Source organism: Xanthomonas sp. NCPPB 2922 (assembly GCF_041520885.1).
In the GTDB taxonomy this organism is placed as follows: Bacteria; Pseudomonadota; Gammaproteobacteria; order Xanthomonadales; family Xanthomonadaceae; genus Xanthomonas; species Xanthomonas campestris.
Genome location: NZ_JBGOFY010000005.1, coordinates 1 through 115,343, shown reverse-complemented (window position 1 = coordinate 115,343; position 115,343 = coordinate 1). Strand labels below are relative to the sequence as shown.

General features: G+C 66.2%; 89 protein-coding genes, 1 tRNA gene, 2 other RNA genes, 3 pseudogenes and 1 riboswitch (1 of these 96 running past the window's edge). Of the genes and pseudogenes, 36 read left to right on the top strand and 59 right to left on the bottom strand.

The genetic code is table 11. From position 1 onward, the window contains the following. The 3 genes from recQ to ACD584_RS08545 form a co-directional block, all read left to right on the top strand. Positions 1 to 1,398 carry the 3' portion of a DNA helicase RecQ gene (gene recQ / locus ACD584_RS08555; protein ID WP_011038070.1) on the top strand. Its footprint begins 405 nt before the window's first position, so 1,398 of the gene's 1,803 nt are visible here — the last part of the coding sequence; its start codon lies off the left edge, out of view; it ends in the stop codon at positions 1,396 to 1,398. Between the two features lie 139 nt (positions 1,399 to 1,537). Beyond that, complete coding sequence (locus ACD584_RS08550; RefSeq protein ID WP_070690128.1) at positions 1,538 to 2,020, top strand: hypothetical protein; 483 nt, start codon at positions 1,538 to 1,540, stop codon at positions 2,018 to 2,020. 78 nt (positions 2,021 to 2,098) lie between these two features. Next, positions 2,099 to 2,503: a response regulator gene (locus ACD584_RS08545; protein ID WP_011038072.1), complete on the top strand. Its 405-nt coding sequence runs from the start codon at positions 2,099 to 2,101 to the stop codon at positions 2,501 to 2,503. A 1,445-nt stretch (positions 2,504 to 3,948) separates the two neighbouring features. Here ACD584_RS08545 and ACD584_RS08540 read toward each other — a convergent pair. Next, entirely contained in the window at positions 3,949 to 4,659 is a 711-nt protein-coding gene (locus ACD584_RS08540) for an rRNA pseudouridine synthase (RefSeq protein WP_070690126.1), read from the bottom strand. A gap of 184 nt (positions 4,660 to 4,843) precedes the next feature. Here ACD584_RS08540 and ACD584_RS08535 point away from each other — a divergent pair, with 184 nt between their 5' ends. Next, positions 4,844 to 5,050, top strand: a complete 207-nt coding sequence (locus ACD584_RS08535) for a hypothetical protein (RefSeq protein ID WP_016945258.1) — start codon at positions 4,844 to 4,846, stop codon at positions 5,048 to 5,050. A 1,097-nt stretch (positions 5,051 to 6,147) separates the two neighbouring features. Here ACD584_RS08535 and ACD584_RS08530 read toward each other — a convergent pair. Both ACD584_RS08530 and ACD584_RS08525 read right to left on the bottom strand, forming a co-directional pair. Further along, positions 6,148 to 6,573: a GNAT family N-acetyltransferase gene (locus tag ACD584_RS08530; RefSeq protein ID WP_050911355.1), complete on the bottom strand. Its 426-nt coding sequence runs from the start codon at positions 6,571 to 6,573 to the stop codon at positions 6,148 to 6,150. 165 nt (positions 6,574 to 6,738) lie between these two features. Then, complete coding sequence (locus ACD584_RS08525; RefSeq protein WP_070690124.1) at positions 6,739 to 7,365, bottom strand: LysE/ArgO family amino acid transporter; 627 nt, start codon at positions 7,363 to 7,365, stop codon at positions 6,739 to 6,741. Between the two features lie 106 nt (positions 7,366 to 7,471). On the opposite strand from ACD584_RS08525, the gene ACD584_RS08520 reads away from it, so the two are divergent. After that, the gene (locus ACD584_RS08520; protein WP_070690122.1) at positions 7,472 to 8,389 is read left to right on the top strand and encodes a LysR family transcriptional regulator ArgP; all 918 of its coding nucleotides are present in this window, start codon (positions 7,472 to 7,474) and stop codon (positions 8,387 to 8,389) included. A 72-nt stretch (positions 8,390 to 8,461) separates the two neighbouring features. Here ACD584_RS08520 and ACD584_RS08515 read toward each other — a convergent pair whose 3' ends face one another. Beyond that, positions 8,462 to 10,261, bottom strand: coding sequence for a chloride channel protein (locus tag ACD584_RS08515; protein ID WP_070690120.1), 1,800 nt, complete (start codon positions 10,259 to 10,261; stop codon positions 8,462 to 8,464). Positions 10,262 to 10,830: 569 nt separating this feature from the next. Between ACD584_RS08515 and ACD584_RS08510 the strand changes: the two genes are divergently transcribed. After that, positions 10,831 to 12,084: a lipase family protein gene (locus tag ACD584_RS08510; RefSeq protein WP_175611663.1), complete on the top strand. Its 1,254-nt coding sequence runs from the start codon at positions 10,831 to 10,833 to the stop codon at positions 12,082 to 12,084. Positions 12,085 to 12,219: 135 nt separating this feature from the next. On the opposite strand, the gene ACD584_RS08505 is transcribed toward ACD584_RS08510, so the two are convergent. Both ACD584_RS08505 and ACD584_RS08500 read right to left on the bottom strand, forming a co-directional pair. Further along, positions 12,220 to 12,570, bottom strand: coding sequence for a response regulator (locus ACD584_RS08505; RefSeq protein WP_012437674.1), 351 nt, complete (start codon positions 12,568 to 12,570; stop codon positions 12,220 to 12,222). After that, positions 12,567 to 13,574: a sensor histidine kinase gene (locus tag ACD584_RS08500; RefSeq protein WP_029628883.1), complete on the bottom strand. Its 1,008-nt coding sequence runs from the start codon at positions 13,572 to 13,574 to the stop codon at positions 12,567 to 12,569. Before ACD584_RS08500 ends, ACD584_RS08505 begins: the two co-directional genes overlap by 4 nt. 340 nt (positions 13,575 to 13,914) lie before the next feature. On the opposite strand from ACD584_RS08500, the gene ACD584_RS08495 reads away from it, so the two are divergent. Together ACD584_RS08495 and ACD584_RS08490 are read left to right on the top strand one after the other, a co-directional pair. Continuing rightward, on the top strand, positions 13,915 to 14,220 hold the full coding sequence (locus ACD584_RS08495; protein WP_228423411.1) for a hypothetical protein: 306 nt from the start codon (positions 13,915 to 13,917) through the stop codon (positions 14,218 to 14,220). 195 nt (positions 14,221 to 14,415) lie between these two features. Next, a complete protein-coding gene (locus tag ACD584_RS08490; RefSeq protein ID WP_139328383.1) occupies positions 14,416 to 14,727 on the top strand; it encodes a hypothetical protein in 312 nt (103 codons plus the stop codon). Between the two features lie 320 nt (positions 14,728 to 15,047). Here ACD584_RS08490 and ACD584_RS08485 read toward each other — a convergent pair. The 19 genes from ACD584_RS08485 to aspS form a co-directional block, all read right to left on the bottom strand. Then, positions 15,048 to 15,123: transfer RNA gene (locus tag ACD584_RS08485), tRNA-Lys, on the bottom strand. Positions 15,124 to 15,169: 46 nt separating this feature from the next. Then, a complete protein-coding gene (gene queC, locus ACD584_RS08480) occupies positions 15,170 to 15,844 on the bottom strand; it encodes a 7-cyano-7-deazaguanine synthase QueC (protein WP_042594792.1) in 675 nt (224 codons plus the stop codon). 196 nt (positions 15,845 to 16,040) lie between these two features. Continuing rightward, on the bottom strand, positions 16,041 to 16,724 hold the full coding sequence (gene queE, locus ACD584_RS08475; protein ID WP_042594794.1) for a 7-carboxy-7-deazaguanine synthase QueE: 684 nt from the start codon (positions 16,722 to 16,724) through the stop codon (positions 16,041 to 16,043). A gap of 44 nt (positions 16,725 to 16,768) precedes the next feature. Beyond that, positions 16,769 to 17,587 (bottom strand): tol-pal system protein YbgF, encoded by an 819-nt coding sequence (gene ybgF / locus ACD584_RS08470; RefSeq protein WP_011038132.1) that lies wholly within the window; start codon positions 17,585 to 17,587, stop codon positions 16,769 to 16,771. Positions 17,588 to 17,593: 6 nt separating this feature from the next. Continuing rightward, complete coding sequence (gene pal, locus ACD584_RS08465; protein ID WP_011038133.1) at positions 17,594 to 18,112, bottom strand: peptidoglycan-associated lipoprotein Pal; 519 nt, start codon at positions 18,110 to 18,112, stop codon at positions 17,594 to 17,596. Positions 18,113 to 18,169: 57 nt separating this feature from the next. Continuing rightward, the gene (tolB, locus tag ACD584_RS08460) at positions 18,170 to 19,489 is read right to left on the bottom strand and encodes a Tol-Pal system beta propeller repeat protein TolB (protein ID WP_070690116.1); all 1,320 of its coding nucleotides are present in this window, start codon (positions 19,487 to 19,489) and stop codon (positions 18,170 to 18,172) included. A 264-nt stretch (positions 19,490 to 19,753) separates the two neighbouring features. After that, entirely contained in the window at positions 19,754 to 20,791 is a 1,038-nt protein-coding gene (gene tolA / locus ACD584_RS08455) for a cell envelope integrity protein TolA (RefSeq protein ID WP_076037006.1), read from the bottom strand. Next, positions 20,781 to 21,230: a protein TolR gene (gene tolR / locus ACD584_RS08450; protein ID WP_011038136.1), complete on the bottom strand. Its 450-nt coding sequence runs from the start codon at positions 21,228 to 21,230 to the stop codon at positions 20,781 to 20,783. The genes tolA and tolR overlap by 11 nt, the downstream gene beginning before the upstream one ends. Before the next feature lie 91 nt (positions 21,231 to 21,321). Further along, the gene (gene tolQ / locus ACD584_RS08445) at positions 21,322 to 22,101 is read right to left on the bottom strand and encodes a protein TolQ (RefSeq protein ID WP_011038137.1); all 780 of its coding nucleotides are present in this window, start codon (positions 22,099 to 22,101) and stop codon (positions 21,322 to 21,324) included. Positions 22,102 to 22,112: 11 nt separating this feature from the next. Further along, positions 22,113 to 22,571, bottom strand: a complete 459-nt coding sequence (gene ybgC / locus ACD584_RS08440; protein WP_011038138.1) for a tol-pal system-associated acyl-CoA thioesterase — start codon at positions 22,569 to 22,571, stop codon at positions 22,113 to 22,115. Positions 22,572 to 22,623: 52 nt separating this feature from the next. Then, positions 22,624 to 23,664 (bottom strand): Holliday junction branch migration DNA helicase RuvB, encoded by a 1,041-nt coding sequence (ruvB, locus tag ACD584_RS08435; RefSeq protein ID WP_012437668.1) that lies wholly within the window; start codon positions 23,662 to 23,664, stop codon positions 22,624 to 22,626. 39 nt (positions 23,665 to 23,703) lie between these two features. Then, positions 23,704 to 24,825 (bottom strand): SMI1/KNR4 family protein, encoded by a 1,122-nt coding sequence (locus ACD584_RS08430; protein WP_076037007.1) that lies wholly within the window; start codon positions 24,823 to 24,825, stop codon positions 23,704 to 23,706. Positions 24,826 to 24,827: 2 nt separating this feature from the next. Next, positions 24,828 to 26,735: a potassium transporter Kup gene (locus ACD584_RS08425; protein ID WP_011038140.1), complete on the bottom strand. Its 1,908-nt coding sequence runs from the start codon at positions 26,733 to 26,735 to the stop codon at positions 24,828 to 24,830. 198 nt (positions 26,736 to 26,933) lie between these two features. After that, the gene (gene ruvA, locus ACD584_RS08420; protein ID WP_006450983.1) at positions 26,934 to 27,518 is read right to left on the bottom strand and encodes a Holliday junction branch migration protein RuvA; all 585 of its coding nucleotides are present in this window, start codon (positions 27,516 to 27,518) and stop codon (positions 26,934 to 26,936) included. A 112-nt stretch (positions 27,519 to 27,630) separates the two neighbouring features. Continuing rightward, positions 27,631 to 28,155 (bottom strand): crossover junction endodeoxyribonuclease RuvC, encoded by a 525-nt coding sequence (gene ruvC / locus ACD584_RS08415; protein ID WP_011038141.1) that lies wholly within the window; start codon positions 28,153 to 28,155, stop codon positions 27,631 to 27,633. A gap of 136 nt (positions 28,156 to 28,291) precedes the next feature. Beyond that, on the bottom strand, positions 28,292 to 29,020 hold the full coding sequence (locus tag ACD584_RS08410) for a YebC/PmpR family DNA-binding transcriptional regulator (RefSeq protein WP_011038142.1): 729 nt from the start codon (positions 29,018 to 29,020) through the stop codon (positions 28,292 to 28,294). A gap of 75 nt (positions 29,021 to 29,095) precedes the next feature. Further along, a complete protein-coding gene (locus tag ACD584_RS08405) occupies positions 29,096 to 29,755 on the bottom strand; it encodes an alpha/beta fold hydrolase (RefSeq protein ID WP_175611664.1) in 660 nt (219 codons plus the stop codon). Positions 29,756 to 29,879: 124 nt separating this feature from the next. Beyond that, the gene (locus ACD584_RS08400) at positions 29,880 to 30,407 is read right to left on the bottom strand and encodes a GNAT family N-acetyltransferase (RefSeq protein ID WP_011038144.1); all 528 of its coding nucleotides are present in this window, start codon (positions 30,405 to 30,407) and stop codon (positions 29,880 to 29,882) included. A gap of 347 nt (positions 30,408 to 30,754) precedes the next feature. Beyond that, positions 30,755 to 32,521 carry an aspartate--tRNA ligase gene (gene aspS / locus ACD584_RS08395; protein WP_014508621.1) on the bottom strand — a complete coding sequence of 589 codons (1,767 nt, stop codon included), beginning with the start codon at positions 32,519 to 32,521 and terminating at the stop codon, positions 30,755 to 30,757. A gap of 160 nt (positions 32,522 to 32,681) precedes the next feature. Between aspS and ACD584_RS08390 the strand changes: the two genes are divergently transcribed. Then, positions 32,682 to 33,452: a DUF3011 domain-containing protein gene (locus ACD584_RS08390; RefSeq protein WP_070690102.1), complete on the top strand. Its 771-nt coding sequence runs from the start codon at positions 32,682 to 32,684 to the stop codon at positions 33,450 to 33,452. A 221-nt stretch (positions 33,453 to 33,673) separates the two neighbouring features. Continuing rightward, positions 33,674 to 33,748: non-coding RNA, sX9 sRNA (locus ACD584_RS08385), on the top strand. 4 nt (positions 33,749 to 33,752) lie between these two features. Here ACD584_RS08385 and ACD584_RS08380 read toward each other — a convergent pair. Next, positions 33,753 to 34,400, bottom strand: a complete 648-nt coding sequence (locus tag ACD584_RS08380) for a hypothetical protein (protein ID WP_076037008.1) — start codon at positions 34,398 to 34,400, stop codon at positions 33,753 to 33,755. Further along, positions 34,397 to 34,696 carry an FmdB family zinc ribbon protein gene (locus ACD584_RS08375; protein ID WP_011038148.1) on the bottom strand — a complete coding sequence of 100 codons (300 nt, stop codon included), beginning with the start codon at positions 34,694 to 34,696 and terminating at the stop codon, positions 34,397 to 34,399. The genes ACD584_RS08380 and ACD584_RS08375 overlap by 4 nt, the downstream gene beginning before the upstream one ends. An 894-nt stretch (positions 34,697 to 35,590) precedes the next feature. On the opposite strand from ACD584_RS08375, the gene ACD584_RS08370 reads away from it, so the two are divergent. The 4 genes from ACD584_RS08370 (at position 35,591) to ACD584_RS08355 (ending at position 44,324) form a co-directional block, all read left to right on the top strand. Continuing rightward, positions 35,591 to 36,832: an MFS transporter gene (locus ACD584_RS08370; protein WP_040940845.1), complete on the top strand. Its 1,242-nt coding sequence runs from the start codon at positions 35,591 to 35,593 to the stop codon at positions 36,830 to 36,832. Between the two features lie 59 nt (positions 36,833 to 36,891). Then, positions 36,892 to 39,186 carry a glucosylglycerol-phosphate synthase gene (ggpS, locus tag ACD584_RS08365; protein ID WP_076037009.1) on the top strand — a complete coding sequence of 765 codons (2,295 nt, stop codon included), beginning with the start codon at positions 36,892 to 36,894 and terminating at the stop codon, positions 39,184 to 39,186. Between the two features lie 169 nt (positions 39,187 to 39,355). After that, entirely contained in the window at positions 39,356 to 41,764 is a 2,409-nt protein-coding gene (locus ACD584_RS08360) for a TonB-dependent receptor (protein WP_076037010.1), read from the top strand. A 412-nt stretch (positions 41,765 to 42,176) separates the two neighbouring features. Continuing rightward, on the top strand, positions 42,177 to 44,324 hold the full coding sequence (locus ACD584_RS08355; RefSeq protein WP_076037011.1) for a phosphocholine-specific phospholipase C: 2,148 nt from the start codon (positions 42,177 to 42,179) through the stop codon (positions 44,322 to 44,324). A 100-nt stretch (positions 44,325 to 44,424) separates the two neighbouring features. Here ACD584_RS08355 and ACD584_RS08350 read toward each other — a convergent pair whose 3' ends face one another. From ACD584_RS08350 to bla, 3 genes and pseudogenes are all read right to left on the bottom strand, one after another. Beyond that, positions 44,425 to 45,399 carry an alpha/beta hydrolase gene (locus ACD584_RS08350; RefSeq protein WP_076037012.1) on the bottom strand — a complete coding sequence of 325 codons (975 nt, stop codon included), beginning with the start codon at positions 45,397 to 45,399 and terminating at the stop codon, positions 44,425 to 44,427. 42 nt (positions 45,400 to 45,441) lie between these two features. Then, a pseudogene (locus tag ACD584_RS08345) lies at positions 45,442 to 45,537 on the bottom strand (iron dependent repressor); the annotation flags it as partial. Positions 45,538 to 45,660: 123 nt separating this feature from the next. Next, entirely contained in the window at positions 45,661 to 46,551 is an 891-nt protein-coding gene (gene bla / locus ACD584_RS08340) for a class A beta-lactamase (protein WP_076037014.1), read from the bottom strand. A gap of 100 nt (positions 46,552 to 46,651) precedes the next feature. Between bla and ampR the strand changes: the two genes are divergently transcribed. Then, positions 46,652 to 47,527, top strand: coding sequence for a LysR family transcriptional regulator AmpR (gene ampR, locus ACD584_RS08335; protein WP_076037015.1), 876 nt, complete (start codon positions 46,652 to 46,654; stop codon positions 47,525 to 47,527). 22 nt (positions 47,528 to 47,549) lie between these two features. Here the strand turns inward: ampR and ACD584_RS08330 are convergent, their stop codons facing one another. Together ACD584_RS08330 and ACD584_RS08325 are read right to left on the bottom strand one after the other, a co-directional pair. Continuing rightward, positions 47,550 to 48,050: a YcxB family protein gene (locus ACD584_RS08330; RefSeq protein ID WP_076037878.1), complete on the bottom strand. Its 501-nt coding sequence runs from the start codon at positions 48,048 to 48,050 to the stop codon at positions 47,550 to 47,552. A 50-nt stretch (positions 48,051 to 48,100) separates the two neighbouring features. Beyond that, positions 48,101 to 50,017: an ABC-F family ATP-binding cassette domain-containing protein gene (locus tag ACD584_RS08325; RefSeq protein WP_076037016.1), complete on the bottom strand. Its 1,917-nt coding sequence runs from the start codon at positions 50,015 to 50,017 to the stop codon at positions 48,101 to 48,103. A gap of 178 nt (positions 50,018 to 50,195) precedes the next feature. On the opposite strand from ACD584_RS08325, the gene ACD584_RS08320 reads away from it, so the two are divergent. The 4 genes from ACD584_RS08320 to ACD584_RS08305 all read left to right on the top strand — a co-directional run bounded on the left by ACD584_RS08320 (position 50,196) and on the right by ACD584_RS08305 (position 58,582). Continuing rightward, positions 50,196 to 52,577: a TonB-dependent siderophore receptor gene (locus ACD584_RS08320; RefSeq protein ID WP_076037017.1), complete on the top strand. Its 2,382-nt coding sequence runs from the start codon at positions 50,196 to 50,198 to the stop codon at positions 52,575 to 52,577. Positions 52,578 to 52,763: 186 nt separating this feature from the next. Then, positions 52,764 to 53,189 carry a VOC family protein gene (locus ACD584_RS08315; protein WP_043877724.1) on the top strand — a complete coding sequence of 142 codons (426 nt, stop codon included), beginning with the start codon at positions 52,764 to 52,766 and terminating at the stop codon, positions 53,187 to 53,189. Positions 53,190 to 53,464: 275 nt separating this feature from the next. After that, positions 53,465 to 55,852, top strand: a complete 2,388-nt coding sequence (locus tag ACD584_RS08310; protein WP_076037018.1) for a TonB-dependent siderophore receptor — start codon at positions 53,465 to 53,467, stop codon at positions 55,850 to 55,852. A 330-nt stretch (positions 55,853 to 56,182) separates the two neighbouring features. Then, positions 56,183 to 58,582 carry a TonB-dependent siderophore receptor gene (locus ACD584_RS08305; protein WP_070690081.1) on the top strand — a complete coding sequence of 800 codons (2,400 nt, stop codon included), beginning with the start codon at positions 56,183 to 56,185 and terminating at the stop codon, positions 58,580 to 58,582. Positions 58,583 to 58,684: 102 nt separating this feature from the next. On the opposite strand, the gene ACD584_RS08300 is transcribed toward ACD584_RS08305, so the two are convergent. After that, entirely contained in the window at positions 58,685 to 59,878 is a 1,194-nt protein-coding gene (locus ACD584_RS08300; protein ID WP_070690078.1) for a cytochrome P450, read from the bottom strand. Between the two features lie 1,076 nt (positions 59,879 to 60,954). Here ACD584_RS08300 and ybaL point away from each other — a divergent pair. Then, positions 60,955 to 62,652 carry a YbaL family putative K(+) efflux transporter gene (gene ybaL, locus ACD584_RS08295; RefSeq protein WP_014508649.1) on the top strand — a complete coding sequence of 566 codons (1,698 nt, stop codon included), beginning with the start codon at positions 60,955 to 60,957 and terminating at the stop codon, positions 62,650 to 62,652. A 119-nt stretch (positions 62,653 to 62,771) separates the two neighbouring features. On the opposite strand, the gene ACD584_RS08290 is transcribed toward ybaL, so the two are convergent. From ACD584_RS08290 to ACD584_RS08275, 4 genes are all read right to left on the bottom strand, one after another. Then, a complete protein-coding gene (locus ACD584_RS08290) occupies positions 62,772 to 63,341 on the bottom strand; it encodes a relaxation protein (RefSeq protein WP_070690077.1) in 570 nt (189 codons plus the stop codon). A gap of 29 nt (positions 63,342 to 63,370) precedes the next feature. Next, complete coding sequence (locus ACD584_RS08285) at positions 63,371 to 64,684, bottom strand: DUF6792 domain-containing protein (protein WP_076037020.1); 1,314 nt, start codon at positions 64,682 to 64,684, stop codon at positions 63,371 to 63,373. Continuing rightward, the gene (locus tag ACD584_RS08280) at positions 64,681 to 65,259 is read right to left on the bottom strand and encodes a hypothetical protein (protein ID WP_076037021.1); all 579 of its coding nucleotides are present in this window, start codon (positions 65,257 to 65,259) and stop codon (positions 64,681 to 64,683) included. Before ACD584_RS08280 ends, ACD584_RS08285 begins: the two co-directional genes overlap by 4 nt. A gap of 251 nt (positions 65,260 to 65,510) precedes the next feature. Continuing rightward, positions 65,511 to 65,855: a hypothetical protein gene (locus ACD584_RS08275; protein ID WP_070690069.1), complete on the bottom strand. Its 345-nt coding sequence runs from the start codon at positions 65,853 to 65,855 to the stop codon at positions 65,511 to 65,513. A 201-nt stretch (positions 65,856 to 66,056) separates the two neighbouring features. On the opposite strand from ACD584_RS08275, the gene ACD584_RS08270 reads away from it, so the two are divergent. From ACD584_RS08270 to ACD584_RS08240, 7 genes are all read left to right on the top strand, one after another. Then, on the top strand, positions 66,057 to 66,818 hold the full coding sequence (locus tag ACD584_RS08270; RefSeq protein WP_070690067.1) for an HpcH/HpaI aldolase/citrate lyase family protein: 762 nt from the start codon (positions 66,057 to 66,059) through the stop codon (positions 66,816 to 66,818). Continuing rightward, the gene (locus ACD584_RS08265) at positions 66,819 to 68,948 is read left to right on the top strand and encodes a TonB-dependent siderophore receptor (RefSeq protein ID WP_076037022.1); all 2,130 of its coding nucleotides are present in this window, start codon (positions 66,819 to 66,821) and stop codon (positions 68,946 to 68,948) included. It abuts the gene before it with no gap. A 185-nt stretch (positions 68,949 to 69,133) separates the two neighbouring features. Beyond that, positions 69,134 to 70,360, top strand: coding sequence for a carboxylate--amine ligase (locus tag ACD584_RS08260; RefSeq protein ID WP_076037023.1), 1,227 nt, complete (start codon positions 69,134 to 69,136; stop codon positions 70,358 to 70,360). Further along, positions 70,357 to 72,159, top strand: coding sequence for an IucA/IucC family protein (locus ACD584_RS08255; protein ID WP_076037024.1), 1,803 nt, complete (start codon positions 70,357 to 70,359; stop codon positions 72,157 to 72,159). The genes ACD584_RS08260 and ACD584_RS08255 overlap by 4 nt, the downstream gene beginning before the upstream one ends. Then, positions 72,156 to 73,334: an MFS transporter gene (locus tag ACD584_RS08250; protein ID WP_070690059.1), complete on the top strand. Its 1,179-nt coding sequence runs from the start codon at positions 72,156 to 72,158 to the stop codon at positions 73,332 to 73,334. The genes ACD584_RS08255 and ACD584_RS08250 overlap by 4 nt, the downstream gene beginning before the upstream one ends. Beyond that, the gene (locus ACD584_RS08245) at positions 73,312 to 75,081 is read left to right on the top strand and encodes an IucA/IucC family siderophore biosynthesis protein (protein ID WP_076037025.1); all 1,770 of its coding nucleotides are present in this window, start codon (positions 73,312 to 73,314) and stop codon (positions 75,079 to 75,081) included. Before ACD584_RS08250 ends, ACD584_RS08245 begins: the two co-directional genes overlap by 23 nt. Next, a complete protein-coding gene (locus ACD584_RS08240) occupies positions 75,078 to 76,361 on the top strand; it encodes a type III PLP-dependent enzyme (RefSeq protein ID WP_076037026.1) in 1,284 nt (427 codons plus the stop codon). Before ACD584_RS08245 ends, ACD584_RS08240 begins: the two co-directional genes overlap by 4 nt. Here the strand turns inward: ACD584_RS08240 and ACD584_RS08235 are convergent. From ACD584_RS08235 to ACD584_RS08155, 17 genes and pseudogenes are all read right to left on the bottom strand, one after another. Beyond that, a complete protein-coding gene (locus tag ACD584_RS08235; protein WP_228438008.1) occupies positions 76,283 to 77,170 on the bottom strand; it encodes a GyrI-like domain-containing protein in 888 nt (295 codons plus the stop codon). The genes ACD584_RS08240 and ACD584_RS08235 overlap by 79 nt on opposite strands. A 110-nt stretch (positions 77,171 to 77,280) precedes the next feature. Next, positions 77,281 to 78,015, bottom strand: coding sequence for an adenosylcobinamide-GDP ribazoletransferase (locus ACD584_RS08230; RefSeq protein WP_076037028.1), 735 nt, complete (start codon positions 78,013 to 78,015; stop codon positions 77,281 to 77,283). After that, a complete protein-coding gene (locus tag ACD584_RS08225) occupies positions 78,012 to 78,581 on the bottom strand; it encodes a histidine phosphatase family protein (RefSeq protein ID WP_076037029.1) in 570 nt (189 codons plus the stop codon). Before ACD584_RS08225 ends, ACD584_RS08230 begins: the two co-directional genes overlap by 4 nt. Continuing rightward, positions 78,578 to 79,624 (bottom strand): nicotinate-nucleotide--dimethylbenzimidazole phosphoribosyltransferase, encoded by a 1,047-nt coding sequence (cobT, locus tag ACD584_RS08220; protein WP_014508664.1) that lies wholly within the window; start codon positions 79,622 to 79,624, stop codon positions 78,578 to 78,580. Before cobT ends, ACD584_RS08225 begins: the two co-directional genes overlap by 4 nt. Further along, positions 79,621 to 80,142 carry a bifunctional adenosylcobinamide kinase/adenosylcobinamide-phosphate guanylyltransferase gene (cobU, locus tag ACD584_RS08215; RefSeq protein ID WP_011038175.1) on the bottom strand — a complete coding sequence of 174 codons (522 nt, stop codon included), beginning with the start codon at positions 80,140 to 80,142 and terminating at the stop codon, positions 79,621 to 79,623. Before cobU ends, cobT begins: the two co-directional genes overlap by 4 nt. Beyond that, positions 80,130 to 81,605, bottom strand: coding sequence for a cobyric acid synthase (locus ACD584_RS08210; protein WP_076037030.1), 1,476 nt, complete (start codon positions 81,603 to 81,605; stop codon positions 80,130 to 80,132). Before ACD584_RS08210 ends, cobU begins: the two co-directional genes overlap by 13 nt. Next, positions 81,602 to 82,585 (bottom strand): threonine-phosphate decarboxylase CobD, encoded by a 984-nt coding sequence (cobD, locus tag ACD584_RS08205; protein WP_076037031.1) that lies wholly within the window; start codon positions 82,583 to 82,585, stop codon positions 81,602 to 81,604. The genes ACD584_RS08210 and cobD overlap by 4 nt, the downstream gene beginning before the upstream one ends. A 138-nt stretch (positions 82,586 to 82,723) precedes the next feature. Beyond that, positions 82,724 to 83,635, bottom strand: coding sequence for an adenosylcobinamide-phosphate synthase CbiB (cbiB, locus tag ACD584_RS08200; RefSeq protein WP_076037032.1), 912 nt, complete (start codon positions 83,633 to 83,635; stop codon positions 82,724 to 82,726). Positions 83,636 to 83,657: 22 nt separating this feature from the next. Further along, a complete protein-coding gene (locus ACD584_RS08195) occupies positions 83,658 to 84,956 on the bottom strand; it encodes a cobyrinate a,c-diamide synthase (RefSeq protein WP_076037033.1) in 1,299 nt (432 codons plus the stop codon). Positions 84,957 to 84,958: 2 nt separating this feature from the next. Next, positions 84,959 to 85,570: a cob(I)yrinic acid a,c-diamide adenosyltransferase gene (gene cobO, locus ACD584_RS08190; protein WP_012437634.1), complete on the bottom strand. Its 612-nt coding sequence runs from the start codon at positions 85,568 to 85,570 to the stop codon at positions 84,959 to 84,961. Then, positions 85,567 to 86,088, bottom strand: coding sequence for a hypothetical protein (locus tag ACD584_RS08185; RefSeq protein WP_076037879.1), 522 nt, complete (start codon positions 86,086 to 86,088; stop codon positions 85,567 to 85,569). Before ACD584_RS08185 ends, cobO begins: the two co-directional genes overlap by 4 nt. Positions 86,089 to 86,177: 89 nt before the next feature. Continuing rightward, on the bottom strand, positions 86,178 to 86,771 hold the full coding sequence (locus ACD584_RS08180; RefSeq protein ID WP_014508671.1) for a hypothetical protein: 594 nt from the start codon (positions 86,769 to 86,771) through the stop codon (positions 86,178 to 86,180). Positions 86,772 to 86,893: 122 nt separating this feature from the next. Next, positions 86,894 to 88,771, bottom strand: coding sequence for a TonB-dependent vitamin B12 receptor (btuB, locus tag ACD584_RS08175; RefSeq protein ID WP_175611666.1), 1,878 nt, complete (start codon positions 88,769 to 88,771; stop codon positions 86,894 to 86,896). A 115-nt stretch (positions 88,772 to 88,886) separates the two neighbouring features. Beyond that, a riboswitch (cobalamin riboswitch) is annotated at positions 88,887 to 89,110 on the bottom strand. A 556-nt stretch (positions 89,111 to 89,666) separates the two neighbouring features. After that, positions 89,667 to 90,953: pseudogene (locus ACD584_RS08170) on the bottom strand (O-acetylhomoserine aminocarboxypropyltransferase/cysteine synthase family protein). A gap of 157 nt (positions 90,954 to 91,110) precedes the next feature. Then, entirely contained in the window at positions 91,111 to 92,022 is a 912-nt protein-coding gene (locus ACD584_RS08165; protein ID WP_116923747.1) for a DUF6624 domain-containing protein, read from the bottom strand. A gap of 136 nt (positions 92,023 to 92,158) precedes the next feature. After that, positions 92,159 to 94,744 (bottom strand): ATP-dependent chaperone ClpB, encoded by a 2,586-nt coding sequence (gene clpB / locus ACD584_RS08160; protein ID WP_011038185.1) that lies wholly within the window; start codon positions 94,742 to 94,744, stop codon positions 92,159 to 92,161. Positions 94,745 to 94,898: 154 nt separating this feature from the next. Then, a pseudogene (locus ACD584_RS08155) lies at positions 94,899 to 95,201 on the bottom strand (ABC transporter ATP-binding protein); the annotation flags it as partial. Between the two features lie 282 nt (positions 95,202 to 95,483). On the opposite strand from ACD584_RS08155, the gene ACD584_RS08150 reads away from it, so the two are divergent. Both ACD584_RS08150 and ACD584_RS08145 read left to right on the top strand, forming a co-directional pair. Next, a complete protein-coding gene (locus ACD584_RS08150) occupies positions 95,484 to 95,792 on the top strand; it encodes a GIY-YIG nuclease family protein (protein WP_011038187.1) in 309 nt (102 codons plus the stop codon). Between the two features lie 43 nt (positions 95,793 to 95,835). Then, positions 95,836 to 96,543 (top strand): glutathione S-transferase, encoded by a 708-nt coding sequence (locus ACD584_RS08145; RefSeq protein ID WP_175611667.1) that lies wholly within the window; start codon positions 95,836 to 95,838, stop codon positions 96,541 to 96,543. Positions 96,544 to 96,736: 193 nt separating this feature from the next. Here ACD584_RS08145 and ACD584_RS08140 read toward each other — a convergent pair whose 3' ends face one another. Further along, positions 96,737 to 97,549, bottom strand: coding sequence for a DUF3014 domain-containing protein (locus ACD584_RS08140; RefSeq protein ID WP_076037036.1), 813 nt, complete (start codon positions 97,547 to 97,549; stop codon positions 96,737 to 96,739). A 220-nt stretch (positions 97,550 to 97,769) separates the two neighbouring features. On the opposite strand from ACD584_RS08140, the gene ACD584_RS08135 reads away from it, so the two are divergent. Beyond that, positions 97,770 to 97,844, top strand: a non-coding RNA gene (locus tag ACD584_RS08135) — sX9 sRNA. A gap of 241 nt (positions 97,845 to 98,085) precedes the next feature. On the opposite strand, the gene ACD584_RS08130 is transcribed toward ACD584_RS08135, so the two are convergent. The 4 genes from ACD584_RS08130 to ACD584_RS08115 form a co-directional block, all read right to left on the bottom strand. Beyond that, positions 98,086 to 99,252, bottom strand: coding sequence for a lysozyme inhibitor LprI family protein (locus ACD584_RS08130; RefSeq protein WP_076037037.1), 1,167 nt, complete (start codon positions 99,250 to 99,252; stop codon positions 98,086 to 98,088). Then, on the bottom strand, positions 99,249 to 100,850 hold the full coding sequence (locus ACD584_RS08125; protein ID WP_076037881.1) for a hypothetical protein: 1,602 nt from the start codon (positions 100,848 to 100,850) through the stop codon (positions 99,249 to 99,251). Before ACD584_RS08125 ends, ACD584_RS08130 begins: the two co-directional genes overlap by 4 nt. Before the next feature lie 137 nt (positions 100,851 to 100,987). Continuing rightward, on the bottom strand, positions 100,988 to 101,860 hold the full coding sequence (locus tag ACD584_RS08120; protein ID WP_076037038.1) for a hypothetical protein: 873 nt from the start codon (positions 101,858 to 101,860) through the stop codon (positions 100,988 to 100,990). 23 nt (positions 101,861 to 101,883) lie between these two features. Next, positions 101,884 to 102,357, bottom strand: a complete 474-nt coding sequence (locus tag ACD584_RS08115) for a DUF3574 domain-containing protein (protein ID WP_012437623.1) — start codon at positions 102,355 to 102,357, stop codon at positions 101,884 to 101,886. A gap of 204 nt (positions 102,358 to 102,561) precedes the next feature. Between ACD584_RS08115 and ACD584_RS08110 the strand changes: the two genes are divergently transcribed. From ACD584_RS08110 to ACD584_RS08085, 6 genes are all read left to right on the top strand, one after another. After that, a complete protein-coding gene (locus tag ACD584_RS08110) occupies positions 102,562 to 105,003 on the top strand; it encodes a TonB-dependent siderophore receptor (protein ID WP_076037039.1) in 2,442 nt (813 codons plus the stop codon). A gap of 386 nt (positions 105,004 to 105,389) precedes the next feature. Beyond that, positions 105,390 to 106,148 carry a trehalose-phosphatase gene (otsB, locus tag ACD584_RS08105; protein ID WP_076037040.1) on the top strand — a complete coding sequence of 253 codons (759 nt, stop codon included), beginning with the start codon at positions 105,390 to 105,392 and terminating at the stop codon, positions 106,146 to 106,148. A 49-nt stretch (positions 106,149 to 106,197) separates the two neighbouring features. Further along, on the top strand, positions 106,198 to 107,976 hold the full coding sequence (locus ACD584_RS08100) for a glycoside hydrolase family 15 protein (RefSeq protein ID WP_076037041.1): 1,779 nt from the start codon (positions 106,198 to 106,200) through the stop codon (positions 107,974 to 107,976). Then, positions 107,973 to 109,340, top strand: coding sequence for an alpha,alpha-trehalose-phosphate synthase (UDP-forming) (gene otsA / locus ACD584_RS08095; protein WP_014508687.1), 1,368 nt, complete (start codon positions 107,973 to 107,975; stop codon positions 109,338 to 109,340). Before ACD584_RS08100 ends, otsA begins: the two co-directional genes overlap by 4 nt. Positions 109,341 to 110,260: 920 nt before the next feature. After that, positions 110,261 to 112,696, top strand: a complete 2,436-nt coding sequence (locus ACD584_RS08090) for a glucose/quinate/shikimate family membrane-bound PQQ-dependent dehydrogenase (protein WP_175611859.1) — start codon at positions 110,261 to 110,263, stop codon at positions 112,694 to 112,696. 526 nt (positions 112,697 to 113,222) lie between these two features. Beyond that, positions 113,223 to 115,091 (top strand): methyl-accepting chemotaxis protein, encoded by a 1,869-nt coding sequence (locus ACD584_RS08085; RefSeq protein ID WP_076037043.1) that lies wholly within the window; start codon positions 113,223 to 113,225, stop codon positions 115,089 to 115,091. Positions 115,092 to 115,343 lie beyond the last annotated feature (252 nt).

The window sequence follows — 115,343 nt, the reverse complement described above, 5'->3', positions numbered from 1 at the left end:
GCCATCGACGAAGCGCACTGCGTGTCGCAATGGGGCCACGACTTCCGCCCGGAGTACCGCCAGCTCACCGTACTGCACGAGCGTTGGCCACACATTCCGCGGATGGCATTGACGGCCACCGCCGACCCGCCCACCCAACGCGAGATCGCCGAGCGCCTGGACCTGGTGGAGGCGCGCCACTTCGTCAGCTCGTTCGACCGCCCCAACATCCGCTACACCGTGGTGCAGAAGGACAACGCGCGCAAGCAGCTGCAGGAGTTCCTGGGCCGCCACCGCGGCTCGGCCGGCATCGTCTATGCGATGTCGCGGCGCAAGGTGGAAGAAACCGCGCAACAGCTGTGTGCGCAAGGCTTCAATGCCCTGCCCTACCACGCCGGCCTGCCGGCGGAAGTGCGCGCGGAGAACCAGCGCCGCTTCCTGCGCGAGGACGGCATCATCATGGCCGCCACGATCGCCTTCGGCATGGGCATCGACAAGCCAGACGTGCGGTTCGTAGCGCACGTGGACCTGCCCAAATCGATGGAAGGCTATTACCAGGAAACCGGGCGTGCGGGCCGCGATGGCGAGCCCGCCGAGGCATGGCTCTGCTATGGCCTGGGCGATGTGGTGCTGCTCAAACAGATGATCGAACAGGGCGAGGCTGCCGAAGAGCGCAAGCGCCTGGAACGCGCCAAGCTCGATCACCTGCTCGGCTACTGCGAGTCCATGCAGTGCCGCCGCCAGGTGCTGCTGGCCGGCTTCGGCGAAACCTATCCCAAGCCCTGCGGCAACTGCGACAACTGCCTGACCCCGGCCGCCGCCTGGGACGCCACCGTGGCCTCGCAGAAGGCGCTGAGCTGCGTGTATCGCAGCGGGCAGCGCTTCGGTGTGGGCCATCTGATCGACATCCTGCGCGGCAGCGAGAACGAGCGCATCAAGCAGCTCGGCCATGACCAGCTGAGCACCTACGGCATCGGCCGCGACATGGACGAGCGTACCTGGCGCGGAGTGTTCCGCCAGCTGGTGGCCGCCAGCCTGCTGGAAGTCGACAGCGAAGGCCATGGCGGCCTGCGCCTCACCGATGCCAGCCGCCAGGTGCTCAAAGGCGAGCGCCAGGTGATGATGCGGCGCGAAAACCCGGCTGCCGGGCGAGAGCGCGACCGCGGCGCGCAGCGCACCGGGCTGCCGGTGCAGCCGCAGGATCTGGGGCTGTTCAACGCCTTGCGCGGCCTGCGCGCGGAGCTGGCCAAGGAGCAGAACGTGCCGGCGTTCGTGATCTTCCACGACAGCACACTGCGCAATATCGCCGAACAACGGCCAACCAGCATCGACGCCCTCTCGCGTGTGGGCGGCATCGGCGGCGGCAAACTGGCCCGTTATGGAGCGCAACTGATCGAGATCGTGCGCGAACAGGGCTGATGCGCCAGGTCTGTGTCGGCCCGGTGCCGCGGCCGACACAACAATCCGCGAAAGCGACAGCGCGCATTCAATCTGCCGTTGCTAGTTTCAGCGGAGCGATCTGGCGAGCGCCGCCAGTCCCTCCTGTAGAGTCCAACCGATGAAACGCAGCCTGCTTCTTTTGGCCACCCTGCTCGCCACCGGCAGTGCGCTCGCCCAGACCGGCGACAGCGGCACCGACGCGGTGACGCCCCATTCGCTGGACTTGAGCATTCCCAAGGAGCCGGTGCAGTACCGCTCCGATCCGGAATACAGCACCGATCCGCCGGGCACCTTTTATGGCGACAAGACGGGCCCACAGCCGGCGTTGGCGCGTCCTTCCGTTGCCTCCATCGCCGCCGAGCGGGCCGAACAGTGTCAGGGCAAGTTGCACGGTGCGGTCGAGACCGGCATGGGCTATTCGAACCGTGGCGGCAACAGCAACTGGCAGGCCGTCAATCTGAATTCGTGCAAGACCTATTACGACGATGACGGCAAGGCGCATCAGATCGGCGTCAGCATCAGCGTTGGCCGCGGCGAAGGCCCCATTTTCGGCCCGCGCTACGCACCTGGCGGTTACGGCCCTGGCCCATTCGGTTGGTAACACTACAGCTCGGCCTGCATTGACAAGGGGTTCACCCCTGCTTTGCGGAAAATGTGGCTTGCCTCACGAGATGTGCTCATGTCACAGAACAAGGAACGACCGGTTGTCTTCGTCGTCGAAGATGGCGATGGAACACGTCAACTCAGTTGCCTTGTGCTGGAGAGCTATGGCTTCACCTGCCGCAGTGCCGGTTCGGTTGAAGAAGCATTGGCGTTGATCGAAAGCGACCCGCGCGTCGATGTGCTGTTTTCCGACATCCATTTCCCGGGCGGCCTCACAGGCGTGGACCTCGCGCTGAAAGCAGCGCATGCGCCGTACAACCTGCCGATCCTGCTGACCTCCGGCTTGGCCGTGGAATATGTGGAAGAGATCCTGCCCGACGGCGTGGCTTTCCTCGAAAAGCCGTACACGCCCGAGCAGTTGTTGAACGCGATCCGCAGCGTCATGGCCAAGCACCGCGTGCCGTCCACACCGATGGCGTAAGCCCGGCGCAGCAGGCGTTTTGCGGCCGAGACCGCTGTCAGGAACGCCCTGACAGCCCGTCAGTTCGCCCCTGATTTTCGTGACGCACATCTCACTTGATACTGCAGCTGCCGGACGCGAGGCCTGTTGGCCGCTCAACTCGCGGGGCGCGGAGCACGCCCTCGCCGGATCATGATGGTCACTGCCTTAGGCAGAATATGCCTATCCGCGTGACTTTTTGTCTGATGTTGCCCGGAAATGGTTGCGCTCGCTGCCAGACGGTAGTGAAAGATACCGAGTTGCACGACCTACGTCGCTAGCTGCATGGCGTCAGTAGTGAGCACGTCTGCGATCCCGCGCAAGATCGACCGAATGCGGTCCAGGTTTCATACCCTCACTGATCAGCACATCAGCAAATCCCCTGGCCTGTAGCCACACCAGACCAAGGCATGCGCATCGCGCTTGCTATTGATGCTTTCTCAAGTTCACTGATCAAACTCGCCGCAGCAGCTGATTCTGTAGCCGTGCTGTGCGCCTGACGCCGCGTTCAACATTCCAGTCCTCAGTGAACCACGGCTACGACCGGCGCATTTTGAATGCATTGCTGAGTACGCTTGCTGTATCCACCTTGGTGGCGTACATCGCGGCAGCGGCTTTCCCTGGTTGCACTGCATCCAAAGTCCTTGATCGTCCTTGCGCCGTTCTGTCCATCGGCGTCTATCCATGAGCGCCTGCCGACCGGTTGCACGCACCTGGTTCGAGCCTGCGACCAAGCCGGAGGAACGCTTGACACGCATGCGATGAGCTTTGCCATCAATCTTTCGATCAACGTCGCCTGACGTCGATGCGTGCGTCGTGGCAACGCCAAACGCGCAGTCGAACGCACTAGGAGAAAGGCCAGCAGCGCTGCGACCGCATGCATGCATCCGCGATTGCGTGTCCATTTCACGCTATCACCCAAGGCGCTCGCTAGGCTAAACCCAATGCAGCGCTTGGCTGTTGAATTTCAGGAGATCCACATGGGCGATAACTCATTTCTGTCACCGGCCTTCGTCATCCTGGTGGTTGGCATCATCGCCGTGGTCGTGTGGCTGGTGACCCGCGCCAAGAAGAAGCGCAACAAGAAGTGATTCACACGCGGCAACTGCGGCGGAGCACGTCGGCGCGCTGAAAGGCGCGTCTCTACTCTAGCTTTGGGGGAGTTCGAAGTACCTCGCGGATCGGCAGTCTGTTCGCGGCATGTGCAATGGCGGACATCGCCTAGCGCGACGAAAGCTTGCTTACTCTCGCGCCTCGATCAGCCTGCCGATTACTGCAGCGGCTCACATCACGATCAGCCCTCGCCCATCTGCAGAGGCAGAGGCAGGCGCATCGTGATGCCCTCAGCGCAGCACATCAGGCAACGCTCGGAATTCCAACCGCTTTTTTATCACCGCACGAGTTATCGGGCGACAGACGCCACAAGATCAGAAGCGCTCGCCGGTGGGCAGGTAACGCCATTCGCCTGGCGCGAGTTTGCCCAACGAAATCCGGCCAACACGCAGGCGACGGATGGTGACCACATCCAGCCCTACCTCGTTGCACATGTAGCGTAGTTGCCCCGGCTGTACGTGCTTGATGGCAAAGCGCAGACGCTCTTCGTTCTGCCAGCTCACCTTGCAGGCCGGCAGGCTCCGTTGCTGATACACCAGGCCGCTTGCCAGCCGCGCCATGCCGTACGGGCGCAGTTCGCCGCGCACTTCCACCAGATACTCCTGCTCGATCGTGGCCGCATCGGCAGTGAGCCTGCGCAAGATCCGGCCATCCTGGCTGAGCACAAGCAGCCCGCTGGCCTCGTCGTCCAGCGGCATCGGCGCGCTCAGGCGCAGGAAGTGGCGCTTCAGCACGCGGATCTCGGTCTGATCCAGGCTGCTGCGGCTTTGCGACGTGGCCAGCGCCACGGCGGCCTCGCAGCTCATGCCAGCCGGCTTGTTCAGCAGCAAGGTGGCGGGCTCGGCCTGCCCAAGCACCGCGTCGGCCGCCAGGCTCACCTGCTGGCCGGTGATTGGCGCCTGCGGCTCTTCCACCACCACGCCGTCCACACTGACCCATCCCCCTTCGATGTATTGCTGCGCCTCGCCGCGCGAACAGCCGAACACGGCAGCCACGTGCTTGTCGAGACGGATCGGATCGGACATCGGTCGTGCTCTACGTCAGGGCCGGGCAGTGTACGTGGTCGCTGCCGCGGGTACGACGCCTGAAGCCTGCGCCAAGGTGTGGCTCGCTCATCCGCATAGCGGCGCCAGCCAAGGTCTGGCAAGCGTCGTGCTTCTGCCATGCCGCACAAAGTGGGACACTTGCCACTCACACAGGAGACCACAGATGTTCATCACGTTCGGCACCACCCGGGTTCGCCTCAACCATATCTCCGTCATCAGCGATCCGTTCAATGCCGGGGAGAACTTTGGTTCGTATTGCCACACGGTCCGCATCGGCCTGATCTCTGGCGAAGATGTCGTGGCACGCTTCAACACCGAGGCAGGCGCCGAGCAGTTGCACGCAGACGTGCTCGCCGCACTGGAAGCCTGATCACGGCCAACGTGTGCGCCCTCGCCGGCTGCGCCTGCATGTGGCGCAGCGGTGATGGTCCGCAAATAGCTTAGCTCACCGCTGCGGCGTGGCGCTTTTCAAGCTCGATAGCGGCAGTTACGCGACACAAGCGCCCGCAACACCGGGCCGGTAGCGCGGTTGACAAAAGGCACGTAAGTCCAGAATCCCGCTATAGGGATCACATCGCCGGGGCGCGGCTGCGATGTCTGAAAACGCCAACAAGAAAGGGCGTACCAACAGGCGCTCTGTTCGTATGTGCCAGCCGCAGTGGAACGCGTTTTTTCGGTCACGCATACATCGCTGGCACACGCCTGTTTGCACACAGAAACCAGTTAAAAACAAGCACCGAACGAGGCGCGGGAGTGCTTGCGCAGATGGCGCCAGCTGGGTACGCTGCCGCGGTCGAAAGAGAGCAGGCCGGATGGTAGCCCGGCCGCCGCTAGACAGGCGGCATCTTAGCCATCAGGTACCCACGACATCCGCAGCCGGCGTTGCCGGTAACGCAGATGTGTGGGTGGGAGTGACACATCCCGCATGGCGCATCTGCTCGACCAAGGATCCCCGTGATGATCGTCACTGCTCCCGCTCACTCCTTCCGGATGCGCTCCGTGCGCGCTAGTGCCAACACCGGCCGTTCTGCGTCGTCCATGCGCGATCCAGGCGTGCATGCCGACGCCGACTGCACGCATCTGCATTGACACCGCGTGTGGGTGGACGCGCTGCAAATCTGGCAACGCGATGTCCGGCTGGCCGATGCGCGCATGTGCATGCTCGCGGTGTGGCGGTCTGCACCACATTGGGAATGGGAGGCGATCGACCCTGCGCACGATCGCCATCTGGCCGGTGGTTGTAGCGCAACCCAAGCCGACGCACTGGCATGTGCAGAAGACTGGATGCATGCCGCGCAGAGATGATGGCTGCGCGCGTTGCATGCTGTTTCCCATCGCGCCCGCCGCCTGCGACCGCTGCGTTGTATGCCACCACTGCACAACGAGAGTGGCGCGCACCTCACAGGATCACCTCGACGCAGTGCTGGCTAACTAGCCAGCAGCAGAGCTGCAGAGCGCGCCCGGAATCTAGGTCGAATACAACCCAGGAACATACCGCTCCATCAACGACTGCGGAAACAACGGCGGCGTAAACCCGTAGCGTGCGTACAGGCCATGCGCATCACTGGTGGCCAGGCTGAAGCGGCGTAGCCCCTGCAGATCGGGATGCGCCATGACCGCATCCATCAGCGCCTTGCTGTAGCCGCGGCCGCGGTGCTCCGGCAGCACGAACACATCGCCCAGGTACGCAAAGGTCGCATAGTCGGAAATCACCCTGGCGAACGCGACTTGCCGGCCACCGACAAACCCGCCGAAGCACAACGAATGATCGATCGCGCGCTGCACGAGGGCGATGGGGGTGTCCTTGGCCCAATCGGTGTCTTGTGACAGCGTGCGATGGATCAAGCCGATATCGAGCAGGGAGTTGTCGGTGCTGACGTGCAAGTGCGGCATGTGAAGTGTCCTGACAAAGGGCGTGGAGCGACGAACAAGCGACGTGCGCATCCGCAGTTGCGTGCGGCCGGTGAGCAGAATCCGGCACGGCCAGCTTGCCCACTCAGGCTGCTTCAAACCATCCGCACCAACCGACGACCGCGCACTTGCTTGCGTTCGCCGCGCTTAACCCGAGGTCGTATGCTGCGGCAGCAGAAGCGCTACGCACAACACCAGCATGAACACGGCGATGCAGCCATCCAGTACGCGCCAGGCGCGCGGGTTACGGAACACCGGTTGCAGCAGCCGCGCGCCATAGCCCAGCGCGCAGAACCAGGTGATGCTGGCAAGGCAGGCGCCGAGTGCAAATGCCCAGCGCAGGACGCCGGCATGGCGTGCGGAGAGGCTGCCCAGCAGCACCATGGTGTCCAGATACACGTGCGGGTTGAGGAAGGTGAAAGCCAGGCAGGTCAGCGCCGCCTGCTGCCAGCGCTGATCCTCGCGTTCGGCCGGTGCCAGTGCGCCCTGCCCGCGCCAGGCGCGCTGGGCGGCCATCGCCCCGTACGCCGCCAGGAACGCCGCACCCGCATAGCGGAACACCTGCAGGATCTGCGGACAGTGCTGCACCACCGCGCCAATGCCGGCGACGCCGGCCAGGATCAAGGTGATGTCACCGAAGGCGCAGATGGCCACGACCAGGCCGACATGCCGCCGCTGCAGCCCCTGGCGCAGGACGAAGGCGTTTTGCGCCCCGATGGCGATGATGAGCCCGGCGCTGGCAATGAAGCCGGAAAGTGCTGCGTTGAAGACCATGGCGCGGTGTCTGTTGGTTGCGTGCGGCAAGACTGCCGCCGCCCCTAGGATTAGGAAACCTAAATATTCTGTATTCTCCAAAGGAAATCTAATTCGGCGAACTCGCATGGAGTTGTTGCACCCACAACTGGCCGCGTTCGCTGCCGTGCTTGATGAAGGCAGCTTCGAGTCGGCTGCACGCAGGCTGTCGGTGACCTCGTCGGCGATTTCGCAGCGGATCAAGGCACTGGAAGACCGGCTCGGCCAGGTTCTGGTGTTGCGCACAACGCCCTGCCGCGCGACCCCGGCCGGCCAGCGTCTGCTCCGCAGGCTGCGGCCGATGCAGGTGCTGCAAGCCGAGGCCATGGCCGATTTCCTGCCTGACACAGGGGCTGGCGGCACGCCGCGCACGCTGTCCATCGCCGTCAACGACGATTCCTTGCAGACCTGGGTGCTGGCTGCATTGGCCGAGTTGCACCAGGCGCACGGCTTGTTGTTCGACGTGCATGTCGATGACCAGGACCACACCCTGGAGCTGCTGCGCGCCGGCACGGTATTGGGTGCGGTCACCGCCGAACGCCGGCCACTGCAAGGCTGCAATGTGCAGCCACTGGGCACCATGCGCTACCACGCCATCGCGTCGCCGGATGTGGTGGCCCGCTACTTCAGCAGCGGCCTGGACGCCGCCGGGTTGAGCCGCGCACCGATGATGGTGTTCAACCGCAAGGACACGCTGCAGGCACGCTTTGCGCGACGCATCACGCGCATGCAGTTGTCGCCGCCGATCCACTACCTGCCCACATCCACCGGCTTCGTGGATGCCGCCGCGCGTGGGCTGGGCTGGTGCCTGGCGCCGGAGGCGATGGTGTTGCCGGCAGTAGAGCGCAAGACGCTGCTCATCATCGACCCGACGCGCTGGCTGGATGTGCCACTGTACTGGCAGCATGCCGCGGTGCGCTCGACCACCTTGCAGCGCCTGGGCGATAGCTTGCGAACCGCAGCGGCGGCGAGCTTGCGCGTTGGCAAGCAGGGACCCGCTCACTGAGCGCTGCTCGAAGCGCTTCGCGTGTCGCGTTCCAGGCTCCGCGCGGCCCACGCCCGCGCGGCCAACGCACGCTCACTCCTCGCCAGTCCCCCGCTCGCCCATCAGCTCGCGCTCGCGTTTTTCCAGCTCTTCGGCATACCGCTTGCGCACGAAGCCCTCCGATAACACCCCCAGCACGGTGCGCTGCTGATCGATCACCGCCAGCTCATCGGCCTGGGTGGCATCGAAGACCTTCATCACCGCCACGATATCGGTGTCTGCCAGCAATGCGGCGTCGCGGTGCTGTGCGTAGTCGCTCACCGGCGCATCCTCGCGCACGCGATCGCCATACAGGATGGCCAATGGCACCACGCCGGCGTATCGCCCCAAGGCGTCTTCCAGCACCACCCGCTGCGTGGAGCCCAGTGGAAAGCGCCGACGGAATTCGCTGACGCTGGTGTCGTCGCGGGTGTGGTTGGCATCCTTGCGCATCATCTTGCCGGCCGACAGGTGGCGCACCCAACCCACATCGCGCGCGCTACGGATGTTCTCGCCACGCAGGTGCAGACGCCAGGTAGAGAACGAATAACCGAACACCTGACGCACCACCGTGTTGGCCACCAGCACCGCCGCCATCACGGCGCTGGCCAGCACGAAATCGTGTGTGCCCTCCAGGATCAGCATCGCCATGGTCATCGGCGCGCCCACAATCGCCGCCGCAAGCGCCGCCATGCCCACCAGCGAGGCACTCGTGGTATCCACCACTGCCGCACCCATCAGCAGATTGGTGCCCACCGCAAACAAGGCGCCCACCAACGAGCCCATGAACAGCGACGCAAAAAACAGGCCGCCGCGGAACCCGAATCCCAGCGAGATGCCCGAGGCCAGGCACTTCAATACCAGCAAGGTCAGCAGAAACTGCAGCGTGGTGGTGCTGGTCAGATCCAGATGCAAGGCGCCGTGGCCGGAGGACAGCACCTGCGGCGAATACGCGGCCAGGGGAATCAGCAACAGCCCACCGATCACCGGCCGGCCCCAGAGCGGCAGATTGATCCGCCCGACGCCGCGCTCGATGCCGGCAACCAGCCGCATCACCGCAATGCCGATCACCGCACAGGCCAGGCCCAAGGCGATATAGATCGCGTAGTCGCGCGGCTGCAATTGGTAGGCCACCGCCGCCGGCAGTGCGTATGGCGTGGCACCCAAGGCGTTGGCCATGAACGCGCCGGCCAGCGCGGCTGCCGCCACCGGCGCCAGCGCCGATGGCGTATAGGCACCGATCACGATCTCGAATGCGTAGAACGCGCCGGCCAGCGGAGCACCAAACGCGGCGGCGATCGCGCCCGCCGAGCCTGCGCCGACCAGCGTGCGCATGTCTGTACGACGCACGCGCAGGACCCGTCCCAGCTGCGAGCCCGCACCGGAGCCCATTTGCGTGTAGGTCGCCTCCAGGCCCACCGATGCACCGAACCCGTTCGAGAGCAAGGTCTGCACCGCGACGATCAGGTTGTCGCGCATCGACATGCGCCCGCCGTGCAGCGCATTGGCTTCCACCGCGTCCACCAATGGCCGTTGACGGCGGCGCGCCAGCAATGCGACCAGGCCCACCAGCAGGCCGCCCAGCGGCAACACCAACAATTGCTGCACGCCGATGCCGTCCGCCGTACTGAGCCGCTCGCCGGGCGCCAACCCGTACAGCCACGTTTGCAACGTGTGGGCCAGACCTGCCTGTAGCACGGTCAGCACTGCGGCGATCAAGCCCACCACGGCAGCCAGGCTGATGAACCACAGATCGTTGGCGCGAAACTGCCGGCGCAGCCAGCCCAGCAGCAGATCGAGCGGGACCCGTACACGCTGTAGGGACCGGGAAACGCGGAGGCGTAGCGATTGCATGAGGGCAGATGCACGTCCTGCCCGGCAGAGCAGGATCACGCGCGCAGTGAGGATGCGTCATTGTGCAACATCGCTGCGGACGCCAACGTTGAAGCCCTGGGTATTTCATCTCGCGGCGCCCACTTCACCGGCCGCCGCGGCGCGCTCCTGAGAACAACAGACGCTCCTGCTGGTCAGCGCCACAGACAGACAACGCGCAGCCAACGCATGAGTCCTCAGGCGCACGCACTGCGGCAAAACGATAGCGCCTGTCACATTGCAGCAGTCACCGGCCAGCGCTGAAACGCAGTGCGTGCGCCGGTACGTGCCTGCCGGCTAAACCAGTGTCAGCGCAGGCCATGCCGCTTCGTACGATGGCCATGTGCTTCGCCGTGCCGACTCTTCGCGGCGGTATGCAGGCACATAGTGCGCGCTCTCAACGCGCTGAGCGTTGATCGATGAACACCCCCTCCTGAGTCCGCTGCAGCCTGCTTGCACGCCGGACGCGCGCACCCGGCATCACCTTGATCAGCGCACTGACCAGCCCCTACTTCCGGCCCGCCCTGGGCCCTTGAAACAAGGTCACTCCCATGTTTCCACGCCAACACCGCACAGCGCTCCACATCCTTGCCATCGCCGTTGCCGGCGCCTTGTTGCCCGGCATGGCGTTCGCTGCGCCTGCACGCGGCACGCTATTGAACAGCAACTTCCTGAGCAGTTACCCACGCGATGTGATCGCCGTGCTGGTCAAAGACGACCAGCCGCTTGAACAGCCCAAATGCAATGTGCGGCTGGCCGAATTCACCTATGCCACCGTTGGTGTCAACGGCGAGCCGACCACGGCCTCCGCCGCGATGTTGGTACCGGGAGGCCCGCAATGTCAGGGGCCCTATCCCCTGCTCGGCTGGGGCGACGGCACGCAGACGCTGCGGCGCGATGAGATGGCCAAGGACATCCGCGATGCCAAGGGCAATGACCCGCTGGTCACGCACCTGGCCAGTCAGGGCTATGTGGTCGTCAGCACCGATTACCTCGGGCTCGGCAAGTCCAGCTATCCCTTCCATCCTTATTTGCAAAGCGCGACCGAAGCCAACGCGATGATCGATGCGCTGCGCGCGGCCCGCACCGTCCCGGACCGGTTGAACACGCCGTTGTCGGGCAAGGTGATGTTGTCGGGTTACTCGGTCGGCGGGCACGCGGCGATGGCCAGCCAACGCGAAATCGAAGCGCATCTGTCGAAGGAATTCAATCTGGTCGCCAGCGCACCGATTGCCGGCCCGTACGCGCTCGAACAGACCTTTGTCGATAGCTGGAGCGGGCGTAATGCGGTCGGCGAAAGCACCTTCGGCCTGGTGCTGGCGAGCTACGCCATCGTCGGCATGCAGCACGCGTATCAAAACATCTATACCGCGCCATCGCAGGTGTTCCGCGCGCCTTGGGCTGCCACCGTCGAATCCCAGTTCCCCGGCACCAAGAGCCTGCTGGACCTGTTTGTCGATTTGCCGGAGATCGGCAAGGTCAAACAGTACTTCCAGGCCGATTTCTACCGCGACTTTGCCAGCAACCCGAACAATCCCTTCCGCAAGGATTTGGCCCGCAACGACCTGCTGGACTGGCGCCCGCGGACCAAGACGCTGCTGTGCGGCTCGTCCAATGACGCCACCGTGCCGCTGAAGAATGCAACCACTGCCATCGCCGCCTTCAAGCAGCGCGGCAGCACCCAGGTGTCACTGGTGGACCTGGGCACCGGCAAGGCCAGCGACAATAGTGCCGGTGAGCATCTGGCCATCAAGGACAGCTGCATCGTGGCGGTGCGCCAGCAACTGTTGGACAAGCAGCGCTGATCAATCCTGCGCAAGGACCCCCCGGAACGCCGCGATCTTCGGGCGTTCCGGGGAGTTTTGCAGTGCAGGGTGATCGCATGGACGACATAGTCGCTTCAGCGATTCGGGCGCAGTGCGTGCCAACGCTAGGCGCGATCAGGCTTTCTGCAACAGCGCCAATGCGTCCTGCAGGTCGCGGAAACGAAAGGGCTTCTGCACCCCGTGCCGGTGACGGAACTTCTCCGGAATCCCGCTGGAGGCATAGCCGGTCACGAAGATATACGGCACGCCGCGCGCATCCAGTTCTTCGGCAATCGGGAAAGACATCGTGCCGCCCAGATTGACGTCCAGCACCGCCATATCCAGATTGCCCTGTTTCACCGCCTCAAGCGCGGTGCTGACATCGCCCACGGTCCCGGCCACTTCATAGCCCAGTTCGGCCAGGCAATCTTCGAGCAACATGGCCACCAGCGACTCGTCTTCTACCACCAGTACGCGCGCACTCATGCTGCCAGCTCCGCGGTCGCAGCCGGCAACGCCAACGACACGCGGTAGGACACACCCGCCGTATCGAAGACCCAGGACACATCACCATTGAGATCGTGCTTCAGGCCCCGCTCCAGCAATCGCGAGCCGAAGCCCTTGCGTTGCGGCGGCTGCACTTCCGGGCCACCGCTTTCCTGCCACAACAACTCCAGGCGATTCTCGCCCTCGCGCATGGTGCACTCCCAGGCAATCCGTACGCGCCCTTCCGCGGACGACAGCGCACCGTGCTTCACCGCATTGGTGCACAACTCATGCAAGGCCATCGCCAGCGCCAGTGCGCGGCGCGGGTCCAGCCGGCAGGAACTGCCATGCAGTTCGAACCGCTGCCCCTGGTGTGACTCGCACAGCTCCACCGCATCGCGTGTGAGTTCGGCGATATCGGCGCTCACCCAATTCTCGCGGGTCAAGGTGTTATGCGCACTGGAGAGCGCCATGAGGCGCGCGTCGATCTTTTCATTGGCATCGTCCAGGCTTTCGGCGTTCTTCAGCGACTGCCGCGCCAGGGACTGCACCATCACCAGGGAATTTTTCACCCGGTGATTGAGCTCATTGATCAGCAGCTGCAGATGCTGCTCATGCTGCTTGCGTTCGGTGACGTCACGAGTGGCACCGGCAATGGCCTCAACGCGGCCATCGGGCCCGAACACCGGCGTAAAAATGTAGTCATACACCCGCACGCCCTTGCTGATGTGCGGGAACGGCACTTCGCCACGCAATGGCTGGCCGGTGGCAATGACGCGCTCGATTTCCTCATCGTGCATCGCCGCGTGCCACGGCTCGTAGCCGATCTCCAGACAGGTCTTGCCGGACGCCTGCTCCCACTCCATGCCCCACATCGCCAACAGCGCCTCATTGGCATAGATGAAACGGTGCTGGGTATCGAACACGTAAAGGAGATCGGGAGTGGCCTGCAAAAGCGCTTTGTAGATGCGCGATTTCGCGGCGTCTTCTTGCTGCTCGGCTATCACGTCATCTGGCCCCGGAATTGGCGTGCACGATAGCAGGCTGATGTGAAAGCCTCATCATGAACCACGCCCGGCAGGCGGACTGATCCATTGCGCACGCCAGGCGCACCATTGGCATCGAATCGCGTGCCATGACCTCGACCTACTGGCGACGTGCGAGCAATCGCGCGTCACTTCGATAGGGATCTGACCGGCTTGCATCACTTCCCGCGATGCAGCGCTTTTTTTACTATTGGGAATCGATCGGAACAACCAACCGCCGGAGCGAATGCGATTTTCCAGACCAGTGACCAAATTGCGTAACGTCCGGCCAACGCGGTAATGGGCGAGGCCGATCGACATGACCCTCTCAAGAGAAATCCCCGAAAAACTCAATAAATTCCGACAGGGCGTCATTCCTTCAGTACTGGCTTTAACGGCTGCCTTCTTTCTCTATCAAAATGAAATACATTCGCCGCATCGATATTCAAGCGACACTGGAAATGCACCAATCGCTCCTGCGCATTCCTTCCTCACGCTACGCAGGAATTGGACCCAATGGCTGTGCCAGATCCAGGATCAGGAAAGTTTCTACAGGGTCAGCTTTGTGTCACCCGAGCAGTGCGCGCAGATTTATGGCGAGGCCGTCGACACGCCTGAAGAATGAATCGAACGCGTTCAATTCTCAGCATCCTGAGATAGGCAATCAACCATTCGCCGCAGCATGCTGAATAACGCACATCGGTAATACGCAAGACGCTGCAAGCGTCATGGGATCGTCTTATCCGCGCCGTAGCCTGCGCGACGACAACGCTCCACCAGCCGCATAACTCCATTTCCTATCAAAGCGACCCTTATGAACATGCACGAGCCCCTGCGTCGAAAATCGATTCAAAAGACCATTATTTCTTCCGCGATTTTTCTCTTATTTGCGGGAACCAATTTGGCCGTCGCAAAGCCTTTGAACTTCGTCTATCAAACGACCCAGATCACCTCCTTCACCGCTGGCGGGCCCGGCCGGACCGATATCTTTAATCAGCAATGGGCTGATGGCGCAGCGCAATGCCGCGATGCGTTTCCGCAAACCACCGCCGTGCGGCTGGGCCGGGTCAACGCACGTGCAATCAATGCCAGGACCTACGCCGTCACGGGCAAATGGATCTGCAAAGGCTGATCACATCGCCACCTGACACTGGCCCCGGGCAAGACCGGGGCAGCAGCTTTGGCCGGCGTCACCGACTGACGGCATCCAGCGCTCACCGCAGACCGCCGTGCTACGCGCGCGGCATCATGGCGGCAGCCGTGACAGCCGCGACGACTATTGCCCCAGGTGATGCATGTCGGACACGAGCTGCCATCTTGGCCACTCGTAGACGCCTCGAAACGCAGGCCCGCTCCCTGCAACGACCGACCGGGGCCGCGGAGTGCCAGCCAGAACGGCTCGTACAGACAAACAAAAGGCGCCAAAGGCGCCTTTTTGCTGACTGGATTGAATGGTGGGCCGTGATGGATTCGAACCATCGACCAAAAGATTAAAAGTCTTCTGCTCTACCGACTGAGCTAACGGCCCACTGCCCGACTGTGCGCCGGGGTGCGCATTCTACCCTACACCGGCGTCAAGACGAAATCGCGTAATGCGTCGGGTCCGGCACGCCGGCGTCGGCAAAGCCGGCTGCGCGCAGACGACAGGCATCGCAATGGCCGCAGGCACGTCCGTCGGCGTCGGCGCTGTAGCACGACACGGTGAGGCCGAAGTCCACGCCCAGGCGAACGCCCTCACGCACGATGTCGGCCTTGCTGAGGAACTGCAGCGGCGCATGCACGCGCAGGCCCGCGCCTTCCACGCCGGCCTTGGTGGCCAGATTCGCCAGCACCTCGAAGGCACGCACGAACTCTGGCCGGCAGTCCGGGTAGCCGGAATAGTCGACCGCATTGACGCCGCAGAACAGGTCGTTGGCGCCGACCACTTCGGCCCAACCCAGGGCAAGCGACAACATGATGGTGTTGCGCGCCGGCACGTAGGTGACCGGGATTCCCGCGCCTCCCGCCTCCGGCACGTCGATGTCAGCGGTCAGCGCCGAGCCGCCGATGCTGCGCAGGTCGACGTCCACCACCTTGTGCGCCACCACGCCCTGCGCGGCGGCGACGCGCGCCGCCGCGTCCAGCTCGGAGGTATGGCGCTGCCCATAGCGCACGCTCAACGCATGCACCGCGAAGCCCTGCTCTTGCGCAAGCGCGATGACGGCGGCGGAGTCCATGCCCCCGGACAATAGAACAACGGCTTTTTTCATAACGGATCAGACAGTGGACAACAGAAGCGGAAAGGCTAGCAGGGTCGGTCGGTGAGGCGGTAGCGCAGCGCATAAGGCAGAAGACTTTTCATCTTCTGCGCCTGACGCACCGGCGCAAGCAACACACCACACACCGCGGCGCTCACCTCAACTCAATCCGCGCCTCCACATGCACAGCAGCGGTACGGCCGGCGTTTCAGCGGCCCGGTTCGTCGTCCCAGAGGATCTTGTGCAGCTGCATCTGGAAACGCACCGGCAGCCGGTCGGCGACGATCCAGTCGGCCAACTCCCGCGCACTTACCTGCCCCTTGCTGGGCGAAAACCACACCGTGCACCGGCGATCCAGCGCCTGCGTGGCGACCACATCGCGCGACCATTCGTAGTCGGCGCGACTGCAGATGACGAACTTGATCTGGTCGCGCGCGGTCAGCAACGGCAGGTTGTCCCAGCGGTTGCGGTGCTCTTCGCCCGAGGCAGGGGTCTTGATGTCCACCACGCGCGAGACGCGCGCATCCACAGCGGACACATCCAGCGCACCGGAGGTTTCCAGCGAGACATCGAAGCCGGCGTCGCAGAGTTTGTGCAGCAGCGCCAGGCAGCGCTTCTGTGCCAGCGGTTCACCGCCGGTGACGCAGACGTGGCGCACGCCGTGGCTGGCGACTTCGGCCACGATCGCGTCGATGTCATGCCATTCGCCACCATGGAAGGCGTAGGCGGTATCGCAGTAGGTGCAGCGCAACGGGCAGCCGGTCAGGCGTACGAACACCGTCGGCCAGCCGGCCGCTTCGGCCTCGCCTTGCAAGGAAAGGAAAATCTCGGTGATCTTCAATCGCGGCAACGGCGACTGGACGATCTCGCTGGGGACGGCGGCGGCGTTCATGGGCAAAGTATGCGCCGCGCCCGAAGGCGGCAGCGCGAAACGGCTCAGCGCAGTTGCTGACCGAGGCGGATGGACTGCAGACGCTCCTGGGCAACGCGTGCCGCGTCGGAGCCTGGGTACTGCGTAGCGACCTGTTGCAGGGTCTGCTGCGCTTCGGTGTTCTTGCCTTCGCCATACTGCGACAGGCCGAGCTTCAGCAGGCCGCCAGCGGCCTTGTCATGCGTGGGGTAGCGGCTCACGAGATCGCGAAACTGCGCCTCGGCCAGCTGGAAATTTCGGGTGGCGTAATAACTCTCACCCAGCCAATACAGTGCATTGGGGGTGTAGACGCCATTGGGATATAGCTCGAGAAAGCTGAGGAACAGCTGCGACGCATCGTCGTACTTGCCGTTCTTCAATGCATCGAAGGCCACGTTGTAGGCAGTGCGCTCTTCGTTGCTGATGGCCAGCGTGCCAGGGTCGCCGTGGACAGTGGGCGGCTTCTCGGAAGTCGCCGCCGCTGCAGGCCGCGCGGCCGGTGCCGGGGCTGGGGTGACGCTGCCGGTGGCCGATGGCAGTGGCGGAACCGCACCACCCGCACCTTCCAGCCGATTCAGGCGCCCGTCCAGATCCAGATACTGGTCTTTGGACTGTTGCTTGAGTTGCTCGTTGTCATGCTGCAGCTGTTCCACCGTTGCCCGCAACGCCTGCAGGTCCGAACGCGCCTGCTGTAGCTGATTGAGGAGATCGTTGTTGGCCTGACTATTGGCCTGCTGCTGCTCGAGCACGGCGACACGGTCAGCGAGACTGGCCCGCTGCGCGTATGCCGGCGCGGCGACCACAAGGGCCGCCGCGACGAACAGGGATGTCACTCGAAAGCGCATCGCTTCTTACTGAGCCGTGTACACGATCTCGACGCGGCGGTTCTGCGACCAGCAGCTTTCGCTGGTTTCGGTGCAGACCGGACGCTCTTCGCCGTAGCTGACAACGGTCAGCTGGCTGGCCGAACCACCGGCAGCCTGCAGAGCCGACGACACGGCGTTGCCGCGACGCTCGCCCAGACCCATGTTGTATTCACGCGAACCGCGCTCGTCAGCATTGCCCTGCAGGGTGATGCGCGAGGACGGACGGTCACGCAGGTACTTGGCGTGGCACGCCATGATGGCCTGGAATTCCGGCTTCAGGGAGTCCTGATCCAGATCGAAGTAGACAACGCGCTGGCGCAGGCAAGCATCGGTATCCAGGTCGCCCGGGCCGTACAGGCCAGAGGTGGACGGACCGGTCGGAGCGGTGGAACCGGCGGTGGTGTCAGTTGCGGGAGGCGGAGTTTCCTTCACCTTCTTGGAGCAACCGGCCAGCACTGCAACGGACAACAGGGAGACAAGCAAGACGCGAGTGGACTTGTTCATGGGATACCTATGGAGGCTCTGGGCCAATGAGTGGTTTAACGCAGCGAAATATTAACATTAATGCGCGGTTCGGTAAGGCCCCCATGCGGGTTCTCTTACATCACCGTCGGCCAGAACCAGGCGCTGGCGGACCCGTGCGTCGGCGGACACGGCGTACAGGACGCCCCGGCCACCCTCACGTGCGGCGTACAACACCATGCTGGCATTCGGCGCGAAGCTCGGGGATTCGTCCAGCGAACCCGGCGACAACGTGCTCCAGCTGGGCGAACCCAGGCTGCGATCCATCATGGCGATGCGATAGGTATTGCCGCTGCCCTGTGCCACGGCGACCTTCTTGCCGTCGAACGAAACACTGGCGGTAGCGTTGTAGTTGCCCTGGAAGGTCACGCGGTTGGCGCTGCCGCCACTGGCTGCGACCTGATAGATCTGCGGGCGGCCACCACGGTCGGAGGTGAAATAGATGCTGCCGCCGTCCGGTGCCCAAGTCGGCTCGGTGTCGATGCCGAAGTGGTTGGTCAGCTGGGTCAGCTGCTTGCTACCCAGGTCCATCACGTAGATTTCCGGGTTGCCGCTGCGCGACAGGGCCAGCGCCAGGCGACGGCCGTCCGGCGAGAACGAGGGGGCGCCGTTGATGCCACGGAAGCTGGAAACCAGTTCGCGTGCACCGCTGGCGATGTCCTGCAGGTAGATCGAGGAATTGCCGCGCTCGAAGCTCACATAGGCCAGCTTCTTGCCGTCCGGGCTCCAGTTCGGCGACAGCAACGGCTCGGCCGAACGCACGATGGTCTGCGGGTTGTAGCCATCGGAGTCGGCCACCATCAGCGCATAGCGCATCGAGCCGCCGCTGCCGCTGGCGGTCACGTAAGCGATACGGGTCCAGAACGCGCCACGCACGCCGGTGACTTTTTCATAGATGGCGTCGGCCATCTGGTGCGAGACATCGCGCATCGCATTGGCGCGTGCGGTCATTGCCAGGCCCAGCAGGCGCTCGCCCTTGGCCACGTCGAACAGCTCGTATTCGACGCGATAGGCGCCCTCACCGGCGTCCATCACGCGGCCGACCACGATGTAGTTCTGCTTGAGCGTGCGCCAGGTCTGGAACTGCACCTCGGTGCCGCGCGTCGGCTTTTCAATGATCTGCGCGGCCGGCAGGGTGCGGAACTGACCGGAACGGTCCAGGTCGGCACTGACCACGGCGGAAACGTCGGTCTGCGGCGCGGTACCGGAGCCCTGGTACGGCATGGGAACGACAGTGATCGGCGTGGCCGAGGCGCTGCCGCCGACAATATCAATAGTGAGCCCTTGCTGTTGCGCGAGCGCGCTCAGCGGCAGCAACAGGGCGGTCAAGGCAGCTAACCAACGCAGCGGTTTCTTCATGGACGGCTCGGATCGGGCAGGAAAAGTGGGCAAGGGATACCAATCAGCGAGTGAACATACTCGCAATCATGAACGAGACAACGTGAAAATGAAGCGAGTGGTGCCGGGACTGCGCAAAACCGTTGCAGGCGCTGATGCTGCCCGGCGTGGGACCTTGCAGCGGCCAACGCGTCCGGGCACATGCGCCTGCGTGCTGCGCAACTCCCGGCGCGGGATTCGCGCGTACAGCGCCACAGAGCCAGGCGCGCGGCACGCACCTCCCGCTTACTGATCCTGCGCGGTGAACACAAAGGTCAGATTGCGCTGAAACACCGATTCGAACCCGCGGTACGGCAATGGCTGGGCGCTCAGCACGGCGGCCTCGATCGACCGCTGGCCTGCCTCGTCGTACGGGCAGCCCGGCGCGACCTTGGCCTCCATCACCTGGCCGCCGGGGAGCTGGCGGATGTTGATGGTGCACTTCTGGCCCGGCGGGACCGACGGCGGACGCACCCACTGCGCCAGCACCTTCTGCTGGATCGCCGCGGCGTACTTGGCCGACAGGTCGGTGTTGGTGCCGCCCTGCCCTGCCGTGGGCTGGGCAGTTGCGGCAGCGGCCGAAGACGCTTGCTGCGCACGTGCCGCAGCCACCTGGCGCAGCTTCTGCTCAGCCAGCTTGGCTTCCTTGTCGGCCTGCTCGCGCTGGCGGCGGATGTCGGCGATCTTCTTTTCGCGTTCGGCCTGTGCGGCCTGCTGCGCGGCGGTCTGCTTCTTCTTTGCGTCTTCCTCTTCCTGTTGCTTGGCCAGGCGCAGCTTCTGCTCGGCTTCTTCCTGGCGCTTGCGTTCGGTGAGGTCGATCTGCTCCTGCCGGCGCTTGGCTTCCTGCTCCTGCTTGGCCTTTTCTTCGGAAATGGCCAATGCATCGACCTTGTCCTGATCCACCTTGTCGGGCTGGGCGACGCGCTCTTGCGCCTGCGCCTGCTGCTGCGTCGGCGCATTCTGCGGGCGTAGCTCGGCAATCGGCTGCGGCGGCGGCACGCTGCCTTCCGGCGCAGGCTCGGGCAAGGGGGCCGGCGGCGGAGGTGGTGCGATCGGGGTCGCGTTCAATGCCTGGCGGGCAACGCGGGCTTCGGCAGCCGACACATCCAGCGAGGCTTCCATGCTCGGGTCGCCAGCGGCTGGCTCTACCGAACGTTCGGGCGACCACAGCCAGCCGGCGATGAACACCAGCGCCACCAGAATGTGCACGGCCAAAGCCAGCATGACCGGGCGGGCCCAGCCATCCTCGCGCGCTGTCTGTTGGGGGAAAGCGTCAGCGTGCATCACTGCCTGCAGCGCCGCCGGAGTCGGAGATCAGGCCGACCTTCTCGACCTTGGCCTGCTTTAGGACGTCGATGGCATCCATGATCTTCTGGTACGGCGCGGCGCGGTCGCCGGCCACCACCACGCGGGCCTCTTTGTCCTGCGCCACGATCGCGGCCAGCTGCGCCTGCAACCCGGCCACGTCCATCGCCTGCGGCTTGCCCTTGGGCAACTGCAGCGCCAGCTGGCCGTCGGCGGCCACCACCACCACGATCGGATCCTGCTTGCTCTCCAGCGCCTTGGCGCGCGAACTCGGCAGGGTCACGTCGGTGCTCAGCGTGAGCAGCGGCGCGGTGACCATGAAGATGATCAGCAGCACCAGCATCACGTCGATGTACGGCACGACGTTGATCTCGGATTTGAGCTTGTGCTTCTTGCGGCGGGAAATACCGGACATCATCGCGGAACGTTCCTAAGGGATGCCCCGCACCTGCAGGTGCGGGTGTTTGCGAGGGACTCGCCTGTCTGCGGGCGCCTGCCAGCAGCGCGCATTATTCGTCCGCGCCGGCCTGGCGCTGCAGGATCGAGCTGAACTCGTCGGCGAAGGTCTCGTAGCGCACCGACAGCCGTTCCACGCGGGTGGTGAAGCGGTTGTAGGCCCACACCGCCGGAATCGCCACGAACAGGCCGATGGCGGTGGCGAACAAGGCTTCGGAAATACCCGGTGCCACCGCAGCAATACCGGCCTGCTCGCCGCTGCTGACCATGTCGTGCATGGTCACCATGATGCCGAACACGGTGCCGACCAGGCCCACGTACGGCGCGGTGGAGCCGATGTTGGCCAGCAATTCGAGATTGCGCTCAAGCTGGTCCACTTCCCGCGTAAAGGCGGTGCGCATGGCGCGCTGCGCGCCTTCCAGCTGCACGCGTGCATCCAGACGGCGGCGGTCGCGCAGCCGCGAGAACTCGCGGAAGCCACTTTCGAACATCGACTCCAGACCACCGACGGTGCGGTTGCGATCGGTTGCCGAGGCGTAGAGCTTGGCCAGGTCCGCACCGGACCAGAAGCGGTTTTCGAACTCGTCCGCCTCACGGTTGGCCTGCTTGAAGGCACGCGCCTTGCGGAAAATGATGACCCAGCTGATGAACGAGCCGATCAGCAGCAACAGCACGATGATCTTCACCGGGATGCTGGCCCGCAGGATCAACTCGGCATAGTTGATGCTGCTGTTGTGCGCCACGCTGGCGGTCTGCGCCGCAGCGGCGGTGACTTCCTGCGGCAGTGCTTCCACTACCGTGTCCTGCAGGGCCAGGAGCAATGCGATCGACATCCGTTGGTTCCTTAGTAATCGGATTCTGTGGTTTCTAGAGCTTTCAACGCGTCAAACAGCGCATCGTCCATGCCGCGTGGGCGGAAGTCGCTGCCACCGAGTGCGGCAATGCGCACCTCGGCGGTCAGCAGAACTTCGCCCTCGCGCCTGACCGACTGCGCAAATATCAGGCTGGCCCGCTTGCACCGGGTGAGCACCGCCGAGACCGACAGTGCGTCATCCAGCCGAGCCGGCTTGAGGAAATCCAGTTGCATGGAGCGGACTGCGAACACCAGATCGTGCTGCTGGCGCAGGCGTTCCTGCCCAAAGCCCAGTGCCCGCATCCATTCCGTGCGCGCCCGTTCCATGAAAGCAACATAGCGCGCGTGGTAGACCACGCCCCCGGCGTCCGTATCTTCCCAGTACACGCGTGTCGGCCAACTGAATACAGGCGGGGATTGGGGAATCGGGAGTCGGGAATCGGCGGTCATGGGCACGGATTGTTGGTCGAGACGACCCGGGCGAGCGACGAACGGATCGACATCAGAACAGGTCTCCGGGTTCGCCGATAGCGGGCGCACGGTCGCGCGGCGGTTTCAGCCCAAGGTGCAGATAGGCTTTCGGCGTGACCATGCGGCCGCGCGCGGTGCGGATCAGGAAGCCCTGCTGGATCAGATAGGGCTCGATCACGTCTTCCAGCGTGCCGCGCTCCTCGGACAACGATGCGGCCAGCGACTCCACGCCCACCGGCCCGCCGTCGAAGTGATCGACGATGGTGCGCAACATGCGGCGGTCGAGCTCGTCAAAGCCCTCCGGATCCACCTTCAACATCTGCATGGCGGCCTGCGCCACCGCCAGGTCGATGTGGCCGGCGGCCTTGACCTGGGCGAAATCGCGCACCCGCCGCAGCAGCCGGTTGGCAATCCGCGGCGTACCACGCGCGCGGCGCGCGATCTCGGCGGCACCATCGGGCGTGCAGTCGATGCCCAGAATCGCCGCCGAGCGAATCACGATACGGGTCAGCTCCTGCGGCGAGTAGAACTCCAGGCGCTGCACGATGCCGAAGCGGTCGCGCAACGGCGCGGTCAGCAGGCCGGCGCGGGTGGTCGCGCCAATCAGCGTAAACGGCGGCAGGTCGATCTTGATCGAACGCGCGGCCGGGCCGTCGCCGATCATGATGTCGATCTGGAAGTCTTCCATCGCCGGATACAGCACTTCTTCCACCACCGGCGAAAGGCGATGGATCTCGTCGATGAACAACACATCGTGCGGCTGCAGATTGGTCAGCAGCGCGGCCAGGTCACCGGCCTTTTCGATCACCGGGCCGGAGGTGACGCGCAGGCTCACGCCCAGTTCGTTGGCGATGACGTGGCTGAGCGTGGTCTTGCCCAGGCCGGGCGGCCCGAAGATGAGCACGTGATCCATCGCCTCGCCGCGCGCCTTGGCCGCCTGGATGTAGATCTCCATCTGGTCGCGCACCGGTTGCTGGCCGAGGTAATCGGCCAGGCGCTTGGGGCGGATGCTCGCATCGGCGGCCTCGTCCTCACGGGTGGCGCTGCTGGCGATGGTGCGCTGTTCAGTCATCCCGCCATCTTCTCATGCCGCGCGCAGCCGGCGCAGCATCTAGAAATCAAGGTCGGCCTGCCGCAGCGTGCTGAAAAACGCCTCGAAGCTCGGCGCGCGCCAAGTCGGATGCAGTCCTTCCCAGCGTTCGAAGTAGACCACCTCGGGCGCGTAGTGCGGCCCGCGGCCCCGATAGTCCAGGCACAGCAGGCAGTCGACGTTGTGGCTCGACAGCACCAGGACCTGGTCCAGAGCGGCATGCAGATATGCCGCTGAGCTGAAATCCTGTGGGTCTTCGAACGCGGCGGCGAAGTCCAGCACGCTGCCGATCTGGGCCAGCGGCGATAAGTAGCGGTCGACCAGCACGCACTCCCAATCCACGTAGCGGTCCGAAGGGAAACGGGTGCGTGGCGCCCAGCACCAGCCGGTATCACCGCCGTCCTGGACGCCGTACAGACGCTTGAACAATGCCGGCAAGCGCACGCCCAGCCGCGCTTCGGCCGCTGCCAGGGCCTTGGTGTCCGCCACCGCTGGGGTGTCGTTCCAGTGCCCGGGACCGCTCCAGAACGTCTCCAGCGCAGGCGGCTGCGGCTGCCACTGCACGCGCTCGTTGTCGTCGTATTTCGCCTGCAACGCGGGCGACCAGTACACGACATCGACCAGCTGCGCGAGCAGATGCTCCACCCCATCGAACACGATCAACCGCTGCCCGCTGCCCGCATCGACGTAGACCAAGGTCGGCTCGGTGTCGGGCGCTGCGTAGTCCAGGCAGAGCGCCCGGCTGGGCGCGCGGGCATCGGCGGCGATGGCGATCAACCAGCGGTCATCGCCACTGGCGGCCAGGCCGGCGTAGGCATCGTCACGGTAGTCCTCGCGGGCGCGCACCTGCGCGAACGAAAACAGCGCTTCCGCACCCAATAGGCGCGCTCGCGGAATCAGCCATTCGGCAGCAAGCCAATTGTCCGGTTGTTGCAGCGACTGACCACGCGCCATCTGCACCGCGCCACCGTCGTAGCGTGCATAGAGATGCCGCAACCAGTCCGGCAGGCGGACACCGAGCCGCGCCTGCGCCGCGGCGATGGACGCATCGGTGGCCGGAGATCGTCCAAGGTTCAGTGCCTCGTCCCAGAAGGTGTCCAGGGTCGGCGCGCGACCGTAGACCTTCCATTCCAGGCCGGCCACGCTCAGATCTCCACTTGCGCGCCGAGTTCCACCAGCCGGTTGCCGGGAATGCGGAAGAAGCCGGTGGCCGGGGCGGCGTTGCGATGCATCAGCGCGAACAATTTGTCGCGCCAGATCGGCATGCCGCGGTTGGCGCTGGCCACGATGGTCTCGCGACTGGCGAAGAAGGTGGTGTCCATCGGGTCGAAATGGATGCCGCCCTGGTCGCAGGAGCGCATCAGTGCCAGCGGCACGTCGGGCGTTTCCATGAAGCCGAAGCGCACGTACACGCGGTAGAACTCGTCGCCGATCGATTCGATCTGCAGGCGTTTGTCGGCCGGTGCGTACGGGATCGGCAAGGTGTCGACGTTGAGGAAGATGTTGCGCTCGTGCAGCACCTTGTTGTGCTTGAGGTTGTGCATCAGCGCATGCGGCACCACCATCGGGTCGGCGGTGAGAAACACCGCCATGCCGGGCACGCGCGCTGGCGGCGCAAGCATCAGGCCGGGCAGAAAGCTGTCGATGCGGATGCCGTCCTTGCGGATTTCCTCGCGCAGCAGCGCGCGGCCGCGGCGCCAGGTGCGCATCAGGGTAAACACCACGATGCCCAGCGCCAGCGGGAACCAGGCGCCCTGCAGCAGCTTGGCACCATTGGCGATCACGAACGCCAGTTCGATGATGAAGAACACCACGCACAGCGGCAGCACCCAGTTGCGCCAGCGCGGCCACAGCGAGCGGGCCACCAGGGCCAGCAGCAGCGTGTCGATCAGCATGGTCATCGAGACCGAGATGCCGTAGGCCACCGCCAGGTTGGTGGAGCTGCGGAAGATCAGCACCAGCGCAATCACCATCACCATCAACAGCCAGTTGATGCCGGGCACGTAAATCTGCCCGATGGTGTCGCGCGAGGTGTGCTTGATCAGCATGCGCGGGATGTAGCCCAGCTGCATGGCCTGGCGGGCCACCGAGTACGCACCGGTGATCACCGCCTGCGAGGCGATCACCGCCGCCAGCGTGGCGAGGATGATCATCGGGTACAGCGCCCAGCTCGGCACCGCTTCGAAGAACGGGTTCTTCAGCGCGGCCGGGTGGTTCAGCACCAGCGCGCCCTGCCCCAGGTAGTTGAGCAACAGCATCGGCAGGACGAAGAAATACCAGCCGTGGCGGATCGGGCGCGCACCGAAATGGCCCATGTCGGCATACAGCGCTTCGCCGCCGGTCACCGCCAGCACCACCGCGCCGAGGATGAAGACCCCGTGCCAGCCATGCTCCATGAAGAAACGGATCGCCCACCACGGGTTGAAGGCCTTGAGCACTTCGGGTGCGTCGACGATGTTCCAGATGCCGATCGCGCCCAGCGACAGGAACCACAGGCAGGTGATCGGGCCGAACACCTTGCCCACTTTTTCGGTACCGAAGCGCTGCACCATGAACACCACCAGCAGCACTACCACGGTGATCGGCACGATGAAGGGATGCAGGCTGGGCGCGGCGATCTCCAGGCCTTCGACCGCACCCATCACCGAGATGGCCGGGGTGATCACGCCATCGCCGAAGAACAGCGAGGCGCCGAAGATGCCCAGGATGCCCACCACATACGCCGAGCGCGAGCCCTGCTTGAGGGTGCGCTGGGTCAGCGCCATCAGCGCCATGATGCCGCCCTCGCCCTCGTTGTCGGCGCGCATGATGATGGTGACGTACTTGAGCGTCACCGTGATCATCAGCGCCCAGAACGCCAGCGACAGCACGCCCAGGACGGTGTCGTGATCGCTGGTCAACCCGTAGTGCGGCGAGAACGCCTCCTTGAGGGTGTACAGCGGACTGGTGCCGATATCGCCGAAGACGACGCCGATCGCGCCGATGACCAGGGCCATGTGGCCATTGGCGGGCGCATGGCCGGAGCCGGCTGCGGGAGTGGGGGTGTGGGACATGAGGTGAGGAGTTTTCGCCAGACAGCGTGAAGAAGAGGAAGACGGCGCGCTACCGGGGCACCGCCCCGGCCTTGCGGGCAAACGCCAGGTGAGGCTGGGCACTGCGCTCGGGATGCGCAGTGTACGGGCCCAACCCGCCGATGCCGAGCATTGGCCGCGCCCGCTTGGCGGCGGCGCGGTGGTTTTGGACCGCCGCGCCTAGCGCAGCGCGGCCTGGAGGGCTTTGCGGATGACGGTGGCGACCTCGTCGCCTTCGGCCCCGGCCTCGCGTGCCATGCGCGCGGCCTCGGCGGGCTTGTAGCCCAGCTGCTGCAACGCCACGGTGGCCTCGGACACCGCATCCGGGCCCAGCTGGCCGGTGATCGGCGCACCGCTGCTGAAGTCGGCCGCGCGGTCGCGCAGCTCCACCACCATGCGCTCGGCGGTCTTCTTGCCGATGCCGGGGATGCGGGTCAGCGCGGTGATGTCGCCACTGGTGATCAGCCGCGCGAACTCGTCCACGGTGACCCCGGACAGCACCGCCAGCGCGATCTTGGCGCCGATGCCGGTGACCTTCTGCACGTCGCGGAACAGCCGGCGCTCGCCCTCACGCAGAAAGCCGTACAGCGAGACGCTGTCTTCCTTCTGCGCGTAATGGGTGAACAGGATGACGTCGCGGCCGACATCGGGCAGGTCGTAGAAGGTGCTCATCGGCGCCTCCAGTTCATAGCCCACCCCGCCCACGTCGATCACCAGCCACGGCGGCTGCTTGTAGGCCAGGATCCCGCGCAGACGGCCGATCATTGGGCACCGCCTGCGGGGCGCCGGGAATCGGGAATCGGGAATGGGGAATCGTCAGAGCTGACTCCGCGTGTGCCGTTGCGATTCCCGATTCCCGATTCCCGATTCCCGATTCTCATCTTTTCCGGCTCCACGCCTGTTGGGTATTGACGCCCAGGCGCTGCGCGGTGGCGCGCACGTGGGCGTGGGTGATGGCGACCGCCAGCGCGTCGGCGGCGTCGGCCTGCAGCTTGCCTTTGAGATTGAGCATGATCCCGACCATGTGCTGCACCTGGACCTTGTCCGCGCCGCCCTTGCCGACCAGCGCGAGCTTGATCTCGGTGGCAGCGTACTCGTGCACCGGCAGGTCGCGCAGCACCACCGCGCAGATCGCCGCCCCGCGCGCGTGGCCGAGCTTGAGCGCCGAATCGGCACTCTTGCCCATGAACACCTTCTCGATCGCCACTTCCTGCGGCTGGTAGGTCTCGATCAGCTCGCCCAGCCCGTGCAGCAGGCGCTTCAGGCGCTGGGCGAAGTCGCCCTCGCCCAGCAGCACCAGCGGCGCATGGAACACATGCCGGCTGCGACCGCTCTCGTCGACGTCGATGATGCCGATGCCGGTGCGCTGCGAACCGGGATCGATGCCGAGGATGCGGGTCATCTGTGGGCCGGGAGTGGGGAATCGGGAATCGGGAATGGGTAGAGCGGCCTGCTGCAGTCTCGGACGCTGCCGAGCAATGCAGGGTGCAGCTGTTTCGATTCCCGATTCTCCATTCCCGATTCCCGATTCCCGGCGCTTACGCGCCGAGACTGGCCTGGTCGACGTTCGAATACACGTCCTGCACGTCGTCCAGGTCTTCGAGCATGTCCAGCAGCTTGCGCACCTGCACGGCGGTGTCGCCGTCGACGGCGATGTCGTTTTCGGCGCGGAAGGTGATCTCGGCGTGGGCCGGTTCAAAGCCGGCGGTGGCGAGGGCCTGCTTGACCTGGGCGAAGGTGTCCGGGGCGGTCAGCACGTCGATGGCGCCGTCTTCCGGGTACACCACCACGTCGTCGGCGCCGGCCTCGATGGCGGCCTCGGTGACGGCGTCCTCATCGGCACCGGCCGCAAAGCTGAGCACGCCCAGGCGCTTGAACATAAAGGCGACCGAGCCGTCGGTGCCCATGTTGCCGCCGCACTTGCTGAAGGCATGGCGCACGTCGGCCACCGCGCGCACGCGGTTGTCGGTGAGGCAATCCACGATCACCGCCACGCCGCCAGGGGCGTAGCCCTCGTAGCGCACTTCTTCGTATTCCACGCCTTCCAGCTCGCCGGTCGCCTTCTTGATGGCGCGCTCGATTACGTCCTTGGACATGTTCGACGACAGACCCTTGTCCATGGCGGTGCGCAGGCGCGGGTTGTTGGACGGGTCGCCGCCGCCGGCGCGCGCCGCCACACTGATCTCACGGATGATCTTGGTGAAGATCTTGCCGCGTTTGGCGTCGGACGCGTTCTTGCGGCCTTCGATGGAGGGGCCTCTACCCATGAGTGTTTCCAGACTGGCTTGGATGACAGGGCGCGGATTTTACCTGATTGCCCGCCCGCACCGGGGTGAGGCCGTTCAGTGCACAAAACGGCCATCGCGCAGGAACGCCAGCACCTGCCGCGCGGCGGCGGGCGAGCGCAGCAGGCCGCTATGGCTGGCCTGTACCACGCAATGGTCGTGCAGGCCGGGCAGACGGGTTTCGTCCAGCCCCACCGTGCCGTCCGAGCCGGCCTGCAGCGGCGCCAGCCAGTGGCCCAGGCCGCGTGGCACGCAACCGGCAATCTGGCCCACCTGGGCAGCGCCATCCCAGTGCGTAAACCCGCGCTGCAGTAGCGCCGCACTGCGCCCCATCGCCCAGTGGCCGCCACGCCGCGCCAGCCCACGTGCAGCCGCGCTGCCGCACAACGGCGAGCCCAGGCAGACCACGCGTTGCACCGGCAGCTCCGGCGCCTGCTGCAAGGCTTGCAAGGCCATCAACCCGCCCAGGCTGTGGCAGACCAGTAACGGTGCGCGTGTGGCGCGCAGGCGGGCGATCAGCTGGGGCACCGCCTGCGCCGGGCCGCCGCGCACGCTGGCATAGCCGAACAGCGCCGGCGTCATGCCGGCCGTGCGCAGACGCCTTGCCAGCGGCAGCAACCAGTGCGCGGTGTTCCAGATGCCATGCACGAGCAACACATCGGCGGAGGCAGCCTCGGGATGCCCGCTCTGTGTCTGCTGGTCGTCGCCGCCGCTCATGGATGAACGCTCCAGACGGATGGCCCCGCGCGAATTACCGCGGGAGCCACACATGGACCACCGCAGCCCGCATTCAATGTGCTGGCGCGCACGACCACGCCGCGCGCAGCCACCGAGCCCGGCACTACGGTTCCGCGACCACCGGCGCGCGGCGCAGGATGTATTCGCGATCCAGGATGCGGCCGACCGGGAATTCGTACTCGCCGACCTTTTCGAAGCCGTAGCGAGCATAGAAACGCTGCGCGCCGAAGTTCTCCGACCACACGCCGATCCAGAGCGTGCCGGGCCCGTCGCGTTCCAGCCATTGCAGCGCGGTCTCGAACAACCGGCTGCCCCAGCCGGTGTTCTGGTAGTCCTTCAGCAAGTAGAGCCGCTTGAGCTCCCCATCGCCCGGTTGCACATCTGCGTGCGGCAGCCCGCAGGGGCCGGCCGCGGCATGGCCAACCAGCAGGCCATCCATTTCCAGCAGCCAGATCGCGTAGTCGGGGTGCGCCAGCACGATGCGTGCGCGCTCGACCGCATAGGTTTCTTCCAGGAAACCGCGCAGGTCCTCTTCGGGATACAGATGGCCGAAGGTTTCGGTAAACGTCCGCGCGGCCAGGAGCGACAGCGCTTCGGCATCGTCGGGCGTGGCGCGGCGGATGCGGGTCATGCAAGCGTCTCGTGCAGGGTGACGTTGCAGCTTCTCGCATGCGGCGGCGCTCCCGCAAGCCTGGGTCGGGACGGTGGCCTGCGGGATCAGCGCGGTGCATGCCAGGGCCGTGAGCCCTGCATGACGCAGGGATCTGCTTGCACCGGCGCGGTGGTCCTCAACGACAGCATGTCGGAGCGGCAACTGATGCACTCCGAACAAGCACCGGGCGGATGACGCTTGCCGATGAAGACCGGCCCGATGAGCAGCCACGCCCTACTGACGGAGGCAACTCACGCAAAGCCGTCAACGCCGACTGATTGACCAGGCACGGCCATGCCCACTGCATGACCGTGCACTGCGGCAGGTCAGGCCTGCTTGGGCCGCACCTGCACGTGCACTTCGGCCAGCTGCTCGGCCGCGATCGGCGACGGGGCGTCGGTCATCAGGTCCTGCGCGCCGGTGGTCTTGGGGAACGGGATCACGTCGCGGATGGACTCGGTGCCGGCCATCAGCGCGGCGATGCGGTCGATGCCGAACGCGATGCCGCCATGCGGCGGCGCGCCGTAGTTCAGCGCATCCAGCAGGAAGCCGAACTTGGCGCGCGCTTCTTCGGCGCCGATGCCGAGCAGCTCGAACACTGCGCTCTGCATATCCGGGCGGTGGATACGGATCGAGCCGCCGCCGATTTCATTGCCGTTGAGCACCATGTCATAGCCACGCGACACCGCGGTGCGGGCGTTGGCACGCAGGTCGGCGATGTCGTCCACAGCCGGCGCGGTGAAGGGGTGATGCAAGGCCACGTAGCGCTGCGCCTCCTCGTCCCATTCGAACATCGGGAAGTCGGTGACCCATAACGGCGCCCAGCCGGCGGCAACCAGGCCAAAGTCCTTGCCGGCCTTCAGGCGCAGCGCGCCCATGAAGTCGGACACCTTGTTGTAGCTGCCGGCACCGAAGAACACGATGTCGCCATTGGCCGCACCCACGTGCGCCAGCAGCGCTGCAAAGGCCTCTTCGCCGAAGAATTTGGCGATCGGCGAGCTCACCTCACCGGTCTCCGACAGCTTGATGTAGGCCAGGCCCTTGGCGCCGTACTTGGCGGCGTGTGCGGCGTAGTCGTCGATCTGCTTGCGGCTCAGCGTGGCACCACCGGGGATGCGCAGCGCAGCCACGCGGCCGTCGGCATCGTTGGCGGCGGCGGTGAACACCGGGAATTCGCTGGTCTTGACCAGCTCGGCCACGTCGACCAGCTCCAGCGCGATGCGCAGGTCCGGCTTGTCCGAGCCATAGCGACGCATCGCCTCGGCCCAGGTCATGCGCGGGAACTGCGCGGCCAGCTCCACGTCGACCACTTCCTTGAAGATGGCGCGGATCATGTCTTCCACGAAATCCTGCACGTCGCGCTCGCGCACGAAGGCAAATTCCATATCGAGCTGGGTGAATTCCAGCTGGCGATCGGCACGCAGCGCTTCGTCGCGGAAGCAGCGCGCGATCTGGTAGTAGCGGTCGAAGCCGGCCACCATCAGGATCTGCTTGAACAGCTGCGGACTCTGCGGCAACGCATAGAACTCGCCCGGATGCATGCGCGCCGGCACCAGGAAGTCGCGTGCGCCTTCCGGGGTGGCCTTGGTCAGGATCGGGGTTTCGATGTCCTGGAAATCGCGTGCATCCAGATGCCGGCGCAGCGCCTGCACCAGCTTGATGCGGGTGCGCTGCATGCGCTGCATTTCCGGGCGACGCAGATCCAGATAGCGGTACTTCAGGCGCGTGTCTTCGCCCGGGTTCTCGTGCGCATGGAACGGCAGCGGCGCAGCCTTGTTGAGGATGGTGATGCGGGTGGCGATCACTTCCACCTTGCCGGTGCGGATCTTGTCGTTGACCGCGTGACGCGCACGCACCACGCCTTCGACCTGCAACACGTCTTCGTAGCCCAGGCTGGCGGCCACCTTGAACACCTCGGCGGAGTTGGCGTCGCCTTCGGCGGGCTCCACGGTCACCTGCACGATGCCTTCGTGGTCGCGCAGGTCGATGAAACACACCCCACCCAGATTGCGGGCCACGTCGGTCCAGCCGGCGAGAGTGACGGTTTGGCCGATCAAGGTCTCATCGACCAGGCCGCAAAAGTGGGTACGCATCGAAAGCTCCGCTGAAAACCCGGCACAGGACGGCGCCGGAGAGCCCGATATTCTGGGGCCGGCGGGCGGCGGGAGCAAATGCGGAGGCGGTCACGGTCGCTTAAGTGAGCGCCCGGCTGAATAGGCACCACGCCTCTCTCGTATACCCAAGGACGCCACGATGCTGCGCACCGCCCTGCTGATCTCCGGCTTTTGCCTCATCACCGTGACCGGCGCACTGGGCAGCCGCCCGGCCGCCGCGCAGGACCGCGGCTGGAATGGCCCCAGCATCACCTGTGCCAGCAACGACAACCGCCGCCGCGAATGCGATACGCCGTTCCGCGGCCGCGCGGTGCTGGTGGAGAACATCTCCGGCACCCGCTGCATCGAGGGCCGTAACTGGGGCAGCGACCGCGGCCGGGTCTGGGTGGACAACGGCTGCCGGGGGCGCTTCGTCGAAGGCCGCAGCGGGAATGGCGGCGGATGGGGCGGCGATGGTGGCCCAGGCGGGGTTGCCGGCACGGTGCGCTGCGAGAGCAACGACAAGCGTCAGAAGATCTGCGACACCGGCTGGCGCCGCGCCATCCTGGTGCGCCAGCTGTCCAACACGCCCTGCGTGGAAGGCCGCAACTGGCGGCAGGACGGTGGCCGGATCTGGGTGGACGACGGCTGCCGGGGCGAGTTTGCGCAGGCACGCGGCGGCGGCTGGGACCGTGGTGACGGCGGCTACGGTGGCCGCGACGACCGCCCGCGCAACGACTACACCATCACCTGCAGCAGCGACGACCGCCGCCTGCGCACCTGCGGCTGGGATGGCCGGTATGGCCGGCCGGTGCTGACCCGCCAGCTGTCCGATACCCGCTGCGAAGAAGGCCACAGCTGGGGTTACGACCCGCGTCGCGCCACCGTGTGGGTCAACGACGGCTGCCGAGCGCGCTTTGAGGCGCGCTGAGGCCTGCGTCGGAATCTGAGCGGTAAGTGTCTTTGCGCCTGCGCATTCCAGCGCGGGTTGGCGTCGCTGCGGCTTGATCCGCAGCGGCGCCGGAACGGCACTGCTTCAACGCCGACGACGTGGCGATACGGCGTGGTTCGATTGCCGGTGCGCTGGCTTGGAGCCGCTATCAAAACGACTACGCAGCCGCCCGACGGGCGCGGCCGGTGCTCGAAATCGGCATGTCCCTACGTAGACTCCGGTTCCCACGCGCCGTGCGCACCCACCTGACGACTGCTCGCTACGTTTTGTTAGCCGTTCTTAGCCGCCCCAGGGTGCCGGCGGCAGCGCCACCGGCCGGGTAAGGTCGAATTCCACCCGGAACAGGCGCCCGTCCGGGCGGCTCAGTTCGTAGACCACGCTTCGCCCCGGGTGGACCTCCATGGCCCAGGTGTTGTGCAGGGACGCCGCCGCGCCTTGCCGCTGGAACAGCGCGCGCGAGTCGGCATCGAGCGGGAATTCCTGGCGCGTGGCAGCGCCGGCGGTGACAGTGTCGCCGCCGTAATTGGTCAGTGCGTCCGCGCTGCCGTCGGCATGGCGATGCGCGTGCTTGAGGCGCAGCCCGGTGGCAGTGCGCGTCAGCACCCAGGTACGCGCGTGGTCGTTGCCGACATGAAACGGCAAGCGCAGTTCGCGGGTGGGCGCATCGCAGCCGCGCACATGCATCACCAGCGCTTGCCCCGCAAATGGGCTGGGCGCCTTGGACGCTGGCGTGTCGATCAGCACGCGCCCGGCAAAGGCCTGCCCGCAGTAGGCGGCAAGCGCGGCCAGAAACTGGTCGGCTGGCGCGATGGTAGTTGCCGATGCTGGCGGCGGCGGTGTGGCGCAGCCGGCCAGGCCGGCGACCAGCGCCACCAGACACAGACCGGCGCGGATGCGACCAGGCCACCGCCGCGCCAGAGAGGTCACGCCGGGTCGGACGCGGGCTTGCTGGCCGGCTTGCTCTCGCTGGCCGCGGCCGGCTTCGCATCGCCACCGCTGCTGCTACTGCTACTTTCGGTGAGGTTCTTCTTTTTCTCGCCGGCGGATTTGAAATCGGTCTCGTACCAGCCGCTGCCCGAGAGGCGGAACGACGGCGCGGTGACCTGACGCTTGATGGCGTTGGCGCTGCAGGCGGGGCAGCTTTCCGGCACCGGGTCGGACATTTTCAGCAGCCGATCGAATTGATGGTCGCAGGCGGTGCACTGGAAGGCGTAGATAGGCATGGTGAGTCAGCGGAAAGAGAACGCGAGGGCGCAGATTCTAGACCGCCGCGGACCGCTGCGCGCGTGAGCCGGCGCTGCGGGCATCTCGTGGACGGCCCGGCGCAGATGTGGTCACCGACGCGCATGGCAGCAGCGTTACCGGCTGGTCGTGACTTGGGGCCGCGTGCATCGTCACCTGGGCTGGACTGCGGGAGACGGATGGCGGCGTGACGGAATCTCCGTACCGCAGGCAGCGGCGCTTTGCGTGCTTGGGCCGTGTTTGGCCGCAGCAGGACCGAGTGATCGGCAGACGGATTCGTCTGTCCGCAGTCGCTCGACGGAGCGGAGTACCTGAGAGCGTTCTGGCGAGGCCCTGCGAACGCCGACGTGCGCGCCAGGCATTACACGCTGCAGCGCCCTGCCGCTGCGACTGTTTGCCACTGCAGTGAAAGGTCAGCGCCCGAATTCGCCTGTGCACCTCGCCCGATGCAAAAGACAAGCCAGAAGCGTTCTACCTAGTTCCCCACGAACGCCAATATGCGCGGCCTGCATCGCACTTTGCAGTCATCGCTCGCTACGGCTGTCGCTGCGGCAGCGCCCGCCATACCTCGCCTCCGCTGCTCCTCATCTACACCGCACAATGCCAGGTACCGCAGTGCGCATGCAGGGACCAGCACAGCGATGCACCACATCCGCGCAGCGCAATAGCCGCACATGACGCGCAACGCGTTTCCATCCAGCTATCCACTTACGCAGCGGATCACCACCAAAAAACGCACCGTGCAGGTGTACAAACACCGCAAAAACAGCGCGCGACAGCCATCACACAGCCCCAGGTGAAACAGGCCACTGCCGTCGAGCTGGTACACTTGGGCACGTGACCGACGCGCCTTTTCCCCCACGAGGGCCGCATTCGTGTTGCGGCTGACTGCGCTGTTGCTTGGCGTGGCCTTGTTGCTGACCGGCAGCGGGCTGCTGGGCACCTTGCTTGCCGTACGCGGTGGCCAAGCCGGCTTCGATGCGCGTGCATTGGGGTTGATCATGTCCGGCTACTTTGCCGGCTTCTTTCTGGGCACCTTCTTCGCACCGCCGCTGATCCGCCGGATCGGGCATATCCGCGCGTTTGCGTTTTATGCCGCGTTGGCCGCAATCGCGGTGTTGCTGCACCCGATCTGGCTCGATCCGTGGGGCTGGGGCCTGTTGCGCCTGGTCACCGGTGCCGCGCTGGTGGGCCTGTACACGGTGATCGAAAGTTGGCTAAACGCCGAGCCGGACGCGCGCCGCCGCAGCCGGGTGTTTTCGGTCTATATGGCGATCAACCTGTCGGCATTGGCGCTGGGCCAGGTACTGCTCAGTGCGGGCGATGCCACGGCGCCGGCGATGTTTACGCTCACTGCCATCCTGATCTGCGCGGCGGTGATGCCGGTGGTGACCACGCGGCTGATTCCGCCCGAGGTGCCGCACGTGTCGCGGCTGCGGCTGGTCACGCTGTATGCGCTGGCGCCGGTGGCGACCATCGGCGCCGGCCTGTCCGGGTTGGCGATGGGCGCGTTCTGGGGGCTGCTGCCGGTGTATGCCGACCGCATCGGGCTGGATGCCGACGGCGTGGCGATGTTCATGCTCACCGCCATCGTGGGCGGCGCGGTGTTGCAGTGGCCGATCGGGCGCATCAGCGATGGCCACGACCGCCGCATTGGCCTGGTCACGGTGAGCGTGTTGGCCGCCGGCATCGCCATCGCCGCTGCGCTGCCGATTGTGCAGGCGCAGACGCAGGTGCTGTTCCTGCTGTTCTTCGTGTATGGCGGGCTGGCGTTCTCGCTGTATCCGTTCGCGGTGGCGCACATGCTCGATTACCTGCCGCGCGAGGATTTGTTGTCCGGCTGCAGCAGCCTGCTGCTGGTGCATGGCGTGGGCGCGGCGATTGGCCCGGCGCTGGCCGGCGGGGCCATGCAGAAATTCGGCCCGGCGGCGTTGCCTGCGTACTTCGCGGTGATGCTGCTGGCCCTGGCCGGCTTCACGCTGGCGCGCCTGTTGCGCTTCCAGCGCCTGCGCACCCATCCCATTGCGTTCCGCCCGATGTTGCGGACCACGCCATCGGCGCTGGAGCTGATGCCGGAAACCGATTCACCCTCCCCTCCTCACAAGGAAACACATTGACTGATCAAACCAGACTCCCGAACACCTCATCCCTGACCCACCCCCGCCCGGATCCTGCCGTGATCCTGGCCACCGACCTGGATGGCACCTTCCTGGCCGGCTCTGCAGAACACCGTCACCAGCTGTATCGCCTGGTCGACCAGCATCCCGAAATCCGCCTGATCTTCATTACCGGGCGCGGACTCGAAGCGGTGATGCCCTTGCTCACCGACCCCACCATTCCGCGGCCCGACTATGTGGTGTGCGACGTGGGTGCCACCGTGGTGGACGGCCACACGCTGCAACCGCTGCAGCCCCTGCAATCGATGATCGACGCGCACTGGCCCGGCGAGCAGGTGGTGGCGCAGGCGATGCGCGCATTCCCGCAATTGCAGCGCCAGGACGTGCCGCAGGAGCGCCGCTGCTCGTATTTCTGCGATCCGCACACGTTGGCGCCGCTACGTGCGCAGATCGAGCAGACCGCACGCGCGCTCGGCTGCGACGTGCTGTATTCGGCCGACCGCTATCTGGACATCCTGCCGCCCGATACCGACAAGGGCCGCACCCTGGGCGCGTTGGCACGCCAGCTGGAGCTGCCGCGCGAGCGCATCCTGGTGGCCGGTGACACGCTCAACGATCTCTCCATGTATCTGGCCGGCTTCCGCGGCGTCTGCGTGGGCGATTCGGAAACGGCCTTGACGCAGGCCACTGCGCAACTGGAGGCGACCTATCACGCCAGTGCGCCCGGGTGCGGCGGCATCCTGGAGGCGATTGCGCACTTCGGCCTGCTTGCCGACGACGACCCGCATGTGCCGGCGGTGCAGGCCCCGCGCAAGGGCGGCGCCGAGCTGGTGATGGTCTATCACCGCCTGCCGTATGACGAAGTGGTCGAGCATGGCGAGCTGGTGCGCCGCGCGCCGCGCTCGCCCAACGGCATCATTCCCTCGCTGCTGAGCTTCTTTGAAGGAGGCCAACGCGGCTCGTGGGTGGCCTGGAGCGTGGACGACCCCAAGCGCGGGCCGTTCCAGACCCACACCGAGGTGGATGCGCAGCGCTACCCCACCCTCACTGCTGCACGCGTGCCGCTGAGCAAGAGCGAGGTGGACATCTTCTACAAGCGGTTTTCCAAGGAAGCGTTCTGGCCGATGCTGCACGTGTTCTGGGAACGCGCGCGCTTCCGCGAGGACGACTGGCAGGTATTTCTTGCGGTCAACCGCAAGTTTGCGCACGCCACCTCGGCCGAGGCCGCGCACGGCGCAACGGTATGGATCCATGACTACAACCTGTGGATGGTGCCGGCGTACCTGCGCGAGCTGCGCCCGGATCTGAAGATCGCCTTCTTCCATCACACCTACTTCCCCTCGGCCGACGTGTTCAACGTGGTGCCATGGCGCCGCGAGATCATCGGTAGCCTGATGTGCTGCGATTACGTGGGCTTCCATATCCCGCGCCAGGTGGAGAACTTCGTGGACGTGGTGCGCGGCGTGATGCCGGTGGAACGGCTGGCGCAGGAAAGCTGCGCGCCACGGTTTCTCACCTACGGCTGCGCGGTGGGCCTGGACACCATGACCACCTGCCTGCGTGTGGCCGATCGCGACGTGGCGCTGGGCGCGCATCCAGTGGGCACCGACCTGCGCCGCATTCGCGCGGCGCTGAGCAAGCCGGACGTGCGCAACGACATCTTCAAGCTGCGCCGCGAGATCGGTGCGCGCAAGCTGGTGTTGTCGGTGGAGCGGCTGGATTACACCAAGGGCACGCTGGCGAAACTGGAGGCGTTCGAGCGCCTGCTCGACAGCCAGCCGCAGCTGCTGGGCAAGGTCACCTTGCTGATGGTGTGCGTGCCGGCGGCGCGCGAGATGACCATCTACCGCACCTTGCAGACGCAGATCGAGCAGGCGGTGGGCCGCATCAACGGGCGGTTCTCGCGACTGGACTGGACGCCGGTGCGCTTCTTCGCACAGGCGCTGCCGTTCGAGCAGGTAGTGGCGCATTACGCCGCGGCGCAGGTGATGTGGATCACGCCGCTGCGCGATGGCCTGAATCTGGTGGCCAAGGAGTTCGTGGCGGTGCAAGGCATCGAAGGCGGCAGCGGCGTGCTGGTGCTGAGCGAATTTGCCGGCGCGGCTGCAGAACTCAAAGGCGCGGTGCTGACCAACCCGCACGACCCGGCCGATCTGGCGGCCGGCCTGTTGCAGGCACTGGCGATGCCCGATGACGAGGCGGCCGGGCGCCTGCGGCAGCTGTACGACAGCGTGGAGTACTACAACATCGACCACTGGGGGCGCGACTTCCTGGACGCGGTGGCACGTAGCCGTGGCGCGCATGCCCGTGTGCCCTTGGCGGCGGCCAGCACGGTGGCAGAGCCGGTCGTCTAGGCACACGCCGACACGCGCGCTGCAACACGCGCAGTCACACAGCAACGCCCGGGTCCTCCGGGCGTTGCTGTGTGGAGACAAGCGTGACGCTGGCCCACCGGCAGCGCGGTCATGATCACGCAATGCAAGCGCGGCAGGCTGGGGTTCTCCCCCCTGCCCGTGGATTGCAATGGATTCGACGCCCTCCTCGCGCGTGCGCCACCCGGCCACGCTGGCCCTGCTGCTGGTTCCGCTCGCCCTGCCCGCCTACGCCCAGCAAGCACCCGACGGCGCCGCGTCGACACCGGCAGCGGCCGAACCAGACGGCGGCGCGCAGGTGTCCACGCTGGATCAGGTGCAGGTGGTGGGCCAGGCGATGACGTATTCCAAGACCACGGTAAGCAAGGAAATGCTGGACCGCCAGTTCGTGCTGGGCAGCGTCAACGATGCGCTCAACGAGCTGCCCGGCGTGGTGGTGACCGAAGCCGATGCGTTCGGCTCCTCGGACTGGGGCACGCAGATCAGCATGCGCGGCTTCGTCAGCAACCGCGATACGCAGCAGATCGGCACCACCATCGACGGCGTGCCCAACGGCGGCTCGGCCTACGGCGGCGGCTCCAAGGCGAACCGTTTCATCGACATGCCGGATCTGGAAACCGTGGAAGTGAGCCAGGGCACTGCCGATATCGCCTCGCGCTCCAACGAAGCGCTGGGCGGCACCTTGAACTACCTCACCGGCGAGCCGCTCGAAGAACAGCGCGTGCGCGTGATCGGCGGCATTGGCGACAACCAGGCGCGCAAGTATTACGCGCGTTACGACACCGGCCTGCTCGGCGGCAACACACGTGCATGGATCAGCGGCTCATCGGCGCGCAACGACGACTGGATCGACGGCAGCGGCCACACCCGCCGCGATCATCTGGCCGGCAAGTTCGTCAGCAGCTTGGACAAGTGGACCTTGAGCGGCTATCTGTCCTACGACGATGCCGACGAATCCGAATACACCAGCGTGACGCCCGAGCAGTTCGCGCGCGATCCCGAACACGACCTGCTGACCGGCACGCTCACCGGCATTCCGTATCTGGACCAGAACTACCGCTCCGGTTCCCGCGCATTGCGCGAGAACACCTTCGGCTATCTGCGCGGCGCCTTTGATGGCGGCAACGGCTTCAAGACCACGCTCACCGGCTACGCGCATCGCATGCAAGGCCGCGGCGACTGGATTCCGCCGTACCTGGTGGACGTCACCAACGACGGCGCGGGCGCGCCGGAATCGGAGGCGCGCGGCGGCAACACGGTGTATGCCGGCAGCGACCTGGGCAAGCTGTATTACCTCACCCCGGGTGGCGCGGCGGCGACGCAGCTGGCCGGTTGCGCCGGCAGCGATGCGCTCCCGGCCGAATCCAACCCGGCCTGCTATCCGGCAGGTTCGGTACCGGTGCAGTCGTACCGCCATAGCCACTACGACAATCACCGCGCCGGTGCCATGGCCGATGTGGAATGGCGCCACGACCTGGGCCCGATCGACAACACCGTACGCGCCGGCGCCTGGCTGGAGCGCTACGACCGCAGCGTCACCCGCGACTGGCATCGCCTGCTCAATGTCGGCACCAACATCAGCTTCGACCATCAGCCGTACTGGGTGCAGTTCAAGGACAACTACCAGACCGACGAACAGATGTATTACGTCGAAGATGTGATGCGGTACGGCGCGTTTGCCTGGCGCGTGGGCGTCAAGCAGTTCTTCGTCGACCAGACCCGCGACCGCCGCATCGGCGATGCGCAGCATGTGGAATCGGACGCGCATTCGGACCCACTGCTCTCGGCCGGCCTGACCTGGACCACGCCGGTGCAAGGGCTGGAAGCCTTCGCCGGCTATTCGCAGAACTTCGCGGCGATTCCGTCCGGCGTGCTGGGCGAGACCGACCCGGTCGCGCTCAGCCGCGTGCAACCGGAAACCGCCGACAACATCGAACTGGGCCTGCGCATCAGCCGCTGGCCGTTGACCGGCAGCATCACGCTGTACGACATCCGCTTCGACAACCGCATCGTCTACGTGCCGGCCAACTTCGTCAGCGGCATCGACTACCTGGGCGAAACCGATGGCGTGTACGAAAACTTCGGCGGCGTGCATGCGCGCGGTGTGGAAGCGGCCCTGGGCTACGGCTGGGACAATGGCTGGCGCCTCAACGGTGCCTACACCTACAACAAGGCCGATTACCTTGGCAGTGGCGATGCCGCGCGCGATGCTGCGCTGGAGATCACGCCCGGTGCGCAGGTCATCGGCCAACCGCGCAACACGCTGGTGGTGTCGGCCGATTGGCGCGGCGATGCCTGGCGTTTCGGCGTCTCCGGCCGCTATCTGGGCAAGCGCTATCTGGATGCCGCCAACCGCGCCGCGCTCAATGGCGTGACCACCTTCGATGCCAATCTCGGCCTGGAACTGTCGCAACTTTCCGCGCAGCTCAAGGGCATGCAGGTGGCGCTCAATGTCAGCAACCTCACCGACAAGCGCTACCTGGAAGGCGTGGATGGCAGCGACAGCGCGTTCATTGCCGCGCCGCGCACGCTGGGGCTGACCTTGACGCTGGATCTTTGAGGTCGAAGCACTGCGCTGGAATAGATGCCGGGCGCGTCGTGCGTTCGCGCCTGGTAGTGTTCCGTAGATGCGGGTTGATGGCGGGATCGTCACTCAGCCGGTGTCACGGACTAACGGCGTCACCCGTGACTGCATGCATGGGTGGCAACTTTGCGGATTACGGAAGGCTTGGTTAATGGCATGACACCACCCGCTGCTGGCACCGTTCGTCCGCATGCAACACACGCAACGCCGCATCGCTGAGACGTCGAATGGCAGCACACGCACTCCCGCAGGATCGGGCCACAGCCGCAGCGTGCGGGGTCAAGCGTTCTGCTCCCCACTCGGGCACCATCGCTGCTCAGCCGCGCGCAGCGACCGCATCCACTCATGCAGCAATCGCCCTCCAAGGATCAACCCAGCAGGTGACGCAATGATCGATCTTCCTCGCCGCCGCATGCTGCAGGCCGGCCTTGCCGGTGGTGCTTCCACCTTGCTGCCGAGCATCGCGCGGGCAGCGGCCATCGCACCGGACCGCCGCAGCGGCACGCTGGAAGACCTGCAGCATGTGGTGATCCTGATGCAGGAAAACCGCGCGTTCGATCATTACTTCGGCAGCTTGCCGGGCGTCCGTGGCTTCGGCGACCGCTTTCCGATTCCCGCACCACCGCTGCCGGGCGCGCCTGCGCGCACCGTGTGGCTGCAACCCAGCGAGGACGGCCGCCAATGGCTGGCACCGTTCGCGCTGGATACCGCAGCGCAGTTCGGCTACATGCGTGTGCAGGGTACGCCGCACAGCTGGGTGGACGCGCAGCGCGCCTGGGATCACGGCCGGCTCGGCAACTGGCCGGCGGCCAAGCACAACCACGCGCTGGGGTATTACCGCCGCGCGGACATTCCGTTCCAGTTCGCGCTGGCCGATGCGTTCACCATCTGCGATGCGTACCACGCCGCGATCCAGACCGGCACCAACTCCAACCGCGTGTTCCTGTGGACCGGCGGCAACGATCCGCAGGCGCGCGCCGGTGGGCCGGTGATCGGCAACTCGCACGACAACTTTCCAGCGCTGGGCGGGTTCGCCGAGCCCTATCGCTGGACCACGTATGTGGAGCAGTTGCAGCGTGCCGGCGTGTCCTGGCAGATCTACCAGGACATGCGCGACAACTTCACCGACAACCCGCTGGCCGGCTTCGACGTCTTCCGCCAGGCCTACAGCCAGACGCCCGGCCACGATGCGCAGCTGCGCGCGCGTGGGGTGAGTACGCGTGGCGTGGAGCAACTGCGCGAAGACGTCATCGGCGGGCGCCTGCCGTCGGTGAGTTTCATCATTGCCGATGCCGCCGGCAGCGAGCATCCCGACCCCTCCAGCCCGGCCCAGGGCGCGGCCTACACCGCGCGCGTGTTGGATGCGCTCACCGCCGATCCGCAGGTGTGGAGCCGCACGGCCTTGCTGCTGATGTTCGACGAGAACGATGGCTTCTTCGACCACATGCCGCCGCCGGCGCCGCCTTCGCCGGACCCACGTGCGGCCGGCGGCTTTGCCGGTGCGTCGAGCATCGCCACCGACGACGAGTATCACCGCCACCCGGCGCCGGGCGAGCAGAAGGTGGACCTGCCGGAGTTGCGCGGGCGCCCGTACGGCCTGGGCCCGCGCGTGCCGCTGTACGTACTCTCGCCCTGGAGCCGCGGCGGCTGGGTGGATTCGCAGGTCTACGACCACACCTCGGTGCTGCGCCTGCTGGAGCGGCGCTTCGGCGTGCCATGCACTGCAATTACCCCGTGGCGGCGCGCGGTGTGTGGCGATCTCACCGCGGCGTTCGATTTCAACCGCACGGACACGCGCCCGTTCGTTGGCACGCTGCCGGATATCAGCGCCACCGCCACGCGCGCCGCCGCCCTGCACCAACACACGTTGCCGCCGCTGCCGCCCACCTTGCAGCCACCGGAGCAAGCTTTCGGCCTCCGGCGTTCGCGCGCGGTGCCGTATCGCCCCCGTGTGCAACTCGATGTCGTGCAGGCCCGCGGCGACGTGGTGTTGCGCATGGCCAATACCGGCGCGGCGGCCGTGCTGCACGTCTACGACCGCTATGACCTGGCCGCGATTCCGCGCCGCTACACCGTCGGCGCCGATGCGCCGCTGGACGGCACCTGGACCACCTACGACGGCCGCTACGACCTGTGGGTTCTCGGGCCGAACGGGTTTCATCGCCATTACCGCGGCAATGTGGGCGTCGTTCCCTTGATCGCCGATGTTGCGCAAGATCCCGGTGATGCACAGGCGCTCCGCCTGACGCTGCACAACCCCGGCAACGTGCCGGTCGCGGTCACGCTGCAACCGGCCGCGTATGCCAACGCGCAACCGCGCGAGGGTGTCACCATCGCGCCCGGGCAGCATCACCAGCGCAGCTGGAGCGCCGCGGCCACCGGCGGCTGGTACGACCTGTGGATCGAGCACGACGGCGCGCACCAACGCCTGGCCGGCCGCGTGGAAACCGGAGCAGACAGCGTCAGCGACCCGGCCATGGGTGGGCCGGCGCGCTTGTATCAAGACCACCCAGTCGCGATCGGCGCGCTCGGCTGAGCGCTGCGGCTTTGTGTCGCGCGTTGGCCACACGCGAAGACGCAGCCCGACGCACGCGGTCGTGCGCGCGGCAGCGCCGTACTGCCGCGCCCCGCATCGTTCACGGCGCGCTGGCCGTGCCCAGCATGCCGATCGTCCCCAGCCAGGTGTCCACCAAGCGCGGCCAGTGCGCGATCGGCAGCTTGCCTGCGCGCAGACCGAAGGCGTGCCCACCTTCGGCGTACAGATGCATTTCCGCCGGCACGCCAGCCTGCTTGAGGGCCACGTAGTAGGCCAGTGACTGGCTGACGCCATCCACCTCGTCGTCCTCGGCCTGCAGCAGGAAGGTGGGTGGCGTGTCGGCGGTCACGGTGATGTCCGGCCGCAGCGGCAGATGCGTTGGATCACGCTTGGCACGATCTGCGTCCTCGTGCGCCCACAGATGGCCCGGATAGACGGCAATGGCAAAGTCCGGGCGGCAGGACTGTGCATCGGCCGCATCGACCGATGGGTACGTGCGCCGAGTGAAATGCGTACTCACCGCAGCCACGAGGTGGCCACCGGCGGAAAATCCGATGACACCGACCCTGTGCGGGTCCACGCCCCAGTCGTCGGCATGCTGGCGCACCAGGCCCAGTGCGCGCTGCGCATCCTGCAAGGCCGTCTGCACCTTGGGGTAATAGCGGCCGCCATTGGTCCAGGTCGGCCCCGAATTCGGGACGCGGTACTTGAGCAGCACGCAGGTGATGCCGCGCCCACTCAACCAATCGCATATGTCGGTGCCTTCCAGGTCCATGGCCAGCACCTGGTAGCCGCCACCGGGAAACACCACCGCCGCGGCGCCGGTGTTCTGCCCCTTGGGGGCATAGACCGTGATCGTCGGGCGGCTGACATCGCCCACCTTGGTCCAGGGGCGCTTGCCCTCGCCGGTGCCGACCGATTCGGGGCGTGGGTGAGGCAACGCGTCAGGCACCACGGTCGGCCAGAGCGGGATCTGGACGTGGCCAGGTGGCGGCAGCCAGGCGCGCGCCGGCGCCACGGCGGGAGCGAGCAGCAACGCCAGCGCCGCAGTCCGGGCAACACGAAGCCAGTGCATTGTCGACCTCCGAATTGAAGTGAAGCGGAAACATCCTGGCGCTCACGGGGTGCTGTCATCCCGCCGCTCCAGAAACGTGGCGAAGGTGGCTTCGCTGACGTGGTGCTCGATGCCTTCGGCATCTCGCGCATGCGCAGCGGATGGCCTCAGGCGCGCGTCGCTTCCCACGCCGCGATGGCGTGTGTTGCAGTCGACGCGCGGCGCGGACGCATCACGCGCAGCAGGTGCACCACGCCGCAGCGGCTGGGCTGGCCGCCGCGCTCAACCCACGAGGTCGCGCACCGCTGCCGCCACCGCCTTCAACGCGGCGTCGCGGCCGGCCGCATCGACGGTGGCACCATTGAGATACGCGGTCAGCAGCAACGGCGCCGCGCGCCCGGGCGGCCAGATGATCGCGATGTCGTTACGGGTGTCGGTGCCATTGCTGCCGGTCTTGTCGCCGATCTTCCAGTCGCGCGGCAGGCCGGCGCGCAGGCAATCGTCGCCGGTGCGGTTGTCGATCATCCAGGCGGTGAGCTGTTTGCGCGACGCCGGTTGCAGCGCATCGCCAAGCAGCAGCGTGCGCAAGGTCGCGGCCATCGCCGCCGGCGTGGTGGTGTCGCGCGGCTCGCCTGGGGCGAACCCGTTCATCTCCGGCTCGAGGCGGTCACTGCGGGTCTTCGTGTCACCGATCCCGCGCAGGAAGCGGGTCAGGCCCGGCGGGTTACCGATCAACGGAAACAGCAGGTTGGCGGCCGGGTTGTCGCTATGGATCATCGTGGCCTGGCACAGCTCGGCCACGCTCAGTGAGCCGCCGACGTGGCGCTCGGTGACCGGCGCATGTTCGAGCATGTCGGAGGCGCGGATCTTGATCTGCTGCGTCAACCGCAGCTCCCCCTTGTCCACCCGCTGCAGCACCGCCGCAGCCAATACAAATTTGAAGGTGCTGCACATTGGAAAGCGCTCGTTCTCGCGCTGGCCGATGTGCCAGCCGGTGTCGCTGTTGAGCAGGCTTATGCCCAGGCGGCCGCCACTGCCGCGTTGGATCTCGGCCCATTTATATCGCAACTCCGCGATCGGGGAGGCCACCAGACTGACCGCCTGACTGGGTTTGGACGCCGCAATCAGCACGCTTGCGCCGGTCATGGACAGGAACTGCCGTCGGTTCAACATGGCGCTGCCTCCTTGAGAGAGCCCGCAGTATCGGGGCCGGCGCGCTGGCCGACCACCGCAATGTTTCGATCCCTGGCATGAATTGAACTAATCTCTTGGCATGCCCAGACCGCGTCTCCCGCTCAATGCCCTGCGCGCGTTCGAGGCCGCCGCACGCCATCAGAACCTGACCCGCGCGGCCGGCGAGCTGTGCGTCAGCCAGGCCGCGCTCAGCCACCAGATCAAGGCATTGGAGCAACAGCTGGGCACCAGCCTGTTCCATCGCCTGCCGCGCGGGGTGGCGCTCACCGAAGAGGGCGCCGCGCTGGCGCCGGTGTTGGGCGACGCATTCGACCGCATTGCCGCCACGCTGGAGCGCTTTGCCGGCGGCCGCTATCGCGAGGTGCTCAGCGTGGGCGTGGTGGCCACGTTTGCCACCGGCTGGTTGCTGCCGCGCGTAGCCGCCTTCCACGCGGCACATCCGGACATCGAACTGCGCCTGTCGACCCACAACAATCGGGTGGACCTGGCCGGCGAAGGACTGGATCTGGCGATCCGTTTCGGCGATGGCGATTGGCAGGGGCAGATTGCGCATGCCGTGATGGAGGCGCCATTTGCGCCGGTATGCGCCCCGGCGATGGCGCGCGCCTTGCGCACGCCTGCCGATCTGGCCCACGTGCCGTTGCTGCGTTCGTACCGGCCGGACGAATGGGCACAGTGGTTTCGTGCTGCCGGCGCCTCGGAGGTGCCTGCGCGTGGCGCGATGTTCGATTCGTCGCTGGCACTGGCCAGTGCGGCCGCGGCTGGCGCTGGTGTGGCGTTGTTGCCGCTGCGCTTGTTTGCCCAGGACCTGGGCGCGGGGCGATTGGCCTGCCCATTCCCGATCGAGATCGATGCGGGGCGCTACTGGTTGACCCGGTTGCGCTCGCGCCCGGAAAGCGACGCCGAAGCCCGGCTGCGCGCCTGGCTGCTGGCCGAACAGCAGCGCGCCGATTGAGCAGCGTCGCCGCGTGCCACGTTCAACGGCGCGCGGACGCCTTCCCCACCTGCAACGCAAAGTGGCGAAACGCTTCGTACTGCGCCCTGTCGGCGAACCAGTGCGGAGCGAACAGCTCGAATAACCGGTCGTTGTGATACAGCAACAGCACGCGCTCGTTTTCGCGGCAGCGGATGTAATCGGACCAGGGACGGCGCAGATGCCCGTCTGCCCAGGTGATTTCCAGCCCGGTGTCGTCCCACGCATAGGTGTAGGTGTGCCGCAGCGCGGCCTGCTGCGCATGCAGGCGCTTGATCTTTCGTGGCAAGCCCCAGAGATGTAACACCGCCAGGCCGATCAAGCCGCCGCCGCCCGCGCCGATCAGCACCGGCCCGATGATGTCGCCGGCCCCGATCAGTTGAAGCAAACCCATCCCGATCAGCAGCAGGACCACCAGCACCACGATCAACCGCTTGGCCGTATGCCGCGCATGCAGGCGCTGCGCGGCCAGATGGTCTTCCAGGCTGATGGTGGCGTTGATCATGTTCGCGACATCCGTGTAGTTGGCTCGCTGCGCATCGTAACGCCTGCGCATTACGCGCCGTCCAGCAACTCCATCCAGGCCGCTTCGGCAGCGGCCAGCTGCTGCGCGGTGGTTTCACGCTCGCGGCCCAATACCGCCATCTTGTCGGCATCTGGATAGTTGGCCGGGTTGGCGAGCTGCCGGTCCAGGTCCGCCAACGCGGCTTCCAGTTCGCCCACGCGCTTTTCGGCGCTGGCCAACTTGTGCGGGTTGACGGCCTTTTTCGGCGGCAGTGGCTTGGTCGGCGGTGGCGGGGTCGGTGCCACTTCGGCCATCTTCTGCTTGGTGCCCTGCGCGGCCGGGCGGCTGCGCAACCAGGCGGCGTATTCGTCCAGGTCGCCATCGAACGGCTCGACCACGCCATCGGCCACGCGCCAGAAACTGTCGCAGACCAGGCCGATCAGATGGCGGTCGTGCGAGACCATCACGATGGCGCCTTCGAAGTCGCTCAGCGCCTCGGCCAGCGCCTCGCGCATTTCCAGATCCAGATGGTTGGTCGGTTCGTCGAGCAGCAGCACGTTCGGCTGCTGCCAGGCAATCAACGCCAACGCCAGACGCGCGCGCTCGCCACCGGAGAAGCCATCCACCACTTCAAACGCGCGGTCGCCGGCGAAATTCCATTTACCCAGGAAATCGCGGAACGCCTGATTGGAACCGTCCGGCGACAGATCGCGGAAATGGTCCATCGGCGACTGGCCTTCGTGCAGCGATTCCACCGTGTGCTGGGCGAAGTAGCCGATGCGCAGGTCCGGGTGCGCACTGCGCTCGCCCGACAGCGGTGCAAGCTCACCGACCAGTGTTTTGACCAGCGTCGACTTACCCGCGCCATTGGGCCCCAGCAACCCGATCCGGTCGCCCGCTTCCAGCCCAAACCCAACATCGTGCAGCACAGTGATCGCATCGCTGGACCCACGCTTTTGCGATTCCCCATTCTCGATTGCCGATTCCCGCGGCGCAGCCGCATACCCGGCATCCAGATGATTCAGCCGGATCAACGAAAACGGCAGCCGATTGGGCTGGGCGAACTGGATGCGGAATTCGCGCTCGGCGCGCACCGCCTCGGTGCCGGCCATCTTGGCCAGGCGCTTCATGCGGCTCTGCGCCTGCGTGGCCTTGCTGGCCTGCGCCTTGAAGCGGTCGATGAAGCTCTGCAGATGCGCGCGCTCGGCCTGTTCCTTGTCGTGCGCAATCTGCTGCTGGCGCAGGTGCTCGATGCGCTGGCGCTCGAAATCGGTGTAGCCGCCGACGTACAGCTTGGCGGTGCCGCCGTGCAGGTGCAGCGTGTGGGTGGCCACGTTGTCCAGGAACTCGCGGTCATGGCTGATCAGCAGCAAGGTGCCCGGGTACTTGAGCAGCCACTGCTCCAGCCACAGCACCGCGTCCATGTCCAAGTGGTTGGTGGGTTCGTCCAGCAGCAGCAGGTCGCTGGGCATCATCAGCGCGCGCGCCAGGTTCAGCCGCACCCGCCAGCCGCCCGAGAACGAGGACACCGCGCGATGGTGGGTATCGGCCGGGAAGCCCAGGCCGTGCAGCAACTTGCCAGCGCGCGCCTCGGCGTCGTACGCGCCCAGCTCGGCCATGGTCTGGTGTGCATTGGCCACCGCTTCCCAGTCTTCGCGCGCGGTCGCCTCGGCTTCCTTCTGCAGGATGGCGGACACCTCGATGTCGCCGCCGAGCACGAACGACAGCGCCGGGTCCGGCAAGGACGGGGTTTCCTGCGAGACACTGGCGGTGCGCACCTTGCCGGGCAGGTCGACGTCGCCCTTGTCGGCTTCCAGCTCGCCCTTGACCGCGGCAAACAGGCTGGACTTGCCGGTGCCGTTGCGGCCCACCACACCGACGCGGTAGCCGGCATGCATGGTCAGGTCGACGTTGGACAGCAGCAGACGCTCGCCGCGTCGCATGGAGAAGTTGCGCAGGGAAATCATTGATGGACAGTCCGATAGAACGAAAAGGAATGAGCAGATGAGCAGCATTCCTGCGACGCCATTCTAGCGTTAACGAATAATTAGCGCCTTCAGGTTGGCTGCGGCAGTCTTCGCCTTGCCGCGACCCCGGCCTGCCTAGCCTTGCTGGTCCCGCCAGGGCCCTCGTTTTGGAGTTGTCATGAATACCCCGCTGTCCACGCTTGCGACCGCCATCGTCGCCGCGCTGCTTGCCTCCCCCGCCCTCGCCCAGAACACCCCGGCGGCCACCGCCAACACCCTGGACACGGTCATCGTCACCGGTACCCGCGTGTCCGACCGCACCGTGGCCGAGTCGCAATCGCCCATCGACATCATCAGCGCCGAGTCGCTGCAGGCCACCGGCACCTCCGAGCTGGCCACTGCGCTGGCGCGTGCGCTGCCCTCGCTGAACTTCCCGCGCCCGGCGTTGAGCGATGGCACCAGCGCGATCCGCCCCGCCCAGCTGCGCGGGCTCTCGCCCGACCAGGTGCTGGTGCTGGTCAATGGCAAACGCCGCCACACCTCGTCGCTGCTCAACCTCAACGGCACCATCGGCCGCGGCGCCGCGGCAGTGGACCTGAACACCATTCCGGTCGCGGCCATCGCGCGCGTGGAAGTGTTGCGTGACGGCGCGTCGGCGCAATACGGCTCCGACGCCATCGCCGGTGTGGTCAACATCGTGCTCAAGGGCGCGGAAAAGGGCGGCAGCCTGCAGGCCGGGTTCGGCCAGTATTCGGCCGGCGACGGCAGCAACTACGAGCTGTCCGGCGACACCGGCGTGGCCTACGGCGGCGACCGCGGCTGGCTGCACGTGGCCGCCCAGCTCAACCAGCAGGACCCGACCGACCGCGCCCGCGCCTACGCCGGCGCACCCAGCGCCTCGCAGCCGGCCGTTGGCCAGAAGGCCTTCAAGATCGGCGACCCCGACGTCAACGCACAGGCGGTGTCGGCCAACACCGAATTCAACTTCAGCGACAGCATCACCGGCTACGCATTCGCCACCGCGAGCAACCGCGACATCACCGCGTTCGCGTTCTACCGCGCGCCGGGCAGCACCGCGCAGAACATCCTGTCGATCTATCCGCAGGGCTTCCTGCCGGAAATCCAGACCTACGCCAAGGACCGCTCGCTGGTCGCCGGCGTGCGCGGCTCCACCGCCAGCGGCTGGGACTGGGATGCCAGCTACAACTACGGCTCCAACAAGATCGACTTCCACACCCGCAACACGCTCAACGTGAGCCTGGGGCCGACCTCGCCCACGTCGTTCTATGACGGCGCGCTGGAAACCACGCAGAACATCGTCAACCTCGACGTCAAGCGCGGGTTCGATTGGGGCCTGGCGTATCCGGTGACGGTGGCGTTCGGCGCCGAATACCGCAACGAGAAGTGGAACCAGTCGCCGGGCGAAGTGGGCTCGTATTTCCAGAGCGGCACGCTGGCCGGTGGCGCGCAGGGCTTCGGTGGGTTTGCACCGAGTGTGTCCGGGCAGTACTCGCGCGACAGCTACGCGCTGTATGCCGACATCGAAGCCGACTTCACCGACAAGTTCTCCGCCGGCCTGGCCGGGCGCTACGAGGACTACAGCGATTTCGGCAGCCAGGCATCGGGCAAGTTGTCGGCGCGCTATGCGTTCACCGACAAGGTCGCCTTGCGCGGTACGGTGTCGTCGGGCTTCCGCGCACCGTCGCTGGCGCAGCAGTATTTCCAGTCCACCAGCACCACCTTCCTGGCCGGCAATCCGAACCCGTTCGAGATCCGCACCTTCCCGGCCGACAGCACGGTGGCACGCGCGCTCGGCGCCGAGCCGCTGGATGCGGAGACCTCGCTCTCCTACAGCCTGGGCCTGGTATTGCAGCCGACCGACGCGCTGTACGTCACCGTGGATGCGTACCAGATCGATGTGGACGACCGCATCGTGCTGTCGTCCAACCTCACCGGTACCGGCGTGCGTTCGCTGCTGGAATCGCAAGGCATCTTCGGCATCAACGGCGGCCGTTACTTCACCAATGCGGTGGACACGCGCACCCGCGGCGTCGACGTGGTGGGCAGCTACCGCTGGCAGCTCGCCGCCAGCAGCATCGACCTGACCGCCGGCTACAACTATTCAGAAACCGAAGTGCGCAGCGTGGCCGCCAACCCGGCCGCGTTGTCAGCCAACGGGTTGAGCCTGGAGCGTATCGACCGCACCGAACGTGGCCGCATCGAAGAAGGCTTCCCGCGCGACAAGTTCCTGATCAACGGCAGCTGGAATCTGGACCACTGGACACTGGCGTTGGGTGCCACGCGTTACGGTGAATACACCACGCGCCCGGCCGCGGCGATCAACGATCAGACCTTCGGCGCCAAGTGGGTGGTGGATGCCTCGGCCAGCTACAAGATCGACCGCTGGACGCTCACCCTGGGCGCGGACAACCTGCTGGACGAGTACCCGGACGAGAACAACTTCGCCAACTCCACCAGCGGGCAATTCCCGTACAGCAATCTGTCGCCGTTCGGTTTCAACGGTGCCTACGTGTACGGCCGCATCAACTACCGCTGGTAAGCCTTGCCATACTGCAAGTCCACACGCCCCGGCCTGCCCGGGGCGTATGCGTTTTGGGCCGCTGGCGGCTACTCCCTGCGGCCTTGTTTGCGGCATGGCGTGGCTGCCGGAGGCCTCAACGCCGGGTGAAGGGTTTCCCGCCTCGGCAGTGCTATCACGTGCGCTCCTGTCATGTGGAGCGCTCCGATGGAAACAGCACAGTTGTCGCGTGGACGCTTGATCGATCACCTGCATCTGGTGGTGCAGGACCTGAAGGCGAGCCGGCGCTTTTACGGCGCCGTGCTCGATGTGCTCGGCGTGCCGCTGGGCGGCGAAGGCGAGGGATTCTTCTGGGCCGACGAGCTGTTCGTGTCCGACCGCCACACCGTTGCCCAGGGCGAACTCACCGGCCGCCATCACCTGGCCTTCCAGGCACACGATGTGGCGATGGTGCACGCCTTCCATGCCGCCGCACTTGCACACGGTGGCCGTGACAACGGCGCGCCGGGCGTGCGCCCGTATCACCCGAGTTATTACGCGGCGTTTGTGCTCGACCCGGATGGCAACAACATCGAGGCGGTCTTCCATGGTCCTGCGCAACGCAGTGCGGAGGCGGTGCAAATCACCTACTGATGCCGAAGTTTCATAACTGGTATTCATTGTCCAACATGGTGCAAACCAGGCCGCACCATTGCAGGTGTGGTGCAAGCCACGCATCACTTTGGTGCATGATGACAACGATGGCAGTAGCACGTCATTGATGACAGTTACTTGCGCAACGTAACCAAAATTTGACATGTGGTTACGCGTGGTTAATGGTTGGGAACGCACCGCAGCTGCCGCAACGGACGCGGCCCGGGAGGGGGCCCCCTGCGATGCATCCGTTCCCCACTCGGAGTTGTCACCGCATGAATTGCAAGACCAGTCCACTCGCTGTTGCCGTTGTTCTTGCACTCTCGTTTTCCGCTTCAACTGCTGTCGCACAGTCGCAGGCGCCTACCCAGAAGACCCTCGACACGCTGATCGTGACCGGTACGCGCGTGGCCGATCGCACCGTGGCCGAATCGGCCTCGCCGATCGACATCATTTCGCCGCAGGCACTGGAATCCACCGGCACCACCGAGCTGGCCACCGCGCTGTCGCGCGCGATCCCCTCGCTGAATTTCCCCCGCCCGGCCATCTCCGATGGCTCGGATGCGGTGCGCCCTGCGCAGCTGCGCGGCCTGTCGCCCGATCAGGTGCTGGTGCTGGTCAACGGCAAGCGCTATCACAGCACCGCGCTGATCAACCTGAATGACACCCAGGGGCGCGGCTCCTCGCCGGCCGACCTCAACACCATTCCGATCGCCGCCGTAGAGCGCATCGAAGTGCTGCGCGATGGCGCATCGGCGCAATACGGCTCGGATGCGATTGCTGGCGTGATCAACATCGTGCTCAAGGGCAGCGGCGAAGGCGGCAGCGTCAATGGCCGCTACGGCAAGTACAGCGCCGGCGACGGCGAGCAGTATCAGTTGTCCGGCGATGCCGGCTTCAGCTTTGCCGGTACCGGCAAGGTGCACCTGGCCGCGCAGGCCGGGCATTCGGATCAGACCAACCGCGCGCTGCCGTTCCAGGGCCGCGTGGAGCAGCGCTACGGCGATCCCGAGATCGATCAGGGCGCGGTGTCGTTCAACGGCGAATACAGCCCCACCGATTACCTGACCTTCTACTCGTTCGGCATGGTCAGCCGCCGCGAAGTGCTCTCCAACGGCTACTTCCGCTTTGCCGGCGACAACCGCAACCGCCCGGAGATCTATCCGGACGGCTTCCTGCCGCAGATCTACAACGTCAGCAAGGACGTGTCGTGGGTGGGCGGGTTGAAGACCTCCACCGAAGGCGGCTTGAACATCGATCTGAGCTACAACTACGGCCAGAACAACCTCACCTTCGATGTGCGCAACAGCTTGAACAACAGCCTGGGCGTGACCAGCCCCACCGACTTCCACGCAGGCACCCTGGAAGTCACCCAGAACGTGCTCAACGCCGACTTCACCAAGACGCTCGACTGGGGTTTGGCCTACCCGGTTGCCTTGGCATTCGGCGCGGAATGGCGCGGCGAAAAGTTCAACCAGTCGCCCGGTGATACGGCGTCCTCGGCCAATGGCGGCATTCCCTCGGCCAACGGCGCGCTGATTCCCGGTGCGCAGGTGTTTCCGGGCTTCAAGCTCTCCGATGCCGGCTACTACAACCGCAACAGCCACTCGGCCTATGTGGACCTGGAAGCGGATCTCACCGAAAAGCTGTCGGCCGGCCTGGCCGGGCGCTATGAGAAGTACAGCGACTTCGGCGACACCGCCACCGGCAAGCTGTCGCTGCGCTACGCGTTCACCGACAAGGTCGCGCTGCGTGCCACCGCCTCCACCGGCTTCCGCGCACCGTCGCTGCAGCAGCAGAATTTCCAGTCGATTGCCACGCAGTTCCTCAACGTGGCGCAGCCCAATGGCGGCGTGTCGGCGATTCCGTTCGAGATCGGCACCTTCCGTACCGAAAACCCGGCCGCCATCGCGCTCGGTGCCGAACCGCTCAAGGCCGAAGAGTCCAAGAACTACGGCCTGGGCGTGGTGTTGCAGCCGGTGGAGAATCTCTACATCACCGTCGATGCGTACCGCATCGACATCGATGACCGCATCGTGCTGTCGGAGAACCTCACCTCCATCGCAGCGCGCAACTACCTGCAGGCCAATGGCTTCCCGGGGATCGGCGGCGGGCGCTACTTCACCAATGCGGTGGACACCAAGACACAGGGCGTGGACGCGGTCGGCACCTATCGCTGGAACCTGGACAGCGGCAGCGTCGAGCTGACCACCGGCTACAACTACAACAAGACCGAGGTCGAACAGATCGCGGCCAATCCGCCCGCGCTGGAAGCCATCGATCCGGGCGCGGTGCGCATCGGCCGTGCAGAGCTCGGCCGCATCACCGAAGGCACGCCGCGCGACAAGTTCTTCCTGGGCGGCACCTGGTCGCCGGGCAACTGGTCGTTCACCGGCACCGCCACGCGTTGGGGCGAATTCACCACCTTCGGCACCAACGCCGGCAGCGACCAGACCTATGCCGCGAAGTGGACGCTGGACCTGGCCGCCTCCTACAAGCTCGGCAGCTGGAACTTCACCGTCGGTGGCGACAACGTGCTCAACGAATATCCGGACCGTCAGGAAGCCGGCCTGGGCACGCGGACCTACCTGCCCTACAGCAGCGCCTCGCCGTTCGGTTTCAACGGCGCCTTGGTGTACGCCAACGTGAACTACAAGTGGTAAGTCACTAGGACAACCGGCAACGCCTCCTCGCGGTGGCGTTGCCGGTGCTCCATTGCGGTATCCGCCCCGGCGCCTCGGGCAACGACGCGCCGGGGTTATCCCTCATTCGGTGCATTGATCGGCCTAAAGCCGCGCTGTTTGCAGGCGCGGCCACTGCGGCGACCAGCCCACCTGCATTGACTGCACCTGCCCCACGCAAGGACGAACGGCGCCATCGCTGCGGTCAGTGCAACTGCCCGCCGCTGTCGCGCTCCTGCATGCCGCATGGCCGTGCGTTTGCTGCTCCATCCCTTTCCCCCTGCTTCCCTTTCCTCCTGAGCGCCTCATCCCATGCACACGTCCACGTCTCTTTCGATTGCGGTTTCCATCGCGCTGGCCGCCAGCGCGTTCGCCGGTACCGCGCAGGCACAGCAGCCGCCCCCACAGAAAACCCTCGACACCTTGATCGTCACCGGCACGCGCGTAGCCGACCGCACCGTGGCCGAATCCGAATCGCCGATCGACATCATCACCGAGCAGTCGTTGCAGGCGACCGGTGCGACCGATATCGCCACCGCGCTCGGCAAGCTGCTGCCGTCCCTGAACTTCCCGCGCCCGGCCATTTCCGACGGTAACGATGCCGCGCGCCCGGCCACGCTGCGCGGCCTGTCGCCGGATGCGGTGCTGGTGCTGGTGGATGGCAAGCGCTATCACACCTCTGCGCTGATCAACTACAACCCGTATGTGGGGCGCGGCTCGGCGCCGGCCGACCTCAACTCGCTGCCGATGTCGGCGGTGGCGCGCATCGAAGTGCTGCGTGATGGCGCCTCGGCGCAATACGGCTCCGATGCGATCGCCGGCGTGGTCAACATCGTGCTCAAGCACGGTGCCAAGACCGGCGACAACAGCGTGTCGGTCAACGGTGGTTTCATGGACAAGGGCGACGGCGAGCAGAACGGCATCGACGGCTCGGTCGGCATGGGCTTCGGCGGCACCGGCGGCGATACCACGCCGGGCTGGGTGCGGCTGTCGTGGAACTACCAGAACACCATGAGCACCAACCGCGGCGAAAACACCAACCGCGCCACCACCGTGCCCGGCACGCCCAATCCAGGTGGCGTGCCGTACCAGCGCCACGGCGACCCGAAGTCCACGTTCTACCAGGGCCTGGCCGCGTTCGGCTACGAGTTCTCGCCGAACCTGGAACTGTACGGCCACTTCAGTGCCAGCCGCCGCGAGGTGACTTCCAACGGCTATTACCGCGCCGCCGACAACCCCGCGCGCAATGTGCCCTCGATCTATCCGAACGGCTTCCTGCCGCAGATCTACAACCCGGTCAACGACCGCTCGGCAGTGCTCGGCCTCAAGGGCAGCACCGAGAGCGAGTGGAACTGGGATCTGTCGGCGTCGTACGGCAAGAACGACATGAGCTTCAACATCCTCAACAGCATCAACACCAACCTGTTCTACACCACCGGTGCATCGCCCACCAACTTCAACTCCGGCGGCTTCGAAACCCAGCAGGGCACGGTGAATCTGGACATCAGCCGCGCCTTCGATTGGGGCCTGGCGTATCCGGTCAATGTCGCTTTCGGCGCCGAGCATCGCCAGGACCGCTACCGCATCACCGCCGGCTCGCCGGATTCGTATTTCTTCGATCCCAACACCATCAATCCGGCCGATGGCGCGCCGTATCCCGGTGGCGCACAGGTGTTCTCCGGGTTGGAGCCGTCGGTGGCAGGCAAGTTCGGCCGGCATAGCAACGCGGTCTACGCCAACCTGGAAGCCAACCTCACCGAGAAGCTCTCCGGCGGTATCGCCGGGCGCTATGAAAACTACAGCGATGCCGGCGCCACGCGTTCGGGCAAGCTGTCGGCGCGTTATGCCTTCACCGACACCTTCTCGCTGCGCGGCACGATCTCCAACGGCTTCCGCGCGCCGTCGCTGGCCCAGCAGAACTACGCCTCGGTGGTGACGCTGATCCAGAACGGCGAGCTGGTGCAGGTGGGCACCTACCGCACCTCCGACCCGGTGGCACTGGCGCTGGGCGCACGCCCGCTGAGCCCGGAAAAGTCCAGCAATTACGGCCTGGGCGGCGTCTGGCAGCCAACCGCCAACTTCACCTCCAGCCTGGACGTGTACCAGATCCGCATCTGGGACCAGATTCTGTATTCGGACCAGTTGCAGTTGGCGCAGCCGATCGGCCAGGTGGCCGCGGTGCAGTTCTTCGTCAACGGCGCCACCAGCCGCACGCGCGGCGTGGACTGGGTCAACAGCTACATCGCCGATCTGGGCGAGCTGGGCCAGCTGACCCTGGGTGCCAGCGCCAACTACAACAAGACCACCATCCTGGAGTTGTCCAACCCCAACTTCGGCCGCGCCAGCCAGGGCCTGCTCACCGATGCCACGCCGCGCACCAAGTACATGGCCTCGGCGGATTGGGCGATCGGTGGATTCACGCTCAACGGCAACGCCACGCGGTACGGCTCGATCAAGCGCATCAGCGACCCGGTCGACGGCAGCCAGGACCAGACCTATGACGCACGCTGGATCCTGAACCTGTCCGCCAGCCAGACCTGGAACGCCTTCACCTTCACCGTGGGCGCGGACAACCTCACCAACCAGTACCCGACCAAGGCGCAGCTGACCACCGCCTACGACGACCGTGCCGGCGGCCTGCAGTATTCCTCGCTGTCCCCGTTCGGCTTCAACGGCCGTTACTGGTATGGCCGGGTGACCTACCGGTTCTGATCCACTGCGGCGAGATCCGGGCCATCGCGGTATCCGCGATGGCCCGTTTTTTTTGCCCGCGGCACATCGCCCACCGGCGTCATCCCGGTGTTAGCGAACGTCTTACCAAGTGGCGTGCAACGCCTGGATGCCGCGCAGATTGGCACGTTCGTTCCAGCTCAAATTGTCCAACTCGGGCAGGCGCAATGCGGGCGCGCGTTGCAGCAAGCGCTCCAGCGCGGTTTCCAGTTCGATCAATGCGAGCCGGTTGCCCAGGCAATGGTGGACGCCACCGCCAAAGGACAGTGCACGTCCTTGCTGGCGGCGTAGATCCAGCTGCTGCGGTGCGGTGAACTGCTCCGCGTCGTGATTGGCGGAGCCCAGCATCAGGTACAGGATGGCGCCAACGGGCAGGGTCGTTCCCTCAACCTGCAGGGGCTGCAACACCGAACGCATGGCCACCTGCACCGAGCTGTCGTAGCGCATGCATTCCAGCACCGCGTTGGGCATCAGTGTGGGGGTATCGCGCAGCAACTGCAGTTGTTCGGGATGCCGGTGCAAGGCGATGAGCGCATTGCAGATCATGTTGGCGGTGGTTTCGTGGCCGGCCGTGAACAGCATGATCACATTGGAGACGATGTCATCCACAGGCATGCGCTGGCCATGGTCTTCGGCGGCAATGAGGCGCGCGATCAGATCATCCTCCTGCGTATCCTGACGCTGCAGCACAATCGCGCGAAAATACTGCTCCAACGTCGTGTATGCCGCGGTGGCCTGTGCCATGTCTTCCGGACGCATCAATGGGTCGAAGACCTTGGCCAGCGCACTGCTCGCCTGCCCCAGCGCCACCACATCGGTCACCGCCAGCCCCAACATCCGGCAGATCAGCGAGATCGTCATCGGCATCGCGAAGTCATTGAGCAGATCGCAGCTACGTCTGTCTTCATGCTGATCGAGCAACGCGTCGGCAGTGTCGACGGCCACCTCACGTAGCGCCTCCAGTTGGCGCGCCCCGAAGGCTTTGGTCATCAATGCGCGCTGCTGGGTGTGGACCGGCGGATTGAGCAGCAGAAACATGCGGCTCATGCCCTGGAAAAGCGGCATCTCCGCTGCGTTCGCGCCATAACGCACACGGATGCTGTCCAGGTAGTTGCGGCCCACCCGGCGGTCGCTGAGCAGTGCATCGACCACGGTGTAGTGGCCAGACACCCAGCCGTTGTCGCTGATCTGCACCAGCGGGCCAGCTGCGCGCAAACGCGCATACATGGGGTGTGGGTCTTGCCGAAAAGCCGGTGTTGCAAAGTCGCTGAGCTGCATAGTGGTTCCGTGCAATGCCTGCCTTCGCAGCCGCGAAGGCGGTATGGCGCGTGTGCGGCCAGGCGCCGCACACATCGACCGCGCCCAGTGTTGGGTTCTCATCGGCACATGCCCTGCCGCAGGGCGAAGCGGTGTCCGGAAAGTCGAGGAGATCGGAGCGTTGAGGTGCGCCACGTGCTGGAAGTGGCTACTCGGCGGTCACCTGCTATTGGGAGATGTTGGCCGGCGCAGCGGCTACTGCGCGGCGGGACGATGGGCGCTGTGTCTGCTCCGCTGGCAACAACCCCGCGCGGTGTGGATTGCGGTCTTCGCCGCTGCGGCGGCGGCGGCGTGCAGGCAAGCAGGCTCTTGCGCTGCGCGATGTGCTGCCGCCGGGCGTGGCGCAGCTGTTGTTCGTGGAGCGAACAAGCCGGGAAGGCTGCGTCGGGCTCGCTAGCATCGCGGTGCGTGTGGCGTTGACGCTGCGCCGCAGCAACGGCGCTGCACGTGCACTAAAGCGGAGCTGCGGGGCTCGCTGATGCGGAGTCGCCCCCACAGGTAACGCGCCAACTGCAACTGTCCCGAAGTGCGGCTGCCCTGAACTACGAATGCAGGTGCAACTGCAAACTGCAACCGCACCTGCATCTGCACCTGCAGAGCGAGGCGCAACACGCAAGGTAAACGATGCCCACGATTGCTACTGACGGCCTACGCGATCACCGCTTTGCCGCAGCCTCATCGCATCACGTGGGTCAACAGCCCAGGCTGCGCCACAGGCACGCAAAGCAGTGCCGAGTGCCCGCGCCGGCATCGGCCTCTGCGCGCATCAGCACGCCACGATGACCACGCGACGCGTGCACAGGCTGCTTGCCGCCGCACGCGCTGCCAGCAGCCACGCAAAGACCTCCACGCGTGTCGCATCGCGTTAATCGAGCGCTGTGTACTATGGGTGTCCGGCGAACCGGACCGCCCCGCGGTCCTGTTCCCCTCGCGCCGGACTCCAGCAAACAGGTTGCATGCCCGCAGGCGATGCCCGGCGCAGTGCCGTTGGCTGGCTGCAACTCGCCGTCTCCCGGACACTCTCACAACGGATTGGAATGCATCACGACACCAGCCTCATCGACATCATCGCCGTCGGCCTCGCGGTCGCCTTCGTGCTGGGCACGCTCGCACAAAAGGTCAAGCTGTCGCCGCTGGTTGGCTATTTATTGGCCGGCGTATGCGTCGGGCCATTTACGCCGGGCTTCGTGGCCGATCAGACCATGGCCAACCAGCTCTCCGAGCTGGGCGTGATGCTGCTGATGTTCGGGGTGGGTCTGCACTTCTCGCTCGACGACCTGATGGAAGTGAAGTGGATCGCAGTGCCCGGTGCGCTGGCGCAGATCGTGGTGGCCACGCTGCTGGGTTGGGCGTTGGCATGGAGCATGGGCTGGCCGTTGATGCAGGGGCTGGTGTTTGGCCTGGCCTTGTCGGTGGCGAGCACCGTGGTCCTGCTGCGTGCGCTGGAAGAACGCCGCCTGCTGGAAACCCAGCGCGGCCGGATCGCGGTGGGCTGGTTGATTGTCGAAGACCTGGTGATGGTGATCGCGTTGGTGCTGTTGCCGGCGCTGGCCAATGTGCTCGGCGGCAGCGCCGGCGCTGCCGAACATGCCGGCGAGTCGACCTCGCTGTTGGCCGCACTGGGCTGGACGCTGCTGAAGATGGTGGCCTTCGTCGCGGTGATGCTGGTGGTTGGGCGCCGGGTGATCCCATGGTCGCTGGAAAAGGTCGCCGCCACCGGCTCGCGCGAGTTGTTCACCCTGGCCGTGCTCGGCATTGCGCTGGGAGTGGCCTTCGGGTCGGCGAAGTTGTTCGGCGTGTCGTTCGCGCTGGGGGCGTTCTTCGCCGGCATGTTGCTCAAGGAGTCCGAGCTCAGCCACAAGGCGGCAAGCGATTCGCTGCCGCTGCGTGATGCATTCGCGGTGCTGTTCTTTGTGTCGGTGGGCATGTTGTTCGACCCGATGATCCTGATCGCCCATCCCTGGCAGGTGCTGGCCACCTTCCTGACCGTGACCGTGGGCAAGTCGCTGGCGGCGTTCGTGATCGTGCGCGCTTTCGGCCACCCCACCGGCACCGCGCTCACCATTTCCACCAGCCTGGCGCAGATCGGCGAGTTCTCTTTCATCCTGGCCGGGCTCGGCGTGCAGTTGGCGATCCTGCCTGAAACCGGGCGCGACCTGATCCTGGCCGGGGCGTTGCTGTCGATCGTGGCCAATCCGTTCCTGTTCTCGTGGCTGGACCGTTGGCAGGCCAAGCAGGCGCAGGACGCCCCGGCGACGGTGGAGCCGGAACTGCCGCCCGGCCCGCCGCTGCAGCTGGACGGCCACGCCATCGTGATCGGCTATGGCCGCGTAGGCAGCGCGCTGGCGCAACTGCTGCGCAGCCGCGGCGTGCCGGTACTGGTGATCGACGACAACGGCGACCATGTCGCCAAGGCGCACGCGGCGGGCATTCCCGGGATTCGTGGCAGCGCCGCGGCCGACCGCGTGCTGGCCGAAGCGCGCCCGGAGCAGGCCAAGATCGCGATCCTGGCCATCCCGCAGCCGCTGGAAGCCGGCGAAGCGCTGGCCAAGCTGCGCGCACTCAACCCGTCACTGACCCTGCTGGCCCGCGCGCACAGCGATGCAGAAGTGAAGCACCTGCTCGAACACGGCGCCGACGGCGCCGTGCTGGCCGAACGCGAGCTGGCGTACTCGCTGGCCGAGATGGTGATGTCCACCCCGCCGTATCGCGCATTGCGTGTGCCGGCGTCGTGATCGCCGGCTGATGCGCTCGAGGCAATGCGCCAGCGATGCCGCGTGTCGTCGATCGCCACGCAGAACGCGGTCGGGAAGCGAGAACATGCGGCACGCTACGCGGTTGTTGCTGCCCGATATCAGCGCGGCTTGATTGGCCGATACTGCCGGCGATCGCCGTAGGCCGGGCCCCTGGTCTCGACATTGGCGCATAGTCGGCCGTTGCACAGCGTCACGTCGGCGGCGTTGTAGGCGCGCAGCAACTCCGCACGCAACTGGTTGTCTTCGATTTGCTGGCGATAGTGGGCCAGCAACCATCCGCCGCCGCCTAGCAACATCAGTAGACTCCCCAGGATGACCGCTGCGCCTTTCCATAACAGTAGGCGCTGCCCGCGCTCGATACGCTTGAGTTGATCGGACAGCGACTGCGCGCCTTCGCCGATCAATCCACCGGCTTGCTGGAGCCGCTTTTCGAAACCGGCGACAGGTTGATCCAATCCCTGCTGGATGCTTCGAATCAACGTGTCGGGCACGCGCTGCAACGTCTGTTCGGCCGAACGCGTCACCACGCTTGGCAGCGACTGGGCCACCTGCTCCAACTGCTGCGCAAGGCGGCGTTGCAGTTGTTCCAATTCGGCGCATCGGCGCTCGAACTGCTCCATCAAGGTAGCCGCTTTGCTGACCAGCGCCATCGGGTCTTGTGCATTCATCGTGCATCCTGCCTTCGTGGTGATGGCGACTACAGGCTGCGCGCACCAACGCGCATGGTGTCTTGCTGTTGCGACTCGGCCTGTTGCCGCTGCGACTGCATCGCCTGCTGGGCCGCATGTTGTTCCTGCTGATTCACTATCTCGACGGCCTCGGAGCGCAGTGCGCGGCCCGGAGGTTCATTGGCCAAGACCTGTGTCATCTGACGAAACTGATCACGGTCGCCGCTCTGTGCGGCGACCAGCATGCGATCCAGAAAGGCACCTGGGTCGTCCTGCAATGTGGGCGGCCTGCCGTGGGTCGGTGACGCCACACGAACATCCTGCGCATCCTGCTTGAGCGGCACCTGCCACCCCTGCGGCGCATGGCTGCGCTCGCGGTCCTGCTGGAATTGCTGCATCTGCTGCTGCCAGCTAGGCGCATCCATTTCCCGACGCCCGGCCCCCGGCTCCAACGGACGGCGCAGGTGATCGACCCCATCGCGGGCCAGCCCAGGGATCCCGCGCGAGTACAACGTCAGGCCCGACCGTAGCGCTTCGACGTCGCCGCGATACTTCTCGATCATCGGCGCATACTGCCGAGCGAGTTGCTGGGTCGAAGGGTCTTCCAAGACGGAGGTATCCGGTTTGCCGGTCCCATCGACTGGCAGGAAGTTATGCATGCGATGCGATTCGCCCAACCTGACTGCAGCAGACAAGGGATCGCGCGCGTCCAGCACACTGTTGTCGTTGGCGTAATCGGATCTTTTCAACGTGGCGATTTCATTCGGCGTGGCATAGATCTCGACCCGCCCGTAATGCCGGCTAGCGGCGCTGACTGCATCGCCGGCCATGACGTGATTGACTACATCGCCGCCACCTTCCGGGATCCGTCGATCCAGACTCACCGCACCGTAGGCGTCGAAGGTCTGGCCCTTGAGATTGAAGTGATGAGCAGTAACTTGCGCCAAATTGCCGCCGAGCGAGTGGCCTGCAACCGTAACATCGGGCGTTGGTTGGCCGGTACTGACATGCTTCTCTTTTGCATAGTTCAATGCGCGCTGCGTATATTCGATGGCGTCCGCTACCTGCGCATTGTGGCGAGTCGCGACCATTCCACCGTCAGCCAGTGCGCCGTCCAGGATGGGCTGGCGATCGAACTCGCTTCCTCGGTGGACAACTACCATTTCACCGGTATCGGCCCGTTCGTAGATCACGCCCTGGTAGCCCGACGGCTTGTCCACGTAGTCCAGGCGCCTGCAAGGAATACCTCCGATATCTACGATAGGGCTTGTCGGCCCCACCTTATCTGGCTTTTGGTATGCATCATACGCAAGCGCAGCGTATTCCTGACTGCTCAGGCTCATGGGGCCATCCTCTCTGCTTTGAGAGTCACAACAAACAGATTGCTTCGGTTGGGCTCAGCGTAATTCTCGGCAGATGGCTTACCTGTATCCGGGAAGTCATCAACGCCACTTTTTGGATAACCGCCTTTCCAAAAGTAAGTTTTCTTGGAGGCCGACTGCAAGATCTGCTCTTTCTCCAAACTAGGTGCAAAGTCAGTATCCTCATGTCTTCCACTCGCTTTTAGCGACATACCGACCCCCGTCAACTCCCAGTGGCACTCGCCCTTTCCATAATAATCCGCGTCAATCATGCCATCTGCAAAGATCGTCGCCACGTAGGTCGTCGCGTCGATTTTTTTGAAAACTGCGGGAATACTGTCTTCCTTCTGCTTAGGCCAAACCCCAGCAATCGGCTCGATCGGGGTGCATTGCTGATGATTAGACATTTGATAAAAGGTGGCACCGTCCACGAAACCAAACGGCCCCGGCGCATTCTCGATGGTCATGGTGATCCGATAAGCCTGCTTCGGATGCGCGGTCTTCCGATAGACCGGATCGCCGTCGGCATCGCGCGCCTGTGCGTCCCTGGATTGCATGGTGGTCTCCTTTGCTCCGCAAGCGCACAGCAATGCGGCCAGAGAGATGCATAGCAGTACGGTGGAGGTGCGATACACGATTAGTTTGGCCCGTAAACGCCTGATATCCGAGCCTACGCCGTTTTTATAGCCGCCTCAATAAGATTCGTCAGGGATGCAATGCAGTCGATAACCATCGCCTAGCATGAACGCGATGGACAACGGATTACGGGCATCCAGTACCTCATTATCGTTGGCGTAATCAGCACGCTTCAGCGTGGCGATCTCCTGCGGCGTAGCATAGATCTCGACGCACCCGTCATGTCGTAGAACCCTTTACTTGAGACCACCTCAAACGACCCCGGCACATCCTCGATGATCATGGTGATCCGATAAGCCTGCTTCGGATGCGCGGTCTTCTGATAGATCGCATCGCCGTCGGCATCGCGCGCCTGCGCGTCCCTGGATTGCATGGTGGTCTCCTTTGCTCCGCAAGCGCACAGCAAAGTCACCACGGAGATGCATAGCAGCGCGGCTGGAGTGCGGTACATGGTGTAGTTGGCCGATAAACGCCTTGTTTCCTCGAGGCGACGTCGTTTCCTGGGCAGCAACAACATTTCCCTCTGCGCAAGGCCAGTGCGGTTGATCAAATCGAGTGCGGGCGAAAGGACTCCAACCGTATTCGACGACCGCCCACAAATTCAGGTCCAAACGACTGGGATCAACTCCCCTGGTTACAAAAAAAGACCGGAAACCACACTTGATAATCATTCCCATCAAGCGCAGGATGAGCGCCCGTTCCCCTGGCGGCCTCATCCATGCCACTGCGTGTTGGCGTTCTGAATGCACTGCCGAGCGTGCAGCTGTGCGAACTGCTGGGCCGGATCGGCTACGGGTTTGTGGTGCTGGACCTGGAACATGTGCTGCGCGCGCCGGACGAACTGGAACACGCCATCCGCGCCTGCGAGCTGTCCGGCTGCGAGGCCTGGGTGCGCGTGCCGGAGGTGGACGAAAAACTGATCGGCCGCGTGCTGGACGCCGGCGCGCGTGGCATCGTGGTTCCGCGCGCCGAATCGGCTGCGCAGATCGCCAGGGCGATTGCCGCGGCACGCTTTCCGCCGCTGGGCCGGCGCGGCATCACCGGGGGCCGCGTCACCGGCTTCGGCAACGTCGATCTGCCCACCTATATCGCGCAGGCCAACCGCGACATCCGCATTGTGCCGATGATCGAAAGCGCGGCCGGCATTGCGGCGTTGCCGCAGATTCTGGCCGTGCCCGGCGTGACCCTGGTGATGGAAGGCGCGCTCGATCTTGCGCTGGATCTGGGCCTTGGGCCACAGCCCACGCATCCACAGGTGTGGGCCTTGCTGCTGCAAATGGACGCGCAATGCCGCAGCGCTGCGGTGCCGTTCTGCCCCAACCCACGTACCGACGCGCAACGCACGCACTGGCTGCAGCAACCGGATCTGCGCTGGCTGCTTGCCGGCGAAGACCGTGCCCTGATTCAACGCGCATTACGCGCCCAATTGGCCACCTTTGCCGCACCCATTTCATCACCCGCCTGCAGGAGCACGCCGTAGATGCCGACGTTCCGTTTCCACGCCCTGGCCATTGCCATCGCCGCCACCACCTTGAGCGCTGCACCGCTGGCGCGGGCCGGCGAGACCGACGGCACTGCGGTAGAGACCGACACTTCGATTCGCGCGCTCGATGCGGTGCAGGTGCAAGGCAGCCTGCTGGGCCGCTCCAAGCCCGAAGACGTGCAGCGCTACGCCGGCAGCCGCCAGGTGATCGACCGCGAACAACTGCGCAATGGCGGCAATCGCTCATTGGACGATGCCCTGCAGCGCGTGCCCGGCATCAAGATCTTCGATGAAACCGGCACCGGCGCCCTGCCGCAACTCATGCTGCGCGGCCTGTACGAGAGCCGCAGCGGGCGCGTGCAGGTGCTGGAAGACGGCATTCCGCTCGCACTGGCGCCGTACGGGCAAACCAGCCTGTCGCTGTTCCCGGTCGGCTTGAACCAGATCGACCGCATCGACATCGTGCGCGGCGGCGCGGCCGTGCAATACGGGCCCAACAACGTGGGCGGCGTGATCAACCTGGTCAGCAAGGAGATTCCCAGCGATTGGACCACCACCCTGGCGCACAAGATCACTGCCGGTGGCCAGGGCCAGTTCCTGCAGGACAGCGCGCTGAGCAGCGGTGGCTACGTCACCGACAGCCTTGGCCTGCAGGTGGATGCCAACCGCACCTACGGCGAGTATTGGCGCGCGCACAGCGACACCGACATCAGCAACCTGCGTGTGCGTGCGGAGTGGTGGATCGACGATACCAAGCTGCTCAAGGCCAGCGTGCAGCGGTATCTGGTGGACATGGATCTGGCCGGCGCGCTGAGCCCGGACGATTACCGCCGCGATCCACGCCAATCCACTCGGCCGCTGGATAGCTTCAACGGCCGCACCACGCGCGCGTCGTTGAGCTACGAGCAGGTGTTTGGCGACTGGGGCCCGCTGCAGGACGTGCGGCTGTCATGGACCAACTTCAGCGCGCGCAGCAGCCGCAACTTCATTGTCGGCATGCGCCAAGCCGCCACCGAAACCTGGCGTTCGGATCTGCCACCGCAACTGCGCCAGACGGCGCCGCGTGATTTTCGTGTGGTCGGCAGTGAGCCGCGCCTGACCTGGCGCATGGGCGATGCCGGCGGCGTGCAGCAACAATGGACCGCCGGCGTACGCGCGGTACATGAAGACATCGATTTTCTGGTCGGCAATCTGCGCCTGCGCGATGGCCTGTTCACCAGCGTGCGCGATTGGCAGTTCGAAGACCGTGCGTTGGCGGCCTATGTCAGCAACGCGATCACGCTGCCGGATGCGCGCCTGACCATCACCCCGGGCCTACGGTACGAGCGGCTGGATTCGCGCTATTTCAACCGCGCCACCGGCGTGAGTACGCTCAACCAGACCCGCGATGTGCTGCCGGGCCTGACGGTTGGCTTCCAGGCCAACGACCAGTGGTTTATGTATGCGGACGGGCAACGCTCGATGCGTGCGCCGCAGGTGACCCAGATCATCTTCGGCAATAATCTGGACGCGGAGCTGGCCTGGAATTACGAGCTCGGCACACGCTATCAACCCAATGAGCGCACCCGCATCCAGGTGGGCGCCTACCTCATTGATTTCGATCAGCAGATCCAGTTGGACAACACCACGCGGGTGTTCCGCAACCTCGGCAAGACCCGCCATCAAGGCGGTGAGCTGGAACTGCAATGGAGCCCGGAACAACTGCGTGCACTGACCCTCAACGCCGGCTACGCGTATCTGGATGCACGCCAGGAATCGGGTGCGTTCGATGGCCTGCGCGTGCCTTACACCTCGCGTAACCAGATCACGCTGGGCGGCACCTACGCGCTCGGTCATACCACTGTCGCGCTGTCGAGTTACTACTTCAGCAAGGCCTATAGCGATGCCGCCAACACGGTGCAGGAAAATGCCATTGCCTCGGTCGGCGAACTGCCGTCCTACTGGGTGTGGAATACGCAGGTGAGCCACACCTTGCTGGAACGCGGCGGGCAGAAGCTGAGCGCATCATTGGCGATCAACAACCTGTTCGACCGGCAGTACTGGTTCCGTGGCGTGGATACCAGCCCCTGGGGCCGCCAGGCCGCGCCCGGGCGCACCGTGACAGCAGGACTCGAATACACGTTCTGAGTTGCGCCACGCGGCAGCCGCATCACGCTGCCGCACTACCGAAGACAGTGCGCATGAAGCGCACTTCGCGCCGCGCTGCGGCGATGCGACCTGCTGCGTCGTAGGCCACCCCGTGTCGCGTGTGCGATGCCAGGCAGCCCGCTCTACACCGGTTGACCCCACCGTCCTGTCGAACGAGAGCTGCCATGAACGCAACACCCGATGCACCGCTGGTGATCCTGACCCACGTCTGCCACCCGGCAATCACCGATGGCTTCCTGCCTGCAGCACACGCGCAGGGTCTGCCGGTGTGGCTGCTGACCGACCATCGCCTGGAGCATCTTGCGCACTTCAACGCGCATCCGGCACACGCGCCGCAGCGGGTGATCGCCTGCGATGTGTTCAATCCGCTGGGCGTGCTGGACGTGCTGCACGACGCCGGCGTGCACCCACGCGCGGTGTTCAGCAACAGCGATCATCTGCAGACCAGCACCGCGCTGGTGGCTGCCGGCCTGGGGCTGCCCGGCAAGGACTGGCAGGTGTGCTACGCCGCCAAGAACAAGGCGGCGATGCGCCAGCGCCTGCAGGTGCGTGGGATGCCATCGCCCTGGTTTTGCACGCTGGCGCCGGGCGCGGCCTTGCCTGCGCAGATCCCGTGGCCGGTGGTGGCCAAACCGCGCGAGGGCGTGGCCAGCCTGGATGTGCGCCAGTGCGCCGATGCCGCGCAATTGCAGGCGTATCTGGACGATGTGTGGCAACGCCACCCGCAACGCACGGTGTTGCTGGAAGGCTTGCTGGAAGGTGACCTTTTCACGCTGGAAACGCTGGGCGACGGGCAGCACCTGCAGGCCATCGGCGGGTTCAAGGTGCGGCTGTCGCCGCCACCGCATTTTGTCGAATGCGAGGCGCAATGGGACGCGCAGGTGGACACGCCGGTGATCGCGCAGGCGTTGGCGCAATTGCGGGCGTTCGGCGTGGGCTTCGGGCTATGCCATAGCGAATTCATCCTCACCCGCGACGGGCCGGTGCTGGTGGAGATCAACTACCGCAGCATCGGCGACCGGCGCGAATTCCTGCTCGATGCAATGTTCGGCCAGCAGTGGTTTGCCGCCGCGCTGGCACCGCACCTGGGCCAGCCGCTGCCACTGCTGCACAGCGAGCGCACGCACGCCTTGCTGCGCTATTACGTGGCCGAACATGCCGGCGAGCTGGTCAGTGCCAGCGACGACCGCAACCATCGCAGCGCGCACAGCGATGTGCAGTACCGCCGCATGCGCGTGCCCGGCGAGCAGATCCGGCTCAGCCATTCCAACAAGGATTACCTCGGCGTGCTGAGCGCACTGGCGCGCGATGCCGATGCATTGCAGCAGGCCGTGCACCAGGCCGAAGCCGGCCTGCAGTGGCGGATCGACCCACCGGAGCTGCGCGCATGAGCAACGCGACCGATCAGCACTACATCACCACGCGCATCATCGATGCCTGCCTGCGCGAAGATCTGCGCGGCATCGCCAGCCGCGGCAGCGCGGCAATGCCCGACGCCGCGCTGCTGGCGCACTGGGCCGCGCCGCAGCCGCCCACCCAGTGGTGGCGCATCACACACCTGCCCGATGGCATCGTGTGGCTGCCGATTCACCACGGCGGTTACCTGCAGCGGATCAGCGCGTGCAGCGATCGCTGGCTGGTGCAGCGCGGCACGGTGGTGCAGCTGGAACACGGCGCAGCCGCCTGGCTGCAACGCCTCAGCCAGGGGCTGGATCCGGACACGCAACAGTTGCACCGCGCCTACGCCGATGAAGCCGCGTGCGCCGCCGCACATCGCGGCCTGGCACGCGACGCGTATGCCGCCCAGGCACCGCACCTGGCGCAGGCCCTGCGCGCAGCGGATGCTGCCGAGCGCGCGTACCGCTGCGACCAGCTGGCCAGCTACCGCGACCATCCGTTCTATCCCACCGCACGCGCCAAGGCCGGCTTGGCGCCCGCCGAACTGCGCGCCTATGCACCGGAATTCGCACCAACGTTTGCACTGCAGTGGCTGGCCATTCCGCAGGCGCAGGTGAGTTGCACCAGCACGCCGCCTGCGGAGCTATGGCCGGACCTTGCGCGCGTGGGGTTGCCGGCCGAACTCGCGCAGACACACCAGCTCTGGCCAGTGCATCCGCTGGTGTGGGCGCGGCTGGAACAGGACGGGTTTGCACTTCCTGCCGGTAGCGTGCGTGCACCGCTGACGTACCTGCCGGTGCGCCCGACGCTGTCGGTGCGCACGCTGGTGCCGCTGCAGCATCCGCACCTGCATCTCAAACTGCCGATCCCGATGCGCACGCTCGGCGCATTGAACCTGCGCCTGATCAAGCCTTCCACGTTGTACGACGGCCATTGGCTGGAGCAGGCGCTGCGCCGCATCGATGCGCACGATGCCGCGCTGCGCGGGCGCTGCGTGTTCGTTGACGAATCCCACGGTGGGCACGTCGGGCAGACCCGGCATCTGGCCTACCTGCTGCGGCGCTACCCAGCGCTGGACACCGCCACCCTGGTGCCCGTGGCTGCGCTGTGCGCCCTGATGCCCGATGGCCGGCCGATGGCGATCCATCTGGCCGAGACCTTCAGCGGTGGCGACCTGCTGGCCTGGTGGCGCGACTACACCGAACTGCTGCTTGCCGTGCATCTGCGGCTATGGCTGCGCTATGGCATCGCGCTGGAAGCCAACCAGCAAAACAGCGTGCTGGTGTATGCACCCGGCCAGCCCACGCGCCTGCTGATGAAGGACAACGACGCCGCACGCATCGCGCTGCCGCAGCTGCGCGCGCAGCTGCCCGAGATCGACACGCTCGGCCCGCTGCACGATGCACGCATTGCGGTGGACGATGCGCAGGCACTGGCGCAGATGTTCTGCACGATCGTGTTGCAGCTGGATCTGCAGGCCGTGCTCGAGGGCCTGGCCGAATGGCAACCCGCGTTGCGGGCACCGCTGTATGCGCAGCTGCAGGCGCAACTGGCGCAGACGCTGGCGCAGCTGGACGCCGAGCGCATCGACACCGCACCGGCGCGGCGCTTGCTCGCCGCACCGCAGCTCCCGGTGAAGTACCTGCTCAGCGCCGGCAGCCTGCTGAGCAAACAGCACACCGGAGCACGCGATATCAACAAGTTCTACGGCGACAGCGCACCCAACCCGTTTGGCGCGGCCTTTGCCGATGCCGAGGACGCGGCACTGCGCCGGCAGGTGGCGCAGCGATGAAGCGCATCCTCGGCCCGGTGCTGGCTGCGCATTACCTGGCCGCCTTCACCGCACTGGGCATGCCGCTGTTTCTGCCGCAGGTGCTGGCCGAACTGGCACCGTCGGCGGCAATCGGCTGGAGCGGCGTGCTGTATGTGCTGCCAACCCTGTGCACTGCGCTCACCGCGAGCACCTGGGGGCGGCTGGCCGATCGCTATGGACGCAAGCGCTCGCTGCTGCGTGCCCAACTCGGGCTGGCGCTGGGCTTTGCAATCGCCGGCTTCGCACCCACCCTGCCCTGGCTGGTGGTCGGGCTGATCGTGCAGGGCACCTGCGGCGGCTCATTGGCGGCCGCCAACGCGTACCTGGCCAGCCAGCCGCAGGCCGGGCCATTGGCGCGTGCACTGGACTGGACCCAGTACTCGGCGCGGTTGGCGATGGTCAGTGCGCCGGCCTTGCTCGGGCTTGCGGTGGCGCTGGGGCCGGCGCAAGCCTTGTACCGCGCGTTGGCGCTACTGCCGCTGGTGGCCTTCGCGCTGACCTGGCGCTTGCCGGCCGACCAACCGGCTCCACCCGCCCACAGCCCGCGCACCGCATCGCCACGCGCCACCCAGGCACTGCCCTCCATGGCCAGCGCGAATTGGCCGGCATTGATGGTGGCGCAGTTCCTGTTCTGCTTCGCGATGGTTGTGACGTTTCCGTATTTCATTCCGTATGCGCTGGCGCGCGGTGCCGGGCACGACGCGTTGGCTGGCCTGCTCTACAGCCTGCCGCATCTGGTTTATCTGGTGGTGTTGCCGTGGTGGCGCCGCGGCGATGGCGCGGCCTGGCTGGTGCCGGGCTTGCTGGTGTTTGCACTGGCCTGCGCATGGCAGGCGTTTCTCGACGACACCGTGGCCATGGCGGGCGCGCGCCTGCTGTTCGGGCTGGGCATGTTGTTCGGCCTGCGTGGGCTCAACCGCAGCCTGGCTGCCGTGGCCACTGGCCAGGGCGCCGGGCGTCTGTTCGGCCGCTTCGATGCCTGCGGCAAATGGGCCGGCGTGCTGGCCGGCGTCGCCGCCGGTGCGCTGACCCAGCGCTGGGGCCCGACCACACCGTTCCTGGCCGCCGCCCTGGCGGCCGCCGCTGCTGCGCTCACCGTCCTGGTGCGCTTTCCGTCGAGGAGAATTGCCGATGTCGCCGCACACGATGCCTGACCCCTGGTTCGACAGCATGGCCGATGCGCAGGCCTGCGCCTGCTGGTTGAATTGCTACCTGCGCGAGTTCGCCATCCCGCGTGGCACTGCCGACTTCGACTACACCGGCCCGGATCGTCCCGGCGCACGCACCGCCGATGATCGCTGGCTGCGGATCGCATTGGGGGACGCGGGCGTGCTGTGCGTGCGCATTGCCCATGCCGACCGGCTGGGCCGCTGCCGGTTCGTGTCCACCCCGTTCCTCAAGGCCGCCGGGCAGCCCTGGCAAAGCCTGGACGCGCATGCATTGGCGCGCAGTCTGCTACAGGCGCTGGGCAGCACGCATGCGGTCAACCCGGAACTGTTGTCGCAAAGCGACAACAGCGTGGCAATCACCGCCGCGTTATTGCGCCAGGCACAGGCCGCCACGCCCACCGGCGATGCGTTGATCGATGCCGAGCAGGCCTTGCTGTGGGGCCACGCACTGCACCCCACGCCCAAAAGCCGCGAAGGTGTGGCGCTGGCGCAGGTCCTGGCCTGCGCACCGGAAGCACGTGTGGCGTTTGCGTTGTACTGGTTCCGCATCGACCCGCGGCTGCTGCGCGTGCAAGGCCGCGATGTGCGTGCCACCTTGCAACAGCTCAGCGGCCACGCCGATCTGTACCCCTGCCACCCGTGGGAAGTGCAACGCCTGCGCGATGATCCACTGCTGCAGGAATTGCAGGCACGCGGCGCGATCACACCTGTCGGCGTGTTGGGCGAGCCACTGCGGCCCACCTCGTCGGTGCGCACGCTGTACCACCCGGCGCTGGCGTATTTCCTCAAGTGTTCGGTGCATGTGCGCTTGACCAACTGCGTGCGCAAGAACGCCTGGTATGAGCTGGAAAGCGCGGTGGCGCTGACGCATCTGCTGGCACCGAGCTGGCAGGCCCTGGCCGCGCAGGTGCCCGGCTTCGACGTGATGCTGGAGCCGGCCGCCACTTCGCTGGATGTCACCCAGTTCGACCCGGCATTGGCCGCAGCAGATCCGCTGGCCACGCGTGCGTTGGCCGAGAGCTTCGGCATCCTGTATCGGCAGGCGCCCACCGCCGCACAACGTGCACGCTGGCGCCCGCAAGTAGCCACCGCGCTGTTCACCAGCGATGCGCAGGGCCACAGCGTGGCCGCCGCTGCGCTGCGTGCGCACAGCGTCCACCGCCTGGACCGGCACACCGCCACCGTGCTTTGGTTTCGCGCATATGCCGGGCTGCTGCTGGATGGTGTGTGGAGTGCGCTATTCCAGCACGGCATTGCGCTGGAACCGCATCTGCAGAACACCGTGATCGGCTTCAGCGATGGCTGGCCCACGCGCGTGTGGATCCGCGATCTGGAAGGCACCAAGCTGCTCGCGCAACGCTGGCCGGCTGCCCGCCTGCATGGCGTGGGCGAGCGCGCACGGCAGTCGCTGTACTACACACCCGAGCAGGCCTGGAACCGCGTGGCCTACTGCGCGCTGGTCAATAATCTGGCCGAAGCGATCTTCCACCTGAGCGATGGCGATGCGGTCCTGGAAGCACGCCTGTGGCAGTGCGTGGCCGAGATTGCCGCACGCTGGCAGCAGCGCAATGGCGCGCAGCCGGCGCTGCAAGGCCTGATCGACGGCGCACCGCTGCCCGGCAAGAACAACCTGGGCACACGGCTGTTGCAACGTGCAGATCGTCAATCGGACTACACCGCCCTGCCCAACCCCATCGCGCCAATGCATGCCGTGCAGCAGGTGGCCGCATGAGTCTGCAGATCGATGCCACGGCGGTGCGCGCAGCGGTGGCGCAGTTACGTGCGCACAGCGACGCCCCGCTATGTGCGTACGTCTACGACCTGGCCGCACTGGATGCGCACGCAGCATGGATGCGTGCGCAGCTGCCGCCCGGCTGCACGCTGTTCTACGCCGCCAAGGCCAATGCCGAACCGCAGATCCTGCAGACGCTGGCGCCGTACGTGGATGGGTTCGAAGCCGCATCCGGTGGCGAGCTCGCCTGGCTGCACCAGCAGCAACCGGATGCGGCGTTGCTGTTTGGTGGGCCGGGCAAACTGGAGAGCGAACTGGCGCAGGCCGTGCGCCTGCCCGACTGCACCGTGCATGTGGAAAGCCTGGGCGAATTGCAGCGGCTGGCGGCCATTGCGCGACAGATCGCCCAGCCCGACCGCCGGCGCATTCCGGTGTTCCTGCGCATGAACATCGCCGTGCCCGGTGCACAGACAACGCGTTTGATGATGGGCGGCCAACCATCGCCATTCGGGCTGGACCCGGACGACCTGGATGCTGCGCTGCTGCAGCTACGCGCCAGCCCGGCACTGGAGTTGCGCGGCTTCCATTTTCACCTGATGTCGCACCAACGCGATGCCGCCGCGCAGCTGCACCTGATCGCGGCGTATCTGCGCACCGTGCAGCACTGGCGGCAGCGCCATGGCCTGGGCCCGCTGCTGGTCAATGCCGGCGGCGGCTTCGGCGTGGACTATCTGACGCCAGAGGCCTCGTTCGACTGGGCAGGCTTCTGCGCCGGCCTGCCCGCCGTGCTGCACGCACACGGCGATGGCCTGCAACTGCGCCTGGAACCGGGCCGCTATGTCAGCGCCAGCTGCGGCTGGTACCTGATGGAGGTGCTGGACATCAAGCGCAGCCACGGCGCGTGGTTTGCGATTGCCCGTGGCGGCACCCATCACTTCCGCACACCGGCCGCGCAAGGCCACGACCATCCGTGCGTGGTGGTGCGCGGTGCACACGCACCGGTGCTGCGCGACACCCCGGTCACCCTGGTCGGCCAGCTCTGCACGCCCAAGGATGTACTGGCCCGCAATCAGCGCGTTGCAGCGCTCGCCCCCGGCGACTGCCTGGCCTTCCCGCTGGCGGGTGCGTATGCGTGGAATATTTCGCATCAGCAGTTCCTGATGCACCCGCCACCGCAGAGGGTGTTTTTGCCGGTGCACGCTCAGGCAACCGCCACCACCGGCACGCGGATGTCGGCGCGCAAGTCGGCTTCGGCCACGGTTTCGGGGTCGTCGAGGTAGAGGTAGTGCAGGGGTGCGTCGCGCAGTGCGTGACCGCTGCCGGGCAGCCAGTCGGCGAGCAGGCGGTCGAGCGCGTCTTCCAGCCCGGCATAGCTGCCGGTGTGGCGCAGCACGGCATGTGCGCCCTCGCCGAGCACACGCACGTGCAGCGGCGCCGGCGGCGCAACAGCGGTGGCGAAGGCGATGCCGCACTCGAACAGATGCTGCTGCGCTGGCACGTCGCGGTGGTCGCTGAGTGGCACGCCGATCAGTGCGTGCAGGTGCTCGATCACGCCTGCACGCTCGGCCCAGGCGGCGATGCGGCCAAAGCCACGATCCAGGTCATCGAAGGCGCCGCGCTGACGCAGCACCACCACTTCCAGCGGCTCCAGCCATTGCACGGTGACCTGCAGCGGCGCGGGCGCAGCGTGCGGTGCCAGCGCGGGCGTGGCGAGCTGCTGCAGGGTCTGGGCGCGTATCGCCGGCGCCTGCCGCAGGCTGCTCGGGCTCACCTGCAGCAGCGCGCGGAACGCACGCGCCAGCGCCTGCGGGGTCTGGTAGCCCACTGCCAGCGCTACGTCGGTAATGCTGCGGCCTGGCTCGCCGAGCAGATGCACGGCCTGGCTCAGGCGCAGGCGGGCGGTGGTCTGGCCCAGCGTTTCCCCGGCCAGCGCGCGGTAGACCCGGTGGAAGTGATGCGGCGACTGATGCGCCAGCGCGGCCAGCGCGGCCAGATCCGGCAGCGGGCTGCCTGCGCGGATGCTGTCCTGCAAATGGGCCACGACACGTTCGACGTTGCGGTGGCGGTGCGCGGTGGCTGCGTCATGCATGGGCGGGTCCTCGTTTGTGCGCCCAGCATCGCCGAACACGCGGGCGTGTGCGGTCCCGATCTTGCGCAGCATGCCAACCCGCAGCGTACTCAACCACGCGCAGGCAATGCCTAACCGGCGTACACCGCCAGGCCCACCAGCACCGCGGTCTCGCTGAGTTCGATCAGTGCGCCGCAGGTATCGCCGGTCATGCCACCGAGCCGGTGCAGGCAGGCGCGCCGCCACAGCGTAAACACCAGCGCAGCGATCCCGCAGGCAAGCGCCGCACGTGCAGGGCCCGCCATGCAGGCAACGCCCACTGCAGCGGCCACGGCCAGCACGCAGACCGTGCGGCTGGCGCCCGCCAGTGCGCTTCCCAGGCCGCCGGCGCGCACATACGGCGTGCTCGCAAATGCCGCCACCACCGCAGCGCGCGCCAACAGCGGCGCCAGCCACAGCGCCGCTGGCGCAGCCGGCAACAATGTCGTCAGCGCGGCGCACTTGAGCAACAGCATCAGCACCACCGCAGTCACCGCCATCGGGCCGCTGGTGGGGTCCTTCATGATGGCCAGCGTGCGTGCGCGGTCGCCCATGCCACCAACCCAGGCATCGGTGCTGTCGGCCAGCCCATCCACGTGCAGCGCGCCGGTCAGCCAGACCCAGCTGCTCAGCACGATGGCGGCGGCCAGCAGCGGAGCGGCGCCGCGCAGGCACCACGTCAGCGCCAGCAGCAAGACGCCCAGCAGCAGCCCGACCAGCGGGTACCACGGCAGCGAACGCGCCTGCGCGCCGGGGCGGGCAAATGCCCAGGCCGGCACCGGGATGCGGGTCAGGAAGCCAACCGCCGCAAGCAGCCCATCGATCATGCCTGCGCGGTGGCCACAGTCATCGGCGGCCAGCGCAGCGGATGCAGCGAGGCATGCGGCACTGCCAGCTCGGTCATGTGGCCGAAGCCATCGCCCGCAACCAGGCAGCACAACGCGCGGATCGCACCGCCATGGGTCACCACCAGCACGCGCTGCGCAGGGTAAGTGGCCACGATCGCATCCAGCGCCGCAGCCAGCCGCGCGCAGAACGCCTCGAACGGCTCGGCCTCCGGTGGCGGATACCGCAGCGGGTCCGACCAGAAGCGCCCCAGCGCCGCGCCTTCATCGCGATCGATCTCGGCCACCGGTACGCCCTGCCAGCGGCCGAAGTGGTATTCGCGCAAGCGGGGATCCAATTGCAACGGCAGGCCGCGCGCCGTGGCGAATTCGGTCGCGAACAAGGCGCAGCGCTGCAGCGTGGAGGCCACCACCACATCCCATTCGCCCGCGGCGGTGGCCTCGCGCAGCTGCTGCCAGCCGGTGGCGGTGAGCGGGTCGTCGAGCTGGCCGCGGTAGCTGCGCTGGCCGGTGTCGCCATGCCGCAGCAAGGTGATCTGCGCGCTCATGCGTCGGAAACCCCGGCCTCGGCGAAGGTCGCCATGCCGTTGTGCAGGGCGCAGGCGGTGCGCAGCAGCGGGATGGCCACCGCCGCGCCGCTGGCTTCGCCCAGGCGCAGGTCCAGTTGCAGCAGCGGCTCGGCCTCCAGCGCGCGGAGCAAGGCGGCATGGCCGCGCTCCTGCGAGCGATGGCCGAACAACAGCCATTCGCGCACGCCGGGATTCAGATGCACCGCCACCAGCGCCGCGGCAGTGCTGATGAAGCCATCCACCAGCACCGGGATGCCGGCCTGCGCGGCCGCGATATAGGCCCCGACCAGCGCGGCGATTTCGAAACCGCCAAGCCGGCGCAGCCGCTCCAGCGGTGTGGCGGCGTCGGCATGCACGGCCAGCGCGCGGGTGATCACGGTGGCCTTGTGCGCAATGCCTTCGGCATCCAGGCCGGTGCCGGCCCCGGCCATGGCCTGCGGAAATTGCGAGAGCAGCGCGCAGCTCAGCGCGGCAGCGGCGGTGCTGTTGCCGATGCCCATTTCGCCGCCGACAAACAGCTGTGTACCGCAGGTGCGTGCCTGCGCGATGCTCTCTGCGCCGGCCGCCAATGCGTCGCGCAATTGCGCCGGCGTCATCGCCGCCTGCTCACAGATATTGGCGCACGCCGGCGCGATCCAGGCGCGGCGGACCCGTGGCAACTCGCCGGGGTCGTTGACCACGCCCAGGTTCACCACCTCCAGCCGGGCGCCGAGTTCGCGCGCCAGCACCGCAATGGCCGCACCGCCGCGCGCGAAGTTGCGCACCATCTCGCCGGTCACCGCCTGCGGAAACATCGACACGCCTTCAGCGGCCACGCCGTGGTCGGCGGCATACACCGCAATCCAGATGCGTTGCACGGTGGGTTGTTCGTTGCGTTGCCAGGCGGCAAATTGCACCGCCAGTTGCTCCAGCCGGCCCAGCGCACCGGGCGGCTTGGTCAATTGCTCCTGCCGCGCCAGCGCCGCTGCCTGCACCCGCGCATCCGGCACCGCGCAGGCACCCTGGATCCACTCGATACTCACACCGCCTCTCCTTTCAACACCATGGGCAGGCCGGCCACCACGAACACGACCCGCTCGCACTGTAGCGCCAATGCCTGGTGCAGCCGGCCGGCTTCGTCGACAAACCGGCGCGTCAGTTCGCCCAGCGGAACGATGCCCTGCCCCACCTCGTTGCTGACCAGCACAAGTTGCCCGGGCAACTGGCCAAGCGTGGCCAGCAGCGCCTCGCGCTCACGTGCGAACACCGCGCTGTCCGGGTGGCCCAGCAGGTTGCTCAGCCACAGCGTGAGGCAATCCACCAGCACGCAGCGGCCCGGTGCGGCCACCGCCTGCAGGCTGGCGGCCAACGCGATGGGTTCTTCCACGCACTGCCAGTGCGCCGGGCGGCTGCCACGGTGATGGGCGATGCGCGCGGCCATTTCGCCATCGAAGGCCTGCGCGGTGGCCAGATACACCACCTCCAGCCCGGAGGCGGCAGCAATGCGCTCGGCGAACGCGCTCTTGCCCGAGCGCGCGCCGCCCAGGATCAACTGGCGCATGCCGGCTCCCCCAGGGTGAGCCGCGTCAGTGCGGCGACGTCCAGATGGGCGTGCACGGTGTCGGCCAGGCGTTCGAGCGTGGCTTCGCGCAGGCTGGCCAGATCCAGCGGTGCGGCGTCGGCAAGCCCGGCCCAGGCGAGCAGTGCGGCCAGCGCCGCGGGGTGGTCGAAGATGCCGTGCAGATAGGTGCCCATGACCTGACCATCCTCGGACACTGCACCGTCACTGCGGCCATCGTCCAGCTGCAGCAGCGGCCGCGCCAGCGCCGCACCGGTGCTGAGGCCGCAATGGATTTCGTAGCCGCTGACCGCCGCGCCACTGGGCAGCAACCGGCCACCGACGCGGTGCAATTGCTTGTGCGGCTGCAATGCGGTTTGCAGTGCCAGCCAGCCCAGCCCGGCGCTGCTGCCGGGTGCGCCTTCGATGCCGTGCGGGTCGTGCACCTGTTCGCCCAGCATCTGCAGGCCGCCGCAGATGCCGAGCAGCTTGCCGCCGTAGCGCAGATGCCGCGCGATCGCCGCTTCCCAACCCTGCGCGCGCAGCCAGGCCAGATCCTGGCGGGTGGACTTGCTGCCTGGCAGCACGATCAGGTCGCACGGCGTGGGTGACTGGCCTGGCCCGATCAGCTGCACGTCCACCTGCGGGTGCGCCAGCAAGGCGTCCAGATCGGTGTGGTTGCTGATCCGCGGCAACACCGGCACCGCCACGCGCAGGCGCGCCTGCGGCTTGTGCACCGGGCCGCGCAGCAAGGCGTCCTCGGCATCGAGCTGCAGGCCATGCAGATACGGCAACACGCCGAGCACCGGTTTGCCGGTTTCGCGCTCCAGCCAGTCCAGGCCGGGCTGCAGCAGCGCAAGGTCGCCACGGAAGCGATTGATCACAAAGCCGGCCACCCGTGCGCGCTCGCTCGGCGACAGCAACGCCAGCGTGCCGACCAGATGGGCGAACACACCGCCGCGGTCGATGTCGGCGATCAGGATCACTGCGCAATCCACCGCCTCGGCGTAACCCATATTGGCGATGTCGTGTTCACGCAGATTGATTTCCGCCGGGCTGCCGGCACCTTCCACCAGCAGCACGTCGAAGCGTTCCACCAGCCGCGCGTGCGAGGCCAGCACCGCCGTGCGTGCGGTGCGTTTGTAGGCGTGGTACCCCACCGCATCCAGCGTGGCCACCGGATGCCCGTGCACGATCACCTGCGCGCCGGTGTCGCTGTTGGGCTTGAGCAGCACCGGGTTGAAATCGGTGTGCGGCGGCAACCCGCAGGCCTGCGCCTGCACTGCCTGGGCCCGGCCGATTTCGCCGCCATCCACGGTGACCGCGGAATTGAGTGCCATGTTCTGCGGCTTGAACGGAGCCACCGCAACGCCTTGACGATGCAGCCAGCGGCACAGCGCGGCCACCAACGTGCTCTTGCCCGCATCGGAGGTGCAGCCCTGCACCATCAGCACGCGCGCACTCATGCCTGCAGTGCCTGCAGGGCAGCGGCCAGGCGCGCTTCGCCGGCGACATCCGGCGGCAGCCCGAAGCGCAGGCTGGCGGGCGTCTCGAACAGGCGGGTGAGAATGCCGCGCTGCGCCAGCGCGGTGTGCAGTGCAGGCGCATCGTCGCGGCGGCACCACTGGAAGAACGCCGTGCCTGCGGCCGGCGCCAGCCCGTGCGTGGTCAACAGCGCGGCCAGGCGTTGCGAGGCACTATGCAGGCGCGTGCGTGCCTGCGTCTGCCAGTGCGTATCCATCAACGCCTGCTGCACGGCCCAGCGGGTGGGGCCGGCCAGCGTCCATGGCCCCAGCTGCTCGCGCAGCGCCTCCAGCAACGTGGCGTGCGCACACACAAATCCCGCACGCGCCCCGGCCATGCCGAAGAACTTGCCCACCGAGCGCAACACCACCAGCCCGGGCAAGTGCGTGTGTGCGCACAGGCTGTGCTGTGGCGTTGCATCCATGAAGGCTTCGTCCACCACCAGCCAGCCACCACGTGCAGCCAGCCGCGCATGCAGCTGCAGCAGCGCGGCGCTGTCGAAGGTGTCGGCGCAGGGATTGTTCGGATGGATCAAGACGATGACGTCGCAGTGCGCGTCCGCCTGCAACAGCGGCTGTGCCGGCATCGGCAGCACGGTGTGACCGGCGCGCTGCCAGGCCTGTGCGTGTTCCGCGTAGCCCGGTGCCAGCACGCCCACGCGGCTGGGTGCGCGCAGCGTCGGCAGTGCCTGGATCGCGGCCTGCGAGCCGGCCACCGGCAGCAGCTGCGGCGCGCCGTAATAGGCGGCGGCAGATGCGGCCAGGCCATCGTCGTCCTCGGGCAGGCGCTGCCAGTGCTGCGCCGGAATGGCCGGCACCGGCCAGGCGAACGGGCTGACGCCGGTGGACAGATCCAGCCAGTGTTCCAGCGCAATGCCATAGCTCTGCGCAGCGCGGCGCAGGCGTCCACCGTGTTCAAGCATGCTTGGCTCCAGTCATCCAATGGGAATCGCAACACGGCTTGCCAGGCGCACAACCGGCTGTGTGCACTGGCCAGCGCAACGGCGACGTGCAGGACGCATGGCGCAGGGGCACGCGTACACCGTGCTGGACGTGCGGGGTCATCGCAGCACCGCAGTTGCCAGGCCCGCCAGCAACAGCCACAGCGCCACGCCAGCGCGGACCAGCCAGAGCGCACGCAACACGCTGCCTGCATCGGCGGCAGCGCCCTCGCCCAGGGACGGGCGGTGTTGCCACTGTCCGTGGTACGGCGCCGGGCCACCCAGTTGCACCTGCAGCGCACCGGCGCCAGCCGCCATCACCGGGCCGGCGTTGGGGCTCTTCCAGCCGCGCCCTTGCCGCCACGCGCAACGCACACCGGCACGGGTCTGCCCGAGCACGGCGTAGGTGAGCGCGGTCATGCGCGCCGGCAGCCAGTTGAGCGCATCATCCATGCGCGCGGCCGCCCAGCCGAAGCGCTGATAGCGCGGCGTGCGATAGCCCCACATTGCATCCAGGGTGTTGGACAGGCGATACAGCACCGCACCCGGCGCGCCCAGCAGCACGCCCCAGAACAACGCGGCAAACACCGCGTCGCTGCCATTGTCCAGCACCGATTCGGTGGCGGCTGCCGCCACTTGTGCCTCATCGAGAGTAGCAGTGTCGCGGCTGACGATGCGACCCACTGCCGCGCGCGCCGCAGGCAGGTCGCCCGCACGCAAGGCCTGTGCCACCGGCACCGCATGTTCGCCCAGGCTGCGCAGGCCGAGCGCCAGATACAGCGCCACCGCCGCGAATGCCGCGCCGGCCCAGGCCGACCACCACCACAGCGCGAGTTGCACCAGCGCGGCCGCGGCGGCCCACGGCAGCACTGCCACGCACCAGGCCAGCACACCGGCGGCGCGCGTGTCGCGGTGCAGCCGCGCTTCGATGCGCTGCGCCCAGCCGCCGAACAGCACCAGCGGATGCGCGCGCCGGGGTTCGCCCAGCAGCAGATCCAGCAACACCGCAGCGGTGGCCATCAGCAGCAGCATGATGCGATGGCGTAACAGGGCGTCATGGCAGAAACAACGCCATGGCTGCGCCCGGATTGGACGGGAAATAGAAATGCACGAAGCTCGCCGTCATCCGCCCTTGCCGGTACACCGGCTCGGCACTGGGCCCGGTGTTGGGATTGCGCGCATGTACCAAGGGGCTGAGCGCGATGCTGGCGCGTGCGTAGTGGAAGGTATGCCCGCGCAACGTGCCTTCCGGCAATGCGACCTCCTGCAAGCCCAGCGCCACCGAGCGTGCCTGCAGCGCGGCTGTGCCGGGCAGCAGGCCGGCCATCGGTGCGCTGATGCCATCCTTGCCGGTCAATGCTTCCAGCAGGAACAGCATGCCGCCGCATTCGGCCAGCAGCGGCTTGCCTTGTGCGCAGTGCGCACGCAATGCCACAGCCAGATCGCGACGCTGCGACAAGGCCTGCAGATGCAGTTCCGGGTATCCGCCCGGCAGCCACACCGCATCGCAGTCCGGCAGCGCATCACCGGCGATCGGCGAAAAGAACTGCAGGTGCGCACCGGCTGCCGCCAGCAGTTCCAGATTGGCCGGATACGCAAAGCAGAACGCCGCATCGCGGGCGATGGCAATGCGCACGCCCTGCAGCACGGGTGCAATCGCTGTGTGAGCGTCCGGCGGCGCGAACTGCAGTGGCGGCGGCAACGCGGTGGACGCATGCGCGGCCCAGGCATCGGCCAGCGCGTCCAGGCGTTGCTCCAGGTCGGCCACTTCGGCAGCGGCCACCAGGCCCAGGTGCCGCTCGGGCAACTGCAACGCCAGCGCACGCGGCAATGCACCCAGCCACTGCAGCGGAGGCGGCACGCTGTCGCGCAGCAGGCGGGCGTGATGCGCGCTGCCGATGCGGTTGGCGGCCACGCCATACAGCGGCAGATCGTCGCGATAGCGGGCCAGCCCAAGCGCCAACGCGCCGAAGGTCTGCGCCATGGCTGCGCCATCGATCACCGCCAGCACCGGAATGCCGAAGTGCACGGCCAGATCGGCGCTGGAGGGGGCGCCGTCGAACAGCCCCATCACGCCTTCGATCAACAGCAGATCGGCGTCGCACGCGGCGGCATGCAGGCGCTGACGGATGTCCGCCTCGCCGGTCATCCACAGATCCAGCTGAAACACCGGCGCGCCGCTGGCGCGTTCGAGCAGCAGTGGGTCGAGAAAATCCGGCCCGGTCTTGAACACCCGCACGCGCCGCCCCTGCCGCGTATGCCAGCGCGCCAACGCAGCAGTCACGCTGGTCTTGCCCTGCCCGGAGGCAGGCGCGGACACCAGCAACGCGGGGCAGTGTGCGGGCAGTGTCACGGCTACAACTCGACGCCGAGCTGTGCCTTGATGCCGGCGTTGAAGGCGTGCTTGACCAGCCGCATCTCGGTGACCGTATCGGCCGCCTCGATCAGGCCGGCCGGCGCGCCGCGCCCGGTGATCACCACATGCTGGCGTGGCGGCCGCGCAGCGACAGCGGCCAGCACCTCCTCCAACGCAACGTACTCCTTGACCAACGCGATGTTGAGCTCGTCCAGCAGCACGAAGTCGTAGCGCGGGTCGGCCAGCATGCCGCGCGCCAGCTGCCAGGCCGCCTGTGCAGCGGCGATGTCGCGTTCGCGGTCCTGGGTTTCCCAGGTAAACCCTTCGCCCATCACGTGATAGTCGAGCAGATCCGGAAAGCGGCGGAAAAACGCTTCTTCGCCGGTAGAAAACGTGCCCTTGATGAACTGCACCACGCCGCAGTAAAGCCCGTGGCCCAGCGAGCGCGCCAGCATGCCGAAGCCGGACGAACTCTTGCCCTTGCCGTTACCGGTATTGACCAGCAACACGCCGCGATCGATCACCGCACGTGCGATGCGCCGGTCCACCAGTTCCTTCTTGCGTTGCGCGCGTTCGCGGTAGTGCGCGTCGTCGTGCTCGGGTGTACTCATGTGCCAACTCCAAGGGTGGAACGCGGGATCACAGCATGCACGCTTGCACGTACGGCCAGCACGGCGCCCACATAAGCGGCCAGGCCACCGAGCGCCGGCGGGTAATACTGCGGCACCCGCGCAATGAACCCTGCCAGCGAGGCCTGTGGGTAGCGCCCGGAAAAGACATAGAACCCGCCCTTCGATAACAGATAGGCCACGCTGCCACTGAGCAGCAGCGCCAGCAACAGGCGCGGCAGATCGCGCCACCCACCGCGGTGCAGCCGCATCGCATACGCGCGGTCGCCACACCACAACGCCGCGTAGGCCAGCGCCAAGGCCCAATACGCCGGCGACACGCACCAATCGGAGAGGCTGCCGGCGGCCATGCCGGCCAGGTCCAGCGCCGAGGCCAGCGCGAACAACAGCGGCAACATCCACACCGGCCGCAGCAAGGCGCCGGCCAGGAAGAACACTGCCCAGGACGCGCTCGGCAAGCCATCCAGACTGGCCACATGCTGGCCGCGCGTGCATACCATCAACGCGGCCAACAGCAGTCCGCCGGTCCAGGCCGCGGCACCGTGCGCAGTGAGTCCCTCACTGCCGCGCCAGGGCAGGCGCACCGCGCTCACGACAGCTCCAGCGCAGATGCACTGGCCGCGTTGCGTCGCGTGGCACGCCAGCGCAACACGCACCACCCCGCCAGCAACGCCACCGCCAGATACAGCGCAGTGGTGCGCACGAACAGCGGCCCCCATTGCCAGGCACGCGCCAGATACTGGCCCCAATGCGGATCGGCATAACGCCCGCCCCACCAGTAGAACGCCGCATTGGAGATCAGAAACGACACCGCCGCAGCCAGCACGCCCACGCACCACACACCGCCCAGGGCTACTGCACTGCGGCCCACGCGCGCGTGCAACGCGCTACCGGCGTACCACAGCACGCCATAGGCGAACGGCAACGCGGCGTAGGCCGCGGTGATGCAGAAGTCACTGACACCGGCCAGCGTCACCGCCGCCCAATCGATCAGCACCGACATCAGCAGCAGTCCGATGAAATACCGATGCCGCCGCAGCGCCAGGCCACCGAGAAAGAACAGCGCCATGGACGCATCCGGCAGATGCAGCCAATCGCTGGTGTGGTGAAAGCGCGTGGCGGTCATCACCAGCAGCGCGGCAATGAACACCGCGCGTTCGGCAGGACGGGATAGCGGCAGCATCGGCAATCTCCTTCAGGGCGTGACATCAACTGCAGGTGGCGGCAACGCGAGCGCCGGAATCGCCGCGTGCGTGGCGATTCCGGTTGCCGCCTTGGTCCACCTGCACGCTGTACGGAGCAGGGTTACTGCGCCGGGTGATAACGCAACGTCAGCAGGTAGGCGCGCCCCGGCTGGTTGTACCAGCGCGCGGTTTCGTACTGGCGGTCGAACACGTTGTTGGCGCTCAGCGACACCTTCCAGTCTGCGTTCACCGCATAGCTCACACGCAGATCGAGCAGGCCGTAACCGGCCAGGCGGTCGCTGTTGGCCAGGTCGTCGTAGCGCTTGCCGGCGCCGAACAGGCTGGCGCCCACGCCGAACGCGCCGAAGCTGCGGTCCGCATCGATGCGCCCGCTCTGGCGTGCACGCCGCGGCAGCCAGTTGCCATGGTTGACGTCGCCATCGGCACGCGGGTCCAGCCAGGTCAGCGCGCTACGCACGGTCCAGCCGGCCAGTTCGGTGTCGTAGCCGGCTTCCACGCCGCGGATGCGCGCCTGGTCGATATTGTTTGGCTGGCCGAACGGATGCGTGGCATCCACCAGCCCGGCATCGTAGGCAATCAGATCATCGATGCGGGTCTGGAACGCGCTCAGCGTCCAGGTGCCCCAGTCGTAGTTGCCACGCAGGCCCAGCTCGGCGCTCCTGGAGGTTTCCGGCCCCAGCAGCGGATTGCCGTAGTCCGGGTAATACAACTCGTTGAACGTGGGCGCCTTGAACGCGGTACCGTAGCTGGCGGTCACACGCAGATGCGCGGCAATATCCCAGCCCCACAGCAGGCTGCCGGTGGTCTTGCCACCGAACTGGCTGTTGTCGTTGCGACGCAGGCTGGCCTGCAGCGACTGCGTGCCGAAGCTCTGCTGCCACTGCGCGAATGCAGCGCGGTCGATGCGGCTGTCGGCATCGTAGGTGTCGCTGCTGGCAATCGCATCGCGCTGCCAGTCAAACCCCACCGTCAGCAAGCCCGGGCCGGCATCCACATCGGCCTGCAACGAACCCTGCTTGCGCCGCGTGTCGTAGGTGGATACATAGGTGCCGTCGAAATACGCATCGCTGAAATCCACGCTGCTCCCGAGGCTGGCCGTGAGCTTGAACGCGTCGGTCGGCGCATACCGCACGCGGCCGCCCACGGCTTGCTGCACACCCTTGGACAGGTTGCCGCCAAAGGCCGAGCCGTCGTATTCGTTGCGGCTCTGCGCGCGCAAGGCGTGCACGTCGGCATCCCACTGGCGGTTGAAGCGCCAACCGCCCTGCACATTCAACGAATCGTTGCGGTAGCCGTCGCGGTCCGGGTCGTAGCTGCTGGAGCGGGTGTCCAGGTAGGCGTTGATGCCGTCGGTCTCGTCGTGCACCGCGTTGACCGAATACCAACCGCCGCGCTCGCCCAGATCGCCATCGCTGCGCCCGGCCACGCCGGCGCTGTAGCGGAGCGCATTGTCGCTCCCGGCCGCAGCGCTGAAGGTCGGCACGAAGCGGCCTTCCGGACGCCGGGTAAATAACTGGATGACGCCGCCAAGCGCCTCGGAGCCGTACAGGCTGGAGAACGGGCCACGCACGATCTCGATCCGTTCGATCTGCTCGAACGGGATGTCCTGCAACGCCGCGCCGCCGGCAGTGGCCGAGCCGACACGCACGCCGTCCACCAGCACCACCAGGTGGTCGGCCTCGGTGCCGCGCAGGAACAGCGAGGTCTGCTTGCCGGGGCCGCCGTTATTGGCCAGCGACACGCCGGCTTCGCCGCGCAACAGGTCCTGCAGCGAATTGATCTGGCGGCGCTCGATCTGCGCACGGTCGATCACCGTCACCGGCGCCAGGGTCTGGTCCTGGGTCTGCGCGGTGCGCGTGGCGGTGACCACCACCTGGTCGAGATCGACAGCGGCCTCGGCCTGGGCCAGCGCGGCCACGCACATCGACAGGCACACGGCCAGCACGGCACGGCACGGCGAAACGGAAGAAAGGGACATCAACTGCTGCTCCAGGAACCGCGCCAACCCGCGCGGGGGCAATGGGGGCGGCAGGCAGCAACGGGCCAGGCGTCCGGCGCGCAAGCACCAGACGCACAAGGCCACGCCCACCGCGTGCCGGGTCAATCCCTCAGGCCGGTCTCCGGGCTCGCGAGTGGAAGCCTGCGCCTCCGGTACCGCGCCTTCCCATGCATGTGCACAGTGGCGTGTTGCGGCACCTGACCTCGCCCACCGTTGCGGGGGCAGCTCCGGACTTGCGTCTCGCCAAGGCGATGCGCGCACCGGATTCCCGTTTAAACCACCGCAATTCCGGCAGTCACCTCAGGGGCGCGCATGGTAGCAGGATTGGCTGGGGCGCCTCGGCAGTCTCCGGCAACCGGCCAAGCGCAGCGCGACGCCTCGCGCCGGGGCGGTGAATTGCCGATTCCTTCTCCCACCGGGAGAAGGTGCCCCGAAGGGGCGGATGAGGGTACGGGGCGAAGCCGCATGCCATGTCTGGAGCCGCATGCCGGGGTTGCCAGCACGTCCGCCACCGCGCTTCATCTCGCACATAGGAGTGGGCTTTGCCCCCGTACCCTCACCCCAACCCCTCTCCCAGCGGGAGAGGGGCTAGCCGTTCCCGAGGAGAGAGGGGCTCAAGCACGCATCTTGGCTTGTTCAAAATTTCCAGGTCATGGACGCAACGTACCGAGGCGGCAGCGTGGCCGGGGATTGGCGGAGAGCGGCACACGGATGTGCCGCGCGGCGCGTCAGACAGGATGTCTGACCGAGCCGAAGAGCCGATCCCCGGCCGCGCTGCCGCGCTTCCCGATGCCAGTACCGACAGGCGTCGTGCTTCGCTAGGCCTCACCCCCAACCCCGCTCCGCGCCCCGACAGGAGATGGGCTAAAAAACCTCACGCGCCCTGCAGCGCCTGCTCCAGATCCGCCAGCAGATCATCGATGTGCTCGATCCCGATCGACAAACGCACGGTGTCCTCGCTGACGCCGGCATGCTCCAGTTCGGCGGGGCCGAGCTGACGGTGCGTGGTGGAGGCCGGATGCGTGGCCAGCGATTTGGCGTCGCCAATGTTGACCAACCGTGTGAACAGCTGCAGCGCATCCAGAAACCGCGCACCCGCCGCGCGTCCACCCGGCAGGCCGAAGGTCAACACGCCCGAGCCGTGCCCGCCCAGATACTTCTGCGCCAACGCATGCTCGGGGTGATCCGGCAATGCGGCGTAATTGACCCAGGCCACGCGCGCGTGTTCCTGCAGATACCGGGCAATCGCCAACGTGTTGGCATTGATGCGCTCCATGCGCAGCGGCAGGGTCTCGATGCCTTGCAAAATGAGGAATGCATTGAACGGCGACAACGCCGCACCGGTATTGCGCAGCGGCACCACGCGCGCACGGCCGATGTAGGCGGCCTCGCCCAGGGCTTCGGTATAGACCACGCCGTGGTAGCTCACGTCCGGCTCGTTGAGACGCGCAAAGCGTGCCTTGTGCGCCGCCCACGGGAAGCGACCGCTGTCCACGATCGCACCGCCGATGCTGTTGCCGTGCCCGCCCAGGTATTTGGTCAGCGAATGCACCACGATATCTGCGCCGAAGTCGATCGGCCGCAGCAGCGACGGCGTGGCGACGGTGTTGTCCACGATCAGCGGCACACCGTGCGCATGCGCCACGGCGGCCACCGCTTCGATGTCGGTGATGTTGCCGCGCGGGTTGCCGATCGACTCGACGAACACCGCCTTGGTGCGCTCGTCGATCAAGCCTGCAAACGCCTGCGGATCGCGGTAATCGGCAAAGCGCGTGGTGATACCGAACTGCGGCAGCGTGTGCGCGAACAGATTGTAGGTGCCGCCATACAGCGCGCTGGAGGAGACGATGTTGTCGCCTACCTCGGCGATGGTCTGGATCGCATAGGTCACCGCCGCCTACCCCGACGCCAGTGCCAGCGCACCGATGCCGCCTTCCAGCGCAGCCACGCGCTGTTCCAGCACGTCGTTGGTGGGATTCATGATGCGGCTGTAGATGTTGCCCTGCACTTTCAGGTCGAACAGGTCCGCGCCATGCTGGGTGTCGTCGAAGGCATACGCCACGGTCTGATAGATCGGCACCGCCACCGCGCGGGTGGTGGGATCAGGACGGTAGCCACCGTGCACGGCGATGGTTTCAGGCTTCCACTGCGGATCGGTCATGGCGCGACTCGCTCAGGAGGAGGCCCAACGATACCCGGCCTGCGGCGCCTGCCTCATGACGGCCGGCTATGAGCAGATTGCCAGCGGGCAGGTTCGCTAACGCAGAATCGAAGTCGCACCAAGTTCGAACAGGATACAACCGCGTGCACGCATGCCATCAACGCACCGGCACGCGATACCCCTCACGCAAGGTTTGTCTGTACTCAGCCATAGGCGGCAACCCAACGGCGCGACGCCGGCCCTCCAGTCCCGCGATATCTTCGGTGGGCCGCAACGCCATGCTGCCATCGGCCTCTGCCCTGAACTGCGTGCCGTAGCGCTGCGGCCTATTCTGTCCAACCAACACGCGGTCTGTCAGCAGCGCGACCTCGCTAGGCGCCACATCGCGTCTGGTGAGCGCAGCCTCTATCAGCTTCAATGCCTGCTCCTGAAAGGCGAGGTCCGCGTCGGCATGCTGAACCAGCGTCCATGCAGCATTGGCGCCGTCCTCACCAACCAGCGAACGACCTGGCCAGCCCTTGCGAGCAATCACCTGCTTCAACCAAGCCGTATTGTCGCGATCCACTGGCGCGGTACGTACCCAGTCTTCCGGCTTGCCGCCGACAGCAATCGCGGCATGGCGGACTCTTTGATCCTGTTCAACCCGTGCCAGCAGCTCGTTGCGCAATGGCTGATCCACTGCTGCAGTCTGCTGCGCGCTGAGATGCTCCGCTTTCGCTAGCAACGCGGGCCATCCAGCCGTCGTGCGCAGCCGATTGAGCCCAGGACGATCCTTGCTGCGCAGATCCTCCACCGCAATACATCTGCTCGGCATTTCATTATCGAGATACCGTAATGCTTGATCGGTCTGCCCGGCCGCCGCCAGGCATTCGGCATACAGAAGCTCGCCATTGCTGGGAAACGGAATGACGGCACCTTGCAGCGCACCCAGGATCTCCGCGCAGCGCGCGTAGTCTTGCGCCTGATACGCATCGACAGCTGCCTTGAAATCGGGCTGTGCGTCCGCGTGAGCCGCAACTGCCAACGTGATCGACATGCAGAAGCCAAAAAGCAGATGACAGATGCGCATCTGCATTCCTTGCCTGAGTGCCTGCCACGATCATAGCGCCGTGCCGATGCGGCGCGCACCCACCGCTACCAATGATCCTCCGCCAAACACATCGCCCCGCATCAGCGGGGCGATCGTGACTGCGTGAACCTCAGGATCAGCCCTTGGTAAACGCCAGATGCCCACCTTCGGTGCGTACACGCACGGTGTCGCCGCTGGTGTACTGGCCGGAGAGAATCTGCTGGGCCAGCGGATTTTCCACCTGCGACTGAATCGCGCGCTTCAGCGGGCGCGCACCATACACCGGGTCGAAGCCGACATTGCCCAACAGTTCCAGCGCCGGGTCGTCCAGGTCCAGCTTGAGGCCGCGTTCGGCCAGGCGCTTTTCCAGGCCCTGCAACTGGATGCGCGCGATCGACTTGATCTGCGCCTTGTCCAGCGGATGGAACACCACGATGTCGTCGAGCCGGTTGATGAATTCCGGGCGGAAGTGCGCCTGCACCACGCCCATCACCGCCGCCTTCATCTGCGTGTAGGCCTCGGCGCTGCCGTCGCCGGACAACTCCTGGATCTGGTGCGAGCCCAGGTTGGAGGTCATCACGATGACGGTATTACGGAAGTCCACGGTGCGGCCCTGGCCGTCGGTGAGGCGGCCATCGTCAAGCACCTGCAGCAGGATGTTGAAGACATCGGCGTGCGCCTTCTCTACCTCGTCCAGCAGGATCAGCGAATACGGGCGACGGCGAACAGCTTCAGTGAGATAGCCGCCTTCCTCGTAACCCACATAGCCCGGAGGCGCACCGATCAGGCGCGAGACCGAATGCTTCTCCATGAACTCGCTCATGTCGATGCGGATCATCGCCTCGGTGCTGTCGAACAGGAAATCCGCCAGCGCCTTGCATAGCTCGGTCTTGCCCACGCCGGTCGGGCCCAGGAACAGGAACGAACCGCTCGGACGATTGGGATCGGACAAGCCGGCACGCGAGCGGCGCACCGCATCGGACACCACCTTGATCGCCTCTTCCTGGCCGACCACGCGGCGGTGCAGTTCGTCTTCCATGCGCAGCAATTTGTCGCGCTCGCCTTCCAGCATCTTGTTGACCGGAATACCGGTCCAACGCGACACCACCTCGGCGATTTCTTCGGCGGTCACGCGGTCCTGCACCAGCTTGAAGTCGTGATGTTCGACCTCGTTGGCCAGCAGCATCTGCTTTTCCAGCTGCGGCAATACGCCGTACTGGATCTCGCTCATCTTGGCGTAGTCCTGGCGACGCTGCGCCGCTTCCAGCTCCAGCTTGGCGTGCTCGATCTGCTCCTTGATCTTGGTGGTGCCCTGCAGCGCGGCCTTCTCCGACTTCCACACTTCGTTGAGGTCGGAGAATTCGCGTTCGAGCTTGTCGATGTCGCTTTCCAGATCGGCCAGGCGTTGCCGCGAGGCCTCGTCCTTTTCCTTCTTGAGCATCTCGCGCTGGATCTTGAGCTGGATCAGGCGGCGCTCCAGGCGGTCGAGCTCTTCGGGCTTGGAATCGATCTCCATGCGGATGCGCGATGCGGCTTCATCCATCAGGTCGATGGCCTTGTCCGGCAACTGACGGTCGGTGATGTAGCGGTTGGACAAGGTGGCCGCGGCCACGATCGCCGGGTCGGTGATCTCCACGCCGTGATGCACCGCGTAGCGCTCCTTCAAGCCGCGCAGGATGGCGATGGTGTCTTCCACCGTCGGCTCGCCCACGAACACTTTCTGGAAACGGCGCTCCAGCGCCGCGTCTTTTTCGATGTATTTGCGGTATTCGTCCAGCGTGGTGGCGCCGATGCAATGCAGTTCGCCACGCGCCAACGCCGGCTTGAGCATGTTGCCGGCATCCATCGCGCCATCGGCCTTGCCGGCGCCGACCATGGTGTGCAGCTCATCGATGAACAGGATGATCTGGCCTTCGTTCTTGGACAGGTCGCTGAGCACCGCCTTCAGGCGTTCTTCGAATTCGCCGCGGAATTTGGCACCGGCAATCAGCGCGCCCATGTCCAGCGACAGCACACGCTTGCCGCGCAGGCCTTCTGGCACTTCGCCGTTGATGATGCGTTGCGCCAGGCCTTCGACAATGGCGGTCTTGCCCACGCCCGGTTCGCCGATCAGCACCGGGTTGTTCTTGGTGCGCCGCTGCAACACCTGGATGGTGCGGCGGATTTCTTCATCGCGGCCGATCACCGGATCGAGCTTGCCGCTCTCCGCGCGCGCGGTCAGGTCGATGGTGTACTTCTCCAGCGCCTGGCGCTGTTCCTCGGCATTTTCCGATTGCACGGTTTCGCCACCGCGCAATTTGTCGATGGCCGCTTCGATCTTCTTCTTGTCGCCACCGGCCGCGCGCAGCGCCACGCCCAGCGGGCTGGCATCGTCGGCAGCGGCCAGCACGAACCACTCGCTGGCGATGAAGGCATCGCCGTGCTGCTGGGCGAGCTTGTCGGTCTGGTTGAGCAGGCGATTGAGATCGTTGCCGATCGACAGGTTGCCTTCCTGCCCGGACACCTTGGGCAGGGTGTCCAGCGCTTCGCCCAGGCGCTCGCGCAGTGCCGGCACGTTGACGCCGGACTGCGACAGCAGCGGGCGCGTGCTGCCACCGCTCTGGTCGAGCAAGGCGGCCAGCACGTGCACGGGTTCGATGATGTTGTGGTCGCGGCCCACGGCCAGCGATTGCGCGTCGGCCAGCGCCTGCTGGAACCGCGAGGTGAGCTTGTCCATCCGCATGAGAAATCCTCTGAACTGGTGGCCGGCGTTTCCGGCGATACCGTGCAGATGCGGCTGGCGGGCGGCGTTTCAAGGCTGGGCGCTGTGTCCACGCCCCTGGCAGCGGGCCGTGACGCCGCCGCTGTTGGCCTGGCGTGGGTCCGCAGACGGGCCGCTAGGCGAACCGCCGCAACGGTTTTTCGACCTGCGAGGCAGCGCCAGGTTGCGCCTCTGCCGCCGCGGCGGCACCGGACGACGGCGGCCCCAGCAGACGCGACAAGACCTGTGCCTGGATCACTGCTACCGCTGGCGCACCGGGCAGGCGCGGATGCGGCGCGGGCACCGCCACCTCCAGACCGACCTGGCCGTGCTCGATCACCACGATGCGGTCGGCCAGTGCGCTGGCCTCGGCCACGTCGTGGGTCACCAGCACCAGGGTGAAGCCATGCTGCCGCCAGAGCTGCACGATCAGCTGCTGCCGAGAACACGCTGGAGGCAGCAGTGGAGTCGGCCGGGGACCGGTAGCGCACGAACATGCAGTTCCTTGTGGATGCGCCATGCCAGGCATGGCGGCAGCAATGGCGCGCAAGCCGACTCGGCCGCGCAGCGCGATGCCTGCATGCTGTTTGCCACCACCACAGGCGTCAAATAACCAATGGCTTGGTGGTTATTCGCTCACGCACGCAACCTCTGTGTTGCCGCCGGCGCACGCAATGCGCGCGCGGCTGTGCAGCGCGCACGAAGCGGCGATAATGCGCCGATGGATGCACCCAAGCCCTGGCACCTCTATCTGCTGCTCTGTCGCAATGGCAGCTACTACGCCGGGATCACCAACGATCTGGAGCGGCGCTTCCAGGCGCATCTGCGTGGCACCGGCGCCCGCTACACCCGTGCGAATCCGCCGCTGCAGGTGCTGGCCAGCCATCCCTATCCGGACCGGGCCACCGCTTCACGCGCGGAGTGGTTGCTCAAGCAGCAGCCGCGCGCACGCAAGCTGGCCTGGTTGCAGGCACAGGGCCTGCTGCCTGCCGAGTCACGGCCCGACGACACGCCGCTCACGCCCGCCTAGCCGTTGATTGCCTAGCCTGCCCTGCCTTCTCCTGGAGCAGCGCATGCATTACCAGCTCTATTATTGGACCAGCCTGCAGGGCCGCGGCGAATTTGTCCGCCTGGCCCTGGAAGACGCCGGTGCCGACTACACCGATGTGGCCCGCGTCGAAGGCGACGAGGTCATGAACACATTCCTGGACGGCAGCGCAGACGGCGCGCGCCCGTTTGCACCGCCCTTCCTCAAGGCCGGCCGCACGGTGGTGGCACAGGTGGCGGCGATCCTGCATTTCCTCGGCCCGCAGCTGCAGCTGGTGCCGGAATCAGAAGCCCGCCGCCTGCAGGCGCTGCAATTGCAGATGACCATCGCCGACCTGGTGGCCGAGGTGCACGACACGCACCATCCGATCGCCAGCATGCAGTATTACGAAGACCAGAAAGACGCCGCCAAGCAACGCGCCAAGGACCTGCGCGAAAACCGGCTGCCGAAGTTCCTGGGCTATTTCGAGCAGGTGCTGCAACACGCCGGCGGCAACCACATCCTGCGCGAGCACTCGTATGTGGATCTGTCGTTGTTCCAGCTGGTCAGCGGCCTGGAATACATGTTCCCCAAGCGGATGGCGACACTCGCCACCGATATTCCGGGCTTGAAGGCGCTGCAGCAGCGCGTTGCGCAACGGCCGCGCATTGCCGCGTACTTGGCCTCGGAACGCCGTGTCGCCTTCAACACCAACGGCATCTTCCGGCATTACCCGGAGTTGGATGCGGCGTGATGCTGGCGCCGCGATCGCGCAGCGTCGCGCGTGTGCGTCGCTGTGTGCACAGCACAGGCGCGCACTACAGCAGGCGAGCACGCCACCGGTCGCCGCGCGCCAGCGCGTGCTGCGACCGATGTGGCCGATGGCGGCCGTGTTTAAGCACAGGTCTTCGGCAGCGTGATCGACGCGCTGCCTGACTAGATACCGCTCACCGCCCGCGCAGCACCGCCGCACGGATTCGTTGCAACTGCGCCTTTACCGCGGCCGCCTGGGTCGGGCCAAGCCGCAGCAGTGCCTTCTGCCCCACCGAAAGCGACTCCAGCGCCGGATTCGCGTAGCGGTAACGCCCGCGCTCGTCTTTCACCACCACGATCGGCTGCGCCGCTTCCGGGGTCAGCAGCAGATGATCGATCACCGCGATCAGGCGATCATTGAAATAGCGGTCCGGCGCGCCCAGCTCCGCATACGCCTGTTGGATCAGTGGATAGAAGCGCACATACGTGGCGACCAGCGCTTGCGCATCCAGCGCGGTGAACGCGGCCACGTAGGGTGCGTAACGTGTGGCGTTGGTGGTGTCGATCACGCTGCGCCCGTCGGCCTCGGCCACCTGCAATTCACCGGGCACCGGCTGCAACACCGAGGCACGTCGGCTCATGCTGGGCTGGGTGAGGTTGTCGATCATCACCACCGCACGCTGGATCAGGTGATCGCGCAGCACGATGGCCAGCGCGGCCTCGTCGGGCACCAGCGCGTGCAGCGCCTCCCACGCGGCGCTATCGCTTTTCGCCAGTGGCGGAATTGCCGCATCGGCGGCATCGGCCGGGTGCGCCGGCAGCGGGTGCTGTGGCGCGCTGGAGACAGCGGGCGCGGGCGGTGTGGGCGCCGCGGCCGCCACGGCTGTGGGCTTGGGCGTGGAAGCCGCACTGGGCGCTTCAACAGTGCCGCGGAACAGCCACCACCCGGCACCGATCACGACCGGAATCGCCAGCAGCCACGGCCAGCGCGAAGGTCTGGATTGCATCAGGGAACTCCTAGAAATCGACAACACACCAAGGTGTGACCATGCGATCGCGCGGTGGTTCCATCGATTGCTGCACGCGTCTGGGCTGCTGCACGCGCATCTGCGCAGCGCAGCAGCCGCCATGCGCAGCCAAGCGCGCCTGCTCAATCGTGTGAATAAGAGCAGCTATCAAAACTACTGCGCAGCCGCCAGGCGGGCGCGGCCGGTGCTCGGAATCCTCATGTACCCACGTACACTCCGGTTCCTCCGCGCCGTCCGCACCCACCTGACGGCTGCTCGCTACGTTTTGTTAGCCGCTCTAAGTGCCAGCGCATGCGAACGCCGCAGGGAAGCTGCGGTACACGCAGGCTGCATGCGGCCTCCAAGCGCGGCAGCACGCCAGCGGTGGCCGGTTCTCGCAAAGAACAAACGAGCCCCGCGTTTACGCCTCGCCGCCATCACGTGCGTCACCGCAAGCAACGAAAGCGCGCGGCCAACCAGCGCATCCGCAACCGCCATGCCGTCGCGGTTGATCGCTGCATCAGGCCGCCGCTGCCTCAGCTGTCGAAGTCCAGGCGTGCGTCCACCCAGGCAGCGACAATCGCAGCAGCCACTTGCTGCGCCTGTGCGGCCGGCAAATGCTTCTCGCGCACCAGCCAGGCGGCGGTGTCGGCACGCACCTTCGGCAGCAATGCACGTGCGGCCTTGCGGTCGTCGGCCGGCCATGCGCTGGCATCGCCGGTCCAGGCAGCCAACGCCTGGTCCGGATCGCCGCTATAGCGCTTGCGCAAGGCCGGCTGCAGATACAGCAATGGCGACACCGACGCACGCAGTGCGATGACCTCCCACTCGGCATAGCTGGCGTAGCGGATGGTGCCGGCGTCCTTGCTGATCGATTCGATCAACGACGCAAACGCGGCATCGAGCTGGGTCCAGGCCGGCAGCGCGAACAGGCCGCCCGGCGGCTCGCACAACGGCGCGAAGCTGTCGCGGGTGGAACCGTACAGCGGGCCGAACGCCTCGTACGCCGGCTCGCCAAGCGTGCTGAAAATGAAGCAATGCACATACGGGCGCGTGCTGTCGTTGCGCTCGATCCACATGCGCAACAGCGTCAGTGTCTTGTCCGGTTCCTGCACGTCAGGACCGGTGGCCTCATCGTTCAGCACCGAATCGGCAAAGCTGTCGACCTTGCGCAATGCCGCGCGCGCACTCTGAAAACGCGCCGCAGACAGCGCTGCGTCCACACCCGCGGCCGGCACGAATTGATGCAGATACACCAACCACGCCGACGCCAGCGGCGTGTCGTAGGCCTGCAATTGACGCGCCGCCGCAGCCGGTGCGCTCGGGATGCTGGCAATGATGCGGTCCAGGGCCTGTTGTTGCGCGGCCAGCGCCGTGTCCAGCGCATCGGCCCTGGCACTGAGGCTGCGCTGCAGGCAGTCGTCCGGTGTGGCGTTCTGCGCGCAGGCATTGCGCTGCCGCAGCCAGGCGCGTTGCTGCTCGCGCACAGCGGCCACCGCGCTGCGCGGCGTGGTCTGCAGCAGTTCCTGATAGGACGCATCCAGGCGTTCGTCGAGCAGGCCCAGCGCCTTCACCGCACACAGGCGTTGTTCCACCGCCGTGCTTGCGCGCGCACAGTCGAACGATGCAGACCACGCGCCACCGCTGGCCAGCAACGCCGCACCGGCCAGCACCACGCGCAGCGCGTGCGCGTGCCGGTTCATGCCAGCGTCTCTTTACGTGCCGGCAGCAGCGACAGCAGCAGCAGCGTTGCCGCCAGCGCCACATACGCACCCACGAATTGCCAGCTGATCACACGCGCCAGGCCCTGCAGCGACCAGGGCAGATAGATGCCGCCGCGCGGGTCCACCGAGTGGATCAACCCGAACAAAGTCAGCCCGGCCGCGACCAGCAGGAACACCGCGCCGCGCCGCAGCCTGCCGTCGATCATCGCCACCACCGCCGCAATCCACAACATCGCGGTGATGATGAAGCCATTGCCCAGCGCGAAGACCACGGCCAGTTCCGGCAGGCCATGGCTGTCGACCTTGGTGGTCAGCGCCACCAGTTGCTCCGGCGCGATCCAGATCGGCGCCTTGATTGCCAGCAGGTAGGCCACCGATGGCAAAAAGCCCAGCACCATCGCACCGGCGTGCTGCTTCGGCGTGGCCTGGAAGGCCTGCGTGGTGATGTCGATCGACACGTACACGATGATCGGCGCCAGCACCGCCAACGGCAGCCACTGCACCAACCCGCTGATGATGCCGAGCATGCCGCCGATGCCGACGAACAACCCGGTCAGCAGCGTGTAGCCGGTGCGTGCGCCCATGTGCTTGTAAGCAGGTTGGCCGATGTACGGCGTGGTCTGCGCCACACCGCCGCAGACGCCGGCCACCAGCGTGGCCAGTGCCTCCACCAGCAGGATGTCGCGGGTGCGGTAATCATCGCCGGCCGCACGCGCGCTTTCGCTCACGTTGATGCCGCCCACCACCATCAACAGGCCAAACGGCAGCAGCAACGGCAGATACGGCAAGGTGGACGGCAGGCCATCGATGAAGCCCAGATTCGGCAGCGGCAGCACCACCTGGGGCGCCACCCAGGCCGGGACCGCGAATCCAGGCGCCCCCAGGCCGGCCAGCCCCAGGCCGTAGTACAGCGCCGTGCCGATCACGAAGGCCACCAGCACCCCGGGCAACTTGATCGGCAGGCGGCCCTTGGCCAGCAGCACATACAGCAACAAGCCCAGGGTGACGAAGCCGGCCACCGGCGAGCGCAGGGTTTCCAGCAGCGGCAACAAGCCCATGAGCACCAGCGCGATGCCGGCGATGGAACCCAGCAATGCGGCGCGTGGCAGCGCGCGCGTAACCGCTTCGCCAACAAACGACAGCACCAGCTTGAGCAGCCCCATCACCACCAGCGCGGCCATGCCCAGTTTCCAGGTGGCGATCGCCGCGGCCTGCGGGTCCAGTCCCTGCGCCTTGAAGCCGGCAAACGCCGGGCCCAGCACCAATAGCGCCATGCCGATGCTGGTGGGCGCATCCAGGCCCAGCGGCATGGCGGTGACGTCGTCACGACCGGTGCGCCGGGCGAGGCGACGCGCCATCAGGGTGTAGAGCAAATTGCCCACCAGCACGCCGAATGCGGTGCCGGGGAACATGCGGCCGTACACCACGTCGGGCGGGAACTGGAACAGGCCGATCAACGCCATCGCGATGAAGCCGAGGATGGAGAGATTGTCGACCACCAGGCCGAAGAAGCCATTGAGGTCGCCGGAGACGAACCAGCGCGGCGATGCCGCAGTACGCGAGGAAGGGGCCGACATGGGAGCCAGGATGCGTGGGGACAGGCGATGGTAGCCGCTGCCCCGCATGCGCGACAGCGGCGCGGTGGATCAGAGCGTGCTGCTGCAGCGCCGCCGCTGAGGACCGCCTGCGGCGGCATCCCGATGCACGCGATGACTCAGGGCATGGCCTGGTCGGCGCGGATCCAGCCAGTGCTCTCCGCATGGCCGGCACTGCGAAACCGCACCTGCAGGCGGGTCTGGTCCGTGCTCACGTCCAGCGCTTCGAGGCGATCGCCCTCGATCAGATAGCGCCGCGTGGTGGTCGCGGTGGGCGTGGCATACAGCGGCAAGCGCGGCACCTGCACCTGAAATGTGGCAGGCCGGGGCGCTTCCAGGCTCTGGCCGATCTCCGTGCCGATCACTGCACCCCGCGCATCGAAACGCGGCCACACCGAAAACGGCATGCCCTCTTCGGTGCCCGGGCCCAGCACATCCAGGATCGCCTGCGCGGCAATCGGCTGCTGGGTGGTGGACACATACAGGCGCCCAGCGGCGTCGTAGCGATACACGTCCGCGTACCACATTGGCCCGCTGCGGCAGGAGCTGCTCAGGCTGCGCTGCTGCGGGTCCGGGGTGAGATTCCAGAACCCTGCGCATTGCACCTGCGGGCGCGTGGGCGCGGTCAGCAGGCGAAACTGCCGCTGCGCCGGGTCATACAGGAACACCCGCGTGGCTTCGTTGACCTGCCCGAGCATCACGGTCACCGCCAGATCCGGATGACCGTCGAAGTTGTAATCGTCGCTACGGATGCTGCCGGTGGCTTCGCCTTCGTCCAGGTCCGCGTCCAGCCATTGTTCCTGGCCGCCGGGCGCCAGCACCACATGCAGGCGCGTGCCCACCAGGCTGGCAGTGGCGCGGGTGTGCGCATCGAGCGTCAGTTGCACGTGGGTGTCGCGTGCCGACGCGGCGCACATGAGCAGCGCGGCTGCGGCGAGCACACTGCTGCTCGCCACGGTGCGGAGGTGTGGCGCCTGCCAGCGGCGGCGCATGCGGCTGCCCGCAGGGATCCGGCTCAGAACGACACGTCCACCGGCTGCCGCGCCCACAGCACCGACTGGTGACCGGTGGCCTGCTTCCACGCCAGGCGGATCGCCTCGATGTCGTTGCGCCGCTGCGGGCTGTCTTCGTGCAGGATCACCAGCACCTTGGTGCCGAGCCGGTTCGGTTCCTTGGCGCCGCGGAACAGCCACTGGCCGTAGGCGTCGAACACGGTGAGCCCGTCCGGAAAGCGCGGGGTTACTTCCTTGTCCAAAAACGCGCGCCACTGCGCGTCGCTGATGGTGCGGGTCTGCGGGCGGTCGGCCGGGCCGGTTTCCTCGCCCACTCCAAAATACAGCTCGCTCCGCACCCAGCCCCGCGCTGCCGCCGGGCGCGCGGCATCGCCCTGCAGGCTGGCGGTGGTGGAGGCCGGCGCGTGCCCCGGCGTGGTGGCGCAGGCAGACAACGCCAACACGGCGGCGAACAGGCAGGACGGCAACAACTTCATCAATCTCTCCAGGCGGGGGCCGGCTCATGCAGGCGGGATATCAGCTCATGCCGGCGCGGGGGCACTGTGCCATCTCGCGCCGGCCTGAACAACACGATAATATCTCTCCATCCGGATGGAAGTGGAACACTCCCGGCCCCCACCTTGCACGCCAGCGCGGCCGGATGCCGACGCGCGGCGGCCCGCCGTATTTCAGGAGACAGCATGACCCGCCCCACCCTTTCGGTTATCGGCCTGGCCGTGGCCGCCGTCCTCAGCGCCAACGCCCAGGCCCAGGCCCAGCAAGCCGCGCCCGGCGCCACCACGCTGGACACGGTGATCGTCACCGGCACCCGTGCCAGCGACCGCACCGTGCTCGAATCCACAGTGCCGGTGGACGTGCTCACCGCCGAGGACATCCGCAAGGCCGGCGTGGTCAACGGTGAACTGGGCAGCGCGCTGCAGGCGCTGCTGCCCTCGTTCAACTTCCCGCGCCAGTCCAACTCCGGCGGCGCCGACCATATCCGCGCCGCACAGCTGCGCGGGCTCTCGCCCGACCAGGTGCTGGTGCTGGTCAACGGCAAGCGCCGCCACACCTCGGCACTGGTCAACACCGACAGCAAGATCGGCAAGGGCACCACGCCGGTGGATTTCAATTCCATCCCGATCAACGCCATCAAGCGCATCGAAGTGCTGCGCGACGGCGCCGGCGCGCAATACGGCTCCGATGCCATCGCCGGGGTCATCAATGTCATCCTGGACGACAACCCCGAGCGCGGTGAACTGGAAGCCAGCTTCGGTGCGTACAACACCGATGTGGAGCCGATCAATCGGCGCGTCACCGATGGCCAGACCAGCTACGCCAGCGCCAAGGTCGGCACGCTGCTCGGCGATGACGGTGGCTTCTTCAAGGTGGGCCTGGAGCTGAAGAACCGCGAGGCCACCAACCGCGCCGGCTTCGATCAGATTCCGCCGTTCGAAGAACAGACCCCCGCCAACCTGGCCCTGGCCGGCCAGCGCAATTACGTGCTTGGCGATGGCGCCACCAAGGGCCTGAACGCCTGGCTCAACACCAAGATTCCGTTCAGTGCCACCGGCGAGTTCTACGCCTTCGGTACCTACAACCAGCGCGACACCGAAGGCGCCAATTACTTCCGTTACCCGGACAGCAGCGCCAACTGGCGCGAGATCTACCCCAACGGCTACCGCCCGATTTCCGAAGGCGAAAACCGCGACCTGCAGATCGTGGCCGGCGCCCGCGGGCAATGGGGCGACTGGGACTACGACGCCAGCCTGGATTACGGCCGCAACGACTTCACCTACCGGCTGCGCAACTCGCTCAACGCCTCGCTCGGCCCGGGCAGCACCACGCGCTTCAAGACCGGTGATTTCGCCTTTGCGCAGACCGTGGGCAATTTCGATTTGACCCGCGTGTTCGATGCTGCCGGTGCCACCCACACCTTCGGCACCGGCGCCGAATTCCGCCGTGAGCAGTACCGCACGCATGCCGGCGACCCGGCCAGCTACGCGGCCGGCCCGTTCACCGATCGCCCCACCGGCTCGCAGGCCGGCGGCGGGCTCACTCCGCAGGACGAAGCCGACCTGTCGCGCAATGTGGCCAGCGTCTACGCCAACGTGTCCAGCCAGTTCGGCGACAAGTTCTCCACCGATCTGGCCGGCCGCTACGAGCACTACCAGGATTTCGGCAGCCAGTGGACCGGCAAGCTGGCCGCACGCTACGCCTTCGCGCCGGCATTCGCGCTGCGCGGTGCGGTCTCCAACAACGTGCGTGCGCCCTCGCTGAGCCAGATCGGCTACGAAGCTACCTCCACCGGCTACGACGCCGCGGGCCGCCTGACCCAGGGCCGCCTGCTGTCGGTCAACAACCCGATCGCCCGCGCGCTCGGTGCCACCGATTTGAAGCCGGAAAAGTCGATCAGCGCCAGCCTGGGTTTTACCAGCAAGCTGGGCGATCACTTCGACCTGTCGCTGGACTTCTTCCAGATCGATATCGACGACCGCATTGCGCTGTCCGAAGACATCACCGGCAGCAGCCTCACCGATTTCGTGCAGCAGAACTTCGGCGTCACCGGCGTGCAGAGCGCCAGCTACTTCCTCAACGCCGCCGACACCCGCACCCGCGGCGCCGAGCTGGTCGCCAACTGGCGCCAGTACGCCTTCGGCGGCGATCTGCTGCTGACCGGCACCTACAGCTACGCCAAGACCGAGTTGAAGAACGTCATCGCCACGCCGTCGCAACTGCTGGCGCTGGATCCGGACTACGTGCTGTTCGGCGTGGAAGAGAGCAACACGCTCACCGATGCAGCCCCGCGCACCCGCGCCTCGCTCGCCGCCAACTGGAGCAACGAGCACTGGAACCTGCAGAGCCGCGTCAACCGCTACGGCAGCGCCACCCGCGTGTTCGACTTCGGTGACGGCTTCGTGCCGCGCCAGACCTATGGCGCGGAATGGCAGCTGGACCTGGAAGCCGAATACCGCCTGGGCACGCAATGGACGCTGGCGATCGGCGGCCAGAACATCCTGGACAACTACTCGGACCGCTCCATCGACGACATCGCCTACTTCGGCAACCTGCCCTACGACGTGCTCTCGCCGATCGGCAGCAATGGCACGTACTGGTATGGACGGGTGCGGTATAGCTTCTGAGCGAAAGCGAAGAGCTTGAGACCTCTCTCCTCAGAGAGACTGCTTCAGCCCCTCTCCTGCGGGAGAGGGGTTGGGGTGAGGGTAAGGAGCGAAGCCCTCGTGGCATTCCAACCGCACGAGGCTTTGCCCGTACCCTCATCCGCCCCTGCGGGGCACCTTCTCCCGAGGGGAGAAGGGAGAACACCGAGGCTACCGCTTTAGCCCCTCTCCTGCGGGAGAGGGGTTGGGGTGAGGGTACGGAGCGAAGCCCTCGTGGCGTTCCAACTGCACGAGGCTTTGCCCGTACCCTCATCCGCCCCTGCGGGGCACCTTCTCCCGAGGGGAGAAGGGATGGCAGTCGCCGTTGCATAACCTGAATATCACATCGCTTTGCGCACACTAGCGCGATGGCAGACTTGCATTCCCCCCTTCCGTCGCCGCCATTGCTGGACGATGCCTGCGCATTGTTCCTGGACGTGGACGGCACCCTGATCGACTTTGCCGACAGGCCCGAGGCTGTGCGGCTCTTGCCCGAGGTCCGCGCGGCGATCGAGCGTCTGAGCGATCGCTTCAACGGCGCAGTGGCTCTGGTCAGCGGCAGACCGCTGTCGCAACTGGACGCCTTGTTCGCACCGCTGCTGCTACCAGCCGCCGGCCTGCACGGACATGAACTCCGCAGCGATATCGCTGCACGTGCCGCGATGCCGCAAGACACGTCCGAGTGGTTGCACGGCTTGCATAAACGCGCCGCTGCACTCACGCATCAACATCCTGGCGTGCTGGTCGAAGACAAAGGCGTCAGCGTCGCGCTGCATTGGCGCGCGCAACCACTTGCCGGCCCCGACGTACTCGCCTTCGCACAACAGGAAATCGCGCAACTTTCCGGTTACCGCCTGCAGCCCGGCGATCACGTCGTTGAATTTGTTCCCGAAGGAAGCAACAAGGGCCTGGCGGTCGAGCAGCTGATGCAGCAGCCGGCATTTGCGGGCCGCACGCCGGTATTTGTCGGCGACGATCTCACCGACGAATTCGGTTTCCAGGCGGCCAATCGCCTCGGCGGCTGGAGCGTGCTGGTCGGCGACCGCGCCCAGACCGACGCACGTTTCCGCGTGTCGGGCACCGCCGCCGTGCATGCCTGGTTGCAGCGCAACGCGCACACCGCGTGAGCGCGTTACGCGCTCCCCATCGTTTTTCCCCCAGGACGTTACGCATTTCATGACCGAGTCTTCTCTGGATCTGGGCGTCATCGGCAATTGCAGTTTTGGTGCACTGGTGGACCGCCAGGCACGCGTGGTGTGGAGCTGCCTGCCGGCGTTCGACGGTGACCCTGCGTTTTGCTCGCTGCTCTCGCCCAAGGGCGAAGGTGGCGACTTCGCGGTGGAGCTCGAGGATTTCGAGAGCAGCGAACAGCACTACCTGCCCAATACCGCGGTGCTGCGCACGGTACTGCGCGACAGCAAGGGCGGCGAAGTCGAGGTGATCGACTTCGCCCCGCGCTGGCGCAACAACGGCCGCTTCTATCGGCCGGTGAGCATCATCCGGCAGATCCGCCCACTGGCCGGCAACCCGCGCATCGTGGTGCGCGCACGCCCGCTGGCCGATTGGGGCGGCCGCACGCCGGATACCACCTGGGGCAGCAACCACATCCGCTGGGTGCTGCCGGACTTCACCCTGCGCCTGACCACCGATGTGCCGGTGCGCTTTGTCCGCGACGGCCTGCCGTTCGTGCTCAGCCATCCGGTCAGCCTGGTGCTGGGCGTGGACGAATCGCTCACCCGTTCGCTCACCGGCTATGTGCAGGAAGCGCAGGAACGCACCGAAGAGTACTGGCGCGAATGGGTGCGCTATCTGTCGATTCCGCTGGACTGGCAGGAAGCGGTGATCCGCAGTGCGATCACGCTCAAGCTCTGCCAGTACGAAGACAGTGGCGCAATCATCGCGGCAATGACCACCTCGATACCGGAAGCGCCCAACACACCGCGCAACTGGGACTACCGCTATTGCTGGCTGCGCGACGCCGCCTTCGTGGTGCGTGCGCTCAATCGCCTGGGCGCCACGCGCACGATGGAGCAGTTCATCGGCTACATCTTCAACATTGCCACCACCGACGGCACCATGCAGCCGCTGTACGGCATCGGCTTCGAATCGCAGCTGGAAGAGCACGAAGTCGACACCATGGACGGCTACCGCGGCATGGGCCCGGTGCGTCGCGGCAACCTGGCCTGGATCCAGAAGCAGCACGATGTTTACGGCAGCGTGGTGCTGGCCTCCACGCAGTTGTTCTTCGACCTGCGCCTCAAAGATCAGGGTGACGCGTCCACGTTCCGCAAGCTCGAACCCTTGGGCGAGCGTGCCTTTGCCCTGCACAACGTGCCGGATGCCGGCCTGTGGGAATTCCGCGGCCGCGCCGAGGTGCACACTTACACTGCGGCGATGTGCTGGGCGGCCTGCGACCGGTTGTCGAAGATCGCCGAACGGCTCGCGCTGGACGATCGCAGCGTGTACTGGCGCGAGCGCGCCGACACCATCCGCGAACGCGTGCTGGCAGAGGCGTGGAGCGACGAACACGGCCATTTCACCGACACCCTGGGTGGCCATCGCCTGGACGCCTCGCTGTTGCTGCTGGCCGACATCGGCATCGTGGCCAACGACGACCCGCGCTTTGTGCACACGGTCGAGGCTGTCGGCCGCGTGCTCAAGCATGGCGATGCGCTGTACCGCTACATCGCACCGGATGACTTCGGTGAGCCGGAAACCAGCTTCACCATCTGCACGTTCTGGTACATCGACGCGCTGGCCGCGATCGGGCGCAAGGACGAGGCGCGTGAATTGTTCGAGCGCATCCTTTCGCGCCGTAATCACCTCGGCTTGCTCTCTGAAGACCTATCGTTTGAAAACGGCGAAGCCTGGGGCAATTTCCCCCAGACCTATTCGCATGTGGGCTTGATCATTGCAGCAATGCGCTTGTCGCGGAGTTGGCAGGAGGCGTCATGAGTCGTCTGGTGGTGGTATCCAATCGTGTGGCCGTGCCTGGCGAAAGCCGTGCCGGCGGCCTGGCAGTGGGCTTGTTGGCGGCGCTGAAGGAGCGCGGCGGGGTGTGGTTCGGCTGGAGCGGCAAGACCGTGCGCGGCGACAGCGGAGGCATGCACGAGCAGACCGACGGTGACATCAAGTTCGTCACCATGGACCTCAACAAGCGCGACATCGATTCCTACTACAACGGCTTTGCCAACCGCACGCTGTGGCCGCTGCTGCACTTCCGCCTGGACCTGGTCGATTACGACCGCGCCACGCGCGAAGGCTACATGCGCGTCAATCGCCTGTTCGCCGAGAAGCTGGCGCCCTTGCTCAAGGACAGCGACACGTTGTGGATCCACGATTACCACATGATTCCGCTCGGCGCGATGCTGCGCGAGCTCGGTGTGGGCTGCAAGATGGGCTTCTTCCTGCATGTGCCGATGCCGTCGGCCGACTTGATGCAGGCGATGCCGGATCACGCGCGCTTGTTCAGCACGTTCTACGCGTACGACCTGGTCGGCTTCCAGACCCAGCGCGATGCCGAACGCTTCAAGGCGTATGTGCGCCTGTTCGGTGGCGGGCGCGTGCTGGAGGGCGATCTGGTGGAAGGCCCGGGTGGGCGCCGCTTCAGCGCTGCTGCGTTCCCGATCGGCATCGACACCGATCTGATTGCCAATCAGGCCAAGGCGTCGGTCTCCAAGCAGGCAGTGCGCGATCTTCGCGAAAGCCTGCGCGGGCGCCAGCTCGCGATCGGCGTGGATCGCCTGGATTATTCCAAGGGTCTGCCCGAGCGCTTCCAGGGCTTTGAGCGTTATCTGGAGCGCTATCCGGATCAATCCGGCAGCCTCACCTATCTGCAGATTGCACCGGTCTCGCGCGGCGACGTCAACGAATATCGCCAGCTGCGCGGGCAGCTTGAGCAGATCGCCGGACATATCAACGGTGGTCATGCGGAGCCGGATTGGACGCCGCTGCGTTACGTCAACCAGAACTTCAGCCATGCCACGTTGACGGGGTTTTATCGCGCTGCGGCCGTGGGCCTGGTAACGCCGTTGCGCGATGGCATGAATCTGGTCGCCAAGGAATTTGTGGCAGCGCAGGATCCGGAGAATCCGGGTGTGCTGGTGTTGTCGTTGCTGGCCGGTGCAGCCGATGAGATGAAAGAGGCGCTGTTGGTCAATCCGCACGATCTGGATGGTGTGGCCGATGCGATTGCGACGGCGGCGAGCATGCCGTTGGCAACGCGGGTGGAGCGTTGGCACGCGATGATGGATCACTTGCGCAAGAACAACATCAATCATTGGCGGCAGCGGTATTTGCAGGCGTTGGCCGATATCTGAGTCTGGCTGTTTCATGCGCGGTGTCGCGTTTCGCGTCACTGCGTTGATGCAATTTTCTCGCCGTCAGCGTGAGAAAGCGTTGCCTAGATGACTGCGCGCAGGGGTTCAGCTGCTGAGTTGTTGATAGCGTCTTTCGATGCAAGGCACTTCACGGCAAAACAATGCAAGTGCAGAGCTTTCGCGCCTGCGGCGCGAGTTTCTTTTGTCTTGGCGAAAGGAACCAAAACCGCTGTCGCCGACGCAATCCGGTGCGGTGAAGCCGCACCTGTGCCCTGCGCTCCTCGCCACGCGCGGCACGGCGCCCAAACTCGCTACGCTCAGACAAGGGCACCTCTTCGGCCACGCGTGGCTGCGGTGCTCGGCTTGCTTTAAGGCGACTGGGTGAAGCAAGAGCAAGAGCGGAACAGCGCTGCCGAAGCAAGGTTTCAGGCTTGGCAGGCGACGGATCGCTGTGTTAATCGCAAATAGGGCAATACAGCGACAGCGACAGCGACAGCGACAGCGACAGCGAGGCTACGGATATGAGCTACGTGTGCGTCACCGAAGCTGATTAGAGAAATTCAAGAATCGGCACCGTCACTAGCATCGGCAATCAGCACAGGCGACCGGCGACTAACGACTAGCAGTCAACGAATCAGCAATTGCGTTTGGTTTTTGCCTATTTCGTGTGCTTCAGGTGTGCAGGTTGGACCGATGGTTCCTATTCCGTCACGGACACGGGATAAGGATGGGTCTAAAATATTCACATGATTAGCGCCGAGGACCCTGGGAGGGGCGGCGCGTTCATATCCAGGTGCGGCCGCTTTCGCCAGTCCGCTGCCTCTCTCCCTCCACGACCTGCACCGTTTGTTTGGTGCCCGGGTCCTTCCTGATAACTCAAAATGACTGATCAATCCTCTAAACGCGGGCTCGGCACTTGGCTGTTGGTAGCCTATGCCGTGGTGCTCGCCGTGCTTGGTGCGGCGCTCGCCTATGAAGGCGGGCGCCTGGTGGCCGTTGGCGGCTCCTGGTACTACGTGCTCGCCGGTATCGCCGTGCTGGTGGCCGGTGTGCTGCTGGCACTGGGCAAACGCGCTGGCCTGTGGCTGTTTGGCGCCACGTTGGCGGCCACCATCGTGTGGGCGCTGTGGGAAGTGGGCCTGGATGGCTGGGGCCTGATCCCACGTCTGGCCTGGATCTCGGTGCTCGGCCTGGTGCTGTTGCCGTTCTGGGGCGTGGCGCGGCGGCGCATGCAGCCGTTGTCCGGGCCCGGCTATGTCGTGGTCACCGGCGTGCTGCCGGTGCTGGGTGCGGCGCTGATCCTGTGGCCGCTGCTGGTGCCGCGCAATGTGGAACTGGCCGATGCATCCAAGCAGCCGGCCGATGCGGCAACGCCGTTCAGCCGTGGCAGCGTGCCCAGCCCGGACGGGAACGTGGCGGCCAACCACGATGCCAGTAACTGGACCGCCTACGCCGGTTCCAACCTGTCCAACCATTACACCCCCGGCGCGCAGATCACGCCGGAGAACGTCAAGGGCCTCAAGGTGGCCTGGGAATTCCATACCGGCGATCTCAAGCCGAAGGATTCCAAGCTGGGCTATGCGTTCCAGAACACCCCGCTCAAGGTCGGCGACCTGCTCTACATCTGCACCCCGACCCAGAAGGTGATCGCGGTGGAGGCGGCCAACGGCAAGGAGCGCTGGCGCTTCGACCCGCAGACCAATCCGAAGGCGATGGCCGGCGTGGCTGCCACCACGTGCCGTGGCGTGTCGTACTACCAGGCGCCGGAAGGCACCGCCGAGTGCCCGACGCGGATCTTCTGGCCGATGGTCGATGGCCGCCTGGGTGCGCTGGATGCGCAGACCGGCAAGCTCTGCGCCAGCTTCGGTAACAACGGCTATGTGGACCTCAATGCCGGCACCGGCAACACCAAGCCGGGCTTCGTCGGCCCGACCTCGCCGCCGGTGGTCATGCGCGGTGTGGTGATCCAGCCCACCGGGCAGGTGCGCGACGGTCAGGAACGCGATGCGCCGTCCGGCGTGGTGCGCGGCTTCGACGCGCTCACCGGCCAGCTGCGCTGGGCCTGGGATCTGGGCAACCCGGCCATCACCGCCGAACCGCCGGCCGGCCAGACCTATACCCGCTCCACCCCGAACGTGTGGTCGCTGATGGCCGCCGATGACGAGCTGGGGCTGGTGTACCTGCCCACCGGCAACGCTGCCGGCGACTTCTTCGGCAAGGGCCGTACCCCGCAGGAAGAGGAATACACCGCCTCGCTGGTGGCCGTGGATGCGGCAACCGGCAAGGAGCGCTGGCACTTCCGCACCGTCAATCACGACCTGTGGGACTACGACATCGGCCCGCAGCCGAACCTGGTTGATTGGCCGGTTGCCGGCGGTGGCACCCGCCCCGCCGTGATCCAGGCCACCAAGTCCGGCCAGGTGTTCGTGCTCGACCGGGCCACCGGCCAGCCGATCATGCCGGTCAAGCAGATCGCCGTGCCGCAGGGCACCGACCATGGCGACTGGACCGCATCCACCCAGCCGGTGTCGCCGGGCATGCCCAACACCGTGGGTGCGCCCAGCCGTGACTACGAGACCATCGTTGAATCTGACGCGTGGGGCATGACCCCGTTCGACCAGCTCGCCTGCCGCATCGAGTTCAAGAAGCTGCGGTACGAAGGCATGTTCACCCCGCCCAGCCTGCAGGGCTCGCTGTCGTTCACCGGCAACCATGGCGGCATCAACTGGGGCGGCGTGTCGGTCGATCTGCAGCGCGGCATCATGGTGATGAACAGCAATCGCCTGCCCTATACCGAGCACGTCTACCCGCGCACGGTGATGAACGAGCTGGGCGTGGTGTCGGTGTTCAACGGCAGCAGCAAGACCAAGGGCTACATGGCGCAGGAAGGCCTGGCCTATGGCGCGCGCAAGGAGCCGTGGATGTCGCCGCTCAACACGCCGTGCGTGGCACCGCCGTGGGGCTATATCTCCGGCGTGGATCTGCGCACGCAGCAGGTGATCTGGCGCCGTCCGCTGGGCACCGGTTACGACCAGGGCCCGATGGGCATCCCGTCCAAGACCAAGTTCGAGATCGGCACCCCGAACAACAGCGGCTCGCTGGCCACTGCCGGCGGCGTCACCTTCATCGGTGCCAGCCTGGACAACTTCATCCGCGGCTTTGACACCCGCACCGGCAAGCAGGTCTGGGAGACCCGCGTGCCGGCGGGCCCGCAGGCCGCGCCGCTGAGCTACACCATCGATGGCAAGCAGTACATCGTTGCCGCGGTGGGTGGCCATGACCGCATGGAAACCAAGTCCGGCGACAGCGTCATTGCCTGGGCACTGCCCGACGACGCGGCCGCCAGCGCCAAATAACGTCTGAGGTTGTGCAGTGACGTTGAACCGGCCGTCGCGAGACGGCCGGTTTTTTTGTGCGTGCCTGAAGAGCGCCGCGCTCCGAGGGGCACTTCCCGCCGCGTCGTGCGTGCGGCCGCAAGCGAATCACAGCGAGTTAGCGCACGCCATTGCCCGCGGGGCGAGCTGCGATGCGGCAGCGGCGATCGGCCCAGCCTCGCCATCGCGGGGGTTCCTGCCTGGGATACGGAGCGCAGGCTGCACCCTTCGTCTTGAACCCCTGCACTGTCGGGCAGGCCGAAATTTCACATTTCAATAACAAATAAATGTGCGCTTCGTCAGGAAATCGCCGGGAGCGCCCAACCCTCCCTCAGGACTGAAACCGCTTCCAAATCAAGCACATCGGCATTTTTAGGGTGCCGGCGTGCTGATTCCGACGAACGGCGCCTTCACACCGTCATGATTCGGGCCCGGCCGCCGATACCCCCTTGCAGCTACACACTGCCGGACGCGCTCCCCACCCAGAACACCAGTCGGACACCAGCCTATGTTGCCTACCCTCGATGCCGCACCCGCCTCTCCTCCGCCCACCGGCCGGAACGTTGCGCGTGCCACCTGGACAGCCTGGTTGCCGGCCGCCGCGCAGGCCGCGTTGCTGATCCTGCTTGCCGTCTACGCCGCCACGGCCATGCCCGGTGGCTTCTGGCACAGCCTGGGCACGCTGCTACCGGCACTGCTGGTGCTCGGCGCCGCCAGTGCGGGGCTGTGGTGGTGGTCGCGCCGGCGCACTGCCGCCCAGCTCGACCAGGCAGTCACCGCCATTGCCGCCATCGGCGAAGGCCGCTTCCAGCGCCTGGACGCGCGCAGCGCCAGCGGCGAACTCGCGCCGTTGCTGCGCACCCTGCAAGCCACCCAGGACAAGCTCGCCATCCGCCTCGACGTGATGGAGCAAGGCCTGCGCCACGGCCAGTTCGTGATCAAGGCGCTGGACGATCTGGACACCATGATCCGCATCGCCGATGACGACGGCCAGGTGCTGTTCGCCAACCGCAAACTGCTCAAGATGCTCAAGCTGATCGAGCCGGACGTGCAGAGCTTCCGCCCCAGCTTCCATGCCGAAGGCTTCGTCGGCGGCAGCATCGGCGACATCTATCCGGACAGCCAGGCCGCCATCGACCGCATGCGTGCGCTCACCGCCTCCAAGGCCGTGCGTGCGCCGTTCTTCGGCCGCCAGATCGACTTCGTCTACAGCCCGATCATTGCCGCCGACGGCACCAAGCTCGGCACCATCGCGCAGTGGATGGATGTCACCGCGCAGGTCAACGCCGAGCAGGCGCTGATCGAGATCATCGATGCCGCGGCAGCGGGCGATTTCAGCCGCCGCATGCAGATGGACGGCATGGACGGCGTGCTGCTGTCGCTGGCGCAAGGCATCAACCGCATCTACGACTCGGTGGAAACGCATCTGGCCGCGTTGGCGCGCGTGATCAGCGCGCTGGCCGAGGGTGACCTCACCCAGCGCGTGGATGGCGATGCGCATGGCATTTTCGCGCGCCTGCGTGACGACACCAACCAGACCGTGATCCGCCTGACCGAAATCATCGGCGGCATCCAGACCGCGTCGGACACCATTCGCCGCGCTGCGGTGGAAATCGCTGCCGGCAACACCGATCTGTCCGAACGCACCGAACAACAGGCCGCCAGCCTGGAAGAAACCGCAAGCTCCATGGAAGAACTCACCTCCACCGTGAAGCAGAACGCCGACAGCGCGCAGCAGGCCAACAAGCTGGTGCTGGGCACCGGCGAAGTGGCGCAGAACGGTGGCCAGGTGATGGACGATGTGGTGTCCACCATGAGCCAGATCAGCACTGCCTCGCGCAAGATCGGCGAGATCATCGGCGTCATCGACGGCATCGCGTTCCAGACCAACATCCTGGCGCTCAACGCCGCGGTGGAAGCGGCGCGCGCCGGCGAACAGGGCCGCGGCTTCGCGGTGGTGGCCTCGGAAGTGCGCGCCCTGGCGCGACGTTCGGCCGATGCGGCCAAGGAGATCAAATCGTTGATCGCCGACTCCACCGACAAGGTGGAACTGGGCTCGGGTCTGGTGCACCGCGCCGGCGCGACCATGCGCGAGATCGTCGGCTCGGTGAAGCACGTCACCGACATCATGAGCGAGATCACCTCGGCCAGCGCCGAACAATCCAGCGGCATCGAGCAGGTCAACCGCACCGTGGCGCAGCTGGACGAAGTGACCCAGCGCAACGCCGCCCTGGTGGAAGAAGCCACCGCCGCCGCGCGCAGCCTGGAAGAACAGGCAGTGGAACTGGCCGATGCGGTGTCCATCTTCCGCCTGCAATCAGACACCCGCGGCAGCTCGAACGTGGTACGCGGCAGTTTTGGAAGTGCGGCAGCGTAACCCCGCACACCACCTGCATTCGTAGGAGCGCGCTTGCGCGCGATGGGGCCTCGCCGGTAACGCCTCATCGCGCGCAAGCGCGCTCCTACGTCATGTGTGCAGTTGAAAACGGCGGCCCGAAACCCTTCTGTACGCTGCAATCAAAAGCAGCCACTGCGTGACCGGCGCATGGTGCGTGCACGCGTGTGCCAACTGGTATCGGTAGACGTTGCAGAACAGGTTTTACGCACGTATCGACAACGCGGCGGCATC

Excerpts from the sequence above, each read along its gene's own strand:
- ACD584_RS08550 (WP_070690128.1), top strand. The coding sequence starts at position 1,538 with ATGAAACGCAGCCTGCTTCTTTTGGCCACCCTGCTCGCCACCGGCAGT.
- ACD584_RS08545 (WP_011038072.1), top strand. The coding sequence starts at position 2,099 with ATGTCACAGAACAAGGAACGACCGGTTGTCTTCGTCGTCGAAGATGGC.
- ACD584_RS08540 (WP_070690126.1), bottom strand. The coding sequence starts at position 4,659 with ATGTCCGATCCGATCCGTCTCGACAAGCACGTGGCTGCCGTGTTCGGC.
- ACD584_RS08535 (WP_016945258.1), top strand. The coding sequence starts at position 4,844 with ATGTTCATCACGTTCGGCACCACCCGGGTTCGCCTCAACCATATCTCC.
- ACD584_RS08530 (WP_050911355.1), bottom strand. The coding sequence starts at position 6,573 with ATGCCGCACTTGCACGTCAGCACCGACAACTCCCTGCTCGATATCGGC.
- ACD584_RS08525 (WP_070690124.1), bottom strand. The coding sequence starts at position 7,365 with ATGGTCTTCAACGCAGCACTTTCCGGCTTCATTGCCAGCGCCGGGCTC.
- ACD584_RS08520 (WP_070690122.1), top strand. The coding sequence starts at position 7,472 with ATGGAGTTGTTGCACCCACAACTGGCCGCGTTCGCTGCCGTGCTTGAT.
- ACD584_RS08515 (WP_070690120.1), bottom strand. The coding sequence starts at position 10,261 with ATGCAATCGCTACGCCTCCGCGTTTCCCGGTCCCTACAGCGTGTACGG.
- ACD584_RS08510 (WP_175611663.1), top strand. The coding sequence starts at position 10,831 with ATGTTTCCACGCCAACACCGCACAGCGCTCCACATCCTTGCCATCGCC.
- ACD584_RS08505 (WP_012437674.1), bottom strand. The coding sequence starts at position 12,570 with ATGAGTGCGCGCGTACTGGTGGTAGAAGACGAGTCGCTGGTGGCCATG.
- ACD584_RS08495 (WP_228423411.1), top strand. The coding sequence starts at position 13,915 with ATGACCCTCTCAAGAGAAATCCCCGAAAAACTCAATAAATTCCGACAG.
- ACD584_RS08490 (WP_139328383.1), top strand. The coding sequence starts at position 14,416 with ATGCACGAGCCCCTGCGTCGAAAATCGATTCAAAAGACCATTATTTCT.
- queC (WP_042594792.1), bottom strand. The coding sequence starts at position 15,844 with ATGAAAAAAGCCGTTGTTCTATTGTCCGGGGGCATGGACTCCGCCGCC.
- queE (WP_042594794.1), bottom strand. The coding sequence starts at position 16,724 with ATGAACGCCGCCGCCGTCCCCAGCGAGATCGTCCAGTCGCCGTTGCCG.
- ybgF (WP_011038132.1), bottom strand. The coding sequence starts at position 17,587 with ATGCGCTTTCGAGTGACATCCCTGTTCGTCGCGGCGGCCCTTGTGGTC.
- pal (WP_011038133.1), bottom strand. The coding sequence starts at position 18,112 with ATGAACAAGTCCACTCGCGTCTTGCTTGTCTCCCTGTTGTCCGTTGCA.
- tolB (WP_070690116.1), bottom strand. The coding sequence starts at position 19,489 with ATGAAGAAACCGCTGCGTTGGTTAGCTGCCTTGACCGCCCTGTTGCTG.
- tolA (WP_076037006.1), bottom strand. The coding sequence starts at position 20,791 with ATGCACGCTGACGCTTTCCCCCAACAGACAGCGCGCGAGGATGGCTGG.
- tolR (WP_011038136.1), bottom strand. The coding sequence starts at position 21,230 with ATGATGTCCGGTATTTCCCGCCGCAAGAAGCACAAGCTCAAATCCGAG.
- tolQ (WP_011038137.1), bottom strand. The coding sequence starts at position 22,101 with ATGTCGATCGCATTGCTCCTGGCCCTGCAGGACACGGTAGTGGAAGCA.
- ybgC (WP_011038138.1), bottom strand. The coding sequence starts at position 22,571 with ATGACCGCCGATTCCCGACTCCCGATTCCCCAATCCCCGCCTGTATTC.
- ruvB (WP_012437668.1), bottom strand. The coding sequence starts at position 23,664 with ATGACTGAACAGCGCACCATCGCCAGCAGCGCCACCCGTGAGGACGAG.
- ACD584_RS08425 (WP_011038140.1), bottom strand. The coding sequence starts at position 26,735 with ATGTCCCACACCCCCACTCCCGCAGCCGGCTCCGGCCATGCGCCCGCC.
- ruvA (WP_006450983.1), bottom strand. The coding sequence starts at position 27,518 with ATGATCGGCCGTCTGCGCGGGATCCTGGCCTACAAGCAGCCGCCGTGG.
- ruvC (WP_011038141.1), bottom strand. The coding sequence starts at position 28,155 with ATGACCCGCATCCTCGGCATCGATCCCGGTTCGCAGCGCACCGGCATC.
- ACD584_RS08410 (WP_011038142.1), bottom strand. The coding sequence starts at position 29,020 with ATGGGTAGAGGCCCCTCCATCGAAGGCCGCAAGAACGCGTCCGACGCC.
- ACD584_RS08405 (WP_175611664.1), bottom strand. The coding sequence starts at position 29,755 with ATGAGCGGCGGCGACGACCAGCAGACACAGAGCGGGCATCCCGAGGCT.
- ACD584_RS08400 (WP_011038144.1), bottom strand. The coding sequence starts at position 30,407 with ATGACCCGCATCCGCCGCGCCACGCCCGACGATGCCGAAGCGCTGTCG.
- aspS (WP_014508621.1), bottom strand. The coding sequence starts at position 32,521 with ATGCGTACCCACTTTTGCGGCCTGGTCGATGAGACCTTGATCGGCCAA.
- ACD584_RS08390 (WP_070690102.1), top strand. The coding sequence starts at position 32,682 with ATGCTGCGCACCGCCCTGCTGATCTCCGGCTTTTGCCTCATCACCGTG.
- ACD584_RS08375 (WP_011038148.1), bottom strand. The coding sequence starts at position 34,696 with ATGCCTATCTACGCCTTCCAGTGCACCGCCTGCGACCATCAATTCGAT.
- ACD584_RS08360 (WP_076037010.1), top strand. The coding sequence starts at position 39,356 with ATGGATTCGACGCCCTCCTCGCGCGTGCGCCACCCGGCCACGCTGGCC.
- ACD584_RS08355 (WP_076037011.1), top strand. The coding sequence starts at position 42,177 with ATGATCGATCTTCCTCGCCGCCGCATGCTGCAGGCCGGCCTTGCCGGT.
- ACD584_RS08350 (WP_076037012.1), bottom strand. The coding sequence starts at position 45,399 with ATGCACTGGCTTCGTGTTGCCCGGACTGCGGCGCTGGCGTTGCTGCTC.
- bla (WP_076037014.1), bottom strand. The coding sequence starts at position 46,551 with ATGTTGAACCGACGGCAGTTCCTGTCCATGACCGGCGCAAGCGTGCTG.
- ampR (WP_076037015.1), top strand. The coding sequence starts at position 46,652 with ATGCCCAGACCGCGTCTCCCGCTCAATGCCCTGCGCGCGTTCGAGGCC.
- ACD584_RS08330 (WP_076037878.1), bottom strand. The coding sequence starts at position 48,050 with ATGATCAACGCCACCATCAGCCTGGAAGACCATCTGGCCGCGCAGCGC.
- ACD584_RS08325 (WP_076037016.1), bottom strand. The coding sequence starts at position 50,017 with ATGATTTCCCTGCGCAACTTCTCCATGCGACGCGGCGAGCGTCTGCTG.
- ACD584_RS08320 (WP_076037017.1), top strand. The coding sequence starts at position 50,196 with ATGAATACCCCGCTGTCCACGCTTGCGACCGCCATCGTCGCCGCGCTG.
- ACD584_RS08315 (WP_043877724.1), top strand. The coding sequence starts at position 52,764 with ATGGAAACAGCACAGTTGTCGCGTGGACGCTTGATCGATCACCTGCAT.
- ACD584_RS08310 (WP_076037018.1), top strand. The coding sequence starts at position 53,465 with ATGAATTGCAAGACCAGTCCACTCGCTGTTGCCGTTGTTCTTGCACTC.
- ACD584_RS08305 (WP_070690081.1), top strand. The coding sequence starts at position 56,183 with ATGCACACGTCCACGTCTCTTTCGATTGCGGTTTCCATCGCGCTGGCC.
- ACD584_RS08300 (WP_070690078.1), bottom strand. The coding sequence starts at position 59,878 with ATGCAGCTCAGCGACTTTGCAACACCGGCTTTTCGGCAAGACCCACAC.
- ybaL (WP_014508649.1), top strand. The coding sequence starts at position 60,955 with ATGCATCACGACACCAGCCTCATCGACATCATCGCCGTCGGCCTCGCG.
- ACD584_RS08290 (WP_070690077.1), bottom strand. The coding sequence starts at position 63,341 with ATGAATGCACAAGACCCGATGGCGCTGGTCAGCAAAGCGGCTACCTTG.
- ACD584_RS08285 (WP_076037020.1), bottom strand. The coding sequence starts at position 64,684 with ATGAGCCTGAGCAGTCAGGAATACGCTGCGCTTGCGTATGATGCATAC.
- ACD584_RS08280 (WP_076037021.1), bottom strand. The coding sequence starts at position 65,259 with ATGCAATCCAGGGACGCACAGGCGCGCGATGCCGACGGCGATCCGGTC.
- ACD584_RS08275 (WP_070690069.1), bottom strand. The coding sequence starts at position 65,855 with ATGTTGTTGCTGCCCAGGAAACGACGTCGCCTCGAGGAAACAAGGCGT.
- ACD584_RS08270 (WP_070690067.1), top strand. The coding sequence starts at position 66,057 with ATGCCACTGCGTGTTGGCGTTCTGAATGCACTGCCGAGCGTGCAGCTG.
- ACD584_RS08265 (WP_076037022.1), top strand. The coding sequence starts at position 66,819 with ATGCCGACGTTCCGTTTCCACGCCCTGGCCATTGCCATCGCCGCCACC.
- ACD584_RS08260 (WP_076037023.1), top strand. The coding sequence starts at position 69,134 with ATGAACGCAACACCCGATGCACCGCTGGTGATCCTGACCCACGTCTGC.
- ACD584_RS08255 (WP_076037024.1), top strand. The coding sequence starts at position 70,357 with ATGAGCAACGCGACCGATCAGCACTACATCACCACGCGCATCATCGAT.
- ACD584_RS08250 (WP_070690059.1), top strand. The coding sequence starts at position 72,156 with ATGAAGCGCATCCTCGGCCCGGTGCTGGCTGCGCATTACCTGGCCGCC.
- ACD584_RS08245 (WP_076037025.1), top strand. The coding sequence starts at position 73,312 with ATGTCGCCGCACACGATGCCTGACCCCTGGTTCGACAGCATGGCCGAT.
- ACD584_RS08240 (WP_076037026.1), top strand. The coding sequence starts at position 75,078 with ATGAGTCTGCAGATCGATGCCACGGCGGTGCGCGCAGCGGTGGCGCAG.
- ACD584_RS08235 (WP_228438008.1), bottom strand. The coding sequence starts at position 77,170 with ATGCATGACGCAGCCACCGCGCACCGCCACCGCAACGTCGAACGTGTC.
- ACD584_RS08230 (WP_076037028.1), bottom strand. The coding sequence starts at position 78,015 with ATGATCGATGGGCTGCTTGCGGCGGTTGGCTTCCTGACCCGCATCCCG.
- ACD584_RS08225 (WP_076037029.1), bottom strand. The coding sequence starts at position 78,581 with ATGAGCGCGCAGATCACCTTGCTGCGGCATGGCGACACCGGCCAGCGC.
- cobU (WP_011038175.1), bottom strand. The coding sequence starts at position 80,142 with ATGCGCCAGTTGATCCTGGGCGGCGCGCGCTCGGGCAAGAGCGCGTTC.
- ACD584_RS08210 (WP_076037030.1), bottom strand. The coding sequence starts at position 81,605 with ATGAGTGCGCGCGTGCTGATGGTGCAGGGCTGCACCTCCGATGCGGGC.
- cobD (WP_076037031.1), bottom strand. The coding sequence starts at position 82,585 with ATGCTTGAACACGGTGGACGCCTGCGCCGCGCTGCGCAGAGCTATGGC.
- cbiB (WP_076037032.1), bottom strand. The coding sequence starts at position 83,635 with ATGCTGCTGCTGATGGCCACCGCTGCGGTGTTGCTGGATCTGCTGCTG.
- cobO (WP_012437634.1), bottom strand. The coding sequence starts at position 85,570 with ATGAGTACACCCGAGCACGACGACGCGCACTACCGCGAACGCGCGCAA.
- ACD584_RS08185 (WP_076037879.1), bottom strand. The coding sequence starts at position 86,088 with ATGGTATGCACGCGCGGCCAGCATGTGGCCAGTCTGGATGGCTTGCCG.
- ACD584_RS08180 (WP_014508671.1), bottom strand. The coding sequence starts at position 86,771 with ATGCTGCCGCTATCCCGTCCTGCCGAACGCGCGGTGTTCATTGCCGCG.
- btuB (WP_175611666.1), bottom strand. The coding sequence starts at position 88,771 with ATGTCCCTTTCTTCCGTTTCGCCGTGCCGTGCCGTGCTGGCCGTGTGC.
- ACD584_RS08165 (WP_116923747.1), bottom strand. The coding sequence starts at position 92,022 with ATGCGCATCTGTCATCTGCTTTTTGGCTTCTGCATGTCGATCACGTTG.
- clpB (WP_011038185.1), bottom strand. The coding sequence starts at position 94,744 with ATGCGGATGGACAAGCTCACCTCGCGGTTCCAGCAGGCGCTGGCCGAC.
- ACD584_RS08150 (WP_011038187.1), top strand. The coding sequence starts at position 95,484 with ATGGATGCACCCAAGCCCTGGCACCTCTATCTGCTGCTCTGTCGCAAT.
- ACD584_RS08145 (WP_175611667.1), top strand. The coding sequence starts at position 95,836 with ATGCATTACCAGCTCTATTATTGGACCAGCCTGCAGGGCCGCGGCGAA.
- ACD584_RS08140 (WP_076037036.1), bottom strand. The coding sequence starts at position 97,549 with ATGCAATCCAGACCTTCGCGCTGGCCGTGGCTGCTGGCGATTCCGGTC.
- ACD584_RS08130 (WP_076037037.1), bottom strand. The coding sequence starts at position 99,252 with ATGAACCGGCACGCGCACGCGCTGCGCGTGGTGCTGGCCGGTGCGGCG.
- ACD584_RS08125 (WP_076037881.1), bottom strand. The coding sequence starts at position 100,850 with ATGTCGGCCCCTTCCTCGCGTACTGCGGCATCGCCGCGCTGGTTCGTC.
- ACD584_RS08120 (WP_076037038.1), bottom strand. The coding sequence starts at position 101,860 with ATGCGCCGCCGCTGGCAGGCGCCACACCTCCGCACCGTGGCGAGCAGC.
- ACD584_RS08115 (WP_012437623.1), bottom strand. The coding sequence starts at position 102,357 with ATGAAGTTGTTGCCGTCCTGCCTGTTCGCCGCCGTGTTGGCGTTGTCT.
- ACD584_RS08110 (WP_076037039.1), top strand. The coding sequence starts at position 102,562 with ATGACCCGCCCCACCCTTTCGGTTATCGGCCTGGCCGTGGCCGCCGTC.
- otsB (WP_076037040.1), top strand. The coding sequence starts at position 105,390 with ATGGCAGACTTGCATTCCCCCCTTCCGTCGCCGCCATTGCTGGACGAT.
- ACD584_RS08100 (WP_076037041.1), top strand. The coding sequence starts at position 106,198 with ATGACCGAGTCTTCTCTGGATCTGGGCGTCATCGGCAATTGCAGTTTT.
- otsA (WP_014508687.1), top strand. The coding sequence starts at position 107,973 with ATGAGTCGTCTGGTGGTGGTATCCAATCGTGTGGCCGTGCCTGGCGAA.
- ACD584_RS08085 (WP_076037043.1), top strand. The coding sequence starts at position 113,223 with ATGTTGCCTACCCTCGATGCCGCACCCGCCTCTCCTCCGCCCACCGGC.